The 115,343-nt window shown below is 61.0% G+C and carries 94 protein-coding genes, 1 tRNA gene and 1 pseudogene (2 of these 96 cut by a window edge); 41 read left to right on the forward strand and 55 right to left on the reverse strand.

Annotation, left to right across the window (positions count from 1 at the left end; all coding sequences use genetic code 11):
• The 7 genes from dbpA to betI all read right to left on the reverse strand — a co-directional run.
• Positions 1-804: the 5' portion of an ATP-dependent RNA helicase DbpA gene (gene dbpA / locus ACMYUN_RS16965; RefSeq protein WP_024014613.1), read on the reverse strand. Its footprint begins 582 nt before the window's first position; 804 of the gene's 1,386 nt are visible here — the first part of the coding sequence; it begins with the start codon at positions 802-804; the stop codon falls past the left edge of the window.
• Between the two features lie 259 nt (positions 805-1,063).
• A complete protein-coding gene (gene mdtD / locus ACMYUN_RS16970) occupies positions 1,064-2,491 on the reverse strand; it encodes a multidrug transporter subunit MdtD (protein ID WP_415761194.1) in 1,428 nt (475 codons plus the stop codon).
• A gap of 190 nt (positions 2,492-2,681) precedes the next feature.
• The gene (locus ACMYUN_RS16975; RefSeq protein WP_129997780.1) at positions 2,682-4,019 is read right to left on the reverse strand and encodes a TldD/PmbA family protein; all 1,338 of its coding nucleotides are present in this window, start codon (positions 4,017-4,019) and stop codon (positions 2,682-2,684) included.
• Positions 4,019-5,461 (reverse strand): TldD/PmbA family protein, encoded by a 1,443-nt coding sequence (locus ACMYUN_RS16980; protein ID WP_039757618.1) that lies wholly within the window; start codon positions 5,459-5,461, stop codon positions 4,019-4,021. Before ACMYUN_RS16980 ends, ACMYUN_RS16975 begins: the two co-directional genes overlap by 1 nt.
• Before the next feature lie 279 nt (positions 5,462-5,740).
• Positions 5,741-7,444 carry a choline dehydrogenase gene (betA, locus tag ACMYUN_RS16985; protein WP_415761197.1) on the reverse strand — a complete coding sequence of 568 codons (1,704 nt, stop codon included), beginning with the start codon at positions 7,442-7,444 and terminating at the stop codon, positions 5,741-5,743.
• A 148-nt stretch (positions 7,445-7,592) separates the two neighbouring features.
• Positions 7,593-9,065 (reverse strand): betaine-aldehyde dehydrogenase, encoded by a 1,473-nt coding sequence (gene betB, locus ACMYUN_RS16990; protein WP_137214271.1) that lies wholly within the window; start codon positions 9,063-9,065, stop codon positions 7,593-7,595.
• Between the two features lie 88 nt (positions 9,066-9,153).
• Positions 9,154-9,747: a transcriptional regulator BetI gene (gene betI / locus ACMYUN_RS16995; RefSeq protein ID WP_042561476.1), complete on the reverse strand. Its 594-nt coding sequence runs from the start codon at positions 9,745-9,747 to the stop codon at positions 9,154-9,156.
• A 486-nt stretch (positions 9,748-10,233) separates the two neighbouring features.
• Between betI and ACMYUN_RS17000 the strand changes: the two genes are divergently transcribed.
• The gene (locus ACMYUN_RS17000; protein ID WP_223259140.1) at positions 10,234-12,174 is read left to right on the forward strand and encodes a BCCT family transporter; all 1,941 of its coding nucleotides are present in this window, start codon (positions 10,234-10,236) and stop codon (positions 12,172-12,174) included.
• A gap of 250 nt (positions 12,175-12,424) precedes the next feature.
• Here ACMYUN_RS17000 and choV read toward each other — a convergent pair whose 3' ends face one another.
• The 3 genes from choV to ACMYUN_RS17015 form a co-directional block, all read right to left on the reverse strand.
• A complete protein-coding gene (gene choV / locus ACMYUN_RS17005; protein WP_016772804.1) occupies positions 12,425-13,603 on the reverse strand; it encodes a choline ABC transporter ATP-binding protein in 1,179 nt (392 codons plus the stop codon).
• Positions 13,600-14,445, reverse strand: a complete 846-nt coding sequence (gene choW / locus ACMYUN_RS17010) for a choline ABC transporter permease subunit (RefSeq protein ID WP_016772805.1) — start codon at positions 14,443-14,445, stop codon at positions 13,600-13,602. The genes choV and choW overlap by 4 nt, the downstream gene beginning before the upstream one ends.
• A 77-nt stretch (positions 14,446-14,522) precedes the next feature.
• Positions 14,523-15,470 (reverse strand): choline ABC transporter substrate-binding protein, encoded by a 948-nt coding sequence (locus tag ACMYUN_RS17015; protein ID WP_016772806.1) that lies wholly within the window; start codon positions 15,468-15,470, stop codon positions 14,523-14,525.
• A gap of 435 nt (positions 15,471-15,905) precedes the next feature.
• Between ACMYUN_RS17015 and ACMYUN_RS17020 the strand changes: the two genes are divergently transcribed.
• The gene (locus ACMYUN_RS17020) at positions 15,906-17,282 is read left to right on the forward strand and encodes an L-serine ammonia-lyase (protein ID WP_122506100.1); all 1,377 of its coding nucleotides are present in this window, start codon (positions 15,906-15,908) and stop codon (positions 17,280-17,282) included.
• A gap of 538 nt (positions 17,283-17,820) precedes the next feature.
• The gene (locus tag ACMYUN_RS17025) at positions 17,821-18,924 is read left to right on the forward strand and encodes a GlxA family transcriptional regulator (RefSeq protein ID WP_129997777.1); all 1,104 of its coding nucleotides are present in this window, start codon (positions 17,821-17,823) and stop codon (positions 18,922-18,924) included.
• A gap of 151 nt (positions 18,925-19,075) precedes the next feature.
• On the opposite strand, the gene ACMYUN_RS17030 is transcribed toward ACMYUN_RS17025, so the two are convergent.
• From ACMYUN_RS17030 to ACMYUN_RS17055, 6 genes are all read right to left on the reverse strand, one after another.
• Entirely contained in the window at positions 19,076-19,339 is a 264-nt protein-coding gene (locus ACMYUN_RS17030; RefSeq protein WP_016772808.1) for a hypothetical protein, read from the reverse strand.
• 318 nt (positions 19,340-19,657) lie between these two features.
• Positions 19,658-20,821, reverse strand: coding sequence for a gamma-butyrobetaine dioxygenase (locus ACMYUN_RS17035; RefSeq protein ID WP_415761200.1), 1,164 nt, complete (start codon positions 20,819-20,821; stop codon positions 19,658-19,660).
• A gap of 24 nt (positions 20,822-20,845) precedes the next feature.
• Positions 20,846-21,322, reverse strand: a complete 477-nt coding sequence (locus ACMYUN_RS17040; protein ID WP_415761201.1) for a thioesterase family protein — start codon at positions 21,320-21,322, stop codon at positions 20,846-20,848.
• A 140-nt stretch (positions 21,323-21,462) separates the two neighbouring features.
• Complete coding sequence (locus ACMYUN_RS17045; protein WP_415761203.1) at positions 21,463-22,428, reverse strand: L-carnitine dehydrogenase; 966 nt, start codon at positions 22,426-22,428, stop codon at positions 21,463-21,465.
• A gap of 212 nt (positions 22,429-22,640) precedes the next feature.
• Positions 22,641-23,528, reverse strand: coding sequence for a 3-keto-5-aminohexanoate cleavage protein (locus ACMYUN_RS17050; protein WP_129997773.1), 888 nt, complete (start codon positions 23,526-23,528; stop codon positions 22,641-22,643).
• Between the two features lie 119 nt (positions 23,529-23,647).
• Positions 23,648-24,592: a choline ABC transporter substrate-binding protein gene (locus ACMYUN_RS17055; RefSeq protein WP_217865027.1), complete on the reverse strand. Its 945-nt coding sequence runs from the start codon at positions 24,590-24,592 to the stop codon at positions 23,648-23,650.
• A 191-nt stretch (positions 24,593-24,783) separates the two neighbouring features.
• On the opposite strand from ACMYUN_RS17055, the gene ACMYUN_RS17060 reads away from it, so the two are divergent.
• On the forward strand, positions 24,784-25,728 hold the full coding sequence (locus ACMYUN_RS17060) for a GlxA family transcriptional regulator (RefSeq protein WP_415761204.1): 945 nt from the start codon (positions 24,784-24,786) through the stop codon (positions 25,726-25,728).
• Positions 25,729-25,871: 143 nt separating this feature from the next.
• Here the strand turns inward: ACMYUN_RS17060 and ACMYUN_RS17065 are convergent, their stop codons facing one another.
• The 3 genes and pseudogenes from ACMYUN_RS17065 to ACMYUN_RS17075 all read right to left on the reverse strand — a co-directional run bounded on the left by ACMYUN_RS17065 (position 25,872) and on the right by ACMYUN_RS17075 (position 26,956).
• Positions 25,872-26,288, reverse strand: a complete 417-nt coding sequence (locus tag ACMYUN_RS17065) for a DUF3010 family protein (protein ID WP_039757629.1) — start codon at positions 26,286-26,288, stop codon at positions 25,872-25,874.
• A 28-nt stretch (positions 26,289-26,316) separates the two neighbouring features.
• A pseudogene (locus ACMYUN_RS17070) lies at positions 26,317-26,544 on the reverse strand (helix-turn-helix domain-containing protein); the annotation flags it as partial.
• A 10-nt stretch (positions 26,545-26,554) separates the two neighbouring features.
• Complete coding sequence (locus ACMYUN_RS17075) at positions 26,555-26,956, reverse strand: lysozyme inhibitor LprI family protein (protein WP_073476459.1); 402 nt, start codon at positions 26,954-26,956, stop codon at positions 26,555-26,557.
• Between the two features lie 231 nt (positions 26,957-27,187).
• On the opposite strand from ACMYUN_RS17075, the gene ACMYUN_RS17080 reads away from it, so the two are divergent.
• From ACMYUN_RS17080 to ACMYUN_RS17105, 6 genes are all read left to right on the forward strand, one after another.
• Positions 27,188-28,165 carry a dipeptidase gene (locus ACMYUN_RS17080; RefSeq protein WP_415761205.1) on the forward strand — a complete coding sequence of 326 codons (978 nt, stop codon included), beginning with the start codon at positions 27,188-27,190 and terminating at the stop codon, positions 28,163-28,165.
• 213 nt (positions 28,166-28,378) lie between these two features.
• Entirely contained in the window at positions 28,379-28,909 is a 531-nt protein-coding gene (locus ACMYUN_RS17085; RefSeq protein WP_039757633.1) for a 4-vinyl reductase, read from the forward strand.
• A 15-nt stretch (positions 28,910-28,924) separates the two neighbouring features.
• Entirely contained in the window at positions 28,925-30,985 is a 2,061-nt protein-coding gene (dgcA, locus tag ACMYUN_RS17090; RefSeq protein ID WP_415761206.1) for a dimethylglycine demethylation protein DgcA, read from the forward strand.
• Between the two features lie 113 nt (positions 30,986-31,098).
• Positions 31,099-33,048, forward strand: a complete 1,950-nt coding sequence (gene dgcB / locus ACMYUN_RS17095; protein WP_415761207.1) for a dimethylglycine demethylation protein DgcB — start codon at positions 31,099-31,101, stop codon at positions 33,046-33,048.
• Positions 33,048-34,268, forward strand: a complete 1,221-nt coding sequence (locus ACMYUN_RS17100; RefSeq protein WP_415761209.1) for an electron transfer flavoprotein subunit alpha/FixB family protein — start codon at positions 33,048-33,050, stop codon at positions 34,266-34,268. The genes dgcB and ACMYUN_RS17100 overlap by 1 nt, the downstream gene beginning before the upstream one ends.
• A 9-nt stretch (positions 34,269-34,277) precedes the next feature.
• A complete protein-coding gene (locus tag ACMYUN_RS17105) occupies positions 34,278-35,048 on the forward strand; it encodes an electron transfer flavoprotein subunit beta (RefSeq protein ID WP_415761210.1) in 771 nt (256 codons plus the stop codon).
• An 876-nt stretch (positions 35,049-35,924) separates the two neighbouring features.
• On the opposite strand, the gene gbcA is transcribed toward ACMYUN_RS17105, so the two are convergent.
• Positions 35,925-37,220: a glycine-betaine demethylase subunit GbcA gene (gene gbcA / locus ACMYUN_RS17110; protein ID WP_415761212.1), complete on the reverse strand. Its 1,296-nt coding sequence runs from the start codon at positions 37,218-37,220 to the stop codon at positions 35,925-35,927.
• Between the two features lie 296 nt (positions 37,221-37,516).
• On the opposite strand from gbcA, the gene gbcB reads away from it, so the two are divergent.
• Positions 37,517-38,617 (forward strand): glycine-betaine demethylase subunit GbcB, encoded by a 1,101-nt coding sequence (gene gbcB / locus ACMYUN_RS17115; protein ID WP_415761213.1) that lies wholly within the window; start codon positions 37,517-37,519, stop codon positions 38,615-38,617.
• 63 nt (positions 38,618-38,680) lie between these two features.
• Here gbcB and ACMYUN_RS17120 read toward each other — a convergent pair whose 3' ends face one another.
• Together ACMYUN_RS17120 and ACMYUN_RS17125 are read right to left on the reverse strand one after the other, a co-directional pair.
• The gene (locus ACMYUN_RS17120) at positions 38,681-39,214 is read right to left on the reverse strand and encodes an REP-associated tyrosine transposase (RefSeq protein WP_415761215.1); all 534 of its coding nucleotides are present in this window, start codon (positions 39,212-39,214) and stop codon (positions 38,681-38,683) included.
• A 632-nt stretch (positions 39,215-39,846) separates the two neighbouring features.
• Complete coding sequence (locus tag ACMYUN_RS17125) at positions 39,847-40,887, reverse strand: low specificity L-threonine aldolase (RefSeq protein ID WP_415761216.1); 1,041 nt, start codon at positions 40,885-40,887, stop codon at positions 39,847-39,849.
• 126 nt (positions 40,888-41,013) lie between these two features.
• On the opposite strand from ACMYUN_RS17125, the gene ACMYUN_RS17130 reads away from it, so the two are divergent.
• From ACMYUN_RS17130 to ACMYUN_RS17170, 9 genes are all read left to right on the forward strand, one after another.
• Positions 41,014-41,724: a TraX family protein gene (locus ACMYUN_RS17130; protein WP_415761217.1), complete on the forward strand. Its 711-nt coding sequence runs from the start codon at positions 41,014-41,016 to the stop codon at positions 41,722-41,724.
• Between the two features lie 285 nt (positions 41,725-42,009).
• Positions 42,010-43,263: a serine hydroxymethyltransferase gene (glyA, locus tag ACMYUN_RS17135; protein WP_024014589.1), complete on the forward strand. Its 1,254-nt coding sequence runs from the start codon at positions 42,010-42,012 to the stop codon at positions 43,261-43,263.
• A 21-nt stretch (positions 43,264-43,284) separates the two neighbouring features.
• Entirely contained in the window at positions 43,285-44,535 is a 1,251-nt protein-coding gene (locus ACMYUN_RS17140) for a sarcosine oxidase subunit beta (RefSeq protein ID WP_016772829.1), read from the forward strand.
• A gap of 14 nt (positions 44,536-44,549) precedes the next feature.
• The gene (locus tag ACMYUN_RS17145; protein WP_016772830.1) at positions 44,550-44,879 is read left to right on the forward strand and encodes a sarcosine oxidase subunit delta; all 330 of its coding nucleotides are present in this window, start codon (positions 44,550-44,552) and stop codon (positions 44,877-44,879) included.
• A complete protein-coding gene (locus ACMYUN_RS17150; protein ID WP_110646293.1) occupies positions 44,876-47,893 on the forward strand; it encodes a sarcosine oxidase subunit alpha in 3,018 nt (1,005 codons plus the stop codon). The genes ACMYUN_RS17145 and ACMYUN_RS17150 overlap by 4 nt, the downstream gene beginning before the upstream one ends.
• A 181-nt stretch (positions 47,894-48,074) precedes the next feature.
• The gene (locus ACMYUN_RS17155; RefSeq protein WP_310403546.1) at positions 48,075-48,707 is read left to right on the forward strand and encodes a sarcosine oxidase subunit gamma; all 633 of its coding nucleotides are present in this window, start codon (positions 48,075-48,077) and stop codon (positions 48,705-48,707) included.
• Between the two features lie 234 nt (positions 48,708-48,941).
• A complete protein-coding gene (gene purU, locus ACMYUN_RS17160) occupies positions 48,942-49,799 on the forward strand; it encodes a formyltetrahydrofolate deformylase (RefSeq protein WP_016772833.1) in 858 nt (285 codons plus the stop codon).
• A gap of 119 nt (positions 49,800-49,918) precedes the next feature.
• Positions 49,919-51,118 (forward strand): formaldehyde dehydrogenase, glutathione-independent, encoded by a 1,200-nt coding sequence (fdhA, locus tag ACMYUN_RS17165; protein WP_016772834.1) that lies wholly within the window; start codon positions 49,919-49,921, stop codon positions 51,116-51,118.
• A gap of 188 nt (positions 51,119-51,306) precedes the next feature.
• Entirely contained in the window at positions 51,307-51,864 is a 558-nt protein-coding gene (locus tag ACMYUN_RS17170; protein ID WP_016772837.1) for a DUF2780 domain-containing protein, read from the forward strand.
• 1 nt (position 51,865) lies between these two features.
• Here the strand turns inward: ACMYUN_RS17170 and ACMYUN_RS17175 are convergent, their stop codons facing one another.
• Positions 51,866-52,753 carry an acyltransferase gene (locus tag ACMYUN_RS17175; RefSeq protein WP_415761218.1) on the reverse strand — a complete coding sequence of 296 codons (888 nt, stop codon included), beginning with the start codon at positions 52,751-52,753 and terminating at the stop codon, positions 51,866-51,868.
• A gap of 285 nt (positions 52,754-53,038) precedes the next feature.
• Here ACMYUN_RS17175 and ACMYUN_RS17180 point away from each other — a divergent pair, with 285 nt between their 5' ends.
• From ACMYUN_RS17180 to creD, 4 genes are all read left to right on the forward strand, one after another.
• Positions 53,039-53,545, forward strand: a complete 507-nt coding sequence (locus ACMYUN_RS17180) for an ATP-dependent zinc protease (protein WP_016772839.1) — start codon at positions 53,039-53,041, stop codon at positions 53,543-53,545.
• 69 nt (positions 53,546-53,614) lie between these two features.
• Positions 53,615-54,295, forward strand: coding sequence for a two-component system response regulator CreB (creB, locus tag ACMYUN_RS17185; protein WP_039757649.1), 681 nt, complete (start codon positions 53,615-53,617; stop codon positions 54,293-54,295).
• Positions 54,295-55,713: a two-component system sensor histidine kinase CreC gene (gene creC / locus ACMYUN_RS17190; protein ID WP_415761219.1), complete on the forward strand. Its 1,419-nt coding sequence runs from the start codon at positions 54,295-54,297 to the stop codon at positions 55,711-55,713. Before creB ends, creC begins: the two co-directional genes overlap by 1 nt.
• 132 nt (positions 55,714-55,845) lie before the next feature.
• Positions 55,846-57,213: a cell envelope integrity protein CreD gene (gene creD, locus ACMYUN_RS17195; protein ID WP_415761220.1), complete on the forward strand. Its 1,368-nt coding sequence runs from the start codon at positions 55,846-55,848 to the stop codon at positions 57,211-57,213.
• A gap of 199 nt (positions 57,214-57,412) precedes the next feature.
• Here the strand turns inward: creD and ACMYUN_RS17200 are convergent, their stop codons facing one another.
• The 8 genes from ACMYUN_RS17200 to ACMYUN_RS17235 form a co-directional block, all read right to left on the reverse strand.
• Positions 57,413-58,042 (reverse strand): glutathione S-transferase, encoded by a 630-nt coding sequence (locus ACMYUN_RS17200; RefSeq protein WP_415761221.1) that lies wholly within the window; start codon positions 58,040-58,042, stop codon positions 57,413-57,415.
• A gap of 180 nt (positions 58,043-58,222) precedes the next feature.
• The gene (locus ACMYUN_RS17205; protein ID WP_415761222.1) at positions 58,223-58,402 is read right to left on the reverse strand and encodes a hypothetical protein; all 180 of its coding nucleotides are present in this window, start codon (positions 58,400-58,402) and stop codon (positions 58,223-58,225) included.
• Positions 58,399-59,529, reverse strand: coding sequence for a PepSY-associated TM helix domain-containing protein (locus ACMYUN_RS17210; RefSeq protein WP_415761223.1), 1,131 nt, complete (start codon positions 59,527-59,529; stop codon positions 58,399-58,401). The genes ACMYUN_RS17205 and ACMYUN_RS17210 overlap by 4 nt, the downstream gene beginning before the upstream one ends.
• A gap of 74 nt (positions 59,530-59,603) precedes the next feature.
• Entirely contained in the window at positions 59,604-62,030 is a 2,427-nt protein-coding gene (locus tag ACMYUN_RS17215; protein WP_415761224.1) for a TonB-dependent siderophore receptor, read from the reverse strand.
• A gap of 259 nt (positions 62,031-62,289) precedes the next feature.
• The gene (locus tag ACMYUN_RS17220) at positions 62,290-63,264 is read right to left on the reverse strand and encodes a FecR domain-containing protein (RefSeq protein WP_415761225.1); all 975 of its coding nucleotides are present in this window, start codon (positions 63,262-63,264) and stop codon (positions 62,290-62,292) included.
• Positions 63,261-63,737, reverse strand: coding sequence for an RNA polymerase sigma factor (locus ACMYUN_RS17225; RefSeq protein WP_166554767.1), 477 nt, complete (start codon positions 63,735-63,737; stop codon positions 63,261-63,263). The genes ACMYUN_RS17220 and ACMYUN_RS17225 overlap by 4 nt, the downstream gene beginning before the upstream one ends.
• A 204-nt stretch (positions 63,738-63,941) precedes the next feature.
• Positions 63,942-64,649 (reverse strand): PolC-type DNA polymerase III, encoded by a 708-nt coding sequence (locus ACMYUN_RS17230; protein WP_415761226.1) that lies wholly within the window; start codon positions 64,647-64,649, stop codon positions 63,942-63,944.
• Entirely contained in the window at positions 64,646-66,580 is a 1,935-nt protein-coding gene (locus tag ACMYUN_RS17235) for a putative nucleotidyltransferase substrate binding domain-containing protein (RefSeq protein WP_306662997.1), read from the reverse strand. Before ACMYUN_RS17235 ends, ACMYUN_RS17230 begins: the two co-directional genes overlap by 4 nt.
• A 255-nt stretch (positions 66,581-66,835) precedes the next feature.
• Here ACMYUN_RS17235 and ACMYUN_RS17240 point away from each other — a divergent pair, with 255 nt between their 5' ends.
• Positions 66,836-67,282: a response regulator gene (locus ACMYUN_RS17240; RefSeq protein WP_016772851.1), complete on the forward strand. Its 447-nt coding sequence runs from the start codon at positions 66,836-66,838 to the stop codon at positions 67,280-67,282.
• A 135-nt stretch (positions 67,283-67,417) separates the two neighbouring features.
• On the opposite strand, the gene ACMYUN_RS17245 is transcribed toward ACMYUN_RS17240, so the two are convergent.
• On the reverse strand, positions 67,418-69,595 hold the full coding sequence (locus tag ACMYUN_RS17245; RefSeq protein WP_415761227.1) for a malate synthase G: 2,178 nt from the start codon (positions 69,593-69,595) through the stop codon (positions 67,418-67,420).
• Between the two features lie 623 nt (positions 69,596-70,218).
• Here ACMYUN_RS17245 and ACMYUN_RS17250 point away from each other — a divergent pair.
• Positions 70,219-70,737, forward strand: coding sequence for a glycine cleavage system protein R (locus tag ACMYUN_RS17250; RefSeq protein ID WP_415761228.1), 519 nt, complete (start codon positions 70,219-70,221; stop codon positions 70,735-70,737).
• A gap of 223 nt (positions 70,738-70,960) precedes the next feature.
• On the opposite strand, the gene rarD is transcribed toward ACMYUN_RS17250, so the two are convergent.
• The 5 genes from rarD to ACMYUN_RS17275 all read right to left on the reverse strand — a co-directional run bounded on the left by rarD (position 70,961) and on the right by ACMYUN_RS17275 (position 76,846).
• Positions 70,961-71,848, reverse strand: coding sequence for an EamA family transporter RarD (rarD, locus tag ACMYUN_RS17255; RefSeq protein WP_415761229.1), 888 nt, complete (start codon positions 71,846-71,848; stop codon positions 70,961-70,963).
• 203 nt (positions 71,849-72,051) lie between these two features.
• Positions 72,052-73,026 carry a serine/threonine protein kinase gene (locus ACMYUN_RS17260; RefSeq protein WP_073476508.1) on the reverse strand — a complete coding sequence of 325 codons (975 nt, stop codon included), beginning with the start codon at positions 73,024-73,026 and terminating at the stop codon, positions 72,052-72,054.
• A gap of 163 nt (positions 73,027-73,189) precedes the next feature.
• Positions 73,190-75,091: a PhoX family protein gene (locus ACMYUN_RS17265; protein WP_129997748.1), complete on the reverse strand. Its 1,902-nt coding sequence runs from the start codon at positions 75,089-75,091 to the stop codon at positions 73,190-73,192.
• Positions 75,092-75,161: 70 nt separating this feature from the next.
• A complete protein-coding gene (locus ACMYUN_RS17270; protein ID WP_415761231.1) occupies positions 75,162-75,926 on the reverse strand; it encodes a TOBE domain-containing protein in 765 nt (254 codons plus the stop codon).
• A gap of 185 nt (positions 75,927-76,111) precedes the next feature.
• Positions 76,112-76,846 carry a ComF family protein gene (locus tag ACMYUN_RS17275; protein ID WP_415761233.1) on the reverse strand — a complete coding sequence of 245 codons (735 nt, stop codon included), beginning with the start codon at positions 76,844-76,846 and terminating at the stop codon, positions 76,112-76,114.
• A gap of 91 nt (positions 76,847-76,937) precedes the next feature.
• On the opposite strand from ACMYUN_RS17275, the gene bioB reads away from it, so the two are divergent.
• From bioB to ACMYUN_RS17325, 10 genes are all read left to right on the forward strand, one after another.
• Positions 76,938-77,993 carry a biotin synthase BioB gene (bioB, locus tag ACMYUN_RS17280; RefSeq protein WP_016772860.1) on the forward strand — a complete coding sequence of 352 codons (1,056 nt, stop codon included), beginning with the start codon at positions 76,938-76,940 and terminating at the stop codon, positions 77,991-77,993.
• Between the two features lie 160 nt (positions 77,994-78,153).
• Complete coding sequence (bioF, locus tag ACMYUN_RS17285; protein WP_415761234.1) at positions 78,154-79,332, forward strand: 8-amino-7-oxononanoate synthase; 1,179 nt, start codon at positions 78,154-78,156, stop codon at positions 79,330-79,332.
• Positions 79,325-80,056 (forward strand): alpha/beta fold hydrolase, encoded by a 732-nt coding sequence (locus ACMYUN_RS17290; protein ID WP_129997744.1) that lies wholly within the window; start codon positions 79,325-79,327, stop codon positions 80,054-80,056. Before bioF ends, ACMYUN_RS17290 begins: the two co-directional genes overlap by 8 nt.
• Positions 80,049-80,858, forward strand: a complete 810-nt coding sequence (bioC, locus tag ACMYUN_RS17295; protein WP_415761235.1) for a malonyl-ACP O-methyltransferase BioC — start codon at positions 80,049-80,051, stop codon at positions 80,856-80,858. The genes ACMYUN_RS17290 and bioC overlap by 8 nt, the downstream gene beginning before the upstream one ends.
• Positions 80,855-81,535 carry a dethiobiotin synthase gene (gene bioD, locus ACMYUN_RS17300; protein ID WP_016772864.1) on the forward strand — a complete coding sequence of 227 codons (681 nt, stop codon included), beginning with the start codon at positions 80,855-80,857 and terminating at the stop codon, positions 81,533-81,535. Before bioC ends, bioD begins: the two co-directional genes overlap by 4 nt.
• Positions 81,536-81,643: 108 nt before the next feature.
• Entirely contained in the window at positions 81,644-81,940 is a 297-nt protein-coding gene (locus ACMYUN_RS17305; RefSeq protein ID WP_415761237.1) for a pyrroloquinoline quinone biosynthesis protein PqqE, read from the forward strand.
• A gap of 275 nt (positions 81,941-82,215) precedes the next feature.
• On the forward strand, positions 82,216-84,021 hold the full coding sequence (locus ACMYUN_RS17310) for a phenylacyl-CoA dehydrogenase (protein ID WP_415761238.1): 1,806 nt from the start codon (positions 82,216-82,218) through the stop codon (positions 84,019-84,021).
• 191 nt (positions 84,022-84,212) lie between these two features.
• Positions 84,213-85,502, forward strand: a complete 1,290-nt coding sequence (locus ACMYUN_RS17315; RefSeq protein ID WP_041476719.1) for a GGDEF domain-containing protein — start codon at positions 84,213-84,215, stop codon at positions 85,500-85,502.
• Between the two features lie 90 nt (positions 85,503-85,592).
• On the forward strand, positions 85,593-87,389 hold the full coding sequence (locus tag ACMYUN_RS17320; protein WP_415761239.1) for an acyl-CoA dehydrogenase C-terminal domain-containing protein: 1,797 nt from the start codon (positions 85,593-85,595) through the stop codon (positions 87,387-87,389).
• A gap of 155 nt (positions 87,390-87,544) precedes the next feature.
• Positions 87,545-89,323, forward strand: a complete 1,779-nt coding sequence (locus ACMYUN_RS17325) for an acyl-CoA dehydrogenase C-terminal domain-containing protein (RefSeq protein ID WP_415761240.1) — start codon at positions 87,545-87,547, stop codon at positions 89,321-89,323.
• A gap of 228 nt (positions 89,324-89,551) precedes the next feature.
• Here the strand turns inward: ACMYUN_RS17325 and ACMYUN_RS17330 are convergent, their stop codons facing one another.
• On the reverse strand, positions 89,552-90,466 hold the full coding sequence (locus ACMYUN_RS17330; RefSeq protein WP_024014561.1) for a LysR family transcriptional regulator: 915 nt from the start codon (positions 90,464-90,466) through the stop codon (positions 89,552-89,554).
• Positions 90,467-90,635: 169 nt separating this feature from the next.
• Here ACMYUN_RS17330 and ACMYUN_RS17335 point away from each other — a divergent pair, with 169 nt between their 5' ends.
• Together ACMYUN_RS17335 and ACMYUN_RS17340 are read left to right on the forward strand one after the other, a co-directional pair.
• The gene (locus tag ACMYUN_RS17335; RefSeq protein ID WP_415761241.1) at positions 90,636-91,862 is read left to right on the forward strand and encodes an aspartate aminotransferase family protein; all 1,227 of its coding nucleotides are present in this window, start codon (positions 90,636-90,638) and stop codon (positions 91,860-91,862) included.
• Positions 91,863-92,054: 192 nt separating this feature from the next.
• Positions 92,055-92,213 carry a YqaE/Pmp3 family membrane protein gene (locus ACMYUN_RS17340; protein ID WP_003228885.1) on the forward strand — a complete coding sequence of 53 codons (159 nt, stop codon included), beginning with the start codon at positions 92,055-92,057 and terminating at the stop codon, positions 92,211-92,213.
• A 142-nt stretch (positions 92,214-92,355) separates the two neighbouring features.
• On the opposite strand, the gene ACMYUN_RS17345 is transcribed toward ACMYUN_RS17340, so the two are convergent.
• The 16 genes from ACMYUN_RS17345 to rpsU all read right to left on the reverse strand — a co-directional run bounded on the left by ACMYUN_RS17345 (position 92,356) and on the right by rpsU (position 112,853).
• The gene (locus ACMYUN_RS17345) at positions 92,356-94,155 is read right to left on the reverse strand and encodes a S9 family peptidase (RefSeq protein ID WP_415761242.1); all 1,800 of its coding nucleotides are present in this window, start codon (positions 94,153-94,155) and stop codon (positions 92,356-92,358) included.
• A complete protein-coding gene (pqqE, locus tag ACMYUN_RS17350) occupies positions 94,121-95,281 on the reverse strand; it encodes a pyrroloquinoline quinone biosynthesis protein PqqE (RefSeq protein ID WP_415761243.1) in 1,161 nt (386 codons plus the stop codon). Before pqqE ends, ACMYUN_RS17345 begins: the two co-directional genes overlap by 35 nt.
• Positions 95,253-95,528: a pyrroloquinoline quinone biosynthesis peptide chaperone PqqD gene (pqqD, locus tag ACMYUN_RS17355; RefSeq protein ID WP_016772874.1), complete on the reverse strand. Its 276-nt coding sequence runs from the start codon at positions 95,526-95,528 to the stop codon at positions 95,253-95,255. The genes pqqE and pqqD overlap by 29 nt, the downstream gene beginning before the upstream one ends.
• Entirely contained in the window at positions 95,525-96,277 is a 753-nt protein-coding gene (gene pqqC / locus ACMYUN_RS17360; protein WP_039757691.1) for a pyrroloquinoline-quinone synthase PqqC, read from the reverse strand. The genes pqqD and pqqC overlap by 4 nt, the downstream gene beginning before the upstream one ends.
• A gap of 139 nt (positions 96,278-96,416) precedes the next feature.
• Positions 96,417-97,328, reverse strand: coding sequence for a pyrroloquinoline quinone biosynthesis protein PqqB (pqqB, locus tag ACMYUN_RS17365; protein WP_065616547.1), 912 nt, complete (start codon positions 97,326-97,328; stop codon positions 96,417-96,419).
• Between the two features lie 81 nt (positions 97,329-97,409).
• The gene (gene pqqA, locus ACMYUN_RS17370; protein ID WP_003444522.1) at positions 97,410-97,484 is read right to left on the reverse strand and encodes a pyrroloquinoline quinone precursor peptide PqqA; all 75 of its coding nucleotides are present in this window, start codon (positions 97,482-97,484) and stop codon (positions 97,410-97,412) included.
• A 156-nt stretch (positions 97,485-97,640) separates the two neighbouring features.
• The gene (gene pqqF, locus ACMYUN_RS17375) at positions 97,641-100,052 is read right to left on the reverse strand and encodes a pyrroloquinoline quinone biosynthesis protein PqqF (RefSeq protein ID WP_415761244.1); all 2,412 of its coding nucleotides are present in this window, start codon (positions 100,050-100,052) and stop codon (positions 97,641-97,643) included.
• 38 nt (positions 100,053-100,090) lie between these two features.
• Entirely contained in the window at positions 100,091-100,885 is a 795-nt protein-coding gene (locus ACMYUN_RS17380) for a carbon-nitrogen hydrolase family protein (protein WP_310403614.1), read from the reverse strand.
• Positions 100,886-100,897: 12 nt separating this feature from the next.
• Positions 100,898-102,580 (reverse strand): flavin monoamine oxidase family protein, encoded by a 1,683-nt coding sequence (locus ACMYUN_RS17385; RefSeq protein ID WP_039757698.1) that lies wholly within the window; start codon positions 102,578-102,580, stop codon positions 100,898-100,900.
• A 223-nt stretch (positions 102,581-102,803) separates the two neighbouring features.
• On the reverse strand, positions 102,804-103,265 hold the full coding sequence (locus ACMYUN_RS17390) for an Lrp/AsnC family transcriptional regulator (RefSeq protein WP_039757699.1): 462 nt from the start codon (positions 103,263-103,265) through the stop codon (positions 102,804-102,806).
• Positions 103,266-103,579: 314 nt separating this feature from the next.
• Positions 103,580-104,110 carry a PBECR2 nuclease fold domain-containing protein gene (locus ACMYUN_RS17395; RefSeq protein WP_415761245.1) on the reverse strand — a complete coding sequence of 177 codons (531 nt, stop codon included), beginning with the start codon at positions 104,108-104,110 and terminating at the stop codon, positions 103,580-103,582.
• A 196-nt stretch (positions 104,111-104,306) separates the two neighbouring features.
• Positions 104,307-104,383 (reverse strand) — tRNA-Ile (locus ACMYUN_RS17400).
• Positions 104,384-104,398: 15 nt separating this feature from the next.
• A complete protein-coding gene (locus ACMYUN_RS17405) occupies positions 104,399-108,145 on the reverse strand; it encodes a bifunctional diguanylate cyclase/phosphodiesterase (RefSeq protein WP_415761247.1) in 3,747 nt (1,248 codons plus the stop codon).
• Between the two features lie 126 nt (positions 108,146-108,271).
• Positions 108,272-110,119, reverse strand: a complete 1,848-nt coding sequence (gene rpoD / locus ACMYUN_RS17410) for an RNA polymerase sigma factor RpoD (protein WP_039757703.1) — start codon at positions 110,117-110,119, stop codon at positions 108,272-108,274.
• Positions 110,120-110,186: 67 nt separating this feature from the next.
• The gene (dnaG, locus tag ACMYUN_RS17415) at positions 110,187-112,151 is read right to left on the reverse strand and encodes a DNA primase (RefSeq protein ID WP_076564352.1); all 1,965 of its coding nucleotides are present in this window, start codon (positions 112,149-112,151) and stop codon (positions 110,187-110,189) included.
• Between the two features lie 486 nt (positions 112,152-112,637).
• A complete protein-coding gene (rpsU, locus tag ACMYUN_RS17420; RefSeq protein ID WP_002551877.1) occupies positions 112,638-112,853 on the reverse strand; it encodes a 30S ribosomal protein S21 in 216 nt (71 codons plus the stop codon).
• 199 nt (positions 112,854-113,052) lie between these two features.
• On the opposite strand from rpsU, the gene tsaD reads away from it, so the two are divergent.
• On the forward strand, positions 113,053-114,078 hold the full coding sequence (gene tsaD, locus ACMYUN_RS17425; protein WP_039757706.1) for a tRNA (adenosine(37)-N6)-threonylcarbamoyltransferase complex transferase subunit TsaD: 1,026 nt from the start codon (positions 113,053-113,055) through the stop codon (positions 114,076-114,078).
• 23 nt (positions 114,079-114,101) lie between these two features.
• Here the strand turns inward: tsaD and plsY are convergent, their stop codons facing one another.
• Positions 114,102-114,671 carry a glycerol-3-phosphate 1-O-acyltransferase PlsY gene (gene plsY, locus ACMYUN_RS17430; protein WP_415761248.1) on the reverse strand — a complete coding sequence of 190 codons (570 nt, stop codon included), beginning with the start codon at positions 114,669-114,671 and terminating at the stop codon, positions 114,102-114,104.
• A gap of 74 nt (positions 114,672-114,745) precedes the next feature.
• Here plsY and folB point away from each other — a divergent pair, with 74 nt between their 5' ends.
• The gene (gene folB / locus ACMYUN_RS17435; protein ID WP_016772885.1) at positions 114,746-115,102 is read left to right on the forward strand and encodes a dihydroneopterin aldolase; all 357 of its coding nucleotides are present in this window, start codon (positions 114,746-114,748) and stop codon (positions 115,100-115,102) included.
• On the forward strand, positions 115,093-115,343 hold the 5' portion of the coding sequence (folK, locus tag ACMYUN_RS17440) for a 2-amino-4-hydroxy-6-hydroxymethyldihydropteridine diphosphokinase (RefSeq protein WP_415761249.1). 265 nt of this gene lie beyond the right edge of the window; only the first 251 of its 516 coding nucleotides appear in the window; the start codon lies at positions 115,093-115,095; the stop codon falls past the right edge of the window. Before folB ends, folK begins: the two co-directional genes overlap by 10 nt.

Here is a 115,343-nt window from a genome sequence, read left to right on the forward strand (position 1 = left end):
GCCTTTGGCGGTCAGGTGATCGACGGTTTCCTGAACCTGCTGCTTGGTGAAGCAGAACGCCACGCAGGACGCCGGACGGAAGTGGTGCAGGACTTTGGTCACTGCGCTCATGCGCTCTTCCGGGGAAATCTCGTAGAAGCGCTGCTCGATCTGCGTGTCGTCGTGGAAGGCTTCAGCCTTGACGGTCTGCGGATCGCGCATGAATTTCGAGGCCAGTTGCTTGATCCCCACCGGGTAGGTCGCGGAGAACAACAGAGTCTGGCGCCGCTCGGGGGTCTTGATGATGATGTCTTCGATGGCGTCGTAGAAACCCATGTCGAGCATGCGGTCGGCTTCGTCGAGGATCAGCGTGTTCAGGCCGTCGAGCACCAGCGAACCCTTGCGCAGGTGCTGCTGAATGCGCCCCGGAGTGCCGACGATGATGTGCGCGCCGTGCTCCAGCGAAGCGATCTGCGGGCCGAACGACACGCCACCGCACAGGGTCAGGACCTTGATGTTGTCTTCAGCGCGGGCCAGGCGACGGACTTCCTTGGCCACCTGGTCGGCCAGCTCGCGGGTCGGGCAGATCACCAGCGCCTGGCACCCGAAGTAGCGCGGATTGATCGGGTTGAGCAGGCCGATGCCGAACGCGGCGGTCTTGCCGCTGCCGGTCTTGGCCTGGGCGATCAGGTCCATCCCCTTGAGGATCACCGGCAAGCTCTGCGCCTGGATCGGCGTCATCTGGGCATAACCGAGTGATTCGAGGTTAGCCAGCATGGCGGCGGACAGCGGCAGAGTATTAAAAGCGGTGGCGATGGTGGTCACGGGACTGGCCTGCAAAACAAAATGTCGCGCAGTGTAGCAGCCCCGTGCCCGTTTCCTCGACAGTTCTGGACGAACAGCGATTGAACCCCAGGCAGGGATTACCTGTGGCGAGGGGATTTATCCCCGCTGGGGTGCGTAGCGCCCCCCCAAAAAGATGAATGCGATCAGCCTGACTGGCCGAGGCGACAGCAGAAGCAGAGGGGTGCTACGCGCCCCAACGGGGATAAATCCCCTCGCCACAGAGCTCTCCCCCCACACATCAGTGCTCGATGTGCTCTTCCGGGCGCTTGGCACGCCGGCCGTCTTCCTTGGACAGCTGCGAGAAGATCGTTGCCGCCAGCATCGCCATCACGCCGACCGTGACGAAGGTCAGCTGGAACGCGCCGAGCACGGTTTCCACGCCGTCGTTGCCGACCTTCGCAGTGAATCCCCCAAGCAGCGCACCGGCGCAAGCCACGCCGAGGCTCAGCGACAACTGCGCGACCACCGATAGCAAACTGTTGCCGCTGCTGGCGCTGGCATCGTCAAGGTCGATCAGCGTCACCGTATTCATTGCAGTGAATTGCAGCGAGTTGATCGCACCGAGCACCGCCAGCAGGCACAGCAGCAGCCAGTACGGCGTCTGCTCGCTGACCAGGCCCATGCTCGCCAGCATGATCCCCAGCGCCAGGGTGTTGCCGGTGAGGACGATGCGATAGCCGAGGCGTTCGATCAGCGGCCGCGCGACCCACTTGGCGATCATCGCCGCAGCGGCCAGCGGCAACATGCTCATCCCGGCTTGGGAGGGGGAGTAACCCAAGGCCACTTGCAGCAACAACGGCACCAGAAACGGCAGGGCGCCGCTGCCCAAGCGTGCGAACAGGTTGCCGAGAATACCGACGGCAAACGTGCGGGTCTTGAACAATGACGGCGCGAACAACGGATTGTCGATATGCCCGGCGCGCAGCCAGTACGCCGCCAGACAGGCCATGCCGGCGAACAGCAGCAACATCACCCGCAGGTGCGGCAGGTGCAGTTCGCCGAGGCCTTCCATGGCAATGGTGATGAGGATCATCGCCGCGCCGAACAGCAGAAAACCAAGGCTATCGAAGCGCGTGCGCTCCGTACCGCGCAGGTCGGGAATGAACTTCCACACCGCATAACAACCGATCACCCCGACCGGCAGGTTGATCAGGAAGATCCAGTGCCACGTCACGTACTCCACCATCCAGCCACCCATGGTCGGGCCGATCAGTGGACCGAGCAGACCCGGAATGGTGATGAAACCCATGATCCGCACCAGTTCCGAGCGCGGGTAGGCGCGCAGCACCACCAGCCGCCCGACCGGCAGCATCAGCGCACCGCCGAGGCCCTGAATCACCCGCGCACCGATGAGCATGCTCAGGCTGCTGGATAACGCGCAGAGCAACGAGCCGAAACTGAACAGCAGAATGGCGCCGAAGAAGATTTTCTTGGTGCCGAAGCGGTCGGCGATCCAGCCGGAGGCCGGGATCAGCAGGGCCACGGTGAGCATGTAGGCGATGATCACGCCCTGCATGCGCAACGGGTCTTCGGCCAGATCGCTGGCCATGGCCGGCAGCGCGGTATTGAGGATGGTCCCGTCGAGGGACTGCATGAAGAACGCAATGGCGACGACCCACGGCAACCAGCGTGCGGTGATGGCGTCGAGAGGCGGGCGGTTGGGCATGGAACCTCTTGTGGGTGGTTAATACAGATTTTTGTTCAAACATGAAACCCTGTGGCGAGGGGATTTATCCCCGCTGGGTCGCGCAGCGGCCCCAAAAAAGCGGGACTGCTGCGCAGTCCATCGGGGATAAATCCCCTCGCCACAGTTTCTATTCCAACAGTTGATCCCCTGTGTGCCGGGGAGCTTTGTTTTACAGCGTTAGGGTCAACCGGCTGACCAGCGCTCCCGGCAGCAGCGATGACGAGGTATTGCGCTGGCTGTAGGTACTGGCCGACAGCAGCAATTCGCGTTCGGTGGTCAACGCTTCCAGCTGCGAACCGAGCAGGTTATAGGCGCTGTCGTCGAAACGCATGGTGCTGACCGGCGCCTGGATTTCGCCGTTCTCGACCCAGAAGGTCGCGAAACGGGTCATACCGGTCATGCGCGCCGCCGGTTGATCCGAGTAGTTCAGGTACCACAGGTTGCTGATGTACAGCCCGGTGCCCAACTGCTTGAGGATCTCTGCTTGCGACAGATCACCGGCGGCCATGTTCAATGCACTGGGCATCTCGCCACCGCCCGCACCGTTCGCCGCCAGACCGTATTCGGCGGCGCTGCGCGAGCCGACCAGTTGATCACCGGCCCGGCCTTCGATGATCAGACGCAGATCGCTGCGCGGATAACCCTCGGCGGAAAACGCCGGGCTCAGGGATTCGCTGACTTTCTCGTCCAGCGACACCAGCGGACTGAACGCCTGATCGCCGACGTAGAGTTTCTGCAACGGACTGCTCTTGCTGGCGATCGACTGGGCCGAGAACCCGCCCCAACTGAGCATGCCCATGATTTCTTCCAGCGCTGCCGGTGCCAGATAGGCGCGGTACTGTCCCGGTGCCAAAGTGCGTAACGGTCGGCCGAGAAACTCCAGCTGTTCGCGGGCCTGGGCGAAACGCCGGGCGAAGCCCTCGTCGCTCCAGTCGTGCCCGGCGTAGCTGGCCTTCACCGCTTCGCCGTTTTCGTGGAACAGGCTGAAGTCGAAATTGAAGCTGTTGGCTTCATGCCAGCCGAACGCGCCGGCGGAACTGGCGAAACCGCGGCTGATCGGGCCGGCAGCATAGAAGCCGACCAGATCGAGACCTTCAGCGGCAGCGCAGATTTGCCCGACGACATCTTCGGTGTCCGGCAGCGGATGCGCTTGTACGTGCGTGCTCTGCCAGCTGTTGTGATTGAGCAGCAGGTACGGATCCTGCGGCAGCAGCGGCAAGGTTTCGCGCAGTTGTTGCAGACCTTCGGCAAGCCGTTGCAGATCGGCTTCCTGATCCCCGGACAAGGTAATCTCCAGGTCGGCGTGGCGACCGTCGTTGATCAGTTTCAGGCCGACGTCAGCTTGTTGGACCTGCCCGGCCTGACGCACCTTGGCGTGATTGAAACGCACGAACGCCGACGTTTCGCCGGCATAGCTGAGCGTGAACTGTTCCGGCTCGCGTACGCTGTCGCGCAGCCAGTTGACCATGACCTTGAAGGCGTCGGACTGACGCTTCGAAATGCTCATCAGGCGTCTCCCCCAAACACATCAATGTTGCTGAATACGCAGGCCGGCGAAGCGTGGCCGACGCGAATCACCTGGTTCGGTTCGCCCTTGCCGCAGTTCGGCGTGCCCAGCACCCTGACGGTGTTGGCATCGCCGACGGCGCGCAGGCTTTTCCAGAAGTGCGCGGAAATGGCCCGGTAGTTGGGATTTTTCACCACGCCTTTAAGTTCACCGTTCTCGATCAACTGGGCCCATTCGCAGCCGAACTGGAATTTGTTGCGCGCATCGTCGATCGACCACGAGCGGTTGGTGCTCATCAGAATGCCATGCTCGATACCACCGATCATCTGCTCCAGCGTCTGATCGCCCGGCTCGATATTCAGGTTGGCCATGCGGTCGATCGGCGGGCGGTTCCAGCCGCAGGCGCGGCTGTTGGCAACGCCATCGAGGCCGGCACGATATTGCGACAGTGCCCCGCCCAGTGGTCGCAGCAAGAGGCCGTCGCGAATCAGGAATTGTTTGCTCGCCGCAGTGCCGTCGTCGTCATGGCCGTAGCTGGCTAGTTCTTCGGGGATGCCCGGATCGAAGGTTACGTTGAGCAGGTTCGAGCCGTATTGCAGGCTGCCGAAATCGCTGGTCTTGACGAAACTGGTGCCGGCGTAATTGCGCTCATCGCCGAGGATGCGGTCGAGCTCCAGCGGGTGACCGATGGATTCGTGGATCTGCAACATCATCTGATCGGGCATCAGCAGCAGGTCGCGCGGGCCTTGCGGCGTGTTCGGCGCGAGCAGCAGTTGCAGGGCCTGATCGGCGACTTGCGGACCGGCACCGACCAGGCCGCAGCGGCTGATGACATCGGCGCCACCCTGTTGGCCGAAGTTCTCGCGACCGAGGCTGCGGGTCTGGCTGTCGTTGCCGTCGTAAGCGGTGACGTCGAGGCTTGGATAAACGAAGCGCTGGGCCTGACGCAATTCGGCGCCGGCGCTGCTCAGGTAGATCTGCTCGACATGGGTGATACCGATGCTCACCTGCCAATTGACCAGGCGCTCATCCTTGGGCACCGAGGCGGATTCCGCACCAAGCAGATCGAAGCATTCGCTCAGGGACGGGAAGGGCTGTTCGAGGTTAGGCGAAAAATAATCCGCGCGGTCGCTGGAAAGCGGCTGCTCGCGCAGATCGAGCAAGGCGTGCGGCTTGAGGCGGCGGGCCTGTTGCTCGGCGCGTTCGAGGGCGGCTTGCAGGCCTTGTTGCGAGAGGTCATTGGTCGCCGCGTAGGCTTCGACGCCATTGACGCGCACGGTAAGCATCGCCCCTTCATCGCGGCTCAGGCTCGGCGGTTCGGCGACGTTCTTGCGCACCGACAGAAACTGCCCGGACTCACGCACATACCGCAGGGAAAAAAATTCAGCGCCCGTGCGCAAGGCAGCGAAGCGCTGCTTGAGCTGGGGGTGGAAATCGAACATTCGGGAACCTCCTTGTAATGGAGTAGCGGCATGGCGACAGCGGGGAGGGATGAAACGATTGCGCGAGGTCTAGAGTAGGCCTGCGTGGGGGTAGGATCAAGTGAAGAGGGGGTGTAGGAGGATTTACTGTGCAGCAGAGGAATTTGTGCTGGTTGTGAGGGCCTCATCGCTGGCAAGCCAGGCTCCCACAGGTTTTTTGCTGAACACAATATGTGTGAACGACGCAAAGCCCTGTGGGAGCTGGCTTGCCAGCGATTAGCCGTGACGCGGTGTCATGTCTTACTGGGTAACGGGGGTGATATCACGCATCGGCTTGCCTTTGACCGGTGCACCATTGGCCACGTAGTAAGCGGCATTGCTGCGCGGCAGCGGCTTGCGGCCGCGGATCTTGTCGGCGATTTTCTCGGCCATCATGATCGTCGGCGCGTTGAGGTTGCCGGTGGTGATGATCGGCATGATCGAAGCATCAACCACGCGCAGGTTCTGCATGCCGTGCACACGACCCTCGCCATCGACCACGGCCATCTCGTCGGTGCCCATCTTGCACGAGCAGGACGGGTGGAACGCGGTTTCGGCGTGCTCGCGGATGAACTTGTCCAGTTGCTCATCGGTTTGCACGTCGATGCCCGGGCTGATTTCCCGGCCACGGAATGCGTCCAGTGCCGGCTGCTGCATGATTTCACGGGTCAGGCGGATGCCGTCGCGGAATTCCTGCCAGTCCTGCTCAGTGGCCATGTAGTTGAACAGGATGCTCGGGTGCTGGCGCGGGTCCTTGGATTTGACCTGGATGCGGCCACGGCTCGGCGAACGCATGGAGCCCATGTGCGCCTGGAAACCGTGCTCTTTCACGCCGTTGCTGCCGTTGTAGTTAATCGCCACTGGCAGGAAGTGGTACTGGATGTTCGGCCATTCGAATTCCGGACGCGAACGGATGAAACCGCCGGCCTCGAACTGGTTGCTGGCGCCGATGCCGGTGCCGTTGAACAGCCACTCGGCACCGATGGCCGGCTGGTTGTACCAGAGCAGCGACGGGTACAGCGAGACCGGTTGGGTGCAGGCGTATTGCAGGTACAGTTCGAGGTGATCCTGCAGGTTTTCACCGACGCCTGGCAGGTCGTGAACCACCGGGATGTCGAGGCTTTCCAGCAGTTTCGCCGGGCCGACACCGGAGCGCTGCAGAATCTGCGGCGACGCGATGGCACCGGAGCACAGCAGGACCTCCTTGCGCGCCCTGGCTTCCACACGTTCTTCAGCGTCACCAATCAGGTAACGCACGCCGACCGCACGCTTGCCTTCAAACAGAATCTTGTCGGTCAGGGCGTGAGTGACGATGGTCAGGGTCGAACGCTTCTTGGCGATGTCGAGGTAGCCACGGGCGGTGGAAGCACGGCGGCCGTTCGGCGTCACGGTGCGGTCCATCGGGCCGAAGCCTTCCTGCTGATAACCGTTGAGGTCTTCGGTGCGCGGGTAACCGGCCTGGACGCCGGCTTCAACCATGGCGTGGAAAAGCGGGTTGTTGCCGGCTTTCGGCGTGGTCACGCTGACCGGGCCGTCGCCACCGTGGTAGTCGTTCGGGCCGATGTCACGGGTTTCGGCTTTGCGGAAGTACGGCAGGCAATCGAGGTACGACCAGTCTTCCAGGCCCGGCAGTTTCGCCCAGCCGTCATAGTCCATGGCGTTGCCACGGATGTAGCACATGCCGTTGATCAGCGACGAACCACCAAGGCCCTTGCCGCGACCGCATTCCATCCGGCGGCCGTCCATGTGTGGCTCCGGATCGGTTTCGTAGGCCCAGTTGTAGCGACGCCCCTGCAGCGGGAACGCCAGTGCGGCGGGCATCTGGGTGCGGAAGTCGAGGCGGTAATCCGGGCCGCCCGCTTCGAGCAGCAGAACGGTGACGCCTTCGTCTTCAGTCAGACGGGTGGCAAGTGTGTTACCTGCAGAACCGGCGCCGATGATGATGTAGTCGTATTCTTGAGTCATAAATTCTCCTGCGGGAGCTACAAGCCACTAGCTTCAAGCTGCAAGAAAAAGCAGCGAGCTGTGGCTTCGAAATCGGGGAGGCCGGCAAGCCCAAACTGCTTTTACTTGCAGCTTGAAACTTGCCGCTTGCAGCTGATCAGCTAGCTGATCAGAACACCGAGACGTAATCGCCCAGCTCGACCTGTACCGATTTGATGCGGGTGAAGTTGTTCAGCGAGCTGATCCCGTTCTCACGGCCCACGCCCGACTGCTTGTAGCCGCCGACCGGCATTTTTGCGTCGGACTCGCCCCAGGCGTTGATCCAGCAGATACCGGCTTCCAGTTGATGAATCACGCGGTGGGCGCGGTTCAGGTCGCGGGTGACGATGCCGGCGGCCAGGCCGAAGTCGGTGTCGTTGGCGCGGCGGATCACTTCTTCTTCGGTTTCGTAGGAGAGGATCGCCATCACCGGGCCGAAGATTTCTTCGCGGACGATGGTCATGTCGTCGGTGCAGTCGGTGAACACGGTTGGCGCAACGAACGCGCCTTTGGCGAATTCGCCGTCGGTCAGACGACCGCCGCCGCACAGCACGCGTGCGCCTTGTTCTTTACCTTTTTCGATATAGGCCAGCACGCTTTCCATGTGGGCGAAGCTGACCAGCGGGCCGAAGTTGGTGTTCTCGTCTTCCGGGTTGCCAACGCGGATGCGGGCAACACGCTCAACGACCTTGGCTTCAAAAGCGGCTTTCAGATGCGCCGGTACGAACACGCGGGTGCCGTTGGTGCAGACCTGACCGGAGCTGTAGAAGTTGGCCATCATCGCAGTGTCGGCGGCGCGATCGAGGTCGGCGTCGTCGCAGATGATCAGCGGCGACTTGCCGCCCAGTTCCATGGTCACGTCTTTGAGCGACGAAGCCGAAGCGCTGGCCATGACTTTCTTGCCGGTGTCGGTGCCGCCGGTGAAGGAGATTTTTTCGATGCGCGGGTGCTCGGTCAGCCAGGTGCCGACTTCGCGGCCGCTGCCGGTCAGGACGTTGAACACGCCGTTCGGCACGCCGGCTTCAGTGTAGATCTCAGCCAGTTTCAGGGTGGTCAGCGAGGTGACTTCGCTTGGCTTGAAGATCATCGCGTTACCGGCGGCCAGGGCTGGAGCGGATTTCCACAGCGCGATCTGGATCGGGTAGTTCCACGCGCCGATACCGGCGACCACGCCCAGCGGCTCGCGACGGGTGTAAACGAAAGAGGTGTCACGCAGCGGGATCTGCTCGCCTTCGATGGCGGGCACCAGGCCTGCGTAGTATTCCAGCACGTCAGCGCCGGTGACGATGTCGACGTACTTGGTTTCGGAGAAGGATTTGCCGGTGTCCAGGGTTTCCAGTGCGGCCAGCTCATCGTTGCGCTCGCGCAGGATGTCGACGGCGCGACGCAGGATGCGCGAACGCTCCATGGCGGTCATCGCGGCCCAGACTTTCTGGCCTTTTTCGGCGCTGACCACAGCGCGCTCGACATCTTCCTTGGTCGCACGTTGCACCAGTGCGAGGACTTCACCGTTCGCCGGGTTGATGGCTTCGAAGGTGGCGTCGCTGCCGGCGTCGGTATACGCGCCATCGATGTAGAGTTTTTGCAGTTCGAAACGGGCCATAGTGTCCTCGCAAGTGCATTGGTGGTTGGCGTTGCCCACCGCGATCACGCTGCGGTGGAGTTCAGGGGCTGAGCGTTTTCTGTGTGCTCTAGCTCACCTGCTTGGCCAATTGGAAATCCATGTATTCGTAAGCGATCTGTTGCGCCTGAGCGGTGTCGAAAGCGTCTCCGGACAGCGCGCCGCGCAACCACAAGCCGTCAATCAACGCTGCCAGACCCCGGGCGGCGCTGCGCGCATCTTCGAGCGGCAGCACGCGGCGGAACTGGCAGCACAGGTTGGAATACAGACGGTGATCGTTGATCCGCTGCAACCTGTGCAAAGACGGCTGGTGCATGCTGGTGGCCCAGAAGGCCAGCCAGGTTTTCATTGCCGGGCCATTGACCTGGCTGGCGTCGAAGTTGCCTTCGATGATCACCTGCAGATGCGCCCGTGGGCTGTCATCTGCCAGCGCCTGACGGCGCGCGGTGACGCTCTCGCTGAGGGCGGTCATCAGGTACCGCATCGTGGCGGCGATCAGGCCGTTCTTGTCCTGAAAGTAATGACTGATGATGCCATTCGAGACACCGGCCAAACGGGCGATCAGCGCAATGCTGGCGTCCCCCATTCCGACCTGATCGACCGCTTGCAAAGTGGCTTCGATCAATTGTTGGCGGCGGATGGGTTGCATACCGACCTTGGGCATCTTGCACATCTCCTTAGGCCTTCCGAGGGGCGAATGACGCCGATCGGATTGAGGGCCAGTCTATTTTGTTTTGATTGAACGTTCAATCAACAAAGAATAAGATCTGCGACAATTCGTCGCTGCCTACAGAAAATTCCTACGTGTGATGACGATAAAAACCGACACCTGAAACGGCTCGAAACCTGCGTGGGGCATGGCGCGGTTCGCGATTCGATGGACGTGTTGAAAGGGCAAGACGCTCGGGGCCAGGTTTCGGATGAACGTCCGTCGCCTCTGGCCACGAAAGCGAATACGCAACGCCATTTCGGCAGGTTCGGGCTTTTTTCGGAGTGTCTTTATATCACCCGCCGGTCGGCTGCCAACTAACCGATTGGTCGGGTTCCGTGATGCCTTGTGTTCTTCTCTCGCACTGCCTGGAGCATTTGTGCCATGAGTTCTGCCTCGCTAATAAAGACCCCGCCCGAGAAGGTGACGGTCAACGGTTGGGTGTTCTACACCTCGACCGCGCTGATTCTGTTGTTGACCGCCATTCTGATCATCGCCCCGCAAGAGGCCGGCAGAATGTTAGGGATGGCCCAGGCCTGGTTGTCGCGCAGCTTCGGCTGGTACTACATGGTGGTGATCGCCGCCTACCTGGTGTTCGTGGTCGGTCTGGCGTTTTCCTCGTACGGCAAACTCAAACTGGGCAGCAAGGACGACACCCCGGATTTCAGTTACGGCGCCTGGGCGGGGATGCTGTTCTCGTCGGGCATCGGCATTTCGCTGCTGTACTTCGGCGCGTCCGAGCCGCTGGATCACTACTTCAATCCGCCGGAAGGCACCTCGGCCAGTAATCTGGCGGCGCGGCAGGCGGTGCAACTGACCTTCCTGCACTGGGGCCTGCACGGCTGGGCGATTTACGCTTTGGTCGGTCTGGCCGTGGCGTATTTTGCCTATCGGCATAACCAGCCGCTGGCCCTGCGTTCGGCGCTGTATCCGCTGGTCGGCGAGCGTTGGGTCAAAGGCGCGGCCGGGCACGCGGTGGACGGCTTCGGCATGTTCGTGACCCTGCTGGGTCTGGTGACCAACCTGGGGATTGGCTCGCTGCAAGTGTCGTCCGGGCTGGAAAACTTGTTCGGCATGGAGCACAGCAACACCAACCTGCTGATCGTTATCATCGTCATGAGCACCGTGGCGACCATCGCCGCAGTGTCCGGTGTGGAAAACGGCATCCGTCGTCTGTCCAACCTGAACATCGTGCTGTTCAGCGGCCTGCTGATTTTCGTCCTGCTGTTCGGCCCGACCCTGCATCTGCTCAACGGCTTCGTGCAGAACATCGGCGACTACCTCAACGGCGTAGTGCTGAAGACCTTCGACCTGTACGTCTATGAAGGCGACAGCGCCAAGTCCGATCGCTGGCTGGGCCTGTGGACGCTGTTCTACTGGGCCTGGTGGATTTCCTGGGCGCCATTCGTGGGCATGTTCATCGCGCGGATTTCCCGTGGCCGCAGCGTACGTGAACTGGTTGCTGGCGTGCTGCTGATTCCGCTGGGCTTCACTTTGGCGTGGCTGTCGATCTTCGGCAACTCGGCGCTGGATCTGGTGATGAATCAGGGCGCGGTGGAGTTGGGCAAGACGGCGCTGGAACAGCCGTCGATGGCTATCTATCAGTTGCTTGAGCATTACCCGGCGTCGAAAGTCGTCATCGGGGTGTCGATCTTTGTCGGCTTCGTGCTGTTCCTGACCCCGGCCGACTCCGGCGCGGTGATGATGGCGAATCTTTCCTGCAAGGGCGGCAACGTCGACGAAGACGCGCCGCACTGGCTGCGGATCTTCTGGTCGGTGGTGATCACGCTGGTGACCATCGGCCTGCTGTTCGCCGGCAACTTCGAAGCCATGCAGACCATGGTGGTGTTGGCCGGCCTGCCGTTCTCGGTGGTGCTGATCTGCTTCATGTTCGGCCTGCACAAGGCGATGCGCCAGGACGTGCAGATCGAACAGGAGCAAGCGCAACTGGCCGAGCGCGGACGCCGGGGTTTCAGCGAGCGCCTGACGCAACTGGATCTGCAGCCGAGCCAATCGGTGGTGCAGCGCTTCATGGACAAACACGTCACCCCGGCGCTGGAAGATGCAGCGGCGCAATTGCGCAATCAGGGCATTGAAGTGCAGACGCTGCTGGGCAAGGCCAAGCGTTGCATGGGCGTGAGGGTCGAGATGGAAGAGGGCAACCCTTTCGTTTACGAAGTGAGCCTGGATGGTTATCTGGCGACCCCGACCGAGTCGGCGCAATCGGATGAAGCGCGTCAGCGTTATTACCGCGCTGAGGTGTATCTGCACAATGGCAGTCAGGACTACGACTTGATGGGCTTCACCCCGGAGCAGATTACGCGGGATGTGCTCGATCAGTTTGAAAGCCATCGGCAGCTCCTTGGCCGGGTGTATAGCTAAACCTTGAGATTCAGCGGTGCAGTCAGCTGCACCGCTGAACCATTGTGGCGAGGGGATTATCCCCGTTGGGCTGCGAAGCAGCCCGGAAACCGTCAAACGCGGTTTTACTCAATTACCGCGATTGACGACTTGGGCCGCTTCGCGCCCCATCGGGGATAAATCCCCTCGCCACAAGTTCTCTGTTTGCAGTTGAATATCTGTACGAACAAAAACGCCGCGATAGTCTCGCGGCGTTTTCGTTTCTGCGGGTTTACCCCAGATTCTTGCCCAACAACGCGTGATACAACTCGCTGTCGCCCAGAATCCCCACCACATGATTGTTATCGTGCAGCACCAGCTTGTTGCCGGTCTGATAACGGATCTGCAGCGCGTCACGCATGCCGATGTTCGAGTCCACCAGCGTTGGCTTGCGCTCCAGGCCTTCCACCGCTTGCCCCGGTGCCCAGTTCTGCAGATTCAGCACTGAACCGTTCTGCCGTGCGCCTTTGATGGTGTTGCCTTCGGCCAGGTCCAGCCACGAGTCGCCGCCCGGATCGAGGCACACCGAACCGTTGATGCGTTTGCACTTGTCCAGGGTGCGCATCAGGCTGCGGCCGCAGAGCACGTTGAGCGGATTGGTGTGGGCGACAAAGGTGCGCACATAGTCGTCCGCCGGGTTGAGAACGATCTCTTCCGGCACGCTGTACTGGATGATCCGGCCGTCCTTCATGATCGCGATACGGCTGCCGAGTTTCAGGGCTTCATCGAGGTCGTGGCTCACAAACACGATGGTCTTGCTCAGCTTGCGTTGCAGCTCCAGAAGTTCATCCTGCAGGCCTTGGCGGATCAGCGGGTCGAGAGCCGAGAACGGTTCGTCCATCAGCAGAATGTCGGCGTCCATGGCCAGCGCGCGGGCGAGGCCGACGCGCTGCTGCATGCCGCCGGATAGCTCATCAGGCTTCTTGTTGCGCCACTGGGTCAGGCCCACCAGTTCAAGTTTTTCGTCGACCAGTTTCTTGCGTTCCTTCTCCGGTCGGCCCTGCATCTCCAGACCGAAACTGATGTTCTCGCGCACTGTCAGCCAGGGCATCAGGGCGAACTTCTGGAACACCATGGCAATGCGCTTGGTGCGCATCATCTTCAGCTCGGCGGGCGTGCAGGACGCGATGTCGATCTGGCGGTTTTCATGCTCGACGAACAGCTTGCCGCGACTCACGGTGTTGAGGCCGTTGATGCAGCGCAGCAGGCTCGACTTGCCCGAGCCGGAAAGGCCCATCAGCACGCAGATCTCGCCCTTGTTGATGTCCAGCGTGGCTTTTTCCACGCCGACGATCTGCCCGGTCTTTTTCAGGATCTCGTTGCGGGTCATGCCCTGATCGAGCAGCTTGAGCGCCTCGCGCGGATCCTTGGAGAAGATTACGTCAACGTCTTCGAAGCGAATTATGCTCATGCGTCACCCCCTACTTTAGCGTCGGGTTGTTTGCAGATACGGTCGAGCATGATCGCCAGCAGTACGATTGCCAGGCCTGCTTCGAAGCCCAGCGCAATATCAGCAGTGTTCAGTGCGTTGACCACCGGTTTGCCGAGTCCGTCGGCGCCGACCAGTGCCGCGATCACCACCATCGACAGCGACAGCATGATGCACTGGGTGATGCCGGCCGCGATGCTCGGCATGGCGTGCGGCAGTTCGATCCGTGAGAGTAGCTGGCGGCGCGAGCAGCCGAAGGCCTTGCCGGCGTCCATCAGTTCTTGCGGGACATCGCGGATGCCCAGGTAGGTCAGGCGGATCGGCGCCGCGATGGCGAAGACCACCGTGGAAATCAGGCCCGGAACCACACCCAGCCCGAAGAGGGTCAGGGTAGGAATGAGGTAAACGAAGGTCGGTACGGTCTGCATCAGATCGAGCACCGGCCGCATCATGGTGTAGAACATCGGTTTGTGCGCGGCGACGATGCCCAGCGGCACGCCGATCAACACGCAGACCAGGGTGGCGAACAACACCTGGGCGAGGGTTTCCATGGTTTCCTGCCAGTACCCCAGGTTGAGGATCAGCAGGAACGAGGCGACCACGAACGCGGTCAGGCCCCACTTGCGTTGAATCAGATGGGCGATGATGGCGATCAGGCCAATCAGCACCAGTGGGTTGAACCAGGTCAGCGCAAACGTCACGCCGTGGATCATCGTTTCCAGTGTCACGGCGATTGCGTCGAAGGTGTTGGCGCCGTGTTGCGTCAACCATTCGACGAAGCCCGCGATGTACTGGCCTAAAGGTATTTTCTGATCAATCAGCATGGTAGTGAACGTCCGCATGCAAGGAAATTAACAGCCCGGGCAGGCACGCCTGCCCGGCATAAGCGGTGCCTTTCAAATCAAGGCGCGAGCTTGGCTTTCACGGCCTCCAGGCCTGGTTTACCGTCAATGGTGGTCACGCCAGCGAGCCAGGTATCGAGCACCTGTGGATTCTTTTTCAGCCAGGCCTTGGCGGCCGCGTCAGGCTTCATCTTGTCGTCGAGGATGTTGCCCATCAGTTCACTTTCCATGTCGACGGTGAACTCCAGGTTTTTCAACAGTTGACCGACGTTGCTGCATTCTTCGGCGTAACCCTTGCGGGTGTTGGTCGCCACGGTGGCTGCGCCGAAATCGGGGCCGAAGAAGTCGTCGCCGCCGGTCAGGTATTGAATCTTGAAGCGCTTGTTCATCGGATGCGGTGCCCAGCCGAGGAAGACCACGGCGGTGTCGCGCTTCTGCGCCCGGTCGACTTGCGAGAGCATGCCGGCCTCGGAAGATTCGACGATCTTGAAGCCTGCGGTCTTCAGGCCGAAGGCGTCCTTGTCGATCATGCTCTGGATCAGCCGGTTGCCGTCGTTGCCCGGCTCGATGCCGTAGATCTTGCCGTCGAGCTCTTTCTTGAATTTGGCGATGTCGGCGAAGTCATGCAGGCCTTTGTCGTACAGGGCTTGCGGCACGGCGAGGGTGTACTTGGCGCCCTTGAGGTTGGTGCGCACGGTGTCGACGGTGCCGGCATCGCGATACGGCTTGATGTCGTTCTCCATGGTCGGCATCCAGTTACCGAGAAACACGTCCATGTTCTTGCCGTCGGCCAGCGACTTGTAGGTCACGGGCACGGAGATCATGGTGGTTTTGGTTTTGTAGCCGAGGGCGTTGAGAACAACAGAAGTGGTGGCGGTGGTCGCGGTGATGTCGGTCCAGCCGACATCGGAGAAGTTAACGAGGCTGCACTGTGCCGGTTCTGCGGCTTGCGCCAGTAACGGCAGACTCAGCAGGGCGGCCAACAACAACGACGGGGAACCTTTCATGGATGGACTCCTTGGTGTTTTTTTTGGCAGTGTTCCGACTGTGGACCACCGCACTTATGGGTTGCGGTTGGTGGCGTTCTGACGACAGCTCTACCGCAGCGCCTTGCAATCGAGTCATCCCGATCATGTACCAGTGAAAATCTGACGCCTACAGGGAGGGTCGTATCCAGTACAGGGATGGTCGCTTCCAGTGTCGGTGACGTCGCTTACAGCTTTTTTCCGCCCCCGATGACCTGCTCAACGGCATAAAAACGGCGTATTTGCGGGGCGAAAACGTAACGACGCTGCTGGACATGACTGCGTCGGTGTCAGACGCCGAGCGCGCCGACAAAAGCCCGATGATGCCGGCATTCGGCGGATCGCAGCTTGAGCGTAGCAGCTCCGCCAGCGGGCGCTTTTGCCGCCCGGACCGGTATTCTCAGGAGCTTCGCAGCAATGGCTATCAGCGTTTTCGACCTGTTCAAAATCGGCATCGGCCCTTCCAGTTCCCACACCGTCGGGCCGATGCGCGCCGCCGCATTGTTCGTCGAGTCGCTGCGCGGCAAGCATCAGCTGGAACAGGTGCGGCGCATCGAGGTGCAGTTGTTCGGATCGCTTTCCGCCACCGGCATCGGTCACGGCAGCGACAACGCAGTGATCATGGGCCTGATGGGCGAGTGGCCGGACGCAATCGACCCGGCGCAGATCGGCCCGCGCATTCAGGCGCTGCGGGAAACCCATACGTTGTTATTGGACGGTCGCCTGTCGGTGCCGTTTGTGTGGGCGCGGGACATGCGCCTGATCGATGAAAACCTGCCATTCCATCCCAACGCCATGACGCTGGTGGCCGAAGGCGAGTTCGGTGAGCTGCACCGTGACACCTACTACTCGGTCGGCGGCGGCTTTGTCGTTGATGAGGCGCAAGCGTCCAGTGGTGTGGTCGATCTGGATCGCACCGAATTGCCTTACGACTTCTCCAGTGCGGTCGAGCTGCTGGAGTTGTGCAAAACGCACAACCTGCGTGTTGCCGAACTGATGATGGCCAACGAAAAGGTCTGGCGCAGCGAAGAAGAGATCCGTGCCGGGCTGATGAAGCTGTGGCGGGCGATGCAGGATTGCGTCGAGCAAGGCCTCAAGCACGAAGGCATTCTGCCCGGCGGCCTGAACGTGCGGCGGCGTGCGGCGAAGTTGCACCGCAGCCTGCAAGAGCTGAATAAGCCCAATGTCATCGGCTCGACCCTGAGCGCGATGGAATGGGTCAATCTGTTCGCCCTGGCCGTCAATGAAGAGAATGCCGCTGGCGGGCGCATGGTCACTGCACCGACCAACGGCGCCGCGGGGATCATCCCGGCGGTGCTGCACTACTTCATGAAATTCAGCGAGGCAGTCACTGACGCCAACGTCGTCGACTATTTCCTCGGCGCGGCGGCAGTCGGCATTCTGTGCAAGAAGAATGCTTCGATCTCTGGGGCCGAGGTCGGCTGCCAGGGCGAGGTCGGTTCGGCCTGCGCCATGGCAGCGGCGGGGCTGGCGGAGATTCTTGGCGCCACGCCCGAGCAATTGTGCAACGCGGCGGAAATCGGCCTGGAGCACAACCTCGGCCTGACTTGCGATCCGGTCGGCGGGCTGGTGCAAGTGCCGTGCATTGAGCGCAATGCGATTGCGGCAGTGAAAGCGATCAACGCGGCGCAAATGGCCCTGCGCGGCGACGGGCAGCACTTTATCTCGCTGGATCGGGTGATCCGCACCATGCGCGATACCGGCGCCGATATGCATGACAAATATAAAGAAACTTCGCGCGGTGGCTTGGCGGTCAGTGCGGTTGAGTGCTGAAACGGCGTTGCCCTTATCGCTGGCAAGCCAGCTCCCACAGGTTCTTCAGTGTTGATGCCATTTGGTTCACACCACAAATCCCTGTGGGAGCTGGCTTGCCAGCGATAGGGCCAGACCAGTCAAAACTGCTCGACAAAAGAACACCCCGATTCAGCCACGCCACCTTTTGGCGCGTCGCAATCAGACAAGCGTCACTGTCAATCGTGACTTGTCAGTCGCTACTCGACCGTCCGTCGTCCGTGCTTGCGGTGACACTCTGTGCAAATCCGCTGCAGGCCCGTTCCCACAAGTGCTACCGATCTGCTCACAGGCTGCGCGGCAGGGCTCTGGCGGCGCCTGATGGCACTTCGAAATAGCGTGTTCCGAGGTCTCGTATAGACGCGTCGCGAGGTCGTTTTCAGGAGTTATTGAATGGCCGTCCAATTTCAGGCACGGCAATTGCTCTGTCATAACAAAGCCTGCTTTCTCCGTGAGACGCGGGCAATAACAAGAGCCTCCGCCTGAGGCCGCCACCCGCTTTGTGTGAGGAGATACCGCGATGACGTCGTTCAACTCCGGGGCCCAACCCCAGAACCGTGCGCCTCAATCCATCGGCTTTCTGCTGCTGGACAATTTCACGCTGATTTCCCTGGCGTCCGCCGTTGAGCCACTGCGCATGGCCAACCAGTTGTCCGGTCGCGAGCTGTATCGCTGGAGCACCCTCACCGTCGATGGTGGCCAGGTCTGGGCCAGTGACGGTCTGCAGATCACTCCCGACGCCTCCATGCACAAAGCCCCGCAACTGGACACCGTTATTGTCTGCGGCGGGATCGGCATTCAACGCACCGTGACCCGTGAACACGTCTCGTGGCTGCAAAGCCAGGCGCGTCAGTCCAAGCGTCTTGGCGCGGTGTGCACCGGCAGTTGGGCGCTGGCCTGCGCCGGTCTGCTCGATGGCTTCGATTGCAGCGTGCACTGGGAATGTCTGGCGGCGATGCAGGAAGCCTTCCCGCGGGTGGCCATGAGCACACGCTTGTTCACCCTCGACCGTAACCGCTTCACCAGCTCTGGCGGCACCGCGCCGCTGGACATGATGCTGCACCTGATCAGCCGCGACCACGGTCGTGAACTGTCGGCAGCGATCTCGGAAATGTTCGTCTACGAACGCATCCGCAACGAACAGGATCACCAGCGCGTGCCGCTCAAGCACATGCTCGGCACCAACCAGCCGAAGTTGCAGGAAATCGTCGCGCTGATGGAAGCCAATCTGGAAGAGCCGATCGATCTGGATGAACTGGCGGTGTATGTCGCGGTGTCGCGTCGACAGCTGGAGCGGTTGTTCCAGAAATACCTGCACTGCTCGCCGTCGCGCTATTACCTGAAGCTGCGGCTGATCCGCGCCCGGCAACTGCTCAAGCAGACGCCGATGTCGATCATCGAAGTGGCGTCGGTGTGTGGTTTCGTCTCCACGCCGCATTTCTCCAAGTGCTACCGCGAATACTTCGGCATCCCGCCGCGTGATGAGCGCGTCGGCTCCAACACCACCCAGCAAGTGGCGATGCTGCCGCTGCCGCAAGCGATCGTGATGTCGCCGCTCTCGGGGCCGATGTCGGCGCTGAGTCAGGCGCGCAATGAGTCGACGTTTGCCAGCGTAAGGCTGTAGACCGAGTCTGATCGTTCCCACGCTCTGCGTGGGAATGCAGCCCGGGACGCTCTGCGTCCCAAAAGGCCGAACGCGGAGCGTCCGTTGAGGCATTCCCACGCAGAGCGTGGGAACGATCAGGTAGGCGCGAGCCTGCTCGCGAAGGGGTTTCTCAGGCGCTGTGGGACTGCTGGTAATCCGAAAGGGCCGGCAACAACTGTTTATCGATCGCCTGGCGCACCGCCGGCTGAATGCTGGCGCCGCTGGTGTACATGTCCTTGACCATCTTGCGCAGTTCAAACGCGCGAACGTTATCCAGGCCACGCACCGCACACTCGCAGGCCTGCTCGGCGGTGGTGCCGCTCGGCACCTGAATACCCAAGGCCTTGAGCTGGCCCAACAGATCTTCCTGGTCGATCAAATCGGCGTACATCATCACGCAAATCCTTCTGTGGCAACGGAGGTCTTGGCTCGATTCTGGTGGCCCCGACCGGACCCGGCAAGGGCGTTTTGTCGCCGTGGCCGGGACGACTATGAACAGGTCGTTTTCGGCTAACCGACTGGATCGTCGACTAGGCACACTGGCGCCAGCTCGCTTCACGAAGGTTTGGTCACCCTCGCCTGGCAGCTCCTCAACAGTACCCTCCTCAGCTCCGATCCTGTCACGGCTTGATCGGAGTTTTTTTTGCCTGTGAATCTGAGTTGGGATGTTGATCGAGCTGACGCCATCGCTGGCAAGCCAGCTCCCACAGATCTACCTCTGCAACACCAGTATCCGCGACAACAGCTCATCCCGGTCGACATAGCAGCCCTGGAAATGCCGCACCCCGGTGGCTGGATCAAAGGCATTGCGGGCATGCAGCGTGCGGCGGTTGTCAAAGCACCACAATTCGCCCGGGTTGAGCCGCTGCACCAGCCGAAACCGCGGCTCGCGGCTCATCGCAATAAAGCGCCGATAGGCTCGATACAGCAACGGCATCTGCGCCACCGACGTATCGAACGCCCCGCGCAGAAAGTTGGCCATGCGAATCTCCGCCACCCGGCCCAGCGCATCCACAGCAATGATCGGCGCCAGGCAGCGATAGTCGCTGTGCCGGTCCTTGTTGCGAAATTCCACGGGTATTTCACACAGGGCCTCAAACAGCTGCGGCTCCTCCTGACGCAAGGCGTCGGCGATCGCAAAACCATCGACGAAAATACTCTCGCCGCCCTCGGCCTCATTCACCAGGCAATGCAGAAATTGCAGCCCCGGTTGCAGCTCGCGAGTCGGCAAATCCGTGTGCAATGGCAGGTTGAAGGCGGTGTAGGCGTTGCTGTCGGCGTCGGCTTTGGATTGCACATTGAACAGCACGCCGAAGTTGCTTTCGCGGATGAAGGAAATCCGCTGCGCGATGAGCTTTAGCGAGCCCGGCTCGGCGGGCACGCCGCGCACTTGGGTCAGGCCGATTTCGCGCACGGCGAGCAACCATTGCAGCAGCGCGGCGTTGTCGTTCATCAGCGCGGTGTAGTCGAACATCGGCAACTGCAGATCGCTGTGCCACAAATGGGGCTGCGGTTTGCCGGCCAGGCGTTCGGCGCGGGATTCGTCGTCATAGGCATGAGCGCGCAACCAGCCCGGGTCGAAGCGGCTGAGGTGACCATCCTGCCAGTCGATGCGCAGGCAGCCGTCGGTGTCGATGCGCGTGGCGTGCGGTTGCAAGTCCTCGGCGGCATCGACGCTCTCGAAGACCTGTTCGCGGGTGACGCTATAGACGCAGCGATCACACGGGCAATTGTCGCGCAGCCATACGTGGTGAAACGGGCTGATACGACCGTCAGCCCACTCAATGACAACGCGATCCGCCAGACCCTGCACGCCTCGCAGCGCGCTGATCAACGGATAAGTACGAAAATCGGCAACAGCGACGGCGGTGTGCATGGCGGCTCCTTGGCAGTGGGGGATTTACCGGGCGGGTGGCAGCGCAATCACGCGGCCGAGGTAAGCGGGAGCGGGCAGGTCGGTCTGATCAGCGACGATGGCTTGCAGGCGATGCAACGTATCGGGGCTGAACGGCGCCGAGCGCGGGCCGGCGAGGTCGACGTGCAGGAGCATCTGTTCATTGCCGGCCAGCGCTTGCTCATCGCCGATCTTGTGCAGGCTGTGATAGAGGTGCAGGCGCTTGCTGTCGTGGCCGATGATTTGCGTGCGCACTTCGACCTCGGTGTCGAGCTTCACTTCGTGCAGGTAATTGAGGTGCAGCTCAAGGGTGAACAGCGAATGGCCGCTGGCCTCGCGGTTGCTGCTGTCCATGCCGAGGCGGTCCATTAGCGCGTCGGTGGCGTAGCTGAAGATCAGCAGGTAGAAGGCATCGCGCAGGTGACCGTTGTAGTCGACCCAGTCGGAGATGATGGTGGTTTGGTAAGTGGTCAGGTGGGGCATGGTTTCGGTTTCCGCAGTTGATGATCGTTCCCACGCTCTGCGTGGGAACGCCTCTTGTGACGCTCTGCGTCACGCTTCTGAGACGCGGAGCGTCCCGGGCTGCATTCCCACGCAGAGCGTGGGCACGATCAGGTAGCGAATCACTCGCTGAACGCCATCCCATGCTTCTCTTTGGTGGTCTTCACCGCCTCGAGCACCGCCAGCAAACAATCATCACGATAGCGCTCCAGCGCCGAAATGCTGTGGCGACCGAGCTGATCAGTGGTGCCGTCGACCACATCATCGATCAGCTTGCCGGTCAGCTCCGGTGCCGGCAGATACGTCCACGGCAACTGCAACGCCGGGCCGAACTGCGACATGAAGTGGCGCATGCCGGCATCGCCGCCGGCCAGGGTGTAGGTCAGGAACGTGCCCATGAACGACCAGCGCAAACCGGCACCAAAGCGAATCGCATCGTCGATCTCGCCGGTCGTCGCCACACCGTCATTTACCAGGTGCAACGCCTCGCGCCACAGCGCTTCGAGCAGGCGATCGGCGATGAACCCCGGCACTTCCTTGCGCACATGCAGCGGGCGCATGCCGAGGGATTCGTAGACTTGCATCGCCGCTTGCACCGCCTCCGGCGCGGTGTTTTTGCCGCCGACCACTTCCACCAGCGGCAACAGATAAACCGGGTTGAACGGATGCCCGACCACGCAGCGTTCAGGGTGCGTCGAGCTCTCGTAGAACTCGCTGGGCAAAAGGCCTGACGTGCTGGAGCCGATCAGCGCATCGGGCTTGGCCGCAGCGCTGATCTTGCTGTGCAGATCAAGCTTCAGTTCCAGCCGCTCCGGGGCGCTTTCCTGGATGAAGTCGGCGTCACGCACGCATTCCTCGATGGTCGCGACAAAGCGCAGACGATCCTGCGAAGCGCCGGGCGCCAGGCCGTTCTTCTCCAGCGCGCCCCAGGCATTGGCCACGCGTTGGCGCAATGCCGCTTCGGCGCCGGGCGCCGGGTCCCAGGCCACCACGTCGAGGCCATGGGCGAGGGCGCGGGCAACCCAGCCACTGCCGATGACACCGCTGCCCAGAGCGGCGAAGGTTTTGATTTCGGTGATAAAGCGCATGGTGATTTCCTGAGAGAGTTCGGTGATCCCTGTGGAAACTCTGTTCTCGTGGCGAGGGGATTTATCCCCGATCGGCTGCGAAGCAGTCGTAAAACCTGTGCTCTCGGTCTATCTGATGCCCCGGGTTGTCAGGTTTTGGGGCGGCTTCGCCACCCATCGGGGATAAATCCCCTCACCACAAAATTTATGTTCACAGGGAGAAAGGGTGAGGTTCAGCCGCGCTGGGTCAGGCCCATTTTTTTGCGACCTTCTGCCGGTGTGAGCACGCGGGCACCGAGGCGGCTGAGGATTTCCGTGGCGCGTTCAACCAATTGGCCATTGGTCGCGAGCACGCCTTTGTCCAGCCACAGGTTGTCTTCCAGCCCGACCCGCACGTTGCCGCCGAGCAGCACCGCTTGCGCCGCCATCGGCATCTGCATGCGGCCAATGCCGAAGCCGGCCCACACCGCGTCGGCGGGCAGGTTGTCGACCATGGCCTTCATTGTGGTGGTGTCGGCCGGCGCGCCCCACGGGATGCCCAGGCATAGCTGGAACAGCGGGTTGTCGAGCAAGCCTTCCTTGATCATCTGCTTGGCGAACCACAGATGCCCGGTGTCGAAAATTTCCAGTTCGGCCTTCACCCCCAGTTCGGTGATGCGCTTGGCGCCGGCGCGCAGTTGCGCCGGGGTGGAGACGTAAATGGTGTCGCCATCGCCGAAGTTCAGCGTGCCGCAATCGAGGGTGCAGATTTCCGGTAGCAGTTCTTCAACATGGGCGAGACGGGTCAGCGGGCCGACCAGATCGGTGTTCGGGCCGAACTCCATCGGGTTCTCGCCGGCGCCGATTTCGAGGTCGCCGCCCATGCCGGCGGTGAGGTTGACGATGATGTCGACGTCCGCCTCGCGGATGCGCTCCATCACTTCGCGGTACAGCGCCACGTCACGGCTGAACTTGCCGGTCTGCGGGTCGCGCACATGGCAGTGCACGACGGTGGCGCCAGCCCTAGCCGCTTCCACCGCGGCAGCAGCAATCTGTTTCGGGGTGACCGGCACGTGTGGGCTCTTGGCGGTCGTGTCGCCAGCACCGGTGAGTGCGCAGGTGATGATGACGTCGTGGTTCATGGTGCGTTTCCTTCAGGCGTGATGGGTCTGTCCGCAGCCCTTTTTCGGGCTGCGAAGCGTCGTCCGGTTCCCTCTCCCTCCGGGAGAGGGCTAGGGTGAGGGGCTTTTAAATGAAAGGGTTATTTGCTGGTCAGCTGCAGGTTTTCAGCAGCCGGTTTGCCATCGAAAGTCGTCACACCTTCAAGCCAGCGCTGTTTGTCTTCGGGGTGATCCTTGAGCCACTGCTTCGCCGACTCGAAGGCATCCTTGTGATCGAGCAGCGGCTGCATCATCCGGCTCTCGGCTTCGGCGGTGAACGTCAGGTTGGTCAGCAGGCGGCCGATGTTCGGGCATTGCTCAGCGTATTTCGGCGCGGTGACCGTCCACACAGTGGCCATGCCTTCGTTCGGGCCGAGGGCGTCTTCGCTGCCGGTCAGATAGGTCATCTGAATGTTGACGTTCATCGGGTGCGGCGCCCAGCCGAAGAACACCACGGCTTCCTTGCGGCGCACAGCGCGGTCGACGGCGGCGAGCATGCCGGCCTCGCTCGATTCGACCAATTGGAATTTGCCCAGGCCGAACTGGTTCTTGGCAATCATGGCTTTGATCTGGGTATTGGCGCCCGAGCCGGGCTCGATACCGTAGATCTTGCCGCCCAGTTCTTTCTCGAATTTGGCGATGTCGGCAAAGGTTTTCAGGCCTTTGTCGGCCAGATACGTCGGTACGGCGAGGGTGGCGCGGGCATCTTTCAGGCTCGGTGCTTCGAGCACTTTCACCTGATTGGCCTCGACGAACGGGGTGATGGTCTGGGTCATCAGCGGGTTCCAGTAGCCGAGGAACAGGTCCAGGCGCTGATCGCGAATCCCGGCGAAGATGATCTGCTGCGAGGCGCTGGTCTGTTTGGTGCTGTAGCCGAGGCCGTCGAGCAGGACCTGGGTCATGGCACTGGTGGCGATTACATCGGTCCAGTTGACCACGCCCATGCGTACGTTCTTGCAGGAGGCCGGTTCGGCCGCCATCACGCCGGTGCTGAAGAAAGCGGTACCGCTGAGTGCAAGAACGCAGCTGCTGATCAGTCGTTTCATGTCGGGTTCCTCGGCAGTTCGATTATTGTGGTTCCCGGCATCTGCGCGCCGGTGAGGCCAAGTTACGCAGCTATGCACCCGTGAAAGCGCACTGCGGCGACGGGCATTTGCACTGTAGCGACCTGCACGCTTGAACGGCGCCGATAATCGGCGTATCAACGAGCCACGCGACCCGCCAACCGAGTGCGCCCATGTCCCAGGATTTCTACTTTTTGCTGATGCCGGGGTTCTCCGCCATCGGCTTTATTTCCGCGATCGAACCGTTGCGCGTGGCCAACCGCTTTCGTGGCGAGTTGTACCGCTGGCATGTGCTCAGCGCTGACGGCGGCGCGGTACTGGCGAGCAACGGCATGTCGGTCAATGCCGGTGCGGCGCTGGAGCCGCTGAAGAAAGGCGCGACCTTGCTGGTGGTGGCCGGCTTCGAACCGCTGAAGTTCGTCACGCCGACGCTTGAGCACTGGTTGCGCAGGCTGGACAAGGACGGCGTAACCCTTGGCGCCATCGACACCGGCAGCTTCGTCCTCGCCGAAGCGGGCCTGCTCGATGGCCATCGGCTGACCCTGCACTGGGAAGCGATCGATGCGTTCAAGGAGTCTTATCCACAGCTCAGCGTGACCCAGGAACTGTTCGAGATCGATCGGCGGCGGATCACATCGGCGGGAGGTACGGCCTCGATTGATCTGATGCTCGACCTGATCGCCCAGGCCCACGGTCCTCAACTGGCGATTCAGGTCAGCGAGCAGTTTGTGCTTGGGCGCATCCGCCCGCGCAAAGACCACCAGCGCATGGAAGTCGCCACACGCTACGGGATCAATAACAAGAAGCTGGTGCAGGTGATCGGCGAGATGGAGCAGCACAGCGAACCGCCGCTGACCACGCTGCAACTGGCCGAGTCGATCAAGGTGACCCGGCGGCAACTGGAGAGGTTATTCCGGCTGCACCTGAACGATACGCCGAGCAACTTCTATCTGCGGTTAAGGCTTGAGAAGGCGCGGCAATTGCTGCGCCAGACCGACATGAGCGTGCTCGAAGTCAGCATTGCCTGCGGTTTTGAATCACCGTCGTATTTCACCCGCAGTTACCGCGCGCGTTTCGCCCGCTGCCCGCGCGAAGACCGGCGTACCGCGCAGGCCTGAATGGTTTCAGCAACACTCTAGAACCCTGTGGGAGCGGGCTTGCCCGCGATGAGGCCAGCACATCCAACATTGTTATTGCCGGACACACCGCCATCGCGGGCAAGCCCGCTCCCACAGGTTCCAAGGTGATTTCGGGAATCGGGCTATTTCTTCACCAACGCCGAGCACGCCGCCTTGTAAGCCTCATGCTGATATTTGTTCAACGTCCCCGGCAGTTCAAAATTGTGCTTCTTGGCCTGCGCGTTGATCGTCTGCGGCGACAGCAGCGTCACCTCGCAACCATCCAGCAACTGAAACACACCCTCGATCTTGAACGTCGTCGGCCCACCGGCAAACTCGCCCTTTTTGCTGCGCTTTTTGATCGCAATCCGGTCAATCGAGTTCTCCCGCACAAACGACGCGACCTGCGCCGCAAACCGCCGCACATTCGCCGCCTCGTCATCATCATCCAGAGCAATCTTCTTCGTGGCGAGAGGGACGTGGCTCAACGTCGAACCGTCGAGCGCCGCCACGGCGATGATCGCTTCGCTGCCTTTGATTTCAATGCCGCAGATGTTCATGGGAATTCCTTGGAATAAAGAGGGCAGCCTACAGCTCAAGCTGACCGGCTGTGATGCCGAACGCGGCGGCGATTTTCTCGCGGGTGGCCTTGCGGGGTTTGGCGACAGTTTCCTGCTGGGCAAACGCCGGTTGCGAGATGCCCATGCGCTTGGCCACTTCTTCCTGCGTCAGATTGAGATGTTCGCGCCAGGCGCGGATCGGTGTTGCGCCATCAACCATATGGCTGACCACTTCATGAGGAATCATTGATTTATCCTTTGTATGTTTATTCCTGCCCGATCGACTCCAAAAACTCCGACCGTTCATCACTCATCCGCGCGACACAATCATTCTGCGCAATGGTGAACGCCTTGCTCCCCGCCGTAGCCGGGAATGCCTCAACCGCGCAATCCGCATCCCGCGTCTTCAACCATTGCTGCTGGGCGGTTTTCAGTTTGGCGGTGATGTCGGCCAGTTGCGTCGGGTTCTTGCCGTACGCGGTCTGCATGCGTTCGTTGAGGCTGGCGTAGTTGTCTTTGAGCAGGTCTTCGGCGGTGCTGCGGCTGTAGGCGGAGCATTCCAGGGTCTGGATGTCGTTTTCCACCGCGTCGCACGGGTTGTTCTCGGATTCTTCGGCGGCGTGGGCGCCGGTCGCAATCAGTGCCAAGGCGAGGAAGATCGATTTCATTGGGGTCGCTCTAATCCGTTGGTAGGTGCAGGCTGCGGCAGATTCTGGCGTAAGCGCGCGGGCTTGAACAGCCAGCCGAGGAGGGCGGCTGACGACCCTTTGTCGCGGATTGACGCTTTCGGCAATTCCCCTGTCGTTTTTGCACCCGGTCGCCCCGGCACCGAGGCATATGCTGGCCCCAAAGCGCCGGCAGACGATTCGGCGCATGAATCGCCAATAAGGGGACGCCTGATGAGCCCAGCCGAACTACACGCCGACAGCATCGTTATCGACGGTCTGATCATTGCCAAATGGAACCGCGAGCTGTTCGAAGACATGCGCAAGGGCGGTCTGACGGCAGCCAACTGCACTGTGTCGGTGTGGGAAGGCTTTCAGGCGACCGTGAACAACATTGCTGCCAGCCAGAAACTGATCCGCGAAAACAGCGACCTGGTGATGCCAGTGCGCACCACCGCCGACATCCGTCGCGCCAAGGAGCAGGGCAAAACCGGCATCCTCTTCGGCTTCCAGAATGCCCACGCTTTCGAAGACCAGATCGGCTATGTCGAGGTGTTCAAGCAGCTCGGCGTCGGCATCGTGCAGATGTGCTACAACACCCAGAATCTGGTCGGCACAGGTTGCTACGAGCGCGACGGCGGACTGTCGGGTTTCGGTCGCGAGATCGTTGTCGAGATGAACCGCGTCGGCGTCATGTGCGACCTGTCCCACGTCGGTTCCAAGACCTCCGAAGAAGTCATCCTCGAATCGAAAAAACCGGTTTGCTATTCGCACTGCCTGCCATCGGGTCTCAAAGAGCACCCGCGCAACAAGTCCGATGCAGAGCTGAAGTTCATTGCCGACCACGGCGGTTTTGTCGGCGTGACCATGTTCGCGCCGTTCCTCGCCAAGGGCATCGATTCGACCATCGACGATTACGCCGAAGCCATCGAATACACCATGAACATCGTCGGCGAAGACGCCATCGGTATCGGCACCGATTTCACTCAGGGTCACGGCCAGGACTTCTTCGAATACCTGACCCACGACAAGGGCTACGCCCGCCGCCTGACCAGCTTCGGCAAGATCATCAACCCGTTGGGCATCCGCACCGTCGGCGAATTCCCCAACCTCACCGAGACCCTGCTCAAGCGCGGCCATTCCGAGCGCGTGGTGCGCAAGATCATGGGCGAGAACTGGGTGAACGTCCTCAAAGACGTCTGGGGCGAATGAATAACTCTGGAGCCTACTCCGCTCGCCGATAGCTGCGTCAGGTCCTCGCGCCAAACTCGCCGTACGTCCCGTACTGTCTCGCTTGTCGCTCCGGTCCTTCCTTGCTCTCGACGTGCTCGCTACGGCTCCAAAGCCATTCATACGGCTTGTTTATAAGAGCAGAGCAAAAGCTTTACTCGGCACCAACCACGAATTTTCTGGAGTTAAGTTTCCATGGCCAAGATCGCCCCGCAATTGCCTATCGAAGTCGACAGCGAGACCGGTGTCTGGACCTCCGACGCCCTGCCAATGCTGTATGTGCCGCGTCACTTTTTCGTCAATAACCACATGGGCATCGAGGAAGTGCTCGGCGCTGAAGCCTATGCGGAAATCCTCTACAAGGCCGGCTACAAATCCGCCTGGCACTGGTGTGAAAAGGAAGCCGAATGCCACGGCCTGGAGGGCGTCGCGGTGTTCGAGCACTACATGAAGCGCCTGTCGCAGCGCGGCTGGGGCCTGTTCAAGATCCAGGACATCGACCTCGACAAAGGCACCGCCAGCGTCAAGCTCGAGCACTCGGCATTCGTCTATGTCTACGGCAAGGTCGGGCGCAAGGTCGATTACATGTTCACCGGCTGGTTCGCCGGCGCCATGGACCAGATTCTCGAAGCCCGTGGCAGCAAGATCCGCACTGTCGCCGAACAAGTCTACGGAGGCTCCGAAGAGGGCCACGATGACGGCTTGTTCATCGTCAAGCCGTTGTAAGCCGAGGACCGTGCCATGGCTTTCGAAGCAATGTTCCAGCCGATCCAGATCGGCAAACTGACCATCCGCAACCGCGTGCTCAGCACCGCGCACGCCGAGGTCTACGCGACTGACGGTGGCATGACCACCGACCGCTACGTGAAATACTACGAAGAGAAAGCCAAGGGCGGTATCGGCCTGGCGATCTGTGGCGGTTCGTCCGTGGTGGCGATCGACAGCCCGCAGGAATGGTGGAGTTCGGTCAATCTGTCCACCGACCGGATCATTCCGCACTTCCAGAATCTGGCCGACGCCATGCACAAGCATGGCGCCAAGATCATGATCCAGATTACCCACATGGGTCGTCGCTCGCGCTGGGACGGTTTCAACTGGCCGACCTTGATGTCGCCCTCGGGCATCCGTGAACCGGTGCACCGCGCCACTTGCAAAACCATCGAGCCGGAAGAGATCTGGCGAGTGATCGGCAACTACGCCCAGGCTGCGCGCCGGGCCAAGGCTGGTGGCCTCGATGGCGTCGAACTGTCGGCCGTGCACCAGCACATGATCGACCAGTTCTGGAGTCCGCGCGTCAACAAGCGCACCGATGAGTGGGGCGGCAGCTTCGAAGGGCGGATGAAGTTCGGTCTCGAAGTCCTGAAAGCCGTGCGCGCCGAGGTCGGTGACGACTTCTGCGTGGGCATGCGCCTGTGCGGTGACGAGTTCCACCCGGACGGCTTGTCCCACGAGGACATGAAGCAGATCGCCAAGTACTACGACGACACCGGCATGCTCGATTTCATCGGCGTGGTCGGCTCGGGTTGCGACACGCACAACACCCTGGCCAACGTCATTCCGAACATGAGTTATCCACCGGAGCCGTTCCTGCACCTGGCTGCCGGGATCAAGGAAGTGGTCAAGGTGCCGGTGCTGCATGCACAAAACATCAAGGACCCGAACCAGGCTACGCGGATTCTCGAGGGCGGTTACGTTGACATGGTCGGCATGACCCGCGCGCACATCGCCGACCCGCACCTGATCGCCAAGATCAAGATGGGCCAGATCGACCAGATCAAGCAGTGCGTCGGCGCCAACTATTGCATCGACCGCCAGTATCAGGGGCTGGACGTGCTGTGCATCCAGAACGCCGCGACCTCCCGTGAATACATGGGCGTGCCGCACATCATCGAGAAATCCACCGGGCCAAAACGCAAAGTGGTGATCGTAGGTGCCGGCCCGGCCGGGATGGAAGCCGCACGCGTGGCTGCCGAGCGTGGCCACGACGTCACGCTGTTCGAGAAGAAAGAATTCATCGGCGGGCAGATCACCACCGCATCGAAAGCACCGCAGCGTGACCAGATCGCCGGCATCACCCGCTGGTTCCAGCTGGAACTGGCGCGCTTGAAAGTCGATCTGCGCCTGGGCACGGCGGCGGATGCCGACACCATCATGGACCTGCGTCCGGACGTGGTGGTGCTGGCGGTCGGTGGTCATCCGTACCTTGAGCAGAACGAACACTGGGGCGCCGCCGAAGGGCTGGTGGTCAGCAGCTGGGACGTGCTCGACGGCAAGGTCGCGCCGGGCAAGAACGTGCTGGTCTACGACACCATTTGCGAATTCACCGGGATGTCGGTGGCCGACTTCCTCGCCGACAAGGGCAGCCAGGTCGAGATCGTCACCGACGACATCAAGCCGGGCGTGGCCATCGGCGGTACGTCGTTCCCGACCTACTACCGCAGCATGTACCCGAAAGAAGTGATCATGACCGGCGACATGATGCTGGAGAAGGTCTACCGCGAAGGCGACAAGCTGATCGCGGTGTTGGAGAACGAATACACCGGTGCCAAAGAGGAGCGGGTGGTCGATCAGGTGGTCGTCGAAAACGGCGTGCGCCCGGACGAGGAAATCTACTACGCCCTCAAGGACGGCTCGCGCAACAAGGGCCAGATCGACGTCGAAGCGCTGTTCGCGATCCAGCCGCAACCTTCGTTGAGCGAGGCGGGCGAGGGCTACTTGCTGTTCCGCATCGGCGACTGCGTGGCGCAGCGTAATACCCACGCCGCCATTTACGACGCACTTCGGCTCTGTAAGGATTTTTGACGGCTCAGCTGCAAGCTACAAGCTACAAGCTGCAAGAAAAAGCACAGCCAATCCATGCTGCTCTTTCTTGCCGCTTGTAGCTTGCAGCTTGCCGCTCGCCAGAGGTGACTCTGATGTTGAACACCCTTCTTCCAATCCTGTTGTTCGCAGCCCTGGGCCTTGCTGTCCTCGGTGCGTTGCGGCGGATGAACATGTGGCGCCGAGGGCGGGCGGCGAAGGTCGATCTGCTCGGCGGTCTGCTGGCCATGCCCAAGCGCTACATGGTCGACCTGCACCACGTCGTGGCGCGGGACAAGTACATCGCCAACACCCACGTCGCCACGGCGGGCGGTGCGGTGGCGTCGATTGTGCTGGCCATTCTGGTGCACGGCTTCGGCCTGCATAACCGCATCCTCGGCTACGCCCTGCTGCTGATGTCGGCGGTGATGTTCGTCGGCGCGATTTTCATGTACCTGCGCCGGGTCAATCCGCCTGCACGTCTGTCGAAAGGCCCGTGGATGCGCCTGCCGAAAAGCCTGTTGGCCTTCTCGGCGTCGTTTTTCCTGGTGACCCTGCCGGTGGCCGGGATCCTGCCGGAAAACTTCGGCGGTTGGGTCCTTGCCGCCATTCTCGGTGTTGGCGTGCTGTGGGGCGTGTCGGAACTGTTCTTCGGCATGACCTGGGGCGGGCCGATGAAACACGCCTTTGCCGGTGCGCTGCACCTGGCCTGGCACCGCCGTCCGGAACGCTTCGGCGGCGGGCGCTCGACCGGTTTGAAACCGCTGGACCTGAACAATCCCGATGCGCCACTGGGCGTGGAAAAACCCAAGGATTTCACCTGGAACCAGTTGCTCGGTTTCGACGCCTGCGTGCAGTGCGGCAAGTGCGAAGCAGCATGCCCGGCCTTCGCCGCCGGCCAGCCGCTGAACCCGAAAAAACTGATTCAAGACATGGTCGTCGGCCTCGCCGGCGGCACTGACGCGAAGTTCGCTGGCAGCCCGTATCCAGGCAAACCGATCGGCGAGCATGGCGGCAATCCGCACCAACCGATCGTCAACGGTCTGGTCGATGCCGAAACTCTGTGGTCGTGCACCACCTGCCGCGCCTGCGTCGAGGAATGCCCGATGATGATCGAGCACGTCGATGCGATCGTCGACATGCGCCGTCACCTGACCCTGGAAAAAGGCGCGACCCCGAACAAAGGCGCCGAAGTCCTCGAAAACCTGATCGCCACCGACAACCCCGGCGGTTTCGCCCCGGGCGGGCGGATGAACTGGGCAGCGGATCTGAACCTCAATCTGCTCAGCGAAAAGAAATCCACCGACGTGCTGTTCTGGGTCGGCGACGGCGCCTTCGACATGCGCAACCAGCGCACCCTGCGCGCATTCGTCAAAGTGCTGAAAGCGGCAAACATCGACTTCGCCGTGCTCGGTCTTGAAGAACGTGACAGCGGCGACGTTGCCCGGCGTCTCGGCGATGAAGCGACCTTCCAGTTGCTGGCCAAGCGCAACATCCAGACTCTGGCCAAATACAGCTTCAACCGCATCGTCACCTGCGATCCGCACAGTTTCCATGTGCTGAAAAACGAATACGGCGCCTTCGAAGGCAATTACCTGGTGCAGCACCACAGCACCTACATGGCCGAGATCATTCAGGCCGGCGCGCTCAATCTCGGTCAGCACAAAGGCAGCAGCGTGACCTATCACGATCCGTGCTACCTGGGCCGCTACAACGGCGAGTACGAAGCGCCGCGTGAAGTGCTGCGAGCCCTCGGCATTGAAGTCAAAGAGATGCAACGGTCCGGCTTCCGCTCACGCTGCTGCGGCGGTGGTGGCGGCGCGCCGATCACTGACATTCCGGGCAAGCAGCGCATCCCCGACATGCGCATGGAAGACATTCGCGAAACCGGCGCCGAGCTGGTGGCGGTGGGTTGTCCACAGTGCACGGCGATGCTCGAAGGCGTGGTCGAACCGCGTCCGCTGATCAAGGACATCGCCGAACTGGTGGCCGACGCATTGCTCGAGGACGCCGCGCCAAGCAAGCCTGCCACGCCGGCCAAACGTGAACCTGCGGAGGTGCACTGATGAGCGACATTATCCGCCGCGACCCGCGCGCCGAATGGATCGCGCGCAACCGCCTGCATCCGCTGCACGCGGCGATGCAACCGGCGCAGCACAGCTGGATGGGGCCCAACGGCGTCATTCGCAAGAATCTGCACGGCATGGGTTTTATCGGCCCCAACGGCATCAAACGCATTGACCGCAGCGGCGCGCAGCAGGGTGGGGCGGTCAAGCGCTCGGCCGCTGTTGAAGTGCAGTTGCCGCTGCATCAGGTACCGGCCCCGGCGTTCTACATCAGTGTGGTGCCGGACATGGTCGGTGGTCGCCTGAGCAGCCACGACCGCGATCTGCTCGGCCTCGCTCACCAACTGGCCGGCAGCGATGGTGCGGTGCTCGCCGTGGTGTTCGGCGAGCACAAGGAAAGCGCTTTCGAAACCGCTGGCGTCGATCGCTTGCTGGTGCTTGAAGGCGAGGAATTCAGCGGTTATGCACCGGAACAACGGGTGCAGGGTTTGCGTGCTGTGGATAACCAGTTCAACCCGCGTCACTGGTTACTGCCGGACAGCCGCAGCGGTGGCGGCGAACTCGGCCGGCGCTTTGCTGCAGCCTTGGGCGAACGCCCGGCCACGCGGGTCTGGCAGGTCAAGGATCAGGAGTGCATCGGCCGCGCCGGGGCCGGATTGCAAGACCTGGCGCGTCCAGTGGCGCGGTTGATTCTCGCCGCTGCCGAATGCGCCGAACCGGTCAGCGAAACCCGTCACGAAGCGTTGCCCGTGGAGTTATCCACAAGCGTGGCGCGCAGCTTGTCACGCATCGAGGACCTCGGTGCCGTCGCGGTGGATCCCGGGGCCATTCCGATGGCCGAAGCCGAGTTCATCTTCTCCGGCGGTAATGGTGTGAAGGACTGGCAGCTGTTCCACGAAACCGCCGCAGCACTTGGCGCCACCGAGGGCGCTTCGCGGGTGGCGGTTGACGATGGCTTCATGGCCCGCGACCGCCAGGTCGGCGCGTCCGGCACCTGGGTCACCGCGCGGGTTTATGTGGCTGTGGGTATCTCGGGAGCGATCCAGCACCTGCAAGGCATTGGCGCCTGCGACAAGGTGGTGGCGATCAACCTCGATCCGGGGTGCGACATGATCAAGCGTGCCGATCTGTCGGTGATCGGCGAAAGCGCAGAGATTCTGCAAGCGTTGATCGAAGCGGTCGCGGCTTACCGCAACGAAGCCAAACGCGATGCGGCTTAAGGGAACGCTATGAACACGAACGTTATCAGTCTGGTTTCCATCGGCGCTCACCCGACCTCGGGTCGGCCACGGCGCGCCGATCAGGATGCGCGCGCGGTGGAACTGGGCCTGCAACTGGCTGGGGATAACCTGCAAGTGCTGCACGCCGGTGATGTTGCCGAACCAGCCTTGCGTGCCTATCTGGGCATGGGCCTGGAACAACTGCATGTGCTGGAACAACCCGCTGGCGCCGATGCCTTGCCGGCGCTGACCGCCTACCTGCGCGATGCCGGGGCGCAAGTGGTGCTGACCGGCAGCCAGGCGGAAACCGGGGAGGGTTCTGGGATGTTGCCGTTCCTGCTGGCGGAAGGTCTGGGCTGGCCGCTGGTGGTGGGCCTGGCGCAGGTCGAGTCGATCAACGACGGATCGGCGCTGGTCTTGCAGGCGTTGCCGCGCGGGCAGCGGCGCCGTTTGAAGGTCAAACTGCCGTTTCTGGCCACTGTGGATAACGCCGCGCCGAAGCCTCGGCAGAGTGCCTATGGCCCGGCGCGACGGGGTGAATTGGCCGCTGATGACGTTGAAGTGATGGAGGACGAGTTGTTGGCCGTCGCCACGCTGCAACCGGCCAAGCCACGGCCCAAGCGCTTGAAAGTGATCAAGGCCAAGAGTGGGGCGGACCGGATGAAGGCTGCGACGGCCAAGGCCAGTGGCGGCGGGGGACAGGTGCTCAAAGGCGTCACCGCACAGGCTGGGGCGGAGGCGATTCTGAAGTTGCTGATTGAAGAGGGCGTTGTCCGCTAGTCACCCTCTTCCTGGCATGGAATAACCACTGTGGGAGCGAGCCTGCTCGCGAAGGCGATGGGTCAGTCGATACATGTATCAGCTGATAGTTCGCTTTCGCGAGCAGGCTCGCTCCCACATGGGTATTCATTCACAGTCAATCTTTACTGTTTACCCCCAATCCCTGTTGGCGAAGCTGTGGATAACATGTTCGCCCTTGCTCGCACCCCGCGCCATTCAAGCCTTTCAGCCATAAGATCAAAAAACGATCAGCGTAACTCACGGATTTCTCGGGCTTTTCCCTCGATATAAATCGACAAGTTGCCCCCAATCTCTGTTGGCGCTTCTGTGGATAAGATGTTCGCTCTCAGCTGTAGGCCATATGGAGCAGGGCTTACATGGGTTTGATCAATTATTGATCAAATGTGCTTCCCGGGCGCCGAGAGCTGTTAAGACGAAGGTGTTTTCCCCAGTCATAGGTGTTTTCCACAGAAGATTGAAAGTTGTCCCCGATCTCTGTTGGCGCTTCTGTGGATAACGTGTTTGCTACCCGCTATAGGCCTTTTGAATCCGTGCGTTGTACGGGAGCGATCAAAAAATGATCAATTGTTTTGAGAAACCGTGATTCAGAATAAGTCACGGTTTTTCTTTGCAAATCAGCAGGATATTTTCTGACTCATCCACAGTTACCCCCATTTGCTGTGGGCGGGTATGTGGATAACTTGTTTGCGGAAGGCTGGAGGCCTTGATGGGTATGGGGGCGGGGGTGATTGGTCGGAAATTGATCAACTGAAAGATGTAGCGTGGGTCAGGACGCCTTCGCGAGCAGGCTCGCTCCCACAGGGGAATGCATTCCACCTGTAGGAGCCGCCGCAGGCTGCGATCTTTTGCTCCTGATCAGCCCTGAACCGGAACGCCTTTGAGGTAAGGCGCAGGCTCGGCCCCGAGGTTGTTCAACATGCGCTCGCTGTACCAGTCGACGAAGTTGACCACGCCGAATTCATAGGTTTTGGAGTAAGGCCCAGGCTGGTAAGCGGTGGAGTTGATCCCGCGCTGGTTTTCCTCAGCCAGACGGCGGTCCTGGTCGTTGGTCGCGTCCCACACCTGGCGCATGCGCTCGACGTCGTAATCGACACCTTCCGCCGCATCCTTGTGCACCAGCCACTTGGTGGTGACCATGGTTTCCTGGGCACTGATCGGCCACACGGTGAAGACGATGATGTGGTCGCCCATGCAGTGGTTCCACGAGTGCGGCAGGTGCAGGATGCGCATCGAGCCCAGATCGGGGTTCTTGATGCGGCCCATCAGTTTCGCGCAGCCCTGTTTGCCGTCGAGGGTCATCGACACGGTGCCCTTGAGCAGTGGCATGCGCACGATGCGGTTGCGCAGGCCGAAACTGGCGTGGGCGTAAGGGATCTTTTCCGCTTCCCAGGCAGCGGCGGACGCAGCAACGTGATCCTTGAACGCCTGATCGGCGCGCGGGTCGGTGACGTCGTCCCACTCCAGCAGGGTTTTCAACAGTTCCGGGTGAGACGCATTGCAGTGGTAGCACTCGCGGTTGTTTTCCAGTACCAGTTTCCAGTTGGCCTTCTCCATCAAGGTAGTGGTGATCGCTACCTTGGTGTTCTCCATGTCATACGGTTCCATGTAATGGTTGAGCGTCGACAGGAAGTCATCGATGGCCGGCGGGTTTTCCGCCAGGCTGATGAAGATGTAGCCGCCAGCGGTTTTCACATTCACCGGTTTCAGGCCGTACTGCTTCATGTCGAAGTCGGCGCCCATCTCGGTGCCGGCGAACAGCAGGCGACCGTCCAGTTCGTAAGTCCACTGGTGGTAATGGCAGACCAGTTTGGCGACTTTGCCTTTTTCACTGGTGCACAGGCGCGAGCCACGGTGGCGGCAGACGTTGTGGAACGCGTGCACCACGCCCTCAGCGCCACGGATGACGATGATCGGGTTCTTGCCGATCTGCAGAGTCAGGTAGTTGCCCTTGGCCGGGATCTCGCAGGTCATGCCGGCAATCAACCATTCCTTCTGGAAGATCTCCTGCATATCGATATCGAACAGGCGCTCATCGCTGTAGAACGGTTGTGGCAGCGAAAAAGTGCGCTCGCGCTCCTGGAGCATTTGTGCGGTGGCCTTGCGTGCGGGTTCCAGCGGATCGCCCAGGCTGATTTTTGCGGTGACGTCCATCGATGTAATCCTCATGGCCCTCTGCGTGGCCGGCGAAAGTGGCTGATCAGGTGTGCTGCAAAACGGTTGCTACGCAAGGTGTAAAGAAGTCGTCTTGTGTTGGGGCGAGTGTGGGGCCGGCGCTGGGGCGAACCTTATCCATGCGCGACATGGCGCAATCTGTTCCCGACGCGCAAGGCCCGGTGTTCAAGGGCTGGTCGCGATAAGTATGTCAATGTCGCGGATAGGTAAACGCGCGGTCTGCGCTATACGCAGAATCGCCGACAAGAGGCCGACAGTCGGCCGTGGAGAACAGCATGTCCAACAGCTTCCTGAATCCGGTCACCACCCAGACCTGGGCCAATGGCCGACACATTGTCCGTTGCGTCAAAGTCATCCAGGAAACCTGGGACGTGCGCACCTTCTGCTTTATGGCCGACCAGCCGATCCTGTTCTTCTTCAAACCGGGGCAGTTCGTCACCCTGGAGCTTGAAATCGAAGGCCAGCCGATCATGCGCTCGTACACGATTTCCAGCTCGCCGTCGGTGCCGTACAGCTTTTCGGTGACGATCAAGCGCGTGCCGGGCGGCAAGGTCTCCAACTGGTTGCACGACACTTTGCATGAGGGGCAAGAACTGGCGGTGCATGGCCCGGTCGGGCTGTTCAACGCGATCGACTTCCCGAGCCCGAAGGTTCTGTATTTGAGCGGCGGCGTCGGCATCACCCCGTGCATGTCGATGGCGCGTTGGTTCTACGACACCAACGCCAACGTCGACATGACCTTCGTGCACAGCGCGCGCTCGCCAAAAGACATCATCTATCACCGCGAGCTCGAGCACATGGCGTCGCGGATCGACAACTTCAGCCTGCACCTGATCTGCGAAAAGCATGGCCTCGGTGAGCCGTGGGCCGGCTATCGCGGTTACCTGAATCACAAGATGCTCGAACTGATGGTCCCGGACTTCCTCGAGCGCGAAGTGTTCTGCTGCGGCCCGACGCCATACATGAACGCGGTCAAGCGCTTGCTGGAAGTGGCCGGCTACGACATGTCGCGCTACCACGAAGAGTCCTTCGGCGCCACGCCACCCGAGGCCCGCGCCGACGCGGTGGAACAGGCCGAACAAGCCGCCGATGCGCCGGAAATCGACGCAGCGGATCTGCATCAGGTGGAATTCACCGCCTCCGGTAAAAGCATTCGCGTCGGCCCGGGCGAAACCGTCCACGCAGCCGCCGCCAAACTCGGCCTGATGATCCCGAAAGCCTGTGGCATGGGCATTTGCGGGACGTGCAAGGTAATGAAACTGGGCGGCGAAGTGGAGATGGAGCACAACGGCGGGATTACCGAGGAAGACGAGGCGGAAGGATTCATCCTGTCGTGCTGCAGTGTGCCGAAGGGGGATGTGCGGATTGAGTTCTGAGGCTTTTATGATCGTTCCCACGCTCCGCGTGGGAATGCCGCCCGGGACGCTCCGCGTCCCATTTCAATACCAGCGCTGGACCTCGATCATTCCCTTCATTCCCGCGTAGTCCCTGGCACTCGAGTAACGCCAATGCTCCGGTAAATCCACATATCCGCGTTTCACCGGATTGTTGTGGATATATTCAAGCTTCTGACGCATCACTGATTCGCTGTAGACCATCTCTGCGTGTGCACCTTCTTGCCATAGCTGATAAACCCGATCCTGTTTGTGCGCACGCTTGCTGAAGCGCAGGCGCTGGAACGCTTTGTCGGCGCCTTTTGTTTGCAAGTCATTGATGATTTGTCGCGCGGTGAAGGACTTGAACTGGCTGAGGCATTTGCTCAGATCGGGTGCATGGGCGACGAAGTGCAGGTGGTTTTCCAAAATCACGTAGCCGTATAGCTTCAGGTCATGATGAGTCTGCTGATATCGCCAGCAGTTGAGCAGGTGCTCAACGATGTTCGGGCGAATGAATAACGGCAACCACTCCATTACTGTGCAGGTGAGGAAGTGCGGTTTGTCGGCTTCGGTAATCGTATAGCGGCTGCGGCCCATGGGATTCGATCCTTGAATCTTGCGGTGCGAATGAGATGGAACGCGGAGCGTCCCGAGATGCATTACCACGCAGAGCGTGGGAACGATCAGGGTGAGGCCGGAGTAGGGAACGTGCTAGAAGAGACGTCTGCAACTACAGTGGGAAAAGTCATTCCCGACCGAAGATCGTTCCCACGCTCTGCGTGGGAATGCAGCCACTGACGCTCTGCGTCATAGCGGTTTTCAGCCTGTCGCCAAGGGTGAAGCTGGAACGCGGAGCGTCCCTGGAGGCGTTACCACGCGGAGCGTGGGAACGATCAGGGTGGAGCAGATGGGAGATAAAGATCGTTCCCACGCTCTGCGTGGGAATGCAGCCACTGACGCTCCGCGTCATAGCGGTTTTCAGCCTGTCGCCAAGGGTGAAGCTGGAACGCGGAGCGTCCCGGGAGGCGTTCCCACGCGGAACGTGGGAACGATCAGGGTGGGCAGATGTGGAGATAAAGATCATTCCCACGCTCTGCGTGGGAATGCAGCCACTGACGCTCCGCGTCATAGCGGTTTTCAGCCTGTCGCCAAGGGTGAAGCTGGAACGCGGAGCGTCCCGGGAGGCGTTCCCACGCGGAGCGCGGGAACGATCAGTGTGGCGGGGGTAATCAGGCCGACATGACCTCGCGAATATCGTGCGCCAGTTCGCGCACGCGTTCTTCTTCGGTGTCCCAAGAGCACATGAAGCGGGCGCCGCCCTTGCCGATGAAGGTGTAGAAGCGCCAGTTTTTTGCAGTCAACGCAGCGATGGCCGGCTCGGACAGTTGCAGGAACACGCCGTTGGCCTGCACCGGGAACATCAGTTCGACGCCGGGAATGTCGCTGACCAGTTCTGCCAGCAGTTGCGCGCAGTGGTTGGCGTGGCGGGCGTATTTGAGCCAGGCGTCGTTTTCCAGAATGCCGACCCACGGTGCCGACAAAAAGCGCATCTTCGACGCCAGTTGCCCGGCCTGCTTGCAGCGGTAATCAAAGTCTTCGGCCAGTTTGTGGTTGAAGAACAGGATCGCTTCACCCACCGCCATGCCGTTTTTCGTGCCGCCGAAGCACAGCACATCAACGCCGGCTTTCCAGGTGAGGTCGGCGGGCGAGCAGCCGAGGAATGCGCAGGCGTTGGAGAACCGCGCGCCGTCCATGTGCAGGTGCAGACCCAGTTCCTTGCAGGTTGCGCTGATGGCGCGGACTTCTTCCGGGGTGTAGACGCTACCGACTTCGGTGGCTTGAGTCAGGGTCACCACCCGCGGTTTCGGGTAGTGGATGTCCTGGCGCTTGAGGGCGACTTCGCGGATCGATAGCGGAGTGATCTTGCCGTTTTCAGTGCCGGCGATCAGCAGCTTGGAGCCGTTGGAGAAGAATTCCGGAGCGCCGCATTCGTCGGTTTCGACGTGGGCGGTTTCCGAGCAGATCACGCTGTGGTAACTCTGGCACAGCGACGACAGGGCCAGGGAGTTGGCGGCGGTGCCGTTGAAGGCGAAGAACACTTCGCAGTCGGTTTCGAACAGTTTGCGGAAATGATCGGCCGCGCGGGCGGTCCATTCATCGTCGCCGTAAGCGCGCTGGTGGCCGTGGTTGGCCTGTTCCATGGCAGCCCAGGCTTCAGGGCAGATCCCGGAATAGTTGTCGCTGGCGAATTGTTGGCTCTTGTCGGTCATGGCCGGCTTCCGTAATCGAGACTCTTGTGAAGGCTCGTGGTCAATGAGGATGCGCACTTTACCGAAGATCTTCCGGGGAGCACATGCGATGTCGGGTGGGGAAAATTACCAGTTTATGGGCCGATTATGCACCTGAGCCAACGCGACGGTGCCCTGGATCTGCTCAAGTGGCTGGCGTTGCTGAGCATGTTGCTCGATCACCTGCGATATGTCGGCTTCTCCGCCGATTGGTTGTATGTGCCCGGGCGATTGGCGTTTCCATGGTTTTGCCTGGCGATGGCGGCGAATCTGGCACGAGACGGTTCGCGCAAAATGGAATGGCGCTATCTGGGCTGGCTGTTGCTGTTCAGCGCCATCAGCGAAATCCCTTATCGCTTTTATATCACCGACCCTGACACGTTCAACGTGATGCCGACGCTGGCGCTGGGCTTGCTGGTGGCGCGCGGCTGGCAGGACCCAGCGTCGGTGGCGCGGTTGCTCGCATTGGCCGCGTTGGTGGTTGCGGCGGTTTTTTCAGAACGACTGATGTTCGGTTTCTTCGGCGTATTGTTGCCGCTGGCGATGCTGCTGGTGTTCCGCCGACCCTGGTATTTCAGCCTGTTGCCGGGGCTGGTGTGTCTGGCGGCGAACCAATGGCAGGTGCTGCTCGAATCGGCGCGCTTCGGCAACAGCGTGGCGATGCTTGGTCTGGCGACGTGTGTGTTTGCGCCGATGCTCGGAATGTTCTTGTTGCGACATGGGCGACATCTGCAGCCACCACCGATGCGGCGCTGGGCGTATGCGCTGTATCCCGCGCATTTCCTCCTGCTGCTTGCCATCCGCCAAATCATCGCCTGACCCCTGTGGGAGCGAGCTTGCTCGCGAAAGCGGTGTGTCAGTCAACAATGATGTTGACTGACATGGCCTCTTCGCGAGCAAGCTCGCTCCCACAAGGGATCTTCAGCGCTTGCAGGTTTGCGCCTAACAGGTCATTTCCAGCCATGTCGTAAACGCACCTTTGCGTGGCGTCCGCAGGCATTTGAGCTGTCTGTGCCGGTCATACCATCGCATCAAAGGGCACTGCCATCATTGCCAGTGCCTTACCGAGACGAATGGCGCACAGATGCCGCTGGGAGAGACGCGATGTTCAGCAAGCAAGACCAGATCCAGGGTTACGACGATGCACTGCTGGCGGCGATGAATGCCGAGGAGCAACGTCAGGAAGATCACATCGAGCTGATCGCGTCGGAGAACTACACCAGCAAGCGCGTCATGCAGGCGCAAGGCAGCGGCCTGACCAACAAATACGCCGAAGGCTATCCGGGCAAGCGCTACTACGGTGGCTGCGAGCATGTGGACAAAGTCGAAGCGCTGGCCATCGAACGCGCCAAGCAACTGTTCGGTGCCGATTACGCCAACGTCCAGCCGCACTCCGGCTCCTCGGCCAACAGCGCCGTGTACCTGGCGCTGATCCAGCCGGGCGACACCATTCTCGGCATGAGCCTGGCCCACGGCGGTCACCTGACCCACGGCGCGAAAGTGTCGTCCTCGGGCAAGCTCTACAACGCCGTGCAGTACGGCATCAACACCGACACCGGGCTGATCGACTACGACGAAGTCGAGCGTCTGGCCGTCGAGTGCAAACCGAAAATGATCGTTGCCGGTTTCTCTGCTTACTCCAAGACTCTGGATTTCCCGCGCTTCCGCCAGATCGCCGACAAGGTCGGTGCGCTGCTGTTCGTCGACATGGCCCACGTCGCCGGTCTGGTCGCTGCTGGCCTGTACCCGAATCCGCTGCCGTACGCCGACGTGGTCACCACCACCACGCACAAGACCCTGCGAGGCCCGCGTGGCGGGCTGATCCTGGCCAAGTCCAACGAAGAGATCGAGAAGAAGCTCAACGCCGCCGTTTTCCCCGGCGCCCAGGGCGGCCCGCTGATGCACGTCATCGCCGGTAAAGCGGTGTGCTTCAAGGAAGCGCTGGAGCCTGGCTTCAAGGCTTATCAGCAACAAGTGATCGACAACGCCCAGGCGATGGCCAGCGTGTTCATCAAGCGTGGCTACGATGTTGTGTCCGGCGGCACCGACAACCATCTGTTCCTGGTCAGCCTGATTCGTCAGGGCCTGACCGGCAAGGACGCCGACGCCGCGCTGGGCCGGGCCCACATCACGGTGAACAAGAATGCCGTGCCGAACGATCCGCAGTCGCCGTTCGTGACCTCGGGCCTGCGCATCGGCACCCCGGCGGTGACCACGCGCGGCTTCAAGGTCAGCCAGTGCGAAACCCTCGCCGGCTGGATCTGCGACATCCTCGACAACCTCGGCGACGCCGATGTCGAGGCCAATGTCGCCCAGCAGGTCTCGGCCCTGTGCGCAGACTTCCCGGTTTATCGCTGAGTCGGTTTTGGAGTAATGACTATGCAACGCTATTCCGGCTTCGGCCTGTTCAAACACTCGCTCAGCCACCACGAAAACTGGCAGCGCATGTGGCGCACGCCCACCCCGAAAAAAGTCTACGACGTGGTCATCGTCGGCGGCGGCGGGCACGGCCTGGCGACGGCCTACTATCTGGCCAAGGAGCACGGCATCACCAATGTCGCCGTGGTCGAGAAAGGCTGGCTGGGCGGCGGTAATACCGCGCGCAACACCACCATCGTGCGCTCCAACTACCTGTGGGACGAGTCGGCGCACCTCTACGAACACGCGATGAAATTGTGGGAAGGCCTGTCGCAGGATCTCAACTACAACGTGATGTTCTCCCAGCGTGGCGTCTACAACCTGTGCCACACCCTGCAGGACATCCGTGATTCCGAGCGTCGGGTCAGCGCCAACCGCCTCAACGGCGTCGACGGCGAATTGCTCGACGCCAAGCAGGTTGCGGACGAGATTCCGTACCTGGACTGCTCGAAAAACACCCGCTACCCGATCATGGGCGCGACCGTGCAGCGTCGCGGCGGCGTCGCCCGTCACGATGCCGTGGCGTGGGGCTTCGCCCGTGCCGCCGATGCCTTGGGCGTGGACCTGATCCAGCAGACCGAAGTGATCGGTTTTCGCAAGGAAAACGGCGTGTGCATCGGCGTCGAAACCAACAAGGGTTTCATCGGCGCCAAGCGCGTCGGCGTGGTGACGGCCGGTAACTCCGGACACATGGCCAAGCTTGCCGGTTTCCGCCTGCCGATCGAATCCCACCCGCTGCAAGCGCTGGTGTCCGAGCCGATCAAACCGATTATCGACAGCGTGATCATGTCCAACGCCGTGCACGGTTACATCAGCCAGTCCGACAAGGGCGACCTGGTGATCGGCGCCGGTATCGACGGCTACAACGGCTACGGCCAGCGTGGTTCGTACCCGGTGATCGAACACACCATCCAGGCCATCGTCGAGATGTTCCCGGTGTTGTCCCGCGTGCGCATGAACCGCCAGTGGGGCGGCATCGTCGACACCACCCCGGACGCTTGCCCGATCATCTCGAAAACGCCGGTACCAAACATGTTCTTCAACTGCGGTTGGGGCACCGGTGGCTTCAAGGCTACACCCGGCTCGGGCAACGTGTTTGCCGCGAGTCTGGCCAAGGGTGAAATGCACCCATTGGCTGCACCTTTCTCCATCGACCGTTTCCACAACGGTGCGTTGATCGATGAACACGGCGCTGCTGCGGTTGCCCACTAACAGGAGAAATCCCCATGTTGCATATCTTCTGTCCTCACTGCGGCGAACTGCGCTCTGAAGAGGAATTCCACGCATCCGGTCAGGCGCATATCCCGCGTCCGCTGGATCCGAACGCCTGCACCGATGAGGAGTGGGGTGACTACATGTTCTTTCGCGATAACCCGCGCGGTCTGCACCATGAGTTGTGGGACCACGTTGCCGGTTGCCGCCAGTACTTCAACGTCACTCGCGATACCGTGACCTACGAGATTCTCGAGAGCTACAAGATCGGCGAGAAGCCGCAATTCACCGACAAGGCTGGCACTGCGAAAACAGCCACGACGGCGCTGGGAGAGAAGGTATGAGCCAGACCAATCGCCTGTCCAACGGTGGACGGATCGACCGCAACAAAGTGCTGAGCTTCACCTTCAACGGCCAGACCTACAAAGGCTATGAAGGCGACTCGCTGGCCGCTGCCCTGATCGCCAACGGCGTCGACATCATCGGCCGCAGCTTCAAGTATTCGCGCCCTCGCGGCATCTTCGCCGCCGGTTCCGAAGAGCCGAACGCGGTGCTGCAGATCGGTGCCACCGAAGCCACGCAGATTCCCAACGTGCGCGCCACGCAACAGGCGTTGTATCAGGGCCTGGTCGCCACCAGCACCAATGGCTGGCCGAGCGTCAACAACGACATGATGGGGATTCTCGGCAAGGTCGGCGGCAAGCTGATGCCGCCGGGTTTCTACTACAAAACCTTCATGTACCCGCAATCGTTCTGGATGACTTACGAGAAGTACATCCGCAAGGCTGCCGGCCTCGGCCGTTCGCCGACCGAGAACGATCCGGACACCTACGACTACATGAATCAGCACTGCGACGTGCTGATCGTCGGTGCCGGCCCGGCCGGTCTCGCCGCTGCCCTGGCCGCTGCGCGCAGCGGTGCCCGCGTGATTCTGGCCGATGAGCAGGAAGAGTTCGGCGGCAGCCTGCTCGACTCGCGCGAAAGCCTCGACGGCAAACCTGCGATGGAATGGGTTGCCAGTGTCATCGCTGAATTGAAGAACACCCCGGACGTGCTGCTGTTGCCGCGCGCCACGGTCAACGGTTACCACGACCACAATTTCCTGACCATTCACGAACGCCTCACCGATCACCTCGGCGACCGCGCGCCGATCGGTCAGGTGCGTCAGCGCATCCACCGTGTCCGCGCCAAACGTGTGGTGCTGGCGACCGGCGCCCACGAGCGTCCGCTGGTCTACGGCAACAACGACGTGCCGGGCAACATGCTTGCCGGCGCGGTGTCGACTTACGTGCGTCGTTATGGCGTAGCGCCGGGCAAAAAACTGGTGCTGTCGACCAACAATGATCACGCCTATCGCGTCGCTCTGGATTGGCTCGATGCCAGTCTGCAAGTGGTCGCCATCGCTGATGCCCGCAGCAATCCGCGCGGTGCATTGGTCGAAGAAGCACGTGCCAAAGGCATTCGCATCCTCACCGGCAGCGCCGTCATCGAAGTGCGTGGCAGCAAGCGAGTGACCGCTGCCCGCGTCGCCGCGATTGACGTAAAGGCCCACGCCGTGACCAGTCCGGGCGAATGGCTCGATTGCGATCTGGTCGCCAGCTCCGGCGGTTACAGCCCGGTGGTTCACCTGGCTTCGCACCTCGGCGGCAAACCGGTCTGGCGCGAAGATATTCTCGGTTTCGTACCGGGCGAAGCTCCGCAGAAACGCGTGTGCGTCGGTGGCATCAATGGCGTCTACGCGCTTGGCGATTCGCTGGCCGACGGTTTTGAAGGTGGCGTGCGCGCTGCTGCCGAAGCCGGTTTCCAGACCGTCGAAGGCGTGTTGCCGAAAGCCCTGAGCCGTCTCGAAGAGCCGACCCTGGCGCTGTTCCAGGTGCCGCACGAGAAGAACTCGGCGCGTGCACCGAAGCAATTCGTCGACTTCCAGAACGATGTCACCGCCGGTGGCATCGAATTGGCGACCCGTGAAGGTTTCGAGTCGGTCGAGCACGTCAAACGCTACACCGCGCTGGGCTTCGGCACCGATCAGGGCAAGCTCGGCAACGTCAACGGTCTGGCCATTGCCGCCCGTTCGCTGAACGTGACCATCCCGCAGATGGGCACCACCATGTTCCGTCCGAACTACACGCCGGTGACCTTCGGCGCCGTGGCCGGCCGGCACTGCGGGCACATCTTCGAACCGGTGCGCTACACCGCGCTGCATGCCTGGCATGTGAAGAACGGCGCCGAGTTTGAAGACGTCGGTCAGTGGAAGCGTCCCTGGTACTTCCCGAAAAACGGTGAAGACCTGCACGCGGCGGTCAAGCGCGAATGCAAAGCCGTGCGCGACAGCGTTGGCCTGCTCGATGCTTCGACCCTCGGCAAGATCGACATTCAAGGCCCGGATGCCCGCGAGTTCCTCAACCGCGTGTACACCAACGCCTGGACCAAGCTCGACGTGGGCAAGGCTCGCTACGGTCTGATGTGCAAGGAAGACGGCATGGTCTTCGACGACGGTGTGACCGCGTGTCTGGCCGACAACCATTTCGTCATGACCACCACCACCGGCGGCGCCGCGCGCGTACTGCAGTGGCTGGAGCTGTACCACCAGACCGAATGGCCGGACCTGAAGGTGTACTTCACGTCGGTCACCGACCACTGGGCGACCATGACCCTGTCCGGGCCGAACAGTCGCAAGCTGCTCAGCGCCGTGACCGACATCGATCTGAGCAACGAAGCGTTCCCGTTCATGACCTGGAAAGAAGGTCTGGTCGGCGATGTGCCGGCGCGGGTGTTCCGTATCTCATTCACCGGTGAGCTGTCGTACGAAGTCAACGTCCAGGCCGATTATGCGATGGGCGTGCTGGAGAAAATCGTCGAGGCCGGCAAGCAGTACAACCTGACGCCGTACGGCACCGAGACCATGCACGTGCTGCGGGCCGAGAAGGGCTTCATCATCGTCGGCCAGGACACCGACGGCTCGATGACCCCGGACGACCTGAACATGGGCTGGTGTGTCGGTCGCACCAAACCGTTCTCGTGGATCGGCCAGCGCGGCATGAACCGCGAAGATTGCGTGAAAGACCAGCGCAAACAACTGGTGGGCCTCAAGCCGATCGATCCGACCAAGTGGCTGCCGGAAGGTGCGCAGCTGGTGTTCAACACCAAGCAGGCGATCCCGATGACCATGGTCGGCCACGTGACCTCCAGCTACGCGCACAACTCCCTCGGTTATTCGTTTGCCATGGGTGTGGTCAAGGGCGGTCTCAAGCGCATGGGCGAGCGGGTGTTCGCACCGCTGGCCGATGGCAGCGTGATCGAGGCGGAAATCGTGTCTTCGGTGTTCTTCGATCCGAAGGGTGATCGCCAGAACATCTGACAGCTTCGGGCCCTGTGGGGTGGCGGATATCGCCTTCGCGAGCAAGCTCGCTCCCACAGGTTTCGGGTTGTTAATGGGATTTGTGTCAGGCATCAGTCCAGTGTGGGAGCGAGCTTGCTCGCGAAGGCGGAGTCACAGCCACCACAAGGGCCGGAACCAACAGAATTGATAAAGGTGCTTTATGACCACAGCCAACGTGTACCAACAACGCCCGACCACCGGGGCCCGTGCCGAGTCGTCGCTGCACCATGCCGACCTCGCCAGCCTGGTCGGCAAGGGCCGCAAGAACGCCGGCGTGATCGTGCGGGAAAAGAAACTGCTCGGCCACCTGACCCTTCGTGGCGATGGCCACGATGCCGCGTTCGCGGCCGGTGTGCACAAGGCGCTTGGCATTGAATTGCCCGGCGCCCTCAGCGTGATCGTCAAAGGCGAAACCAGCCTGCAATGGATGGGCCCGGACGAGTGGCTGCTGATCGTGCCAAGCGGCGAAGAATTCGCCGCCGAGCAGAAACTGCGCGAAGCGCTGGGTGATCTGCACATTGCTATCGTCAACGTCAGCGGCGGTCAGCAGATCCTCGAACTGAGCGGGCCGAACGTGCGTCAGGTGCTGATGAAGTCGACCAGCTACGACGTGCACCCGAACAACTTCCCGGTCGGCAAAGCGGTGGGCACGGTGTTCGCCAAGTCGCAACTGATGATTCGCCATACCGCCGAAGACACCTGGGAGCTGCTGATCCGCCGCAGCTTCTCGGATTACTGGTGGTTGTGGTTGCAGGATGCTTCGGCCGAGTACGGGCTGAGCGTTCAGGCCTGAGACTGAATGGCTATCGTGCCTGCTTCTGTGGCGAGGGGATTTATCCCCGTTCGGCTGCGAAGCAGTCGCAATACCTGTGAATTCGATCTACCTGATAAACCGCGGTGATTGGTTTTGGGGTGGCTTCGCCACCCAACGGGGATAAATCCCCTCACCACAAAAGCAGTTAAGCGCAGGTCAGTCTGGTTCAGAGTTCACTTTGCTCACCGTTGTTGTAACAGGAGTCACCGCACCATGAGCCGCGCCCCAGACACATGGATTCTGACCGCCGACTGCCCCAGCGTCCTCGGCACGGTGGACGCGGTCACGCGTTTTCTGTTCGAGCAGGGCTGCTATGTCACCGAGCACCACTCGTTCGATGACCGCCTCTCGGGGCGCTTCTTCATCCGCGTGGAATTCCGTCAGCCTGATGGTTTCGACGAACAATCTTTCCGCGCAGGTTTGGCCGAGCGCGGAGAGGCGTTCGGCATGCTCTTCGAGCTGACCGCGCCGAACTACCGGCCGAAAGTGGTGATCATGGTGTCCAAGGCCGATCACTGCCTCAACGACTTGCTCTACCGCCAGCGCATCGGCCAGTTGTCGATGGACGTGGCGGCGGTGGTGTCCAACCATCCGGATCTCAAGCCGCTGGCCGACTGGCACCAGATTCCCTACTACCATTTCCCTCTCGACCCCAACGACAAACCGGCGCAGGAGCGTCAGGTCTGGCAGGTGATCGAAGAGGCCGGTGCCGAACTGGTGATCCTCGCCCGCTACATGCAGGTGCTGTCGCCGGAGCTGTGCCGCAAGCTCGACGGCAAGGCGATCAACATTCATCACTCCCTGCTGCCGGGCTTCAAGGGCGCCAAGCCGTATCACCAGGCCTACAACAAGGGCGTGAAACTGGTGGGCGCGACGGCGCATTACATCAACAACGATCTCGATGAAGGGCCGATCATCGCCCAGGGCGTCGAGGCGGTGGATCACAGTCATTACCCCGAGGACCTGATTGCCAAGGGCCGGGATATCGAAGGCCTGACCTTGGCGCGGGCGGTTGGGTATCACATCGAAAGAAGGGTGTTCCTGAACGCCAACAGAACTGTCGTTCTTTAGCTTCAAGCTCCAAGCTCCAAGCCGCAAGAACAAGCGGTCAGCACACTTCTTGCGGCTTGTAGCTTGCCGCTTGAAGCTCAATCAACTCTCTACCCAACAACAAATATAGAGGTGATGGCATGTCTGGCAATCGTGGTGTGGTGTATCTCGGCGCTGGCAAGGTCGAAGTACAGAAAATCGACTATCCGAAAATGCAGGACCCGCGTGGTCGCAAGATCGAGCACGGGGTCATTCTCAAAGTGGTATCCACCAACATCTGCGGCTCCGACCAGCACATGGTGCGCGGCCGGACCACGGCGCAGACCGGTCTGGTGCTGGGTCACGAAATTACCGGCGAGGTGATCGAAAAGGGCTCCGACGTCGAAAACCTGAAGATCGGCGATCTGGTCTCTGTTCCGTTCAACGTGGCTTGCGGGCGCTGCCGTTCCTGCAAGGAGCAACACACCGGCGTCTGCCTGACCGTCAACCCGGCCCGTGCCGGCGGCGCATACGGTTACGTCGACATGGGTGACTGGACCGGTGGCCAGGCCGAATACGTGCTGGTGCCGTACGCCGACTTCAACCTGCTGAAACTGCCGGATCGCGACAAGGCCATGGAGAAAATCCGCGACCTGACCTGCCTCTCCGACATCCTCCCGACCGGTTACCACGGCGCGGTTACTGCCGGCGTTGGCCCGGGCAGCTCCGTGTACATTGCCGGCGCCGGCCCGGTCGGTCTGGCCGCTGCCGCTTCCGCACGTTTGCTCGGTGCGGCGGTGGTGATTGTCGGCGACGTCAACACCATCCGCCTGGCCCACGCCAAGGCCCAGGGTTTTGAGGTCGTCGACCTGTCCAAGGACACCCCGCTGCACGAACAGATCGCCGCGCTGCTGGGCGAGCCGGAAGTCGACTGTGCGGTGGACTGCGTCGGTTTCGAAGCCCGCGGCCACGGCCACGACGGCGTCAAGGCCGAAGCCCCGGCCACGGTGCTCAACTCACTGATGGGCGTGGTGCGGGTAGCCGGCAAGATAGGTATCCCAGGCCTGTACGTCACCGAAGATCCGGGTGCTGTGGACGCCGCCGCGAAAATGGGCAGCCTGAGCATCCGCTTCGGCCTGGGCTGGGCCAAATCCCACAGCTTCCACACTGGGCAAACGCCAGTGATGAAGTACAACCGCCAGTTGATGCAGGCGATCATGTGGGACCGCATCAACATCGCTGAAGTGGTCGGCGTGCAAGTGATCAGCCTCGATCAGGCGCCGGAAGGTTACGGCGAGTTCGATGCCGGCGTGCCGAAGAAGTTTGTAATTGATCCGCACAAGTTGTTCAGTGCGGCGTGAAGTTTTAGCGCAACGCAGAACGGCGACCTCAGGGTCGCCGTTTTTTTATGGTCGCGCTTTTCACATTTTCTCGACGAGCCGTGGCTGAGAATGGACCTGAAACCCGGAACATGCCCCCGGATTCCCGGTCAAACCGGCAGTTTCGTCGCCGTTGTCCGGTGGCAGCTTTTCCTCAAGAGGATGTCTGAATGAAGATTTCACGCGGTTTTGCCCTGGCATCGCTCCTGACTCTGGCCGCCGGGCCGGTGTTTGCCGGTTTCAGTTTGAACGATGTGGCCGGGGCGGTAGCGGGGATGCAGGGTGGTGACAAGGCGGCCGCTGCGGCGCCGACCTCGGAGACCGCTGGTTTGTTGAGTGCTCTGAGTGCGCTGGACGTCACGCCGGAGCAGGCCGTTGGCGGCACCAGTGCGATGCTCGGGCTGGCGAAGAATCAGTTGAGCAGCACCGACTATTCGCAACTGGCCAAGGAAGTGCCGGGCATCGACAAGTTGTCCGGTGGCAGCGGCAATCTGGCGGCGCTGGGCGCGTTGCTCGGTTCGTCCGGCAAGTCCGCTGGCCTTGAGAATGCGTTGGGCAATGTGAAAGACACCAACGACCTGAACAACGCGTTCAGCGCGCTGGGCATGGACAGCGGCATGATCGGCCAGTTTGCCCCGGTGTTGCTGCAATATCTCGGTCAGCAGGGCGTCGGTGGTTCGCTGTTGAGCAGCCTGGGCAGCATCTGGGGCACCGGCACCGGCACTTGAGTCAGCGGCGCTCGCTGCGCAGCTCGGCGATGCGCTGATCCTTCTCGGTCCAGAGCTGGTTGACCCAGTTCTGGACATGCAGGCGAAACGCCGGATCCTTCTCGTAATCGCCCTGCCACAGCGCCGGGTCGAGTTCGCGGGTCCTGATGTCGATGATCACTCGCGGCACGTTGCCGCTGATTAAATCCCAGAAGCCCGGGATCTTCTCCTGCGGATACACCACCGTCACATCGAGCATCGCGTCGAGTTGTTCACCCATCGCCGCCAGCACGAACGCCACGCCGCCGGCCTTGGGTTTGAGCAGGTGGCTGAACGGTGATTCCTGCTGGGTGCTTTTCGCCAGGGTGTAGCGCGTGCCTTCCAGATAATTCACCACCGTCACCGGTTGGCGCTTGAACAGCTCGCACGCCGCTTTGGTGATTTCCAGATCCTTGCCCGCCAGTTCCGGGTTCTTCGCCAGAAAGGCCTTGGTGTAGCGCTTCATGAACGGGTAATCCAGCGCCCACCACGCCAGGCCAAGGAACGGCACCCAGATCAGCTCTTTCTTGAGGAAGAATTTGAAGAACGGCGTGCGCCGGTTGAGGGTCTGGATCAGCGCCGGAATATCGACCCACGATTGATGGTTGCTGACCACCAGATAGGACGTGTCGCGGCGCAGATCGTCGCCGCCGCGAATGTCCCATTGCGTCGGGATGCACAGGTGGAAGATCAGCTTGTCGATTTCGGCCCAGGTCTCGGCGATCCACATCACCGCCCCCGATGCGTAATCCCTCCAGCGCCCGGGTGCGACCAGTTTGAGCAGGGCAAACACCATCAACGGCCCGATCAGGATCAGGGTGTTGAGCAACAGCAGCAGGGTGACGAAACAGCCGGTGAGCAGGCGGCGCATAAGCAACTCTATGAAGTGGCAGGGGCGAGCCATGATAAGCAGCTTCGCGCGACAGGCCAAATCGGTGCTGACGAATGTTTCACTTTTCGCCGGGTATGCTTCGCTCAAGTGTTGCGTTGCCTGAGCTGGCCCCTTCGCGAGCAAGCCCGCTCCCACATTTTGAAATGCGTTCCCCCTGTGGGAGCGGGCTTGCCCGCGAAGGCGGCCTATGGCGAACGAATGACTTCGCTGGTGTCTAAAATCCCGCGCCTGCCGCCCTTAAATTTTTCCAAGGAAGCCCCTTACGTGAAATCCCTCCTTGCTCTGTTTGCCCTCGTCGCGCTGCCGGTCATGGCCGCCGAGCCGACGCTGTACGGTCGCTACGAATACATCGCGCTGCCGGAAATCGGTGGCGAAGTGCTCAAGGCCAAGATGGACACCGGTGCGCTGACCGCCTCGCTGTCGGCCAAGGACATCGAGACCTTCACCCGCGATGGCGAAGACTGGGTGCGTTTCCGCCTCGCCACCAAGGACGCCAGCAACAAGGTCTTCGAGCACAAGGTCGCGCGCATCAGCAAGATCAAAAGCCGTTCCGACGAGGATGATGAAGAGCGCGACAGCAGCGATGTCGCCAAGCGTCCGGTGGTCGATCTGGAACTGTGCCTGGGCAACGTCAAGCGCACCGTCGAGGTCAACCTGACCGACCGCAGCCACTTCAACTACCCGCTGCTGATCGGCGCCAAGGCCTTGCGCGAGTTCGGCGCTGCGGTCAATCCGGCGCGGCGTTACACCGCCGACAAGCCTGACTGCTAAGTGGTCTGATTGACGTAACCCCGGGCTTGGGGCACCGTTCGCGCACTAACTGCCACGGGCTCGGACGCCATGCCGCACATCCTGATTGTCGAAGACGAAGCGGCGATTGCCGACACACTGATTTTTGCCTTGCAGGGCGAGGGGTTCAGCACCACGTGGCTGAACCTCGGCGCAGCGGCGCTGGAGCATCAGCGGCAAACCCCGGCCGACCTGATCATTCTCGATATCGGCTTGCCGGACATCAGTGGCTTCGAAACCTGCAAGCAGTTGCGGCGCTTCACGGAAGTGCCGGTGCTGTTTCTCAGCGCCCGCGACGCCGAGATCGACCGCGTCGTGGGTCTGGAGATCGGTGCCGACGATTACGTGGTCAAGCCGTTCAGCCCGCGTGAAGTGGCGGCGCGGGTCAAAGCCATCCTCAAACGCATGGCGCCGCGCCCTATCCCGGAAGCAGGCTCAACGCTGTTTCGCATCGATGCCGAACGCGTGCAGATCAGCTATCGCGGCCAGCCGCTGAGCCTGACCCGCCATGAATTCCGCTTGTTGCAATGCCTGCTCGAACAACCCGAACGAGTGTTCAGCCGCGAGCAATTGCTCGATGCGCTGGGCGTTGCCGCCGATGCCGGTTACGAGCGCAGCATCGACAGCCACATCAAAAGCCTGCGCGCCAAGTTGCGCCTGGTGCGCGCCGAGGCCGAGCCGATCCAGACCCATCGCGGCCTCGGTTACAGCTACAGCCCGGGGCACAGCTGATGTCGCTGGGGCTGCGGATCTTTCTGGTGTACGTACTGTTTGTCGGCCTGACCGGTTATTTCGTGCTCAACACGGTGATGGAGGAAATCCGCCCCGGCGTACGCCAGTCCACCGAAGAGACATTGGTTGACACCGCCAACCTGATGGCAGAAATCCTGCGCGACGATTTCAAGGCCGGCACCCTCAGCGAGAACCGCTGGCCGCAACTGCTCCGTGCGTATGGCGAGCGTCAGCCGCAAGCGACCATCTGGGGCTTGCCGAAAAACCAGGTCAACCACCGCATTTACGTCACCGACGCCAAGGGCATCGTCGTGCTCGACTCCAGCGGCGTCGCAGTCGGCCAGGATTATTCGCGCTGGAACGATGTTTACCTGACCCTGCGCGGCGAGTACGGCGCGCGCTCCAGCCGCAGTGATCCTGACGATCCGAGCTCGTCTGTGATGCACGTCGGCGCGCCGATTCGCGACAACGGTAAGATCATCGGCGTGGTCACTGTGGCCAAGCCCAACAGTTCGCTGCAACCCTACGTCGATCGCACCGAGCGGCGTTTGCTGTTTTACGGCGCCGGACTGATCGGCCTCGGCCTGCTCTTCGGCGCCTTGCTCTCATGGTGGCTCAGCCGCGCGCTGCACCGATTGACCGGTTATGCCCAGGCGGTGAGCGAAGGCCGGCGCGTGGAAGTGCCGCACTATCGCGGCGGCGAACTGGAGCAACTGGCCACAGCGGTCGAGCAGATGCGCACGCAGCTCGAAGGCAAGGCCTATGTCGAGCGCTACGTGCACACGCTGACCCATGAATTGAAAAGTCCGCTGGCGGCCATTCGAGGCGCGGCGGAGTTGCTGCAAAGCGAAATGCCGGCCGTCCAGCGTTTGCGCTTTGTCAGCAACATCGACAGCGAGAGCGCGCGGATGCAGCAGTTGATCGAGCGCCTGCTTAATCTGGCTCAGGTCGAGCAACGCCAAGGGCTGGAAGAACGGGTGGCAGTGCCGCTGGCGCTGTTGGTCGCAGAACTGCTCAAGGCGCAGGCCGCGCGGATCGAGGGCAAACAAATGCGCGTCGAGCAAGCGATCGGCGAGGATCTGCTGTTGATTGGCGAGCCGTTTCTGCTGCGCCAGGCGTTGGGCAACCTGCTGGAAAACGCGCTGGATTTCACTTCGGCGCAGGGCTTGTTGCGCTTGCGTGCCGAGCGGGTTGGCGAGCAGATCGAGTTCCGCCTGTTCAACCAGACCACACCGATTCCCGATTACGCCTTGCCACGCCTGACCGAACGTTTCTACTCGTTGCCGCGCCCGGACAGCGGACGCAAGAGCACCGGGTTGGGGCTGAACTTCGTTGAAGAAGTGGTCAAGTTGCATGGCGGGGTGATGCGCATTGGCAATGTCGAGGGCGGGGTTGAGGTGGTATTGCGCTTGCCTTGAAACCGAGTCGCGGCCTTCGCGAGCAGGCTCGCTCCCACAGGGGAATGCATTCTCCACACAATCTCCATAATTCGAACAAATTCCCACCACACCGCATCAGCAGACTTTTCCTATCCAAACAGGGAGAGTCCCATGAACAAGAATCTGACCATCAAACTCGGCGCGATCGCCTTGTTGATCCTGCTGTTGCTGATCCCGTTGCTGATGATCGACGGCATCATCGATGAGCGTCAGCAACTGCGCGACGGTGTGCTCGAAGACATCGCGCGCAGTTCCAGTTACAGCCAGCAACTGACCGGGCCGGTGATGGTGGTGCCGTATCGCAAGGTGGTGCGCACCTGGAAGACCAACGAGAAAACCAACAAGCGCTACGAGGACATCAGCGAAGCGCGCGGGCGTTTGTACTTTCTGCCGGAGCGTTTCGAACTCGACGGCGAGGTGCAGACCGAACTGCGCAAACGCGGCATTTACGAGGCGCGGCTGTTTCACGCGGATAACCGTATCGACGGGCATTTTTCCCTGCCGGCACAGTTGGGCATCAAGGAAAATTTTGCCGATTACCGATTCGACGCGCCGTACCTCGCCGTGGGTATCAGCGACATTCGCGGCATCGAAAACGCGCTGAAACTCGAGCTCGCCGGCCAGCAACTGGACTTCGTGCCCGGCAGCGAAGTGGCCTGGATCGGCGAGGGCGTACACGTGACCCTGCCGGCGCTCGACGCCAGCAAAGCCACGCAGCTGACCTTCGGTTTCGACCTGCGCCTGCAAGGCACCGGCTCGCTGCGTGTGGTACCGGTAGGCAAGACCAGCAGCGTCAGCCTCGCCGCCAACTGGCCGCATCCCAGCTTCGTCGGCAACTTCCTGCCGGCCAAGCGCGAGATCAACGATCAGGGTTTCAGCGCCGACTGGCAGACCTCGTTTTTCTCCACCAACCTGCAAGAGGCGGTGGAGCGCTGCGTCGCTGGCGACTGTGATGCACTCAACGGGCGCAGCTTCGGCGTCAGCTTCATCGACCCGGTGGATCAGTACCTCAAGAGCGACCGGGCGATCAAATACGCGCTGCTGTTCATCGTCCTGACATTCGCCGGTTTCTTCCTCTTCGAAGTGCTCAAGAGCCTGGCGGTGCACCCGGTGCAATATGCCCTGGTCGGTGTTGCGCTGGCGTTCTTTTACCTGCTGCTGTTGTCGCTGTCGGAACACATCGGTTTTGCGCTGGCGTATCTGTTGTCGGCCAGTGGCTGTGTGTTGCTGATCGGCTTCTATGTCAGCCACGTGCTGCGCAGCGCGCGGCACGGCTTGAGTTTCTCGGCCGGGCTGGCGGCGCTGTATGGCTTGCTGTACGGCTTGCTCAGCGCCGAGGATTACGCGCTGCTGATGGGCTCGCTGATGCTGTTCGGTCTGCTCGGGGTGTTCATGGTGCTGACGCGCAAACTGGACTGGTACGGGATTGGTTTGAAGCCGGCCAGGCCGCTGGAGTTTGACGTGGAGGCGATGCAATGAGCGGGTTGAGGGCTGAGCGCAGGGAAGTGGCGGTTCTGCTGACGCTGATTGTTGCAGCGCTGCCGCCAGAACCGAGGTGGTGCCATCGCTGGCAAGCCAGCTCCCACAGGATATATGCCGACACACAGGTCAGCGGTCTGTCCCGATTCAATGTGGGAGCTGGCTTGCCAGCGATGGGGGCAGATCAGGCGCCGCAGAATCAGGGCTTGGGCATCGTCGCCACCATGGACGGTCGCTGACTCGCCTCAACGAACCAGTTGGCCAGTTGCGGGTTGGCATCCCGCCAGTCCATGTCCGGGAAGCGCAGATCCAGATAGCCCAATGCGCAGGCCACGCTGATCGCCGCGACATCGAAATGGCTGGTCAGCTCGGCAATCGCTTCCTTCTCAAGCACGGCGAGGGCGCGGCGGATCTTGTCGCGCTGGGCGTCGAGCCATTCGTCCCAGTGTTTTTCCACCGGGCGCAGCACAGTTTCATAACGCACCATCACCGAGGCATCCATGATCCCGTCAGCCATCGACGCCAGCGTCAGGCGCCGCCAGCGCGCCGCACCTTCACGGGGGATCAGCGGATTGCCGACGTGCTGCTGGTCGAGGTACTCGAGGATGACGCGGCTGTCATGGATGACATTGCCGTCGGCCAGGCGCAGGGCGGGGATCTTGCTCAACGGGTTGTCGGCGATCAGCGCCGGGTTCGGGCTGACCGGGCTGAGCACACATTCCTGCAGCGCGACACGATCCTGCTGACCGGTTTCGTGCAGCAGCACCATGACCTTGCGGACGAAGGGCGACAGAGTGTTGTGGTACAGGGTCATGCTGGGGGCGGACATGGAGGAACCTCGGTGGTCGGCGAAGAGCAGGAGATTAGCCTAATCACATCACGCTTGGCTGGCGAGGATTCGATGGTGTGCTGACTGACGCCTTCGCGAGCAAGCTCGCTCCCACATTTGAAATGCGTTCCCCTGTGGGAGCGAGCTTGCTCGCGAAGGCGCCATGTCAGGCAACAGTAATCACCCGCGCTGCAGCAATCCCTTCATGGCCAAAACTGCCGGCACGCCAAGCCCGACCCAGCTCAACGCATCCCAGACTCCATCCCCCAGCAACGCCGCAAACAGCCCCGCCGCACTGAGCAGGGCGATCACGATCGGTGTGCTGAAGACCTTCCAGAAACTCGACTGACGCGGCTTCATGCCGAGGCCTCCGCCGCTTCCAATACAGGCTTGGCCGCCTTGCGCCGCACCACCCACAAATACACACCACTGGCCAACACGATGATCGTCAGCACATCCAGGGTCGCCCAGAGAATCTTCATCGGCATGCCGCCGTAGTCACCAAAATGCAGCGGCTGCGACATGCCCATGGCGTCCATGTACCACGGCCGTTCCGCCACGGCGGTGACCTGCAAGGTCGTGGCATCGATCAGCACCGGCGTCAGCAGGTGCGAGGTCAGGTGCGTGCCGCCCTTCATGAACACCGAATAATGGTGCTCGCTGGAAAAACGGGTGCCGGGGAAGGCGATGAAGTCCGGCTTCATCCCCGGTGCGACTTCCTCGGCGATGTCGAGCAAGCGAGTGGCCGGCGCCAGTTGAGTCAGCGGTGGTGCATCGCGATACGGCGCGATCAGCGTGGTCAGCGCGTCGTTGCGCCAGGCGGCGATGAGCAGGTCGGCGCAGGCACTGATAACCCCGGTCACGCCCACCACCAGGCACCAGGTCAGGGTCACGACGCCAATCAAATTGTGCAGATCGAGCCAGCGCAGTCTTGTCGACTTGTCCTGCCGCACGGTGCCGAATTTCAAGCGGCGCATGAACGGCAGGTACAGCACCGTGCCAGAGACGATCGCCACGACAAACAGCAGACCCATGAACGCCAGCAGCAGCTTGCCCGGCAGCCCGGCGAACATGTCGACATGCAGGCGCAGGATGAACAGCATCAAACCGCCATTCGCCGAAGGGGTTTCCAGCGCTTCGCCAGTGCGCGCATCGAGCATGAAGGTGTGCGAAGAGTTCGGCTCGGTGTCGGCCGTCTTGGCCATGATCGCGAAGGCCGCGTTCGGCTCTTCGTCGTCATAGCCGAAGTACTGCATGACTTCGCCCGGGCGATGCTTCTGCGCAGCATCGACCAGTTGCTGCAGATTGAGTTGCGGCGTGTTGGCCGGCATCTCGCGCAGCTCCGGGGCGTTGCCCAGCAAGTGATCGATCTCGTGGCTGAAAATCAGCGGCAGACCGGTCAGCGCCAGCATCAGCAGAAACACCGTGCAGATCAGGCTGGTCCAGGTGTGGATGAACGACCAGCGGCGGATGGTTTTACTTTTCATTGCATGACCTTCAAAAACACCAAGGCCGCCCGGTACGGACGGCCTGGGAACAGGGCCTGTTTCAGCTCACTGGCTTACCACTTGTAAGTGGCGCTGGCGACGACACTGCGCTGGTCGCCGTAGTAGCAGTAGAAGCTGTCGCAGGTGGAAATGTAGTCCTTGTCGAACAGGTTGGTCGCATTCACCGCCAGCGATGCACCTTTGAGGCTGTTGTCCAGACGGCCGAGATCATAATGCACGCTGGCGTCGAACACGGTGTAGGCGTCAGCCTTGCCCAGCCAGGTATTGGCCTTGTCGCCGTAGGTGTTGCCGGTGTAGCGCACGCCGGCGCCAACGCCGAAACCGTCAAGCATGCCGGCGTGCCAGGTGTAGTCGGTCCACAACGAGGCTTGCTGGTTCGGCATCAGTTGCAGACGGTTGCCCTTGTCGACGCCTTTCTGCACCTCGGACTTGGCCAGGGTGTAGGCGGCGATGACTTTGAGGTTGTCGGTCACATCCGACACCGCTTCCAGCTCGAGACCCTTGACCTTCACTTCACCGGTCTGGCTGGTCACTGAAACGTTATTGACGAAGGTGTTCACTGCGACGTTCTTCTGGGTCAGGTCATACACGGCGGCGGTCAGCAGGGTCTTGCTGCCCGGCGGCTGGTATTTGATACCCAGCTCCCACTGCTTGCCTTCGGTTGGCTTGAGCGAACCGGTCGAGGTGACATCGGCGCCAGTGGTCGGCTGGAACGACTCGGCGTAGGACAGGTACGGCACGAAGCCGTTATCGAAGACGTAGCTGAGCGCCGCGTTGCCGCTGAATTTCTTGTCACGCTGGGTGTTGGTGGCATCGCCCTTGTTGAAGAATTCAGTGCTGGTGTGCACCCAGTCTTCACGGCCGCCGAGGGTCAGGCGCCACTGGTCGAGAGCCATCTGATCCTGCACGTAGAGACCGGTCTGGTAGGTCTTCTGGTTGTAGTCGTAAAACGCGGTGGAGCGCGCTGGACGTACGATCGGCTGGCCGTAGATCGGGTTGATGACGTTGGTTTGCAGACCATCGCCAAAAATCGAGGTGTAGTTGGTGTTGCTGCGCTGGTGATCCAGACCCAGCAGCAAGGTGTGGCGAATCTCACCCGTGGCGAAGTCGGCCTGGAAGTTATTGTCCACGGCGAACTGGCTGATGTCTTCGTCGACGCTGGTGCTGGTGCGGCCGACGTTGCCCTCTGCATCCACGGTGGTGAACGGGTAGGAACCGGGGGTCAGCGACTGGAACGACAGGTCCGACTTGGTGTAGCGCAGGTTCTGTTTGAACTGCCAGACATCGTTCAACCGATGTTCGAAGGCATAACCCAGCGCGTAGTAGGTGCGGTCGTAGTATTCCCAATCCGGATCGCCGAGATTCTTGTGATGGGAAATATCACCGAGCGGCGATTTGATCTTGGTGCCCTGGATCGGCAGAAACTGGCTGGTGATGCCGGTGTCGTCGCGGGTGAACTGGCTCAGCAGAGTGAGTTTGGTGTCGTCATCGATGTTCCAGGTCAGGCTCGGCGCGATGTTGTAGCGCTTGTTGTCGACGTGATCGACCTGGGTGCCGCTGTCGCGCACCACGCCGCTGAGGCCATAGAGAAACTGCCCGGCGTCATCGATCTTGCCGGTGCTGGCGAAGTTGATCTGGCGGTGATTGTCGCTGCCGTATTGCAGCTGGATTTCGCTGCTGGCCTCGGCGCTCGGACGGCGGCTGACCATGTCGAGCAGACCGCCCGGCGGGGTCTGGCCGTACACCGACGAAGCCGGGCCACGCAGCAGGGCGAGGCGGTCGAGGTTCCAGGTTTCCTGTTTCGGATTGGCGTACACGCCTTTGGGCAGCGGCAGGCCATCGAGGAACTGGGTCGGCTCGAAACCGCGTACGCGCAGCCAGTCGGCGCGGGTGTCGCTGCCATAGCTGCTGGCGGTGATGCCGGGCATGTAGCGCACGGCGTCATCAAGGCTGTGCACGCTGCGGTCATCCATCTGCTGACGGGTGGCCACCGAGATCGAACGCGGTGCTTCGACCAGGGCGGTGTCGGTCTTGGTGCCGGCGGCGGTGCGGGTCGCGGTGTAGCCTTCGACCGGGCCCCAGGCGCTTTCGAAGTTTTCCACACCGATGACCGAAGTTTCCGGCAGGGCCAGCGTGCCTTCCGGCACGGCCACCAGTGTGTAAGTGCCGGCGCTGCTCTGTTCCAGTTGCAGACCGGTGCCCCGCAAGGCTGCGCGCAGGGCGCCGACGGCATCGTATTGGCCGTTGACCGGTGCCGAGGTCTTGCCGGCGGCCAGCGCAGGATTGAGCGACAGGGCTAGGCCGCCCTGACTGGCGATCTGGTTCAGGGTGGTCGACAGCGGCGCCGCCGGCAGGTTGTAGGCGCGCACGCTGGACGCTTGCTCGGCGGCGAGCAACGGGCTGCTGATCAGCGGCGTGCCGAAAGCGATGGCAAAAGCCAACAGACTGGGGCGCAACAAGGTGTCTGGCGAACGGGACATACGGCGGCTCCTGAATGGAAATATTTCTCAATTGCCTGTGTGCCGGACGAGATTGGAAAAGTGATAGGGCTGGGTGGAAATTCTTTTTTTGCAGGAAATGGTTGTGCGGCTGATGTCGCCTTCGCGAACAGGCTCGCTCCCACATTGATCGTTCCCACGCTCCGCGTGGGAATGCCTCAATGGACGCTCTGCGTCCGCTTCGGCAGGGACGCAGAGCGTCCCGGGCTGCATTCCCACGCAGAGCGTGGGAACGATCATGTCAAGGGGCGGAGGGCTCCGCCTTCGCCACGGTGACCCAATACGGCGTATGCCGCTCGATCTGCACCGGCAAGGTCGGCAGCAATGCGCTCAGGGCCTTGTCGGTGTCGTGCAATGGAAAGCTGCCGGTAATGCGCAGATCGGCCACATCCGGCGCCACGCCGAGATGCCCGCGGCGATAGCGCCCCAATTCATGCACCAGATCGCCCAGCCGTGCGTTGTCCACCACCAGCATGCCGCGCGTCCAGGCATCGGCGCCGGGGGTGAGGGCGGCAATCGAGCCCAGCCCGTCACTGCGCAGCAACACCTGCTGGCCTTCGCGCAGAATCTGTTCTTGCGGGTTGGCTTGGGCATGCGCCGCCACCGCTGACTGCAACACGCTAAGGCGCGTGCCGTCGTCCTCGCGCTTGACCAGAAACCGCGTGCCCAGCGCACGCATGCTGCCTTCGCGGGTTTCGACGATAAACGGCCGCGCATCGCCATGCCCGGTCTCGATGAGGATTTCGCCTTCCTGCAGCACGATCAAGCGGCGCTTGTCATCGAAGCGTACGTCGACCGCGCTGTGGGTGTTGAGGTTGAGCAGAGTGCCGTCGGACAGGCGCAGGGTGCGCTGTTCACCGGTGGCGGTACGCTGATCGGCAAGCCAGTAATCCAGCGGCAGATAGCGCTCACTGACAAACAGCCCCAGCCCGACGACCATCACTACACTGGCCAGCCCGCTGCCGAGTTTGCGCACGCGCCGGCGAATACCTTCGCGTGATTGCAGCAACGCATTGCGCGCCGGGCCCTTGGCGACGCTGAAACGCTGATCGAGCATGCCCAGCTGGCGCCAGGCGCGAGCATGTTCTTCATGCGCCGCATGCCATTTGGCGAACTCCTCGCGTTCCAGCGCGGTGCTCGAATCGAGAGTCAATTGCCAGGCAATCGCCGCGTCCAGCACGTGCGCCGGCACCGGGCGCGAACTGGCCGCGGTCATGTCGGTTCACCGTAAAGGGCGATGTAGCACTGACGCAGACCTTGCGCCAGATACTGACGCACGCGCGGCACCGAGACGCCGAGTTTGCCGGCGATCTCGGCGTGGCTGAGACCGTCGAGGCGGTTATACAGAAAGGCTGCGCGGGCCTTGGTCGACAACTTGCCGAGCAGGCGATCGATGGCTTTGAGGTCGTCGAGGATCATTTGCTGTTCTTCCACCGACGGCTGCTCGTCTTCGGGGATCAGCATCAGTTCGGTGAGGTAGGCCTGTTCCAGCGCCGCGCGGCGGAAGTAGTCGAACAACAGGCCCTTGGCGATCGCCACCAGAAACGCCCGGGGTTCGCGCGGCGTCAGCAGTTCGTCGCGGTTGAGCAGGCGCACGAAGGTGTCCTGGCTCAAGTCCTCGGCGCGCTGCGGACACGCCACATTGCGCCGCAACCACGCCAGCAGCCAACCGCGATGGTCGCGATACATCGCACCGACGAGCTCACTGTGGGGGTTGGGCACTGACGACACCGGACATCACCGATTGGGAAATGTTAACTAACGAGAATAGTTCGCGATTCTGGCAGGGGTGGGAATGGTTAGCAATTGGCCACTGGTCAGGTGATCTGAAGCAACGCGTTACCTTGTGGGAGCGAGCCTGCTCGCGAAGGCGGCTGGGGAGGTGCCGAAAATCTAGAAGGACGGCGCCTGCTGCCGCCGCTTCCACTGGCTCAACCGCTGCTGCAGATTCAACGGACTGTAAATCTGCTGCGCCCGCGCCCGGCTGAACAGAATCAGTGCCAGTTCCGCCGTGGCCAGCGCATCGGCGCTGGCGTTATGCCGTTCGAACACTTCAAGCCGGAACCACTCGATCCACTCATCCAGCCCCGCCTCGCGAATCTGCGCCTGCGGACATAACAGCGGCGCAATGTCCGCCACATCCAGAAACACATGCTGCAGCTTGTGCCCCAGATGTTCCTTTAGCGCGCGCCCGAGCATGTGCTGATCGAACGGCGCATGAAACGCCAGCACCGGGCTGTCGCCGATGAACTCCAGCAGCTCCAGCAACGCTTCTGCCGGGTCGCTGCCTGCGGCAATCGCATTCGGCCCCAAGCCATGAATCAGCACGCTGGGGCTGAGCTTCAATTCGCGGCATTGCAAGGTGCGTTCGAACTGCTGACGGAAATCGATCGCGCCGTCCTCGATCACCACCGCGCCGATCGACAGGACCCGATCCTTGCTCATATTCAGGCCGGTGGTTTCCAGGTCCAGCACTACCCAGCGCTGCTCGCGCAGGCTGCATTCGTTCAGCTCGGCATGCGCCGGCAGCTTCGCCAGCCGCTGCTGCAAATCCGCCGACACCACGGGACTGGCCGGGCGCAACCAGGAAAACAGGCTCATAGCTGATACCGCAAGGTCAGGCTGCTTTGCAGGCGCTGCGCCTGGCGCAGGGATTCGCGCAGGATGCGCCGATCGAGGTGATTGAGGCTGTCGGGATCGACGCGGTTGGAATATGGCTGGTTCTCCCGGGTCTGCAGCTGATGCTGCTGCATCCGCGTTTGTTGGATGAAGTGGTAGGCCTCTTCATACGCCGCGCCGTCGAGCGGCTCGATGACCTCTTTATCGACCAGTTGGCGAAAGCGTTCGAGGGTGTTGTTGGCGTCAATGCCGTTGGCCAGCGCCAGCAGACGGGCGCCGTCCACGAACGGCGTCAGACCCTGAATTTTCAGATCCAACGTGGCCTTCTCACCGTTCTTGCGTGCCAGCACGAACTCACGAAAGCGCCCAACGGGAGGGCGATTGCGCAGCGCGTTCTCGGCCAGCATGCGCTGGAACAGACGGTTGTCGGCGACCTGATCGAGAATGCCCCGGCGCAATTGCTCGCAGCCTTGCTCATCGCCCCAGACCACGCGCAGGTCGAAATAAATGCTCGAGCCCAGCAGGTTCTCCGGCGTGGCTTCGCGGATGAACGCCGCAAAGCGCCGTGCCCATTCGGCTCGCGACAGACACAGCTCGGGATTGCCGGCCATGATGTTGCCCTTGCACAGGGTAAAGCCGCACTGCGCCAAGCTCTGGTTGATCTGCTGGGCGATCGGCAGCAGCTTGCCGCGGATCTCCGCTGCGTGCGCGGCATCGCGCGCGTCGAAGAGAATGCCGTTGTCCTGATCGGTGTGCAGCGTCTGCTCGCGCCGGCCCTCGCTGCCGAAACACAGCCAACTGAACGGCACGCCCGGGTCGCCTTTTTCGGCAAGGGTCAGTTCGATCACCCGGCATACCGTGTGATCGTTGAGCAGGGTGATGATGTGGGTGATCTGCGTCGACGACGCGCCGTGGGCGAGCATGCGCTCGACCAGTTGGCCGATCTCACCGCGCAAGGTCACCAGTTGCTCGACCCGTTGCGCGCTGCGAATCGTCCGCGCGAGGTGCACCAGATCGACCCGCTGCAGGGAGAACAGGTCACGCTCGGACACCACGCCGCACAGGCGTTGATCCTTAACCAGACACACGTGAGCGATGTGCCGCTCGGTCATGGCGATTGCCGCATCGAAGGCGCTGTGATCCGGCGACAGATAAAACGGTGATCGAGTCATGTGCTGTTCGATGGCGTCGCTGAAATCACCGACACCTTCGGCGACCACATGGCGCAAATCGCGCAGGGTGAAAATCCCCAGCGGCGCCTTGTGCTCATCCACTGCGACGATGCTGCCGACCTGTTGCTCGTGCATCAGCTTCACCGCTTCACGTAGCGGCGTCTCGGCGCTGCAGGTCACCGGATGACGCATCGCGAGTTCACCGAGACGGGTGTTCAGCGAGTATTGAGTGCCGAGGGTCTCCACGGCTTTTTGCTGGACTTGCTGGTTGACCTGATCGAGCAGGCTGCTCACCCCACGCAAGGCGAAATCGCGGAAGGCGCTGGAGAGTGCGAACAGTTTGATGAACGCCAGTTTGTTCAGTTGCAGGCAGAAGGTGTCTTCGCCCGCCAGGTGCTCGGTGCGTGTGGCGCGTTCACCGAGCAGCGCGGCCAGCGGAAAGCATTCGCCGGTGGTGATTTCGAAGGTGGTCTCGGTGCCGGGTTTGGTGATGTGCTGGCGTTCGCCGACCACACGACCCTGTTTGACGATGTGAAAGTGTTCCACCGGGCCGTCGGCCGGTTTGATGATGCTTTCGCCCTGGGCAAAAAAACGCAGCTGACATTGCTCCACCAGATAGGCGAGGTGGGCGTGTTCCATCTGATTGAAGGGCGGGAAGCGCTGGAGGAATTGCAGGGTGCCCTGAATGTTCTGCAACACCGCGGTTTTCCCTGCCTGGGTGAAGGCGTCCGCTTTGCTCATAACCATTACCGCAGTCTTTTTCGAATTGTTGTGGTCGGATCGTTGCGGCCATGGTCGACCCCGGCGGGCAGAGTGCCCATTGGACGTAAGTCTAGGTTTAGCCACCATTGGCCGATTTTCGGAAATAACCTACACAAAAGCTCGGAAAAGCTTGCGCTAGCCACTTGGAAAAAATTCCGACGAAGTGCACATTGAAGCGCTGTCCGGCGATGTCTGACGACTTGCCAGGGATTGTTTGAACATTTAGAGAACGCCATGTCCGACCACGATATTTTGAGCGACGCCGAGCGTGAAGCGCTCAGCGCAGTAATGCTCGAACCTGATCTGCCGCCGCAGCGTGTCCTGATCGTCGACGACGACAAGGACGCCCGCGAGCTGTTGTCGGAGATTCTCGCGCTGGACGGCATTCGCTGCATGACCGCAGCCAGCGGTGAAACCGCGCTGAAAATGCTCGATGAAAAGCCTTCGATCGGTCTGGTGATTACCGACCTGCGCATGGGCAATGTCGACGGCCTCGAGCTGATTCGCCAGGTGCGTGAATCGGTACGGGCAGCGATGCCGATCATCATCGTCTCCGGCGATGCCGACGTGAAAGACGCGATCGAAGCGATGCATTTGAGCGTGGTGGACTTTCTGCTCAAGCCGATTGATACGGGCAAGTTGCTTGAGTTGGTGAAACACGAATTGGGCATAGAACCTTAAGACATATTTCGTCGCCCAGCAGATGATCGTTCCCACGCAGAGCGTGGGAACGATCAAAGAATTCAATCCACCTCAAAAACAAAAAGGCCCTGAACTCTCGATCAGGGCCTTTTTCATTCCAACCATCAACTCAAGTCACAGACCATTTGCGGCCTTGAACTCACGACGACGGCGGTGCAGCACCGGCTCGGTGTAGCCGTTCGGTTGCTTGGTGCCTTCGATCACCAGTTCGACCGCCGCCTGGAAGGCGATGTTGCTGTCGAAGTCCGGTGCCAGCGGGCGATACAGCGGGTCGTTGGCGTTCTGGCGGTCGACCACCGGCGCCATGCGCTTGAGGCTTTCCATCACCTGTTCCTCGGTGACGATCCCGTGGCGCAGCCAGTTGGCGATGTGCTGGCTGGAGATGCGCAGCGTCGCACGGTCTTCCATCAGGCCGATGTCATTGATGTCTGGCACTTTCGAACAACCGACACCCTGGTCGATCCAGCGCACCACGTAACCGAGAATGCCTTGGGCGTTGTTGTCCAGTTCGTTCTTGATCTGCTCTGGTGTCCAGCTTGGGTTCACTGCCAATGGAATGGTCAGGATGTCGTCCACCGAGGCGCGCGCACGTTTGGCCAGTTCGGCCTGACGCGCAAATACGTCAACCTTGTGGTAGTGCAGCGCGTGCAGCGCAGCGGCGGTCGGCGATGGCACCCAGGCAGTGTTGGCGCCGGCGAGTGGGTGAGCGATTTTCTGCTCGAGCATCGCGGCCATCAGATCCGGCATCGCCCACATGCCTTTGCCGATTTGCGCACGACCCTGCAGGCCGGTGCTCAGACCGATATCGACGTTCCAGTTTTCGTAGGCACCGATCCACTTCTCGGCCTTCATGTCAGCCTTGCGCACGACAGGGCCGGCTTCCATGGAGGTGTGGATTTCGTCGCCGGTGCGGTCGAGGAAACCGGTGTTGATGAACACCACACGCTCGCTGGCCGCCTTGATGCAGGCCTTGAGGTTGACCGTGGTGCGGCGCTCCTCGTCCATGATCCCGACTTTCAGGGTGTTGCGCGGCAAGCGCAGGACATCTTCGATGCGCCCGAACAGCTCGTTGGTGAATGCCGCCTCTTCCGGGCCATGCATTTTCGGTTTGACGATGTACACCGAACCGGTGCGGGTGTTGCGCCGCGAGGTGTTGCCGTTGAGGTTGTGCATTGCGGCCAGGCAAGTCACCAGACCGTCGAGGATACCTTCCGGTACTTCGTTGCCTTGGCTGTCGAGGATCGCATCGATGGTCATCAGATGGCCGACATTGCGCACGAACAACAGCGAACGACCGTGCAGGGTCACTTCTCCGCCATTGGGCGCGGTGTAGGTGCGATCCGGGTTCATGGTGCGGGTGAAGGTCTGGCCGCCCTTGGACACGGATTCCGCGAGGTCGCCCTTCATCAGGCCGAGCCAGTTGCGGTAGATCACCACTTTGTCGTCGGCATCGACGGCGGCCACGGAATCTTCGCAGTCCATGATCGTGGTCAGCGCCGCTTCCATGAGGATGTCTTTGACGCCGGCGGCGTCGGTCTGGCCGACCGGGGTGCTGGCGTCGATCTGGATTTCGAAGTGCAGGCCGTTGTGCTTGAGCAGCACCGCGATCGGTGCGTTGGCGTCGCCCTGGAAGCCGATCAACTGGGCGTCATCGCGCAGGCCACTGTTGCTGCCGCCCTTGAGCGTCACGACCAGTTTGCCGTCAGCGATCTTGTAGCCGGTCGAGTCGACGTGGGAGCCCGCTGCCAGTGGCGCGGCTTCGTCGAGGAAAGCACGGGCGAAGGCGATGACTTTGTCACCACGCACCTTGTTGTAGCCTTTGCCTTTTTCCGCGCCGCCCTCTTCGCTGATCGCGTCGGTGCCGTAGAGAGCGTCGTACAGCGAACCCCAGCGGGCGTTCGAAGCATTGAGCGCGAAGCGCGCGTTCATCACCGGAACGACCAGTTGCGGGCCGGCGGTGCGGGCGATTTCATCGTCGACGTTTTGTGTCGTCGCCTGGAAATCAGCCGCTTCTGGCAGCAGATAACCGATCTCTTGCAGGAAAGCTTTGTAGGCCACGGCATCGTGCGCCTGGCCGGCATGCTGCTGATGCCAGGCATCGATGCGCGCCTGGAAGTCATCGCGTTTGGCGAGTAGGGCTTTGTTCTTCGGCGCCAGGTCGTGAATGACCTTGTCGGCACCTTCCCAGAATTGTTCGGCGGTGAGGCCGGTACCGGGAATGGCTTCGTTGTTCACGAAGTCGAACAGGACTTTGGCGACCTGCAGGCCACCGACTTGAACGTGTTCAGTCATTGCTTGCCTCACTCTGCTCAGCTATTTCGCTTTTCAGCTCGTCAATTTAACAATGAAGCTTCTGGCCATTTAAACCACAAACCTGCGGACCAGTACATGCCATTGCTGGCGGCTGGGCTAGGACCAATCAACGGCTTGGAGGCCTTGCTGACGGGGCTTTCAGGGTTGCGAAGGGCCTTGGGCAGACATCGATCCAGCGTTATGTAGTGCGCGCTGCGGCATACTACATGATGAGTTGCGCTTGTGAAAATCAGACTAATTACGTCGTTCTGCGACCTCATGACGCATTGCAGTCACGTCGCGGAACGGGATGTTCTCAAAAAAGCATTGGATTGTTCCAGTTAAATATCGAAAGTTGTACACATAATTACTGTGGGCCTGCTAAGGAGCAATTCGGGTGTAACGATTTGTGGCGAGGGGATTTATCCCCGTTGGGTGGCGAAGCCGCCCCCTGCGCTCCGGCTGGCAGACCCAATTGGCAGGACTCACGACTGCTGCGCAGCCGCACGGGGATAAATCCCCTCGCCACAGGCCATCATCTGCCAGCACTGGGTCAGGCTGAATCAAGCCGCTTGCCTATACTTGCCCTTCGATAACAAAAGTCATGACAAGAGGGCTGCGCCATGGATCATCTCGTACTCACCGTTTTTGCCCCGGACAAGCCCGGGCAGGTCGAGCGCATCGCCCAATGCATCGCCGAGCACGGCGGCAACTGGCTGGAAAGCCGCATGTCACGCATGGCCGGGCAGTTCGCCGGGATCCTGCGCGTGGGCGTGCCGGCGGAGGCTTACGATGAACTGGTCGATGCCCTGCAAGCGCTCTCGGCCCATGGCATCCGCGTATTGATTGCCGAAAGCGGCGTCGAGCAGTCCTGCAAGTGGAAACCGATCGCCATGGAACTGGTCGGCAATGACCGACCGGGTATCGTCCGCGATATCACTCGGCTGTTGAGCGAGCAGGGCGTAAACCTGGAGCGACTGGTAACTGAGGTGCGCCCGGCGCCGATGAGCAGCGAGCCGCTGTTTCACGCCGAGGCGATTCTGGCGGTGCCACTCACCTTGTCGCTCGACGTTCTGCAGGCGCGCCTGGAAACCCTGGCCGATGATCTGATGGTCGAGCTGGTGTTGCGCACAGAGGTTTAAGCGCAAACAGGGTTATTCAGGTTTAACGTGCACCTGCCTGTGGATAACCTGTAGAGACGGGCCGCCACGCCACGCCGGCCGTGGCTTTGCGCCGGTTGATCAAAAAACCGCCAACATTCAGTGACTTGCGCACAAACGGCGGGGATCACGCTGTGGATAAGCTTGGGAAGGAACGATGCAGGCCACGAGAACCGTGGCCTGTAGAGGTTTGTGCGTTTTTTGATCAGGTGCGTCGGCGCAAACTTATCCACGCGTCAACGCTATAGACCGCCAACCCGGCCCAGATAAACATGAACGCGACCAGCGTGCTCGAAGACAAATGCTCGCCAAACAGCAGCACGGCTTGCAGCAACACCAGCGTCGGCGCGATGTATTGCAGGAAGCCGATGGTGGTATAGGGCAAGTGGCGGGTGGCGGCGTTGAAACACACCAGCGGCACCAGCGTCACCGGGCCGGCGGCCACCAGCCACCAGGCTTCGGAAGTGGTCCAGAAGGCCGGCTGCACGCTGGTGGCAGTCTGGTTGAACAGCAACCACGCAATCGCAATCGGCACCAGCATCCAGGTTTCCACCACCAGCCCCGGCAGCGCTTTGACCGGCGCCTGCTTGCGGATCAGGCCGTAAAAACCGAAGGTCAGCGCCAGCGCCAGCGACACCCACGGCAGGCTTCCGACTTGCCACACCTGCTGCGCCACGCCCACCGCAGCCAAGCCAACGGCCACCCACTGCATGCGCCGCAGCCGTTCGCCAAGGATCACCATGCCCAACAGCACGTTGACCAACGGATTGATGTAGTAACCCAGACTTGCTTCGAGCATGCGGCCATTGTTCACCGACCACACGTAGGTCAGCCAGTTGGCCGCGATCAGCGTGCCGCTCAACGCAAGGATCGCCAGGCGTTTAGGGTTGTCGAGCAGCTCGCGCAGCCAGCCCGGGTGCTTCCACACCATCAGCAGCAACGCACCGAACAGCGCCGACCACAGCACCCGGTGAATGATGATCTCGACGGCCGGGACTTCGGCGATGGCTTTGAAATAGATCGGGAACAGGCCCCAGATGATGTAGGCGCTCAGGCCCAGAATGTACCCGCGACGCGGGTTGGCGGCTTGCATGCAGAATCCTTGTTCAGGCAGCTGACAAAGGAGTGATTGTAAGGAGATTTGTCTGCGAATGTCGCAGACCAATGTTCATGGAATTGTGAACACCGAATGTGGGAGGGGGCTTGCTCCCGAAGGCGGTGTATCAGCCAACATCAATGTTGAATGCCAATCCGCTTTCGGGAGCAAGCCCCCTCCCACATTAGCCAAGCGTTGAATCAGAACAGTTTCAACGGCTCTTCATTCAGTGCCGCCAGTTGCTCACGCAACGCCAGCACCTGATCGCCCCAGTAACGCTCAGTGCCGAACCACGGAAAGCTGTGCGGGAATGCCGGGTCATCCCAGCGCCGCGCCAGCCAGGCGCTGTAGTGCATCAGGCGCAAGGCGCGCAACGGTTCGATCAGCGCCAGTTCGCGCGGGTCGAAATCATGGAATTCGTTGTAGCCGTCCATCAATTCCGACAACTGCCCCAGACACTCCTGGCGATCGCCGGCGAGCATCATCCAGATGTCCTGCACCGCCGGGCCCATGCGGCAGTCGTCGAGGTCGACGATGTGGAACATCTCGTCGCGGCACATCATGTTGCCGGGGTGGCAGTCGCCGTGCATGCGGATGTTCTGGTGCGGCGTGGCGGCGTAGACGTCTTCGACGCGTTTGAGCAGGTCGCGGGCAACCGACTCGTAAGCCGGCAGCAGGCTCTTGGGAATGAAATTGCCTTCGAGCAAAGTGTTCAGCGAGGCATGGCCGAAGTTCTGCACGGCGAGGGCTTCGCGATGCTCGAACGGCTTGGTGCCGCCCACCGCATGCATGCGCCCGAGCAACTGGCCGAGGCGATAGAGTTGATCAAGATTGCCCGGCTCCGGCGCCCGGCCACCACGACGCGGGAACAGGGTGAAGCGGAAACCGGCGTGCTCATGCAGGGTTTCGCCGTTGTGGATCAGCGGCGCTACCACCGGAATGTCGATGTCGGCCAGTTCGAAAGTGAACTGGTGCTCTTCGATTATGGCCTCGTTGGTCCAGCGCTGCGGACGATAGAACTTGGCAATCAGCGGCTCGGAGTCTTCGATACCGACCTGATACACACGGTTTTCGTAGCTGTTGAGCGCCAGAATGCGCGCGTCGCTGAGGAAACCGATGCTTTCAACGGCATCCAGGACGAGATCGGGGGTGAGGGTTTCAAACGGGTGGGCCATGCTGACTCCTGCGCGCAGCAGGCTGCTGCGTCCGGCTCGGCATGGTAGCGCAGATGGCGGCGCGAAGGGTGTTGGTGTCTGCCCGGGCCTCTTCGCGAGCAGGCTCGCCCCACCTTGGAATGCGATTCCCTGTGGGAGCGAGCCTGCTCGCGAGAGCGGTTTATCAGGCGCCGACAATCCCGCCGTCTTCGCGGGTAATCGCCATCACCGAAGACCTTGGCTTGCCATTGGGCAGATGCTCGGGGAAGGTCGAACCGCCGTTCTCGCCTGGATGCTGAATCCCGACAAACAGGGTTTTCTGATCCGGCGAGAAGCTGATCCCGGTCACTTCGCAACCCACCGGCCCGACCATGAAACGGCGAATCTCACCGGTCGCAGGATCGGCGCAGAGCATCTGGTTGTTGCCCATCCCGGCGAAGTCGCCAGCGTTGCTCGAGTCGCCGTCGGTGAGAATCCACAGGCGTCCGGCCTTGTCGAAACCCAGACCGTCGGGGCTGTTGAACATGTTCTGCGGGGTGATGTTGGATGAACCACCCTTCGGCGTCCCGGCATGCACGCCCGGATTGCCCGCGACCACAAACAGATCCCAGGCAAACGTCTTCGAGGCGTGATCGTTGCGGTCGGTGCGCCAGCGCAGAATCTGCCCGTAAACGTTCTTCTCGCGCGGGTTTGGACCGCCCACCGGTTGCCCGTCTTCACCGCGCTTGGCGTTGTTGGTCAGGGTGCAATAAACCTGGCCGTCCTTGGGACTGACGACGATCCACTCCGGGCGGTCCATGCGTGTTGCGCCAACCACGCTGGCGGCAAGGCGCGCGTGGATCAGCACTTCTGCCTGATCGGCAAACCCGCTGCTGGCGTCGATGCCGTTCTTGCCGTGGGTCAGTTCGATCCACTGGCCCTGGCCTTTCGGGTGATCAGGGTTGCCGTCGCCGGCATCGAATTTGGCCACATACAACGTGCCGTGATCGAGGATGTCGCGGTTGGCTTTCTGATTGCGATGGTTGATGCGATCACGGCTGACGAATTTGTAGATGAACTCGCCGCGTTCGTCGTCGCCCATGTACACCACAGCGCGACCATCGTCGGTCTCGGCCAGTGCGGCGTTTTCATGCTTGAAGCGGCCCAGCGCGGTGCGTTTGACCGGAGTCGATTGCGGATCGAACGGATCGATCTCGACCACCCAGCCGTGACGGTTGAGCTCGTTGGGGTTCTTGGCCATGTCGAAGCGCGGGTCGTGCGGGTGCCAGTTGATGTCTTTGCTGCTGGCGACAACGCCGTAGCGCTTTTGCGCGGCATCGAATTGCTGCTGGGCGTTGCTGCTGCCGAAGCAGTCGGTGAAGTTTTCTTCGCAGGTCAGATAAGTGCCCCACGGCGTCTTGCCGTTGGCGCAGTTCTGGAACGTGCCGAGGACTTTTTTGCCGTGCTTGTCAGCGGCGGTTTTCATCAGATCGTGGCCGCGGGCCGGACCGCTGATGCGCAGCGGCGAGTTACCGTGAATCCGACGGTTGTAGCGCGAGCCTTGGACGAATTGCCACTGGCCGTTCTTGCGCTGCACTTCGATCACCGACACGCCTTCGCAGGCCAATGCCTTGCGCACGTCTTCAGCCGACTGCGGCATGCCGCCATGCGGATATAGATAGCGATAGTTGGTGTATTCGTTGTTGATCGCCATCAGCGCGCGGTTCTTGTCGTCCGGGAAGGCGAACAGGCTCATGCCGTCGTTGTTGTCGCCGAACTGCACTTCCTGTGCGGCAGCGGTGCCGTTACCGCTCGGATCGAAGGCCGGGCCGTTCTTGTGCAGCGGCTGGCCCCAACTGATCAGCACCGAAGACTTGTAGCCCTTGGGCAGGGTGATGGCGTCGGTGGTCGCCGCCGGGATGCTCTCGAAACCGAGCAGGCGGCTGTTGCCGGCGCTGACGCTGGCGGCCATGACGCTGCGGCTCAGCAGGTTGCCGCCGAGGAACATCGCCGCGCCGCACAAGGCACCGGCGCTGATGAAACCGCGACGGCTGAGGCCGACCATTTTTTCCAGATCAGTGGATTGGTTTTCTTCTAATAGGCTCACATCAGGCTCCCTGCTTGGTTATGGGCAACACCTTAATGCGGGTCGATGACGCTTTTGTGGCAAGGGCCGATCAGAGCGGCGTGCCGATCAGCACGTTGGACGGCGCGCATTGCACCTGCACCGGATCGCCGACGCCCAGGCTTTGGCGACGCAAGTGCATAGGTTCGGCCAAGGCGCAAAGGGTCTGGCCGTTGGGCAGTGAAATACGCACTTCGCTGGGGCCGTCCTCGGCATCAAGAATCGCTTCGATAGTGCCGCGCAGGACATTGTGTCCGGGCGTGGCCGGCTGATCGGCGCCGAGCAGTTCAAGCCAGCCGGCCTTGATCAGCGCCATCACTTCGGTACCGATCTGCAATTCCAGATGCACGGTGCTGTCGTGGGTGATCTGTGCCTCCAGAGCAATGCCCTCGGCGAGTTCGAGGCGGATCAGATCGTTGCGTCCCTGCGCCTGAATCGCTGCCACCGTGCCATGCAGTTGATTGCGCGCGCTGGTCCTGAGCATCAGCCGACCGAGCAGGTCGAGATCGCTGGCGTCTTCCGCCGCTTCCAGCACCTGCGCCTGCAGCGCCTGCAATTTCTGATACAGGCGCAGCACTCGCTCGCCCTCGCTGGACAGTCTGGCGCCGCCGCCACCCTTGCCGCCCACCACGCGCTCGACCAAAGGTTTCTGCGCCAGGTTGTTCAGCTCATCGATCGCATCCCACGCCGCTTTGTAACTGAGCCCCGCGCTCTTCGCCGCACGAGTGATCGAACCCTGCTCGGCGATGTGTTGCAGCAGGGCAATGCGCTGCGGACGGCGAACGATGTGCTGGGAGAGCAGGGTGGGCAGGGACATGGCAGAACGCTTCTGGCTCGGGCGATGAGAAGGACGTTGGCCACTTGCAATGCGCGAGTCAAGCCTTACGCCGAACCCCTGTGGGAGCGAGCCTGCTCGCGAAAGCGGTTTGAGCAACAACATCTTTGTTGAATGTGATGCCCATTCGCGAGCAGGCTCGCTCCCACATGAGATATGTATTCGCTTCAGGTACCGGGCTTCGGCGTACGAGCCAGGCAGTACACATCAACCCGCGCCGCACCAGCATTCATCAACAACCGCGCCAGCGCCTGAGCGGTCGCGCCCGTGGTCAGAACATCATCCACCAGCGCGAAATGGCGGCCGCTTACCTCTGCATCAGGCGCCAGCGCAAAGGCATTGCGCAAATTGCGTTTGCGCGCCTTGGCGTCCAGATCCTGCTGAGCATCGGTGTCCATGACTCGCCTTAGAAGCTGTTCTTCACAGGGCAAATCCAGCGACACACTCAACCAGCGCGCGAGCATCGCCGCTTGATTGAATCCTCGCCGACGCAGGCGTTTATTCGCCAACGGCACCGGCAGCAGCACATCGGGGCGCGGCAAGTCCTCGGCGAAGCGATGCTGCAGGTATTGGCCGAGAACGTCGGCGAGCAGGTGACCAAACGGCCATTTCGCGTTGTGTTTAAAGCGCGTGATCAGACTGTCCACCGGGAAGCAATACACCCAGGGCACCGCGACCTGCTCGAAGGCCGGAGGCTCTAGCAGGCACTCGCCGCAAGTCAGGCCATCCGCCGCCAGCGGCAAAGCGCAGCTCTGACAATGGCTGCCGAGCCAGGGCATCTCGGTTTCGCAGGCCTCGCACATTGGCATTTGTGCTTCCGCGGGCTCATCGCACAGCAAACAGGTCTGTACGTTTTTTAAACAGATGTAAACCTGTCCCTGGTATTGCGGTTGACAGCGCATCGCTCTTCCTTAAATATGCCGAACATCCGTGTAGCGCCTGTGGATATTCCATTTTCCCCGGCGCCCGCCAAGCATAACCAAGGAATTGCCCATGAGCGCGAGCACCACCGCCACCCTGCGTCACGATTGGTCTCTGGCCGAAGTCAAAGCACTCTTCGTACAGCCATTCAACGACTTGCTATTCCAGGCGCAAACGGTGCACCGCGCACATTTCAACGCCAACCGCGTGCAAGTCTCGACACTGCTGTCGATCAAGACCGGCGCCTGTCCCGAAGACTGCAAGTACTGCCCACAGTCCGGGCACTACAACACCGGCCTGGAAAAAGAAAAACTGATGGAAGTGCAGAAGGTCCTCGAAGAGGCGGCCCGCGCCAAAGCCATCGGTTCGACGCGGTTCTGCATGGGCGCGGCGTGGAAACATCCGTCGGCCAAGGACATGCCGTATGTGTTGAAGATGGTTGAAGGGGTGAAAGCCCTGGGCCTGGAAACCTGCATGACCCTCGGTCGTCTCGATCAGGAGCAGACCGAAGCGCTGGCCAAGGCCGGTCTCGATTACTACAACCACAACCTCGACACCTCGCCGGAGTTCTACGGCAGCATCATCACCACCCGCACTTACAGCGAGCGTCTGCAGACGCTGGCCTACGTGCGTGAGTCGGGGATGAAAATCTGCTCCGGCGGCATTCTCGGCATGGGCGAATCGCTGGACGATCGCGCCAATCTGCTGATCCAGTTGGCCAACCTGCCGGAGCACCCGGAGTCGGTGCCGATCAACATGCTGGTGAAAGTCGCTGGCACGCCGCTGGAAAACGCCGAAGACATCGACCCGTTCGACTTCATCCGCATGCTCGCCGTGGCGCGCATCCTCATGCCGCAATCCCACGTACGTCTGTCCGCCGGTCGCGAAGCGATGAACGAGCAGATGCAGGCCCTGGCATTTTTCGCCGGCGCCAACTCGATTTTCTACGGCGACAAATTGCTCACCACCGCCAACCCGCAGGCGGACAAGGACATGCAGCTGTTTGCGCGCCTCGGTATCCAGCCGGAGGCCCGTGAAGAGCATTCCGATGAGGTTCATCAGGCTGCGATCGAGCAGGCACTGGTGGAGCAGAAGAGCAGCGAGCAGTTCTACAACGCTGCGGTGTAAAAACCCGCGCGGATTGTTCTGAAGGAATGCAAAACCCCTGTGGGAGCGAGCCTGCTCGCGAAAGCGGTTTGGCCGCCAACATCCATATTGGATGTGACGCCCATTCGCGAGCAGGCTCGCTCCCACAGGGGATATGTGTCATTTGAAAATCGAGGCCTGCATGTCTTTCGATCTCGCCGCACGCCTTGCTGCCCGCCGTGCCGACAACCTCTACCGGCAGCGTCCGCTGCTCGACTCGCCGCAAGGCCCGCAAGTCGTGGTCGACGGCCAACCGCTGCTCGCTTTCTGCAACAACGACTATCTGGGCCTGGCCAATCATCCGCAGGTGATCGAAGCCTGGCGCGCCGGTGCCGAGCGCTGGGGTGTCGGCGGTGGCGCGTCGCATCTGGTGATCGGCCACAGCAGCCCGCATCACGCGCTGGAAGAAGCACTCGCCGATCTGACCGGACGCCCACGTGCGCTGCTCTTCACCACCGGCTACATGGCCAACCTCGGCGCGGTCACCGCGCTGGTCGGGCAGGGCGATACGGTTCTGGAAGACCGGCTCAATCACGCTTCTTTGCTGGACGCGGGCCTGTTGTCCGGTGCGCGTTTCAATCGCTATCTGCACAACGACGCCGAGAGTCTGGCCAAGCGCCTGGAGAAAGCCACTGGCAACACACTGGTGGTGACCGATGGCGTATTCAGCATGGACGGCGACATCGCCGACCTGCCGGCGCTGGCCCGCGCGGCCAAGGCCAAAGGCGCGTGGCTGATGGTCGACGATGCCCACGGCTTCGGCCCGCTGGGCGCGAACGGTGGCGGCATCGTCGAGCATTTCGGCCTGAGCCCGGACGATGTGCCGGTGCTGGTCGGCACCCTCGGCAAAGCCTTCGGCACCGCCGGGGCCTTTGTCGCCGGCAGCGAAGAGTTGATCGAAAGCCTGATCCAGTTCGCCCGGCCGTACATCTACACCACCAGCCAACCGCCGGCGCTGGCCTGCGCGACGCTGAAAAGCCTCGAACTGCTGCGCAGCGAACACTGGCGTCGTGAGCACTTGCAGGCCTTGATCCGCCAGTTCCGCCACGGTGCCAAGCAGATCGGGCTGGAGCTGATGGACAGTTTCACGCCGATCCAGCCGATCATGATCGGCGATGCCGGCCGCGCGGTGCGGTTGTCGCAAATACTCCGCGAGCGCGGGCTGATGGTCACTGCGATTCGCCCTCCGACCGTGCCGGCCGGCAGCGCGCGACTGCGCGTCACGCTGACCGCCGCCCACAGCGAGGCGCAGGTGCAACAGTTACTGGAAGGGCTGGCGGATTGTTTCGCCCGATTGTCGTTGGAGCCAAGCCATGCGTAATCGTCTGATCCTGTTGCCCGGCTGGGGCCTCGGCGTGTCGCCGCTGGAACCGCTGGCCGCAGCATTACGTGGCCTCGACGAACATCTGCAAGTCGAGATTGAACCGCTGCCGGAGCTGGACTCCGCTGACCTTGAAGACTGGCTCGACGAACTCGATGCGCGCATTCCGCAGGAAGTCTGGCTCGGTGGCTGGTCGCTGGGCGGCATGCTCGCCTCTGAGTTGGCGGCACGACGCGGCGAGGCGTGCTGCGGGGTGCTGACGCTGGCAAGCAATCCGGCGTTTGTTGCGCATGAGCAGTGGCCGGATGCGATGCCTGCCGAGACCTTTGATGCATTTCTTGCCGGTTGCCAGGCCGATCCGCGTACGACGCTCAAGCGTTTTGCTTTGTTATGTGCGCAAGGTTCGCCAGACCCGCGTGGCTTGTCGCGCTTGCTGCTCGGTGGCGCGCCAGCCATCGCGCCGGCCGCGCTGATGGCAGGTCTGGAGCTACTCGCGCAGCTGGATACGCGACAGGCGCTGCAGGGGTTTCGCGGCCCACAGTTTCATCTGTTCGGCGGGCAGGACGCGCTGGTCCCGGCGGAAGCGGCCGGCGCATTGTTCGCGCTGTTGCCGGATATCGAAATTGGTCTGATCGAACAGGCCAGCCATGCTTTTCTGCTGGAGGACCCGCACGGAGTCGCGGGTGCGATCCAGGCATTTCTACATGAGTGCGCTGATGACTGATCTGTCCCTCGTGCTGCCTGGGGGCTTGCCTGACAAGCGCCAGGTGGCGGCGTCTTTTTCCCGCGCCGCGGCCAGTTACGACAGCGTCGCCGAGTTTCAGCGTGACGTCGGCACGCAGTTGCTTGAGCGCTTGCCTGCGAGTTTCACGCCGTCGCGGTGGCTCGATCTCGGTTGCGGCACTGGCTATTTCACCCGCGCGCTGGCCTCGCGTTTCACCCAGAGCAGCGGTTTTGCGCTGGACATTGCCGAGGGCATGCTCAATCACGCACGGCCGCTGGGTGGCGCTGAGCATTTCATTGCCGGCGATGCCGAAAGGCTGCCGTTGCAGGACGCTAGCTTCGATTTGATTTTCTCCAGCCTGGCGGTGCAGTGGTGCGCCGACTTCGAAACGGTGCTCAGCGAAGCTTTTCGCGTGCTTAAACCGGGCGGGATTTTTGCCTTTGCTAGTCTGTGTACAGGGACGCTGTTCGAGTTGCGTGAGAGTTGGCAGCAGGTCGACGGGCTGGTGCACGTCAATCGCTTCCGCGAGTTCGCCCGCTATGAACAGTTATGTGGCGGAAGTGGCATGCGCGCAGTGAGTCTGGAAAATCTGCCGCACGTGTTGCATTACCCGGATGTGCGCAGCCTGACTCACGAGCTCAAAGCGTTGGGTGCACACAATCTGAACCCTGGCCGGCCGGGTGGTTTGACCGGGCGGGCGCGGATTCTCGGGCTGGTCGACGCGTATGAGCGGTTCCGTCAGACGTCGGGGCTGCCGGCAACGTATCAGGTGGTGTACGCCGTGTTGGAGAAACCTCTATGAGCGCAGCCTATTTCATCACCGGTACCGACACCGATGTCGGCAAGACCACCGTCGCAGCCGGATTGCTCCATGCAGCGCGCTCGGCAGGCTTGAGCACGGCGGCGGGCAAACCGGTGGCTTCCGGGTGCGACGTCACGCCCAAGGGCTTGCGTAATTCCGATGCCTTGGCGCTGCTGGCCGAATGTTCCTTGCCGCTGACTTATCAACAGGTCAATCCGGTGGCGTTCGAGCCAGCGATCGCTCCGCATCTGGCGGCGCGCGAAGCAGGTGTGGCGCTGACGGTGCAATCGCTGCTGGCGCCGATGCGCGGGATTCTGGCGATGAACGCCGATTTCACCCTGATCGAAGGTGCCGGCGGCTGGCGGGTACCGTTGGCGGATCAGGACAATCTCTCCGACCTGGCGATTGCGCTGAAGCTCCCGGTGATTCTGGTGGTGGGCGTGAGGCTGGGGTGCATCAGTCATGCGTTGCTGACCGCCGAGGCGATCGCCCGCGATGGCCTGCAGTTGGCGGGGTGGGTGGCCAACATCATCGATCCGAAAACCTCTCGGCTGGAGGAAAACTTAGCGACGCTCGCCGAACGCATACCGGCGCCGTGCCTGGGCCGGGTGCCGAAACTCAAAGCGTTGAGCGCCGAAGCGGTGGCCGAGCATCTGCAACTGGATCTGCTCGACTAAGTTTTTCACTATGAACAGGCACTGTGCCATTAGTGTTTTTGACGGGTGTTTTGCTGGCGCGTCTGCTTCAATGGCGACCATTGATCCTTTGCAGGGATGAGAGTGACTATGGAAATCTCCGGCAACACAGCTTTTTATGCGGGGCTGAGCTCGATTCAGTCCGGGCAGAACCGCGTCGATCAGGCCGCCAGCCAGATCGCCAACAATACTATCGAACGCTCGGTGACCAGCCAGTCGTCCGAAGTGCAGGTCAATCGCCTGCGCGGCGTGGATCGCGCACAGGAATCGGATCTGGCGAGCAATATCGTCGAGCTGTCGCTGGGCAAGATCCAGGCAGAGCTGGGTGTGAAGGTGGCCAAGGCGTCCGACGAAGTGCTTGGGACGATCATTGATACCTTCGCTTGAGTGAATTTGTTGTAGATCTCGAAACGCCGCGCCCTGTCGCGGCGTTTTTCGTTTAAGTCCTTCTTGCTCAACTAATCTTTTTACAACGTCCGTGGCTAACGTGAAGGCGCGGCGATTTGTCGTCTCCGGCATTTGCGAAAGGCTGATGACGAATGGCAAAAGAACGACGCTTGACAAGATTTCGGCGTAAACGTATGTTTCAAACAACTGTTTGACCGTCACAACAACTCAACGCGGTCGTTCATTCCCGGTTACATCAGCAGAGGTTTATCGCTATGCCTGACTACAAGGCCCCCTTGCGTGATATTCGCTTCGTTCGTGACGAGCTGCTCGGCTACGAAGCGCACTATCAGAGCCTGCCAGCGTGCGCAGACGCCACGCCGGACATGGTTGACGCCATCCTCGAGGAAGGCGCCAAGTTTTGTGAGCAGGTACTGGCGCCGCTGAACCGCGTGGGCGATCTGGAAGGTTGCACCTGGAGCGAGTCCGGCGTGAAAACCCCGACTGGCTTCAAAGAGGCGTACAAGCAATTCGTCGAAGGCGGCTGGCCAAGTCTGGCGCACGACGTTGAGCATGGCGGTCAGGGCCTGCCTGAGTCGCTGGGTCTGGCGGTCAGCGAAATGGTCGGCGAAGCCAACTGGTCGTGGGGCATGTACCCAGGCCTGTCGCACGGCGCGATGAACACGATCTCCGAGCACGGCACCCCTGAGCAGCAGGAAGCCTATCTGACCAAACTGGTCTCCGGCGAATGGACCGGCACCATGTGCCTGACCGAACCGCACTGCGGCACCGACCTGGGCATGCTGCGCACCAAGGCCGAGCCTCAGGCCGACGGTTCCTACAAAGTTTCCGGCACCAAGATCTTCATCTCGGCCGGTGAACACGACATGGCCGACAACATCGTCCACATCGTACTGGCCCGCCTGCCGGATGCTCCGGCTGGCACCAAAGGCATCTCGCTGTTCATCGTTCCAAAGTTCCTGCCAAACGCCGATGGCACCATTGGCGCGCGCAACGCAGTGAGCTGCGGTTCGCTGGAACACAAGATGGGCATCCACGGCAACGCCACCTGCGTGATGAACTTCGACGGCGCCACCGGTTACCTGATCGGCCCGGCGAACAAAGGTCTGAACTGCATGTTCACCTTTATGAACACCGCCCGTCTCGGTACCGCGCTGCAAGGTCTGGCTCACGCCGAAATCGGCTTCCAGGGCGGTCTGAAGTACGCTCGCGATCGCCTGCAAATGCGTTCGCTGACTGGCCCGAAAGCGCCGGACAAAGCCGCTGACCCGATCATCGTTCACCCTGACGTGCGCCGCATGCTGTTGACCATGAAGGCGTTCGCCGAAGGCAACCGCGCGATGGTCTACTTCACCGCCAAACAGGTCGACATCGTCAAATACGGCGTCGATGAAGAAGAGAAGAAGAAGGCCGACGCACTGCTGGCGTTCATGACCCCGATCGCCAAAGCGTTCATGACCGAAGTCGGTTTCGAAGCCGCCAACCACGGTGTGCAGATCTACGGCGGCCACGGCTTCATCGCCGAGTGGGGCATGGAGCAGAACGTTCGCGATAGCCGCATTTCGATGCTGTACGAAGGCACCACCGGCATCCAGGCCCTCGACCTGCTCGGCCGCAAAGTGCTGATGACTCAAGGCGAAGCTCTGAAAGGCTTCACCAAGATCGTCCACAAGTTCTGCCAGAACAACGAAGGCAACGAAGCCGTCCAGGAATTCGTCGCGCCGCTGGCTGCACTGAACAAGGAATGGGGCGAGCTGACCATGAAGGTCGGTATGGCTGCCATGAAAGATCGCGAAGAAGTCGGCGCGGCCTCCGTGGACTACCTGATGTACTCCGGTTATGCCTGCCTGGCCTACTTCTGGGCGGACATGGCACGTCTGGCTGCGGAAAAACTGGCTGCCGGCACCACCGACGAGGCGTTCTACACCGCCAAGCTGCAGACCGCGCGCTTCTACTTCCAGCGCATCCTGCCGCGTACCCGCACACACGTGGCCACTATGCTGTCGGGCGCTGGCAACCTGATGGACATGAAAGAAGAAGACTTCGCGCTGGGCTACTAAGCCTCAACGCAGTCTGACGAAAACCGCTGCTCCCGTTAGGGGGCAGCGGTTTTTTTGTTGGCGGATCGCTCAGATAGTCGAGCTTCCGGCCGTTATAGAGACCGTGTGTGATCTGGATCACATTGTGTGGGCTTGGCCGCACTTTGCAGGCACAATGCCATCTCTTTGCTATGACGGGTCGGAGCTTACCCTTGCCGCGTTCTTCCGCTGTACGTTTCAGCCATTTCCTGCCATCACTGCTGTTATTGCTTGCGGGGCTGGCGGCTGCGTACGTCAAAGACCTCAGCGTGTTTTTCACGTCCCTGTTCAATGTCTTGCCGACCCTGGTTCTATTGCTCGGCGGGGCGTATTGCGCGGTGTACCGACGACAGCGCGAACTGTTTCTGATGCTCACGGTTTACATCGCCTATTTTCTGCTCGATACCCAGACCGACTTTTACCGCGACAACGGCAAAGTCCGCGAAGACGCTGCGGTGGTTTTCCATCTGGTCTGCCTGTTGCTGCCATTGTTGTTCGGGCTGTTCGCAGCGTGGCAAGAGCGTACGCATCTGTTTCAGGACATGGTCGCGCGGTTCGCTGTGCTGCTAGCGTTTGGCAGCGTGGCGCTGGGGCTGGAGCAAAGTTACCCACAGGCGCTGCTGCTGTGGTTGTCGGAGATCCGCTGGCCGGCGCTGCACGGCGCGTGGATGAGTCTGATCCAGTTGTCCTATCCGGTGTTCATCTCGGCCTTCCTGCTCCTGGCCTGGCAATACTGGCGTAACCCGCGCCCGCTGCACGCGGCGCAACTGGTTGGCTTGCTCGGTGTGTTCTGGATGCTGCCGAAGACCTTTATTCTGCCGTTCACCCTGAACATCATGTGCAGCCAGGTGATGCTGATGATCGCCGCCGCCGTTGCGCATGAGGCCTATCAAATGGCCTTCCGCGACGAGCTCACCGGCCTGCCGGGACGACGTGCGCTCAACGAACGCATGCAGCGACTGGGGCGCAACTATGTGCTGGCGATGAGCGACGTCGATCACTTCAAGAAATTCAACGACACCCACGGCCACGACGTCGGTGATCAGGTGCTGCGGCTGGTCGCCAGCAAACTGTCGAAAATCAGCGGTGGCGGTAGGGCGTATCGCTACGGCGGTGAGGAATTTGCCTTGGTGTTTGCAGGCAAAACCCTTGAGGAATGCATGCCGCACCTGGAAGTGATCCGCGAATCGATCGCCTCCTACAGCATTCAGTTGCGCAACCAGGAAAACCGCCCGCAGGATGATCAGCAAGGTCGCCAGCGCCGCAGCGGTTCCGGGGCTTCGGCGGTGTCGGTGACGGTGAGCATCGGCGTCGCCGAACGCGTCGAGCAGCGCACTCCGGAAGAAGTGCTCAAGTCCGCCGACCAGGCGTTGTATAGCGCCAAGGGCGCCGGGCGTAACTGCGTCATGGCGTTCGGGCAGAACCGCCGTGGCGCGGTGCGCATGGATACCGCTGCGGGTTGAGTGATGACGGCGCATTCAGCGCCCGCACATTGATTGTCGCGCGTGGTGGCCAGCAGTAGGTTGGAGGAATCTGCTGACGGAGAAGCCACCATGCCTGAGTACAAAGCTCCCCTGCGCGACATGCGCTTTCTGATCGATCACGTCTTCGACTTCCACTCCAGCTACGCCAGTCTCGGCGCGCATGACGCCAGCCCGGACATGATCAGCGCGATCCTCGAAGAAGGCGCGAAGTTCTGCGAGAACGTGCTGGCCCCGCTCAATCGCAGCGGCGATGAAGAGGGCTGCCATTTCGACAACGGCGTGGTAACAACGCCTACAGGCTTCAAGCAGGCCTTCGCACAATATGTCGAGGGCGGCTGGCACGGTTTGGCGGCTGATCCGGCTTACGGTGGTCAAGGGCTGCCGAGCTCGCTGGGACTGGTGATCAGCGAGATGGTCGGTTCCAGTAACACGTCCTGGGGTATGTACCCGGGCCTGACTCACGGCGCGATGTCGGCGATCCACGCCCACGGTACCGCCGAGCAGAAAGACACTTACCTGAGCAAACTCACCGCTGGTCAGTGGACCGGCACCATGTGCCTGACCGAAGCGCACTGCGGCACTGATCTGGGCATCATCAAGACCCGCGCGGTGCCACGGGCCGACGGCAGCTACGCGATCACCGGCAGCAAGATCTTCATTTCTGCCGGCGAGCATGACCTGAGCGACAACATCATCCATCTGGTCCTGGCCAAGCTGCCGGACGCACCGGCCGGAACCAAGGGCATTTCCCTGTTTATCGTGCCCAAGTTCCTCCCCGACGCGACAGGCGAAGCGGGAGAGCGCAATGGCGTTTCCTGTGGTTCGATCGAGCACAAGATGGGCATCAAGGCTTCGGCCACCTGCGTGCTGAACTTCGATGCCGCCACCGGTTACCTGATCGGCGAGCCGAACAAGGGCCTCAACTGCATGTTCACCATGATGAACCACGCGCGACTCGGCACCGGCATGCAGGGCCTGTGTCTGGGCGAGGCGAGTTTTCAGGGTGCGATCAAGTACGCCAATGACCGCCTGCAGATGCGCGCGCTGACCGGTGCCAAGGCCCCGCAAAAACCTGCCGACCCGATCATCGTCCACCCGGATGTGCGGCGCATGTTGCTGACCATGAAAGCCTTCAACGAAGGCAATCGGGCGCTGACCTATTTCACCGCGCAGATGCTCGATGCCGCGCACCTGAGCAGCGATGCCGAGGCGCGTCAGGAAGCCGAAGACCTATTGGCGTTCCTCACGCCAATCTGCAAAGCCTTCATGACCGACACCGGGCTGGAAGTGACCAATCACGGCATGCAGGTGTTCGGCGGCCACGGTTTCATTCGTGAGTGGGGCATGGAGCAACTGGTGCGCGACTGCCGGATTGCGCCGATCTACGAGGGCACCAACGGCATTCAGGCGCTGGATCTGCTCGGGCGCAAAGTGCTGGGCAGCCAAGGCAAATTGCTGCGGGGCTTCACCAAAATCGTCCACAAATTTTGCGCAGCGAACGCCGACCATCCGCAGTTGGGCAGCTTCGTCGCGCAACTCAACGGGCTCAATCAACAGTGGGGCGACCTGACCATGAAGGTCGGCATGGCCGCCATGAAGAACCCCGACGAAGTCGGCGCCGCATCGGTGGATTACCTGATGTACAGCGGCTACATCATCCTTGGTTACCTGTGGCTGCGCATGGCGTTGGTTGCCCAGGCACAGCTGGAGGCTGGCGAGGGTGAGGCTGATTTCCTCAAGGGCAAACTGGCGACGTGCGAGTTCTACTTCAAGCGCTTGCTGCCGCGTACGGCTACACATCAGGCGGCGATCGAGGCGGGCAGTGATTGTTTGATGAATTTGCCGGCGGAGGCGTTTGCTTTGTAGGGCAGATCGAAAGATCGCGGCGATCTTTTTCCGGTGACTAAAAATAACAAATCAGTCACCGGTTGACCCTATGTGTCGCAAAAGTTGTTGAGGTACACTCAGGCTCAGAAAACATCATTCCACGAACCACCTGTTTAGATCTTGCGAGGTTTGCCATGGCTGACTACAAAGCGCCGCTGCGCGATATGCGCTTCGTCCTCAATGAAGTGTTCGAAGTCGCCAAACTCTGGGCCGAGCTGCCGGCGCTGGCCGAGACCGTCGACGCCGAAACCGTTGAAGCGATTCTCGAAGAGGCCGGCAAGGTCACCAGCAAAAGCATCGCGCCGCTGAGCCGTGCCGCTGACGAGGAAGGTTGCCATTGGGCGGACGGTGCCGTCACCACGCCGGCCGGCTTCCCACAGGCCTATCAGACTTATGCCGAAGGCGGCTGGGTCGGCGTCGGCGGTGATCCGGCCTATGGCGGCATGGGCATGCCCAAAGCCGTGTCGGCGCAGGTCGAGGAAATGGTCAACTCCGCTAGCCTGGCGTTCGGTCTGTATCCGATGCTGACCGCCGGCGCCTGCCTGTCGATCAACGCTCACGCCAGTGAAGAACTGAAAGCTGCGTACCTGCCGAACATGTACACCGGCATCTGGGCCGGCTCCATGTGCCTGACCGAGCCGCATGCTGGCACTGACCTGGGCATTATTCGCACCAAAGCCGAACCTCAGGCCGACGGTTCCTACAAGGTCAGCGGCACCAAGATCTTCATCACCGGCGGCGAGCACGACCTCACCGAAAACATCATTCATCTGGTCCTAGCCAAGCTGCCGGACGCCCCGGCCGGTCCGAAAGGCATTTCGCTGTTCCTGGTGCCGAAGTTCATGGTCAATGCCGACGGCAGCCTCGGTGCGCGTAACCCGGCCAACTGCGGATCGATCGAACACAAGATGGGCATTCAGGCTTCCGCAACCTGTGTGATGAACTTCGACGAAGCGGTGGGCTATCTGGTCGGCGAACCGAACAAAGGCCTGGCCGCGATGTTCACCATGATGAACTACGAGCGCCTGGGTGTTGGTATTCAAGGCCTGGCCACGGGCGAGCGCTCTTATCAGAACGCCGTCGAATATGCGCGCGATCGCCTGCAGAGCCGTTCGCCGACCGGTGCGCAGAACAAGGACAAAGTCGCTGACCCGATCATCGTTCACCCGGACGTGCGGCGCATGCTGCTGACCATGAAAGCCTCGAACGAAGGCGGCCGGGCGTTTTCCACTTATGTGGCGATGCAACTCGACACCGCCAAGTTCAGCGAAGACGCGACCACCCGCAAGCGTGCGGAAGATCTGGTGGCGTTGCTGACGCCGGTAGCGAAAGCCTTCCTGACCGACCTGGGTCTGGAAACCACCGTTCATGGCCAGCAGATTTTCGGCGGCCACGGTTACATCCGCGAGTGGGGCCAGGAGCAACTGGTGCGTGACGTGCGCATCACCCAGATTTACGAGGGCACCAACGGGATTCAGGCGCTGGACCTGGTGGGTCGCAAGATCGTTGGCAGTGGCGGTGCGTTCTACAAATTGTTCGCTGACGAGATCCGTCATTTCACCGCCACCGCCAGTGCCGATCTGGGCGAGTTCACCAAGCCGTTGAACGATGCCGTCGACACCCTCGACGAGCTGACCGCGTGGCTGCTGGACCGGGCGAAAAACAATCCGAACGAAATTGGCGCGGCCTCGGTCGAATATTTGCAAGCGTTCGGATACACCGCTTACGCCTACATGTGGGCGTTGATGGCCAAAGCCTCGCTGGGCAAGGAAGCGCAAGATGATTTCTATGCGAGCAAGCTGGGTACCGCACGCTTCTATTTCGCCCGTCTGCTGCCACGTATTCACTCGTTGAGCGCGTCGGTCAAGGCCGGTAGCGAGTCGCTGTTCCTGCTGGATGCGGCACAGTTTTGATCCTGTAGACGTCATGTAAGCATTTGCTTACGTGACGTGCTGCTGTTCTCCCATATGCGTACATTGGATCCACCGCTAATCTACGTTTCATGGACGTCGCGCAGGAAGCGCAAAGTAAACAACACGGACACGTAGGATTCTGCCAGGGTGGCGGAGTGAAATGGATGTCAGGGAAACAGTCTGCAAAGCCCCGCTTCGGCGGGGTTTTCTTTTGCCTGAAGAAAAGTTTCAGGCGAGCGGATCGAGGGGCGGCTTCACTTCGCGATCGATCACCTCTTCAAGCAATGTCCGCAGCAATGCCAACGAGGCCTGCTGGCGTTGTACATCGCGGCACACCAGGCCAACTTGCAACGGCACCCGTGGCTCGCTCAGCGGTTTCCACAGCAGATCTTCATCGTCGTATTCCTTTTGCGAACGTCCCGGTAGCACCGTTGCCAGCCTGGTGTGCGGCAGGCTATCGAGAATCCCCAACATATTGTTCAGCTCGGCCTGCACTTGCGGGCGTCGTCCGAGGCTGGTCAGTTGTGCCTGCCAGATCTGCCGGATCTGGAACTCTTCGCCGAGCAGCAACATGGGCAGCTCAGCAGCCTGGCGCATCGAGACTTTCTTGAACTCGCGCAATGGATGGTCTGCCGGGATGACCAGCGTCAGTTCGTCTTCATACAGCAACACCCCGTGCAGACCGGGTTGGCGCGGCGGCAGATAGCTGATACCGATGTCCAGCGAACCATTGAGCAGACGCCGCTCGATTTCCAGTCCGGTCAGTTCATAGATCTGCACCACCAGATGTGGCTGCGCCTTGCGCACACGCTCGAGCATTTGCGGCACAAGGCTGGTGTGCACCGTTTGCAGCACACCGATCGCCAGGGTGCGCAACGCCTGCCCCTTGAAATTACCCAATGCCTCGCGCGCCCGCTGCAAGCCATCGAGCAGCGGCAACGCGTGGTTGTACAGCGTGTGCGCAGCGAGAGTCGGCAGCAGGCGTTTACTGCTGCGTTCGAACAGGGTGACGTCGAGGTTCTGCTCCAGCTGTCGGATCTGTTGCGACAGCGCCGGTTGCGAGATCGACAAGCGCTCAGCCGCACGGCCGACATGGCCTTCTTCGTAGACCGCGACGAAATAACGCAGTTGCTTGAAATCCATAAGTAGCGCTTATAGAAATGGCTGGGAAATCGAAATGGCTTGAAGCCGGTTGCGCGCCTAGTCTAACCGCATTCACAAGGCTTACAGGGCCAGAAAGCGTGATGCATCCCATTTGCTTCGTTAGTGCTTACATAGGCAGTTCAAAAAACCTCAAGCGAGGTTTTTTCGCATGAATCTGTTCAGTTTGCGGCGCCAGACGCCAAGTCTGGATGACCTCACCTTCGAGACGGGGCCATCCACTATGACCGATCACCTCAATGCCCAACGCCTGATGCCCGGTGTCGAGCGACCGTATCAAGTGTTCGTTCGGGGCCAGGGTTCCTGGCTGTGGGACAGCAACGATCGCGCCTACCTCGACTTTTCCCAGGCTGGCGGCGCCAACAGCCTTGGCCACAGCCCCACGGCGCTGGTCAAAGCCATCGCCAATCAGGCCCAAGCGCTGATCAATCCCGGGTGCAATCTGCATAATCGCGGCATGCTCAGCCTCGCCGAATGTTTGTGCGCCAGCACGTCCAGCGATCAGGCGTACCTGCTCAACAGTGGCAGCGAGGCTTGTGACGCGGCGATCAAACTGGCGCGCAAATGGGGGCAACTGCATCGCAGCGGCGCCTCGCGGATCATCGTGGCGCAGCAGGGTTGCCATGGCCGCAGTCTGGCGACGGTCGATCGAGTGCCATTCAACGACTTGCCGGCATTGCATGCGGCGGTTGATGCGCAGACCGTGGCGATCATGCTGGAGCCGATCCAGAGCGATGCCGGGGTCATTCCTGCGACCGAGCATTACCTCAAAGGCGTCGAGCGACTGTGCCGTGACCTGGGCATTCTGCTGATTCTCGACGAAGTGCAAACCGGCATCGGCCGCTGCGGCACCTTGCTCGCCGAACAGTCCTACGGCATTCGCGCCGATATCGTCGTGCTCGGCAAAGGCCTTGGCGGCGGCTTGCCGCTGGCGGCCATGCTGGCGCGAGGCAAGGCCTGCTGTTTCGCCACCGGCGAACTGAGCGGCACCCATCACGGCAACGCCTTGATCACGGCGGCCGGTCTGGTGGTGCTCGACAGCATCCATGACCGCAGCCTCCTTCAGCAGGTCAACGACAACGGCCAGCATTTGCGCGAAGGTCTCGCGCGGCTGGCTCACCGCTACAACCACGGCGAATTGCGCGGCCAAGGCCTGTTTTACGGGCTGACGCTGTCCGCCGAATGCGCCGACGCCGTCGTTCACGCCGCACTTCACGAAGGCCTGATATTGAACGCTGCGCAGCCTGACTGCCTGCGCTTCACCCCGGCCCTCACTGTCAGCAAAGCCAACATCGACGAAATGCTCCTGCGCCTGGGCCGCGCCTTCTCGCGAGTGCGCACCGTCCAATTGCAATGCCGCAAGGGCATTGCCGTCTGAGCTGAGGTGCCCCAACCGATTACCCGAACCGTCTCGCGGTATAACGCACGCCCCACGCCTGATTCTTTTGGCGTGGGGCGTTTTTTTGTGATGCTGGCGATCAAATAGCAAGCGTAATGAACCCTGACGAACGGCGCGGGTCGATTAGCTTGTATGGCTCAAGTGAGCCAACCCCCATTCAGGAGCTGCCCCATGGATTTCATTCGCATCATCATCGCTATTCTGTTGCCGCCACTGGGCGTGTTTCTGCAGGTCGGGTTTGGCGGGGCGTTCTGGCTGAACATTCTGCTGACGTTGTGCGGCTACATTCCGGGGATCGTGCATGCGGTGTATATCATCGCCAAGCGTTGAGTTCAGTGGCGTCTGATCAATAGCTATCGCGGGCAAGCCAGCTCCCACAGTGTTATGAGGGATCACAATTTTTGTGTACACCAAATAACCTGTGGGAGCGGGCTTGCCCGCGATTGGAGCGACGCAGTCTCAAAGTGAGGGCTCAGTCATTCAGCCCCATCACCCGCCGATAAAACGTCCACTCCCGCTCCAGCGCATGCGCCTGGTTAGCCGCGCGACGAAAGCCGTGGCGTTCGTCGGGGTAGTAATGCGCTTCGACCGGGATGCCGTTGTGCTCCAGCGCCGCGACCATGTCGCGGGTCTGTTGCGGCACGACCACCGCGTCCAGTTCACCCTGGAAGAAAATCACCGGCGCGCGAATGTTGTCTGCGTGCAGCAACGGCGTGCGTGCGGCATAGCGTTCGGCATCCAGCTCGGGATCGCCGATCAGCCAGTCCAGATAATCGCCCTCGAACTTGTGCGTGGCACGTGCCAAAGCCACCGGATCGCTGACGCCGTAGAGGCTGGCGCCTGCGCGGAAGACTTGTCTGAACGCCAGCGCGCACAGTGTCGTATACCCGCCCGCACTACCACCGCGAATGAACGCGCGCTCACCATCGATCAAACCTTGGCCAGCGAGATAGCTGACCACCGCGCAGGCATCCTCGACATCCACCTCGCCCCAGCGCAGATGCAGCGCTTGCCGATATTCGCGACCATAGCCACTGCTGCCGCGATAGTTGAGGTCGGCGACAGCAAAGCCGCGCTGGGTCCAGTACTGGATGCGCGGATCGAGGATCGGATAGCACGCCGAGGTCGGGCCGCCGTGGATAAACACCACCAGCGGCGGTTTCGCTTCACCGCTCATGGCCGGGTAGAAGAAACCGTGTGCCTCGCCGGAGCCGCTCGGATAACGCAAGGTCTGCGGACGGCTGATGCGTTCGGCGGGCAATGGCGCCACGCCGCCAGCGAGGACTTTCACTGCGTGAGAAGCACGATCGATGGCAATCACTGCCGACGGGCTGACCGGCGAGGCGGCAATGCAGTAGATGAACTGCTGATCCACTGCCAAGTGACGGAAGCGGCTGTAGTCGCCGCTGAAATCCTTCCTACCAAGGGCCAGGCGGCCGAAACCATCCTCGCTCCAGCTGGCTAAAAATTGATCACCGACAGGCAGCCAAGTGCAGCCGCCCAGTTGCCAGGGCGCGGGCGCGTGATCGGCCTCGGCACTCGGTAGCGCGTGCAAACCGTCAGATGTTTCGACCCACGGCTGCCAGTAGCCGCCACGATCTGTCAGGCAGTAGAGCCGGCCGTCGGCGTCGAAACGCGGCTGCTGGATCGACTCCTCAATCTGCTCGCCGGCAATACAACGAGGTGCGGAAAAATCACCTTCCGCGACCATCAAGCGCGTCGAGGTCCACGGCTGATGCGGTCGGCTCCACTCGATCCATGCCAAGCGCTGGCCGTCGGGACTCAGCGTTGGCGACGCATAAAAATCTGCACCTTCGGCCAGCACCTGTCGCGTTCCGGTGTCCAGATCAATCGCCACCAGTCGATGCTGATCATGCTGCTCTTCAACTGCCAACACCCGGCCAGCGGCGAATTGCAGATCGCCGTAGCGGCAGTCAGTCGTCGTCAGCGCGATCGGCTCGCCATCCAGCGCCTGCCGATACATCTGCTGATCCGCTTCATTGACGAAAACCACCCCGTCAGGCGTCAGACAAAACGCGCCACCGCCATATTCGTACACCCGGCTACGCACGCTGAAGCCGTCCGGCGTCAGACGTTTCGCTACGCCAGCGCGCCAATGCCAGATTCGGCACGCGGCGTCCTCTGGGCGATATTCATTCCAGAACACACCATGGACGCCGAGCTGCAGTTCGGCGAAGTCGGTTCCGGCGGCGACGGCCTGGGCGGCGCTGAAAGGCTCAGCCCTTGGCGATGAGGCGTGAGTTTCGTTCATTGCGAAAGGCCAATTGTTCGATGGTTTGAGTGGCGGTCTCGGCTTCGTCGCGGGCCTTGAGGATCACGCCGTGATGTTCGGACTTGCTGCACACCGGGTCGGCGTTACTGGCGTCGCCGGTGAGCATGAACGCCTGGCAGCGGCAGCCGCCGAAGTCTTTTTCTTTCTCGTCGCAAGAGCGGCACGGCTCGGGCATCCAGTCGTAACCGCGAAAACGGTTGAAGCCGAACGAGTCATACCAGATGTGCTGCATGCTGTGATCGCGCACGTTGGGAAACTGCACAGGCATCTGGCGCGCACCATGGCAGGGCAGGGCGGTGCCATCCGGGGTGACGGTCAGGAAGATGCTGCCCCAGCCGTTCATGCAGGCTTTCGGGCGTTCTTCGTAGTAGTCCGGCGTGACGAATATCAGCTTGCACGGATGCCCTTCGGCTTCCAGCCTGGCCCGGTATTCGTTGGTGATGCGTTCGGCACGCACCAGTTGTTCCTTGGTAGGCAACAGACCCACACGATTGAGCTGCGCCCAGCCGTAGAACTGGCAAGTGGCGAGTTCGACGAAGTCAGCCTCCAGCGCGATGCACAGTTCGATAATGCGGTCGATCTTGTCGATGTTGTGCCGATGGGTGACGAAGTTCAGCACCATCGGATAGCCGTGGGCCTTCACCGCACGCGCCATTTCCAGCTTCTGCGCAAAGGCCTTTTTCGAGCCGGCGAGCAGGTTGTTCACTTGCTCGTCGCTGGCCTGAAAACTGATCTGGATGTGATCGAGCCCGGCCTTTTTGAAGTCGCTGATTTTCTGCTCGGTCAGGCCAATGCCGGAAGTGATCAGGTTGGTGTAGAAACCCAACTGCCGCGCTTCACGGATCAGTTCGGCCAAGTCCTGACGCACCAGCGGTTCGCCGCCGGAAAAGCCCAATTGCGCCGCGCCCATCTCGCGCGCTTCGCGGAACACCTTGATCCATTGTTCGGTGGTCAGCTCTTTGCCCTGCTCGGCGAAATCCAGCGGATTGGAGCAGTACGGGCATTGCAGCGGGCAACGGTAGGTCAGCTCGGCGAGCAGCCACAGCGGCAGGCCGACTTCCGGTTTGGCCGGCAGATCAGCCAAGGGTGAGCCAGTGTTGCTCACGGGCAACCTCCATGAATTGCTCGACGTCGTCACCGAGCTCGGGTACGCCGGGGAACTGCTTGTCGAGTTCGGCAATGATTGCCGCGACATCGCGTTCGCCATCAATCAGGCCGCCAATCAGCGCGGCCGTTTCGTTGAGCTTGATCATGCCCTCTGGGTACAGCAACACATGGCCCTTTTGCGCCGGTTCGTACTGGAAGCGATAGCCCGGGCGCCAGCTCGGCACTTTGCTGCGGTCGAAACTCATAAGATGATTCCTTTATGCCAGACCCGTTGTTCGGTCACGCTGTGATACGGCGGACGGTTCAGTTCGTAGGCCATGCTCATGGCATCGAGCATGCTCCAAAGAATGTCCAGTTTGAACTGGAGAATTTCCAGCATGCGCTCCTGGCCTTCACGGGTCTTGTAATGCTCAAGGGTGATCGCCAGCCCATGCTCGACGTCACGCCGCGCCTGACCGAGACGAGTGCGGAAATATTCATAACCGGCCGGGTCGATCCACGGGTAATGCTGCGGCCAGCTGTCCAGGCGCGACTGGTGGATCTGCGGCGCGAACAATTCGGTCAGCGAGCTGCTTGCCGCCTCCTGCCAACTGGCGCGACGGGCGAAGTTGACGTAGGCATCGACGGCGAAACGCACGCCGGGCAATACCAGCTCCTGGGAGCGCAACTGATCTGGATCGAGGCCGACAGCCTGACCCAGACGCAGCCAGGCTTCGATGCCGCCGTCTTCACCGGGCGCGCCGTCGTGGTCGAGCAGGCGCTGAATCCACTCGCGGCGGATTTCCCGATCCGGGCAGTTGGCGAGGATCGCTGCGTCTTTCAGGGGAATGTTCACCTGATAGTAGAAGCGGTTGGCGACCCAGCCCTGAATCTGCTCGCGAGTCGCGCGGCCTTCATACATCGCCACGTGGTAGGGGTGATAGATGTGGTAATAGGCGCCTTTGGCGCGCAGGGCCGCTTCGAATTCGGCGGGGGACAGCGGGGTGTCGGTCATGTCTGTTCTCCGGGAACAACCCTGGAAATCTCTGGTGTCTGTGCTGGCCTCTTCGCGAGCAGGCTCGCTCCCACAGTTGATCGCATTCCAATGTGGGCGCGAGCCTGCTCGCGATAGACCGCGCCGCGGTCTCGATTGCTTAAAGCACGATGCTCATGCCATCAAACGCCACTTCAACATTACGCCGCGCCAGCTCGGCACGCTCCGGCGAATCCTCGTCGAGGATCGGGTTGGTGTTGTTGATGTGGATAAGTACCTTGCGCTGCTCGGGCAACTGCTCCAGCACTTCGAGCATGCCGCCGGGGCCGTTCTGCGCCAGGTGGCCCATCTCGCGACCGGTGCGGGTGCCGACGCCACGGCGCTGCATTTCATCGTCATCCCACAGCGTGCCGTCGACCAGCAGGCAATCGCTGCCCGCCATGATTTCCAGCAGCGGCGCATCGACCTTGCCCAGCCCTGGCGCGTAGAACAGCTTGCCGCCGGTGTTGAGGTCTTCAACGATCAAACCGATGTTGTCGCCCGGATGCGGATCGAAACGGTGCGGCGAATACGGCGGCGCGGCGCTGCGCAACGGCAACGGCGTGAAACGCAGGTTCGGGCAGGCGGCTACGGTGAAGCTCTGGTCGAGTTCGATGCGGTTCCAGTCCAGCCCGCCGTTCCAGTGGGTGAGCATCTTGAACAGGGGAAAACCGGTGCTGAGGTCTTCGTGAACCATGTCCGTGCACCAGACCTGATGCGGGCAGCCTTCGCGCAGACTGAGCAGGCCGGTGGTGTGGTCGATCTGGCTGTCCATCAGGATGATCGCGCTGATGCCGGTGTCGCGCAGGGCCCGGCCCGGTTGCATCGGGGCGAAGCTTTGCAGTTGCGCGCGGATGTCCGGCGAGGCATTGCACAACACCCAGTTCACGCCGTCATCGGAAATGGCGATGGACGATTGGGTGCGGGCCTTGGCATTCAGGCTGCCGTCGCGAAAGCCTGCGCAGTTGACGCAGTTGCAGTTCCACTGCGGAAAACCGCCACCGGCGGCCGAACCCAGAATCTGGACGAACATGAACGCTCCATCATTTCAACGCGGAAAATAAAACGCCTCGGCGAGCCGAGGCGTTGCACTGCGGATCTGCGTAAGCAGAACTCAGCGGCTGGCGAAGTACATGGTGACTTCGAAGCCGATACGCAGGTCGGTGTAAGCAGGTTTGGTCCAGGCCATGAGATGTCTCCTTCTGAGGGTTGGGATAGCGCTATCCATAGTTATAGTCCACGGCAGCGCGGTGATGTTCCAATTAGTTAGGCGGCTATGTTACTCAAAATTTCAACGGCGTGACCCGTGAATCTTTGAGAAAGCTCCTTGCAGCCTCGGTAATGATCAATTTGCCGCTTGCCACGGCGCGCCGGGCATCGGTTCATTCGCCAGACAGTGGTAGCCGCCATTGGCATTGATCAGGCGCTGCGCAGCGGCCAGCAAAGCCTTGTGATCCAGCTGCCGGATCGCCATAACCAGTTGCTCACGGTAATCCGACGAATGGCCGGCGAGTTTACCCTGCCACAGAAGTTCGGCAGCGTCCTTGTTGGACTGTGTCGCCGGATTGAATTGGTCGGCGAGGTTTTGGCTTTGTTGCTTGAGGCCAGCGTCATCAAGCGTTTCGATCATCGCCGGAATGCCGTTGAAGAGCGCTTGGATGTGTTCAAGCAGGATCGCCGCAGAGGCTGTCGGCGATTGCACGCCAAAGACAATCGCAGTCGTGCCGTGCACCTGACGCAGCGCGCTGAACACGGCGTACCCCAATTGCAATTCGACACGCAGGCGCTGGTAAAAAGGCGTCTGGCACAACTGCGCCAGAAGGCGCCATGCAGCTTCATCAGCGATGTCGCGGCTGGCAGTCGGGCAGATCAGCAGCAAGGCGTGTTCGCTGGAGGCGGTGTTGATCTGGCTCCATTGGTACTGGCCTTGGGTGATCGGTGTCACCGGTAGCTGATTGTCCGGTGTGCCGGGAATCCGGCTCAGCGCCAGGCCCATGGCTGATTGGGTCTGTTGATTCAGCCCTAGAGCGAGGCCGTCCCAGCGCGAAGTTGTCCACAGCTGTTTGGCGTCATCGCTGGTTTCAATCGGGGGCAGGTATTTTTCCGGCAACGCTTCGAGCAGTTGGCGGATCGGCATCGAAGGTATCTGCACCTCGTCGCGCGGCGAATCGGCGTCGATCATCGTCAGACATTTCAGCGCGTGCTCCAGGACGCTGGGCATCGGTTCCTGTAATCCGGTCATTTTCAACAGGCATTGGTTACCTGCGGCGCTGAAAGACAAGTCCACTCCGGCTTCGGACGCATCCTGTCGGGTCTGACGCAGACTGCGCTGCAATCTTGCGCGCAGATCGGCGCTGGCCGCCATGTCGACCTGCCAGCGCAGGTAAATCGCGCCCTCATCGCTGCTGTCTGGCAGCGCACGACTGAAGTGCATCGGCGACCGTTCGCGACGACTGCGCGAGCGATCCTGGGCGAATGTGCGCAGGCCTCGGTGGGCGCTGGTCTGGCCGCGAATCAGCCCGGCATTGGCCAGCGGTTCATTGTCGCGCAGGAAAGGGTTCGCGGCGGGCAGGTGCCAACGATCGCTGAAGTTATCCACACCACCGATTTCGCGAAGGATGTGCGCAAGTGCGGCAACACCCGACTCGGACAGACCTGATTCTTTCTGCTCAACGTCGATGCGCGCTAGTTGCAACGCGCCGCTGACTTGCTGCTGGCGCTGAAGCAGGGCTGCGTATTCCTCGCGCAACGGCGTCCAGTCCTGGCGGGCGAAGAAGCTCAGCCAGTCCAGCAGTTGTTCATGAATGGTGTTCAACTGCTCGCCGGCGGCATGGAATTGAAGATGCAGCAGCGCTTGCCCAGCGAACTGGTAGATCGGCGCGGCTTTCAGACTGTCAGCCAGGTTCTGTCGTTGCAGGTGTGCGAGCAATCCACCGGGTTTGGCGTTGTTCAACCAATGACAGAGAAAGGCCATCGCCTCTGCGGATGGTTCGGGTAAGCCGTCGAAGGCGAACAACAGGTTCGCGTGAGCGCCAACCTGTTGATAACTTCTCACCGTCAGCGGTGGCGGGGCAGCCTGGGCAACTTTATCCCCAACCGGCGACACCGCTGCGAATTGCCGCGCCAGCTCCCGCAATTCATCAATACTCTGTGGACCGACCAGACTGAGGCTCATTTGCCCGGTTCGATAAAAGCGCTGATGGAAATCTTTCAGCGCCGACTGAAACCCTGACGATTCGACCTGCAAGCTGTCCCGATTGCCCGCATGAAACCCGCGCAACGGGTGCTCCGCTGGCAAACCTTCATACAAGGCAAACTGCTGTTGCGCTGTCGGATCCTGCGACCAGGCGACGAATTCCGCCTGCAGCACTTCCCGTTCACGCAGTTGATCGTCCAGATTCATACGCGGTCGGGCGAGCATTTCTGACAGACGCTCGAGCCCGGCGCTGAACGACGATACTGGCAGCTCGAAGAAAAAATCCGTGGTGCGCTCACGGGTGCTGGCATTTACCTGCCCGCCGTGACGCTGCACGTAGGCCATCAGCGCTTCATCTGTGGGAAAACGCTCGGTGCCGAGAAACAGCAAATGCTCAAGGAAATGCGCCAGCCCCGGCCATGCCAATGGCACGTCATGGCTGCCGGCCGCCACGCGTAACGCGGCAGCGCTGCGCTTGAGACCGGGCACGTGGCGCAGGGTCACGCGCAGGCCGTTGGCCAGTGTTTCAGTGTGGGGGCGGGGATGAGTCGGCGCAGGCATGGGCACTTCCAGAACAGTGAAGTGCCCATGCTAGCGGATTAGCGGCGGTTGAGCGCGCCGTAAAGCTCTGGCCTGCGATCGCTGAGGTAGCGGTTGGCCTGGCGTGAGTCGTTCATCAATTGGCGGTCCAGTTCACCGACGATCAACGCCTCGTCCAGACCTGCCAGGGCGATACGGCTACCGTCCGGCGCGGCAATACTGCTTTGCCCGCAATACTGGATATCGCCTTCATGTCCGCAGTAATTGGCGTAAGCCACGTAGCACTGGTTTTCGAAGGCGCGGGCACGCACGGTGACGTCGGCGACGAAGTCGAACGGAACCATGTTGGCCGTAGGCACCACGATCAGCTCGGCGCCGGCCAAGGCCAGACGACGCGCGTTTTCCGGAAACTCCAAGTCATAGCAGATCAGGAAGCCGAGCTTCCAGCCGTTCAATTCAACCACCGGCAAGTCGGAGTCACCGGGGCTGAACATCGACCGGTCGAGATCGCCAAACAGATGCGACTTGCGGTAATTGCACAGGCGCTCGCCGTGGGCGTCGATCAGTTGCACGGCGTTGTAGATATGCCCGTCGGCGGTGCGCTCGGGGTAGCCGTAGACGATCGCCAGACCCGCAGCCTTGGCGATCCGGCCGATCTGCTGCGCCCATTCGCCGTTATAGACCTCGGCCAGCGTGCTCACCGCTTCGGCGCCGATGTTGTAGCCGGTCATGAACATCTCCGGCAGCACCAGCAGATCAGCGCCCTTGGCCTCCATTGCTACTTGATGCAGACGCTGCAGGTTGGCGGCGGGGTCCAGTGGCAACGGTGGACATTGGTAAACGGCTACGCGCATCGGGGAATCCTCTTACTCGGGCAGGGCGATAGGGCCGATGTCTTTGAACACATCACCCGGGCCCGGGTTCTCTTTATGTGTCGAACCGCCGAAATGCTTCATGATGCCCCACACCGCGTTGAGCGAAGTCTGCACCGCGCCTTCGACCCACGCCGGTGTCCACGACACATCGTCGCCAGCGATGAAAATCCCGCGCTGCTCCGCCGGCATATCGTCCTGCATGAAGTGCGCGTACATGCGCTGGTTATAGCGGTAATGGCCGGGCAGGGCGCCTTTGAAGGCACCGAGGAAGTACGGATCGGCTTCCCACGACACAGTAATCGGATCGCCGATGATCCGCGCGGCGATGTCGACTTTCGGGTAGATCTTTTTCAACGAGTTCAACGCCAGCTCAACGCGTTTCTCCACCGGATGCGGGAGCATTTTCAACGCGTCGCTCATCCACGAGTACGACAGGCAGATCACACCCGGCTTGTCGTCGCCGTTGTCGAACAGATAGGTGCCACGGGTCAGGCGATCGGTGAGGGTCATGCTCATCACGTCGCGGCCGGTCTCCGGATCTTTGTCTTTCCAGAACGGCCGATCGACCATCACGAAGGTTTTTGACGCTTGCATGTAGCGGGTGCGGTCGAGGGCCATCCACATTTTCTGCGAGAACAAGGTTTCGTCGCACTCGATCTGGGTAGTCAGCAGCCAGCTCTGGCAGGTTGTCAGCACGGCGGCGTATTCGCGGGTGTCACCATTGTTGTCGGTAACGGCGAAACGGCCTTCCGGTGCGTGGGCAATTTTCTTCACGCCCGAACGCGGCGCGCCACGGTGCAGGGATTTCAGGCTGGTGCCGGCCGGCCAGTGCACGCAACGTTCCGGTACATGGCGCCAGATGCCCTGCGGCACCTGCTCGACGCCACCGACCACCAAGTGCTGATGATCGTCGCAGTTGGTCATCACCACGCGGAAGATTTCCAGCATCGAATTGGGGAAGTCGGAATCCCAGCCGCCGGTGCCGAAACCGACCTGGCCGAACACTTCGCGGTGCTGGAAAGACAATTTGGCGAAGGCCTTCGAAGTGGCGACGAAGTCGTAAAAGGTCCGGTCGTCCCACAGCGGCACCAGCTTGTTCCACAGCTCTTTAAGGCGCGGCACATCACGGTCGCGAATGGCTTGTTGGATATCGGAAAACTGCGAGCCTGCTTCCAGCGCATCCGCCCAGGCATCAGCCACTTCCTGGAACAATGCCGGAAGATCCTTCAGGCTTTCGGCGTAATAGGTTTCGCCTTCCAGATCGATCACGGTGCTGCCAGACGCGCCGGTCAACGGGTTGGGAAAAGGCTTGGTTTCGAGGCCGAGCTTGTCGACGTAGTGGTAGAACGCCGTGGAGGACACCGGAAAGCGCATGCCACCGAGCTCGGCGACGATGGCGTCTGTGCCGTTGAAGGCCTGCGAGCGCAGACGACCACCGAGTTTCGACGCCTCGTACACCACCGGTTTCAAACCGAGCTTCATCAGCTCATACGCGGCCACCAGACCGGCGATGCCTGCGCCGACAATCGCCACTTCAGCGCCATGGTGCTGCTCGGGAATGCTGCCCAAACCAGCCGGATGCTCGATCCAGTCGTCAAACGCGAACGGAAAGTCCGGACCGAAGATGGTGATGGGTTTCTTGCCGTCTGCAGGATGACGATTGTTGTTGTTCATGGCTGACCTTGTTGGCGACCCGACGCAGGATTCGCGTCTGAGTATAGGAAAAGTTGCCAGCCATTCTAGGGAGCGTGGAGCGCGTTAATAAGACGCAATGTGTCGTCGTTTTGCCTGATTGTTGTGCAGACTGACGAATGCAGGCTGCATACTGACCAAAATGTGGGAGCGAACCTGCTCGCTAAGAGGCTTTGAAATTCAGCCGAGAAGCTCGGTCAAAATCTTAAACCGGCTGACCCCGATCTATCTTGCTACTCAGAATGATCGACGTTGTGGTCTTCTCCACCCCATCGACGCTGCCAATCTGATCCAGCAACTGATCCAACTGCTCCGGCGAATCGGTGCGCAACCACGCCACATAATCAAACTCGCCACTCACCGCACACAGCTGCTGCACCTGCGCCATCGCACTCAAGCGCCGCAGCACATCCTTGCCGGAACGCGGTTGGACCTTGATCCCGACATAGGCTTGCAGCCCCCCATCGACAACACGCTGACCGAGGCGCACGCCGTAACCGGTGATCACCTTGGCCTTTTCCAGCCGGGCCAGACGCGACGTCACCGTCGTGCGAGCAATGCCTAGCTGACGGGCGAGCATGGCCACGCTTTCGCGGGCATTGATTTGCAGCGCGGCGATCAGTTGGCGGTCGATCTCGTCGAGGATGGGGTGGCGGGTGTCTGGCAAGGGGGGCTCCATTAGCGTTGGGTCGAAGAGAGGCTCACTTTACAGGCAAACAACGATAGGCTTCTGCGCCACAGCAAAGTGCTCACGGATGATTTTGCTGAAACAAATGTTCTGACAATTGATTTGACTTGTCTGCCCTGTTTCCCAAGAATGCCACCAAGAGCGCGAAATCTGCTGCCTTGCAGGGCATCAGCAGATGTAGGTACCTCAGCGATGCTGCAACATCGGTGTCAGGTGAGACCTCTTCATCCCATTTCCTGAGGATGCAAATATCAGGATTCAGATGTTACGGGCAGCCAATGGCTGCCCTTTTTTTAGTCGATGAAAATGTACCGCTTATACAAAAGCTCGCCTTTTCGATGCCTGTTCATGGCTCTCGCCGGAGCGTGCATAAAATTCCAAAGAACGTGTCCATCCCTAATGTCCACAACCACGAGCATGTCATTTTTTGCCTCATAAGCATTGATGAATGCCACGCGGTGTCCGCCGTTATCGTAACGGACTTTCCAAATTTCAAAGGGGCCCGTTAAAGTATCGATAGCATGTCGAACATAGCGTTCGCGGGAGTCCGGGCGTTTCTCAACAATATGGGCAAGTTTGTCTCTCGCAACCGCAATGTTTCCAATGGGCGTCAGGATCGTGACGGCCATAACCGACTCATCGATGAAACCGAAGTATTTCAAGAGTATTCCCAAGGCGCCCGCTGCATCGTCAGCCCTTTTGATTTCTGCAATTGCGGCTGATCGAAGTTCTTTCGAGAGTGTTCTCAAGTCGGGTAGGGCAAGATCGATCCAGGTTGCTTGGCCGGCTGCTTCCCTGATTGATGGAGCAGCATTCATGAGCATGGAAACGATCCCGGGCGGCGATGCGTCAGGAGATTAATTGCTCGCAGGAAAGCCTAACAAGGCTGCAAACGTCCTGGAAACGTCGCTTCAGAATGTTCCTACAGATAGCGCAGCTTTCTTCCGAGCGTCGGGATTAGCATGACTGGGAAATCAAAGCCCATAAAAAAAGCCGCGCATTCAGCGCGGCTTTTCAATTTGGTGGGCCCACACGGACTTGAACCGTGGACCAAAGGATTATGAGTCCTCTGCTCTAACCAACTGAGCTATAGGCCCTCAGTAGGCCGCGGATTATAGCGACGGTTTCGCGGCTGTGCTATCCGAAAAATCCGATACGGTTACACGCAGAAACGTCGCGGCGAATTCCTCCGGGGGCAGCGGCAGGCTGACGATGTAGCCCTGGATCTGTTCACAACCTTCCGCGGCGAGGAACTGTTGTTGCGCCTGGGTTTCCACGCCTTCGGCAATTACGGTGAATTGCATGCTGCGGCCGAGTGCGATGATGGCACGCACGATCGCCGCGTCGTGGGGATCGTCAGGCAGTCCGCGGACAAAGGACTGGTCGATCTTGAGGATGTCCAGCGGCAGCCGTTTGAGGTAGCTGAGCGAGGAGTAGCCGGTGCCGAAATCGTCGATCGCCAGTTGCACGCCGAGGTGTTTGAGCTGGTGCAACACCGCCAGCGCCTCTTCGGCCTGACTCATGATGAAATTCTCGGTAATTTCCAGTTGCAGTAAATCCGGCCTGAGGCGGTTGTCCTTGAGCAGTTGTTCGATGCGCACCAAGAGGTTGGGCTGACGCAATTGCGCACCGGCGAGGTTTACCGAAAGCGGACCGAGCGGTTGGTAGATCTCGTTCCACTCGAACATTTGCCGGCAAGCGGTCTCCAGCACCCAATCGCCGATCTGCAGGATCATGCCGTTCTCTTCGGCCAGTGGAATGAAATGCTCGGGCGGCACGTCGCCGAAGGTCGAGTGGCGCCAGCGAATCAGCGCTTCGGCGCCGACAAGGCTGTGGTCGACCAGGCTGATTTTCGGTTGGTAATAGAGAAACAGCTCGTCGCGCTCGATGGCGCGGCGCAGTTCGTGTTCCAGGGCTATGCGCTCGCTGGCCTGGGCGGTGAGATCCCGGGTATAGCTTTCGACGCGGTTGCGTCCTTTGGCTTTGGAGCGGTACATCGCCGCGTCGGCGTTTTTCACCAGCGTGGCCACATCGCAACCGTCGCGGGGATAGAGGCTGGTGCCGATGCTGGCGCTGATAAAGAACTCGTGTTCGCCGGCCTGGAACGGCGCTCCGAAGCAGTTGAGCAGTTTCGTCGCGATGTTGTCGGCGTCGCTGGCTTGCTGCAAACCTGGCAACAGGATGATGAACTCGTCACCACCCAATCGCGCGACCGTGTCGATATCGCGCAGTTGTTCTTTCAAGCGCACGGCAATGCCCTTGAGCAACAGGTCGCCGACCGGGTGGCCGAGGCTGTCGTTGATGTGTTTGAAGCGGTCGAGGTCGAGAAACAGCACGGCACCCTGGCCGCCATTTTCCTGCTGGCTGGTCAGGGCCATTTGCAGGCGGCTTTCGAACAAGGTGCGGTTGGGCAAACCGGTGAGGGGGTCGTGGTGAGCCTGGTAATCGAGCTTGGCCTGGGCATGCTTGAGGCTGGAAATATCGGCGAACACCGCGACGAAGTGAGTGATGAACTTGTCGCGATTGCGCACGGCGCTGATGGTCAGCCAGCTCGGGTACAGCTCGCCGTTCTTGCGCCGGTTGGAAATCTCGCCTTGCCAGTGTCCCTCGTCGGTCAATTGGTGCCACATCGCCGCGTAGAACGCGCTGTCATGCAGCCCGGACGCCAATAGCCGGGGGGTGTGGCCCAGTGCTTCGCTTTCGCTGTAACCGGTGATTTCGGTGAACGCCCGATTGACCGCACTGATGTGTTGTTGGGTATCGGTGATCAGCACGCCCTCGGCAGTGCTCTCGAAAACGGTTGCGGCCTGCTGCAGTTTTTCCTGCATGAGATGGCGTTCGGTGATGTCGCGGGCGATGGTCAGCATGCAGTCTTCGTCACCGATCGGCAGTGGACGACTGGACACTTCGCACAGGCGGATCTGCCCGTCGCTGCGACGGATGTGGCAGGTGAAGTCGCGGACAAAACCGTCGCGGTGCAGCAGGTCGAGCATCTGTTTGCGTTCGTTGAGGTTGACCCAGATGCCCAGATCCAGTGTCGACCGATCCACCGACATGGCACTGTTGAAACCGGTGATGCGGCTAAAGCCTTCGTTGACCTCCAGCAGCAGCCCGTCGCTCTGGCGCGACAGCAGAAGGCCGTCCGGCGACGCATGAAAGGCCTTGGCAAACTTCTCCTCCGATGTTTGCAGTTGCTGTTGGGTTTCCTTGAGTTGGCTGATGTCGCGCACCACCACCACCAGCGCCGGGGTGGTGTCGAGGTCGAATGGCTCGGCGGATATCAGCCCAGTGAACACCTGGCCGTTGTTGCGGCGAAAGGGCATTTCCAGGTTGCGGATGCTGCCGGCCTGCAAGCGCTGCAGCAGGCCCGGTCCAACCCCGGGAATCCCCCAGATATTAAGGTTGGTGGCGGTTTGACCGATCACGTCCTCGGCGCGCAGGCCGATCTGTTCCTCGAAGGCCTCGTTGACCTCCAGCAGGCAGCCGTCGGACAGGCGCGCAATCACCAGAATGTCCGGACATTGCTCGAACACCGAAGCGAACTTCTGCTCCGACAGGCGCAGCGCTTCTTCAGTGCGCTTGATCTCGCTGATATCGATCATCAGGCCGCGCATCACTGGCTCGTGGCCGTGCTCTATCAGGCTGACGATATCGCGCACCCACAGGCAGCGACCGTCGGCGGTGATCACGCGGTAGTCGACGATGTGATCGCGGCCCTGGCGCAGTGCTTCCTTGCAGTAGTTCTGCGTGCGGGTCAGGTCGGCGGGGTGAATGATGTTGTGCCAGAAGCCCGGAATCAGCCAGTGAGATTGTGGATAACCGAGCAAGTCTTCAGCGTGCGGCGAGACATAGCTGTAGGTGAAGTCGCTCATCCGCGCTTCCCAGGCAATCGCCGACAGGCTTTCCACCAGGCCGCGGTAGTGATATTCGCTGCTGCGCAATTCCTGCTCGAGGTCGATGCGCCGGGTGATTTCCGAGCTCAGACGGCGGTTGATGCGGATCACCGCGGCGAGGACTGTTATCAGCAGCAACAGGCCGGGCAGGCCGTACATCAGCAGGTCCGACCAGAACGTGCGGTGGTCAAGCACGTTGCCGACCCAGTGTTCCTGAATGCTGCTGATTTCCGCCGGCGTCATGTCCGCCAGGACTTTGTCGAGAATGCCCACCAGTACCTTGTTGTCCCGGGGCACGGCCATCGCCAGTTGATAGCGATACGGCGTTTCGCCGCTGACATAGAGGCCGTCAAGCTTGAGCTGGCGCAGGCTCCAGACGCTGGAGGCCAGATCGCCGACTACCGCGTCCACTTCGTCAGTCGCCAGGGCTTGCAGCGCTGAACTGACGTTGGGCATGGCTACCAGATTCAGATCGGGATGGTGAGTACGCAGCAGTTCGTGGGGGGCGTAGTTTTCCACCACGGCGATTTTCAGCCCGTACAGGTCGTCGAGTTTGCGCGGCTGGGCGCCGCCGACATGGGCGAGGATGACGATCGGGAAGTCGAGGTACGGCCGGGTGAATGACAGATAACTCTGGCGCTCTGGCGTCGACATGATCCCCGGCAGCAAATCGATCCTGCCCTTCTTCACCTGCTCCAGCACCACCGTCCAGCTCACCGGTTCGATAGGCGTCAGCTTGATGGACAAGCGCTGACGGATCACCTCGATATAGTCGGCAGCCAGTCCCTGATAACGGTTCTGATCGTCACGAAACTCGAAGGGCGGCCACGACGCGTCGACACCCAGGCGCAAGTCGGGGTGAGCCGCCAGCCAGCTGCGTTCTTCATCGGTGAGAGTCAGCGCGTCAGCCGTGGCGGTGCAGATCATCAATGACAGCAGAAACAGCACGGGCGCCAGTCTGGGCATAACGCTCTCGTTAGGGCTGGGGGGTGATTGTTTCGAGTGTAGACGGGGTATGCGGCGGGGAGGGCGGAGCGGGGAATTTAATCTGCCATAAAACAAAACCCCCAGCCTGGGCCGGGGGTTCTGGTATCACTCGTCGAGGAAGGAGCGCAGATGCTCGCTTCGCGTCGGGTGGCGCAGCTTGCGCAGCGCCTTGGCTTCGATCTGACGGATCCGCTCACGCGTTACGTCAAACTGTTTGCCCACTTCTTCAAGCGTATGGTCGGTATTCATGTCGATACCGAAACGCATGCGCAGTACCTTGGCTTCACGGGCAGTGAGGCCGGACAGCACTTCGCGAGTCGCTTCCTTCAGACTTTCCACCGTGGCGACATCGATTGGCGACTGCATGGTCGAGTCTTCGATGAAGTCGCCCAGATGGGAGTCTTCGTCATCACCGATCGGGGTTTCCATGGAGATCGGCTCTTTGGCGATCTTCAGTACCTTGCGGATCTTGTCCTCAGGCATTTCCATGCGTTCGCCGAGCTCTTCCGGGGTCGGTTCGCGACCCATTTCCTGCAGCATCTGCCGGGAAATACGGTTGAGCTTGTTGATCGTCTCGATCATGTGCACCGGAATACGGATAGTGCGGGCCTGGTCGGCGATCGAGCGAGTGATCGCCTGACGGATCCACCAGGTGGCATAAGTCGAGAACTTGTAACCACGACGGTATTCGAACTTGTCCACCGCCTTCATCAGACCGATGTTGCCTTCCTGGATCAGATCGAGGAATTGCAGACCGCGGTTGGTGTACTTCTTGGCGATCGAGATCACCAGACGCAGGTTGGCTTCAACCATCTCTTTCTTCGCGCGGCGGGCCTTGGCCTCACCGATCGACATGCGACGGTTGATGTCCTTGATTTCGGCGATGGTCAGGCCGGTCTCGGTTTCCAGTGCGATCAGCTTCTGCTGGCAACGGATGATGTCCGGCTGCACGCGACCGATGGCTTCGGCATACTTGCTCTTGCCTTTGGCCAGGGCGTCGGACCAGCTTTCGTCGACTTCGTTGCCCGGGAACTGACGCAGGAAATCGGCGCGCGGCATACGTGCATCACGTACGCACAGCTGCATGATCGCGCGCTCTTGCTGACGCAGACGATCCAGGGCACTGCGCACACGCTCGACCAGGGCTTCGAATTGCTTCGGAACCAGTTTGATCGGCATGAACAGCTCGGCCAGGGCCAGCAACTCGGCAACCGCTGCCTTGTTGTGACGACCGTGCTTTTTCAGGGCCTTGCGGGTGATTTCCATCTGGTCGGCCACGGCGCCGAAGCGCTGCGCAGCGATAACCGGGTCCGGACCGCTTTCGGCTTCTTCTTCGTCATCGGAAGATTCGGCTTCATCGTCGTCGGTATCGTCGTCGGCCTTGACGGCTTTCGGGTCGACCGGCGGCGGCACTTCTGCCGCAGGCGGCGCGATGCCGTCGTCCGGGTCGATATAACCGCTCAGGACGTCGGACAGGCGACCACCTTCGGTGGTAACGCGGGTGTACTCGGAGAGAATGTGGTCAACCGTGCCAGGGAAGTGCGCGATTGCGCTCATCACTTCACGAATGCCTTCTTCGATCCGCTTGGCGATTTCGATTTCGCCTTCACGGGTCAGAAGCTCGACCGTACCCATTTCACGCATGTACATGCGCACCGGGTCAGTGGTGCGACCGATATCGGTCTCCACCGCCGCCAACGCAGCGGCTGCTTCTTCCGCAGCGGCCTCGTCGGTATCGGCGTCGGCCAACATAAGGGCGTCCGCATCCGGAGCACTCTCGTGTACGGGGATCCCCATGTCGTTAATCATGCGGATGATGTCTTCCACCTGCTCCGGATCTGAAATATCCTCGGGCAGGTGGTCGTTGACCTCGGCGTAAGTCAGATACTTCTGCTCACGACCCAGTTTGATCAACTCAATAATACGAGACTGCTGTTGCGCTTTTCCGGACATAACACCCTATCCACTGAAGGTCTTGGCGGGCAAAAAACAAGCCGAGGATTATACCTGAGCTATGACCTCACGCGCCAGTTGAGGTCGGGTTTGATGCGGAAACATTGCGACTTAAAAGGTCGCGCAGTTGATTTTTCTCTTCGACGCTCAGTTCGCTTTGCCGCGCTTTCCTGAGTAACTGTTCGAGATTTCGCTCGCGTTGGCGGGCGGACAAGCTAGTAATGGTGTCGAAAAACTGTTGTTCAAGGTTATCTCCGTCAATCAGCCATTCCTTTTCTGCCAGCGCCTTGAGCAAACGACCCTGTTCAGTACCGTGCCACCGCGCGATCAACTGAAATGAGTTTAGCTTGGGATTCTTCTGTACGGCTTCGAGCAGTGCCACAAGCAACTGGGCGTTGGTCTGATTTTCATCGGCAATGTGCCCGGCGTCTTCGACGCGCTTGGCCAGTTGCGGATGATGGAGCAATGTTCTAAGGGCCGTCAGGGTCGGCGATTCGACGCCAATCGGCGTGCGCGGGCGCTGCTGTTCGCGATCGCCACCACGCTTGCCGTTCTTGTCCCATGGTTTCTTGTCCCACTTCTTGCCGCCGGCGCCGGGTTTCTTCGGCGTCCATTCCTGCTGCGGCGCGTACATGTCCTGTGCCTGCGGCTGATGGTAGTCGCTGTAGTCCGGCATGGCGTCGTAATCGAAGCCCGGATCGTAGGCGGGCGGTGCTTCCTGCGGCGCACTCTGAACCAATTGGCTGACGGTCTCGCTGCTCAGGCCGGTAATCTCGGTCAGGCGTTGACGCATGAGGATGCGCAGGTTCGCGCCTGGAACCTTATCGATCAATGGCGCGGCGAGGGTGGCCATGTGCGCCTTGCCCTCAAGTGAACGCGGGTCGGCTTCTTCGGTCAGTTGCTGGAAAAAATAATCGGCCAGCGGCTGCGCGTGCTGATTGATGCGCGCTTTGAAAGCGTCGGTGCCTTCGGCGCGAACCAGGGTGTCCGGGTCTTCGCCTTCGGGCAAAAACAGGAACCGCGCGCGACGACCGTCCTGCAGGCACGGCAGGGTCGCTTCCAGTGCGCGCCACGCGGCGTTGCGGCCCGCCTGGTCGCCGTCGAAGCAGAACAATACGTTCGGGACGACGCGAAACAGACGCTTCAGATGTTCTTCGCTGGTCGCGGTGCCCAGCGTGGCAACGGCATTGCGCAAGCCTTGCTGCGCTAGGGCAATGACGTCCATGTAGCCTTCGACGACAATGATCTCGTCAAGGTTGCGATTGTTCTTGCGCGCTTCATAAAGGCCGTAGAGTTCCTGGCCTTTATGGAATACCGGGGTTTCCGGTGAGTTCAGGTACTTGGGCTTATCGTCGCCCAGTACGCGACCGCCGAAGGCGATGATCCGTCCACGGGTGTCGCGGATCGGGAACATCACGCGATCGCGAAAGCGATCATAGCGTTTGCCGGTTTCGGCGTTCTCGATCAGCAGGCCGGCTTCGATCATGGCTTTTTGTTGCAGGGTGTCGCTGCTCAGATGCTTGAGCAGGTTGTCCCAGCCCGGCGGCGCAAAGCCGAGGCCGAAATCCCGAGCGATCTCGCCGGTCAGGCCGCGCCCCTTGAGGTAATCCACTGCAGCCTTGCGCGACGGATGACTCTTGAGCGCCTGCCGGTAGAAATCGGCGGCGGCGGTGAGCAGCGGATACAGCGGCGAATCGGTCGGCTGACGCGGCTTGCGCTCGCGACCGCTTTCTTCGCGAGGGATTTCCATGCCGGCGGCTTTGGCCAGATCTTCGACGGCCTGGGGGAAGTCCAGGTTGTCGTGATCCATGAGAAAGCCGAGGGCGTTGCCGCCAGCGCCGCAGCCGAAGCAGTAATAGAACTGTTTGTCGGGGCTGACACTGAACGACGGGGTTTTCTCTTTGTGGAACGGGCAACAGGCGGTGTAGTTCTTGCCGGCCTTCTTCAATTGCACGCGCGAGCTGACCACGTCGACGATGTCGGTGCGGTTCAGCAGGTCGTCAATGAAGCTCTGGGGAATCAGCCCGGCCATGGCGTTCTCGTCGTCTGCGCTGCAATAGGTCCGTTGCGACAGGCTGTCGGACGCGGGCCATTGCTGGAAACGCACAAAAAGTGCGGCTCGACCGGTGTCGTCTGCGTGATCGCTGTCGGGAAGTGTATCTGCCGAAAATCCACTGACGTTAGTACCTATCAGTCTTCGACTATGTGAAAGTGTTGCGCTGAATCCGCTGACGGCCGGTTGTCGGCCTCGGATAGCTCAATAAAGCGGGCACGCATGCAGGTGCCTTGGGCTGATCGTCGTAAGAGGAATCAGTGGGTGTGCTCGTCAGTAGCCTTGAAAGGCTCGTCAGAAAAGACGTGCACCGCTGGCAAAAGAGCCAGGCCTGACGCGGTGAAGCAGATTTGTCTCGGTCGCATCGGCGGCGTCGACGGTGAAGCATCAAGCGTTTTACGCAAATGCCATTAGCCCGGCTGAGGGCCGGGCTTAGGCAAGAAGCTTGCTACGAACGTCTGTGTATTAGTACAGACGAACGGCGCGGCGCTGTTCGCGCTGAACTTTCTTGGCGTGACGCTTAACAGCGGCTGCTGCCTTGCGCTTACGCTCAGAAGTTGGCTTCTCGTAAAATTCGCGGCTACGAACTTCAGCCAGTACACCGGCTTTTTCGCAGGAGCGCTTGAAACGACGCAGAGCTACGTCGAAGGGTTCGTTCTCTTTTACTTTGACGGCTGGCATCCAGAGCTACCTTCATTCATTACCGGGGTCAACATCCTCGCGGCAAAAGAGCACTTGAAGACGTCGGTTTTTAAGGGTTGCGGATGTTAACCCCTCATCGCTCGGAATGCAAAGCCTCTGATCGAAAACCGCTGGTCGGGGCATCACGTGGCGACTATTATGCGCGCCTTCGAATTCAGCCTAAACAAGGCGCAAACCCATGCTAGTACTGGGATTAGAAACCTCTTGCGACGAAACCGGCGTCGCATTGTATGACAGCGAACGCGGCCTGTTGGCCGACGCGCTGTTCAGTCAGATCGACCTGCACCGCGTCTACGGCGGTGTGGTGCCGGAGCTGGCTTCGCGTGACCACGTCAAACGCATGCTGCCCTTGATCCGTCAGGTGTTGGCCGAGGCCGACTGCGTGCCGACCGAGATCGATGCAATCGCCTACACCGCAGGTCCTGGTCTGGTTGGCGCGTTGCTGGTCGGTGCTTCCTGCGCGCAGGCGCTGGCGTTTGCCTGGGGCATTCCGGCCCTCGGTGTGCACCACATGGAAGGCCACTTGCTGGCTCCGATGCTGGAGCCAAAACCACCTGAATTCCCGTTCGTCGCTTTGTTGGTCTCTGGCGGTCATACCCAGTTGGTTCAGGTCGACGGCATTGGCCAATACAGCCTGCTCGGCGAGACGCTCGACGATGCGGCCGGCGAAGCTTTCGACAAAACCGCGAAGATGATGGGCCTCAATTACCCTGGCGGACCGGAAATCGCCAAGCTGGCCGAGAAAGGCGTCGCAGGACGTTTCACCTTTCCGCGTCCGATGTGTGACCGTCCGGGGCTGGACTTCAGCTTCAGCGGCCTGAAAACCTTCGCCCTCAACACCTGGCAGCAATGCGTCAGCGCCGGGGACGACGGCGAGCAAGCCCGTTGCGACATCGCGCTGGCGTTCCAGCAAGCTGTGGTGGAGACTTTGACCATCAAGTGCAAGCGCGCCCTGAAACAGGCGGGCATGAAGCGGCTGGTGATTGCCGGCGGCGTCAGCGCCAACAAGGCTTTGCGCGTTTCGCTGGAAAAAATGCTCGGCGATATGAAGGGCGATGTGTTCTACGCGCGCCCGGAGTTCTGCACCGACAATGGCGCGATGATCGCGTTTGCCGGTTGCCAGCGCCTGAAGGCCGGTCAGCAGGAAAGTCTGGCAATCACCGTGCAGGCACGCTGGCCGATGGAGCAGTTGTCGGCACTGTGATGAGCGATGCTCACGAAAGGCATTCAAAAATGCCGTTCGCGCCCGGCAAACAGGTCGCGTAGATTGCCGCGATGACGCCAGACAATCAGCAAGGTCAGCGCGCTCATTGGCAGCAAGGCTTCCGGCTCTTGCCAGGCCAGCAATGGCAGGGTCAGTGGCGTGGCAATCAGCGCCGCCAGCGAGCTGGTGCGGGTCAGGTAGAACGTCAGCAGCCAGGCACATACGGCCAGCAGCGCGGCGGGTGGATACAGGGCGATCAGCATGCCGGCGGCAGTGGCAACGCCTTTGCCGCCGCGAAAGCGGAAGTACAAAGGGAACAGGTGACCGATCACGGCGCATACGCCGATCCAGGCCTGATCCTGCAGCGAAAGGCCAGCGCTGGAGGCGATCACCACCGGCAGCAGGCCTTTGCACAGATCACCGAGCAGGGTCAGGATCGCCAGTTTGCGACCGACCAGGCGCAGCATGTTGGTGGCGCCGGCATTACCCGAGCCACTCATTCGCGGATCCGGGTTTCCGGTCAGGCGGCTGAGCAAAATGGCGAAGGACAGCGAGCCGAGCAGGTAGGCGAGAATCGCCAGTAACCAAAACATGCTAACTATTCCGGGCGAGGACGCCCTGATTCTAACGGCGCATCGCGCCCTTGTCGTGCAGCGGAGAGAAGTGCTTGGACAGAGTGTTTATCGAGGGCCTGGAAGTCGACACCGTGATCGGTGCCTACGACTGGGAGCGCGGCATCCGTCAATGCCTGCGTCTTGATCTGAGCTTCGCCTGGGACAATCGCCCGGCCGCCGCCGGTGACGATCTGACCCTGGCGCTCGATTACGCCAGTGTTTCCACGCGCATCCAGGCGTTTGCCGAGCAGGCGCAGTTCCAACTGGTCGAGACCTTTGCCGAGCGTCTGGTTGAAGTGCTCATGGCCGAATTCAAGATCACCTGGGTGCGGCTGAAACTGACCAAGCCGGGCGCGGTGCCGGCGGCCAAGGGTGGTGTGGGTGTGGAGATCGAGCGCGGATGTCGCTGACTCAGGTCTACCTCGGGCTCGGTAGCAATATCGAGCGCGAAACCCATTTGCGCGCCGGTCTCGATGCGCTGGCCACGTTCCTGGTGGATATCCGATGTTCGGCGGTGTTCGAGAGCCAACCGGTGGGCATCAAGAGCGGGCCGTTCTTCAATTTCGTGGTCTCGGCCTACACCGATCTGCCGTTGATGGAGCTCGATCGCCGCTTGAAATTCATCGAGGCGGACAACGGTCGTTATGCCCC

The organism is Pseudomonas sp. CP4, from assembly GCF_047758505.1.
GTDB classification, from domain to species: domain Bacteria; phylum Pseudomonadota; class Gammaproteobacteria; order Pseudomonadales; family Pseudomonadaceae; genus Aquipseudomonas; species Aquipseudomonas fluorescens_AO.

What these genes read in the sequence shown, in the direction of transcription:
- mdtD (WP_415761194.1), bottom strand. Translation starts at nt 2,491, where the DNA reads ATGCCCAACCGCCCGCCTCTCGACGCCATCACCGCACGCTGGTTGCCG.
- ACMYUN_RS16975 (WP_129997780.1), bottom strand. Translation starts at nt 4,019, where the DNA reads ATGAGCATTTCGAAGCGTCAGTCCGACGCCTTCAAGGTCATGGTCAAC.
- ACMYUN_RS16980 (WP_039757618.1), bottom strand. Translation starts at nt 5,461, where the DNA reads ATGTTCGATTTCCACCCCCAGCTCAAGCAGCGCTTCGCTGCCTTGCGC.
- betA (WP_415761197.1), bottom strand. Translation starts at nt 7,444, where the DNA reads ATGACTCAAGAATACGACTACATCATCATCGGCGCCGGTTCTGCAGGT.
- betB (WP_137214271.1), bottom strand. Translation starts at nt 9,065, where the DNA reads ATGGCCCGTTTCGAACTGCAAAAACTCTACATCGATGGCGCGTATACC.
- betI (WP_042561476.1), bottom strand. Translation starts at nt 9,747, where the DNA reads ATGCCCAAGGTCGGTATGCAACCCATCCGCCGCCAACAATTGATCGAA.
- choV (WP_016772804.1), bottom strand. Translation starts at nt 13,603, where the DNA reads ATGAGCATAATTCGCTTCGAAGACGTTGACGTAATCTTCTCCAAGGAT.
- choW (WP_016772805.1), bottom strand. Translation starts at nt 14,445, where the DNA reads ATGCTGATTGATCAGAAAATACCTTTAGGCCAGTACATCGCGGGCTTC.
- ACMYUN_RS17015 (WP_016772806.1), bottom strand. Translation starts at nt 15,470, where the DNA reads ATGAAAGGTTCCCCGTCGTTGTTGTTGGCCGCCCTGCTGAGTCTGCCG.
- ACMYUN_RS17020 (WP_122506100.1), top strand. Translation starts at nt 15,906, where the DNA reads ATGGCTATCAGCGTTTTCGACCTGTTCAAAATCGGCATCGGCCCTTCC.
- ACMYUN_RS17025 (WP_129997777.1), top strand. Translation starts at nt 17,821, where the DNA reads ATGACGTCGTTCAACTCCGGGGCCCAACCCCAGAACCGTGCGCCTCAA.
- ACMYUN_RS17030 (WP_016772808.1), bottom strand. Translation starts at nt 19,339, where the DNA reads ATGATGTACGCCGATTTGATCGACCAGGAAGATCTGTTGGGCCAGCTC.
- ACMYUN_RS17035 (WP_415761200.1), bottom strand. Translation starts at nt 20,821, where the DNA reads ATGCACACCGCCGTCGCTGTTGCCGATTTTCGTACTTATCCGTTGATC.
- ACMYUN_RS17040 (WP_415761201.1), bottom strand. Translation starts at nt 21,322, where the DNA reads ATGCCCCACCTGACCACTTACCAAACCACCATCATCTCCGACTGGGTC.
- ACMYUN_RS17045 (WP_415761203.1), bottom strand. Translation starts at nt 22,428, where the DNA reads ATGCGCTTTATCACCGAAATCAAAACCTTCGCCGCTCTGGGCAGCGGT.
- ACMYUN_RS17050 (WP_129997773.1), bottom strand. Translation starts at nt 23,528, where the DNA reads ATGAACCACGACGTCATCATCACCTGCGCACTCACCGGTGCTGGCGAC.
- ACMYUN_RS17055 (WP_217865027.1), bottom strand. Translation starts at nt 24,592, where the DNA reads ATGAAACGACTGATCAGCAGCTGCGTTCTTGCACTCAGCGGTACCGCT.
- ACMYUN_RS17060 (WP_415761204.1), top strand. Translation starts at nt 24,784, where the DNA reads ATGTCCCAGGATTTCTACTTTTTGCTGATGCCGGGGTTCTCCGCCATC.
- ACMYUN_RS17065 (WP_039757629.1), bottom strand. Translation starts at nt 26,288, where the DNA reads ATGAACATCTGCGGCATTGAAATCAAAGGCAGCGAAGCGATCATCGCC.
- ACMYUN_RS17075 (WP_073476459.1), bottom strand. Translation starts at nt 26,956, where the DNA reads ATGAAATCGATCTTCCTCGCCTTGGCACTGATTGCGACCGGCGCCCAC.
- ACMYUN_RS17080 (WP_415761205.1), top strand. Translation starts at nt 27,188, where the DNA reads ATGAGCCCAGCCGAACTACACGCCGACAGCATCGTTATCGACGGTCTG.
- ACMYUN_RS17085 (WP_039757633.1), top strand. Translation starts at nt 28,379, where the DNA reads ATGGCCAAGATCGCCCCGCAATTGCCTATCGAAGTCGACAGCGAGACC.
- dgcA (WP_415761206.1), top strand. Translation starts at nt 28,925, where the DNA reads ATGGCTTTCGAAGCAATGTTCCAGCCGATCCAGATCGGCAAACTGACC.
- dgcB (WP_415761207.1), top strand. Translation starts at nt 31,099, where the DNA reads ATGTTGAACACCCTTCTTCCAATCCTGTTGTTCGCAGCCCTGGGCCTT.
- ACMYUN_RS17100 (WP_415761209.1), top strand. Translation starts at nt 33,048, where the DNA reads ATGAGCGACATTATCCGCCGCGACCCGCGCGCCGAATGGATCGCGCGC.
- ACMYUN_RS17105 (WP_415761210.1), top strand. Translation starts at nt 34,278, where the DNA reads ATGAACACGAACGTTATCAGTCTGGTTTCCATCGGCGCTCACCCGACC.
- gbcA (WP_415761212.1), bottom strand. Translation starts at nt 37,220, where the DNA reads ATGGACGTCACCGCAAAAATCAGCCTGGGCGATCCGCTGGAACCCGCA.
- gbcB (WP_415761213.1), top strand. Translation starts at nt 37,517, where the DNA reads ATGTCCAACAGCTTCCTGAATCCGGTCACCACCCAGACCTGGGCCAAT.
- ACMYUN_RS17120 (WP_415761215.1), bottom strand. Translation starts at nt 39,214, where the DNA reads ATGGGCCGCAGCCGCTATACGATTACCGAAGCCGACAAACCGCACTTC.
- ACMYUN_RS17125 (WP_415761216.1), bottom strand. Translation starts at nt 40,887, where the DNA reads ATGACCGACAAGAGCCAACAATTCGCCAGCGACAACTATTCCGGGATC.
- ACMYUN_RS17130 (WP_415761217.1), top strand. Translation starts at nt 41,014, where the DNA reads ATGCACCTGAGCCAACGCGACGGTGCCCTGGATCTGCTCAAGTGGCTG.
- glyA (WP_024014589.1), top strand. Translation starts at nt 42,010, where the DNA reads ATGTTCAGCAAGCAAGACCAGATCCAGGGTTACGACGATGCACTGCTG.
- ACMYUN_RS17140 (WP_016772829.1), top strand. Translation starts at nt 43,285, where the DNA reads ATGCAACGCTATTCCGGCTTCGGCCTGTTCAAACACTCGCTCAGCCAC.
- ACMYUN_RS17145 (WP_016772830.1), top strand. Translation starts at nt 44,550, where the DNA reads ATGTTGCATATCTTCTGTCCTCACTGCGGCGAACTGCGCTCTGAAGAG.
- ACMYUN_RS17150 (WP_110646293.1), top strand. Translation starts at nt 44,876, where the DNA reads ATGAGCCAGACCAATCGCCTGTCCAACGGTGGACGGATCGACCGCAAC.
- ACMYUN_RS17155 (WP_310403546.1), top strand. Translation starts at nt 48,075, where the DNA reads ATGACCACAGCCAACGTGTACCAACAACGCCCGACCACCGGGGCCCGT.
- purU (WP_016772833.1), top strand. Translation starts at nt 48,942, where the DNA reads ATGAGCCGCGCCCCAGACACATGGATTCTGACCGCCGACTGCCCCAGC.
- fdhA (WP_016772834.1), top strand. Translation starts at nt 49,919, where the DNA reads ATGTCTGGCAATCGTGGTGTGGTGTATCTCGGCGCTGGCAAGGTCGAA.
- ACMYUN_RS17170 (WP_016772837.1), top strand. Translation starts at nt 51,307, where the DNA reads ATGAAGATTTCACGCGGTTTTGCCCTGGCATCGCTCCTGACTCTGGCC.
- ACMYUN_RS17175 (WP_415761218.1), bottom strand. Translation starts at nt 52,753, where the DNA reads ATGCGCCGCCTGCTCACCGGCTGTTTCGTCACCCTGCTGCTGTTGCTC.
- creB (WP_039757649.1), top strand. Translation starts at nt 53,615, where the DNA reads ATGCCGCACATCCTGATTGTCGAAGACGAAGCGGCGATTGCCGACACA.
- creC (WP_415761219.1), top strand. Translation starts at nt 54,295, where the DNA reads ATGTCGCTGGGGCTGCGGATCTTTCTGGTGTACGTACTGTTTGTCGGC.
- creD (WP_415761220.1), top strand. Translation starts at nt 55,846, where the DNA reads ATGAACAAGAATCTGACCATCAAACTCGGCGCGATCGCCTTGTTGATC.
- ACMYUN_RS17200 (WP_415761221.1), bottom strand. Translation starts at nt 58,042, where the DNA reads ATGTCCGCCCCCAGCATGACCCTGTACCACAACACTCTGTCGCCCTTC.
- ACMYUN_RS17205 (WP_415761222.1), bottom strand. Translation starts at nt 58,402, where the DNA reads ATGAAGCCGCGTCAGTCGAGTTTCTGGAAGGTCTTCAGCACACCGATC.
- ACMYUN_RS17210 (WP_415761223.1), bottom strand. Translation starts at nt 59,529, where the DNA reads ATGAAAAGTAAAACCATCCGCCGCTGGTCGTTCATCCACACCTGGACC.
- ACMYUN_RS17215 (WP_415761224.1), bottom strand. Translation starts at nt 62,030, where the DNA reads ATGTCCCGTTCGCCAGACACCTTGTTGCGCCCCAGTCTGTTGGCTTTT.
- ACMYUN_RS17220 (WP_415761225.1), bottom strand. Translation starts at nt 63,264, where the DNA reads ATGACCGCGGCCAGTTCGCGCCCGGTGCCGGCGCACGTGCTGGACGCG.
- ACMYUN_RS17225 (WP_166554767.1), bottom strand. Translation starts at nt 63,737, where the DNA reads ATGTATCGCGACCATCGCGGTTGGCTGCTGGCGTGGTTGCGGCGCAAT.
- ACMYUN_RS17230 (WP_415761226.1), bottom strand. Translation starts at nt 64,649, where the DNA reads ATGAGCCTGTTTTCCTGGTTGCGCCCGGCCAGTCCCGTGGTGTCGGCG.
- ACMYUN_RS17235 (WP_306662997.1), bottom strand. Translation starts at nt 66,580, where the DNA reads ATGAGCAAAGCGGACGCCTTCACCCAGGCAGGGAAAACCGCGGTGTTG.
- ACMYUN_RS17240 (WP_016772851.1), top strand. Translation starts at nt 66,836, where the DNA reads ATGTCCGACCACGATATTTTGAGCGACGCCGAGCGTGAAGCGCTCAGC.
- ACMYUN_RS17245 (WP_415761227.1), bottom strand. Translation starts at nt 69,595, where the DNA reads ATGACTGAACACGTTCAAGTCGGTGGCCTGCAGGTCGCCAAAGTCCTG.
- ACMYUN_RS17250 (WP_415761228.1), top strand. Translation starts at nt 70,219, where the DNA reads ATGGATCATCTCGTACTCACCGTTTTTGCCCCGGACAAGCCCGGGCAG.
- rarD (WP_415761229.1), bottom strand. Translation starts at nt 71,848, where the DNA reads ATGCAAGCCGCCAACCCGCGTCGCGGGTACATTCTGGGCCTGAGCGCC.
- ACMYUN_RS17260 (WP_073476508.1), bottom strand. Translation starts at nt 73,026, where the DNA reads ATGGCCCACCCGTTTGAAACCCTCACCCCCGATCTCGTCCTGGATGCC.
- ACMYUN_RS17270 (WP_415761231.1), bottom strand. Translation starts at nt 75,926, where the DNA reads ATGTCCCTGCCCACCCTGCTCTCCCAGCACATCGTTCGCCGTCCGCAG.
- ACMYUN_RS17275 (WP_415761233.1), bottom strand. Translation starts at nt 76,846, where the DNA reads ATGCGCTGTCAACCGCAATACCAGGGACAGGTTTACATCTGTTTAAAA.
- bioB (WP_016772860.1), top strand. Translation starts at nt 76,938, where the DNA reads ATGAGCGCGAGCACCACCGCCACCCTGCGTCACGATTGGTCTCTGGCC.
- bioF (WP_415761234.1), top strand. Translation starts at nt 78,154, where the DNA reads ATGTCTTTCGATCTCGCCGCACGCCTTGCTGCCCGCCGTGCCGACAAC.
- ACMYUN_RS17290 (WP_129997744.1), top strand. Translation starts at nt 79,325, where the DNA reads ATGCGTAATCGTCTGATCCTGTTGCCCGGCTGGGGCCTCGGCGTGTCG.
- bioC (WP_415761235.1), top strand. Translation starts at nt 80,049, where the DNA reads ATGACTGATCTGTCCCTCGTGCTGCCTGGGGGCTTGCCTGACAAGCGC.
- bioD (WP_016772864.1), top strand. Translation starts at nt 80,855, where the DNA reads ATGAGCGCAGCCTATTTCATCACCGGTACCGACACCGATGTCGGCAAG.
- ACMYUN_RS17305 (WP_415761237.1), top strand. Translation starts at nt 81,644, where the DNA reads ATGGAAATCTCCGGCAACACAGCTTTTTATGCGGGGCTGAGCTCGATT.
- ACMYUN_RS17310 (WP_415761238.1), top strand. Translation starts at nt 82,216, where the DNA reads ATGCCTGACTACAAGGCCCCCTTGCGTGATATTCGCTTCGTTCGTGAC.
- ACMYUN_RS17320 (WP_415761239.1), top strand. Translation starts at nt 85,593, where the DNA reads ATGCCTGAGTACAAAGCTCCCCTGCGCGACATGCGCTTTCTGATCGAT.
- ACMYUN_RS17325 (WP_415761240.1), top strand. Translation starts at nt 87,545, where the DNA reads ATGGCTGACTACAAAGCGCCGCTGCGCGATATGCGCTTCGTCCTCAAT.
- ACMYUN_RS17330 (WP_024014561.1), bottom strand. Translation starts at nt 90,466, where the DNA reads ATGGATTTCAAGCAACTGCGTTATTTCGTCGCGGTCTACGAAGAAGGC.
- ACMYUN_RS17335 (WP_415761241.1), top strand. Translation starts at nt 90,636, where the DNA reads ATGAATCTGTTCAGTTTGCGGCGCCAGACGCCAAGTCTGGATGACCTC.
- ACMYUN_RS17340 (WP_003228885.1), top strand. Translation starts at nt 92,055, where the DNA reads ATGGATTTCATTCGCATCATCATCGCTATTCTGTTGCCGCCACTGGGC.
- ACMYUN_RS17345 (WP_415761242.1), bottom strand. Translation starts at nt 94,155, where the DNA reads ATGAACGAAACTCACGCCTCATCGCCAAGGGCTGAGCCTTTCAGCGCC.
- pqqD (WP_016772874.1), bottom strand. Translation starts at nt 95,528, where the DNA reads ATGAGTTTCGACCGCAGCAAAGTGCCGAGCTGGCGCCCGGGCTATCGC.
- pqqC (WP_039757691.1), bottom strand. Translation starts at nt 96,277, where the DNA reads ATGACCGACACCCCGCTGTCCCCCGCCGAATTCGAAGCGGCCCTGCGC.
- pqqB (WP_065616547.1), bottom strand. Translation starts at nt 97,328, where the DNA reads ATGTTCGTCCAGATTCTGGGTTCGGCCGCCGGTGGCGGTTTTCCGCAG.
- pqqF (WP_415761244.1), bottom strand. Translation starts at nt 100,052, where the DNA reads ATGCCTGCGCCGACTCATCCCCGCCCCCACACTGAAACACTGGCCAAC.
- ACMYUN_RS17380 (WP_310403614.1), bottom strand. Translation starts at nt 100,885, where the DNA reads ATGCGCGTAGCCGTTTACCAATGTCCACCGTTGCCACTGGACCCCGCC.
- ACMYUN_RS17385 (WP_039757698.1), bottom strand. Translation starts at nt 102,580, where the DNA reads ATGAACAACAACAATCGTCATCCTGCAGACGGCAAGAAACCCATCACC.
- ACMYUN_RS17395 (WP_415761245.1), bottom strand. Translation starts at nt 104,110, where the DNA reads ATGCTCATGAATGCTGCTCCATCAATCAGGGAAGCAGCCGGCCAAGCA.
- ACMYUN_RS17405 (WP_415761247.1), bottom strand. Translation starts at nt 108,145, where the DNA reads ATGCCCAGACTGGCGCCCGTGCTGTTTCTGCTGTCATTGATGATCTGC.
- rpoD (WP_039757703.1), bottom strand. Translation starts at nt 110,119, where the DNA reads ATGTCCGGAAAAGCGCAACAGCAGTCTCGTATTATTGAGTTGATCAAA.
- dnaG (WP_076564352.1), bottom strand. Translation starts at nt 112,151, where the DNA reads ATGGCCGGGCTGATTCCCCAGAGCTTCATTGACGACCTGCTGAACCGC.
- rpsU (WP_002551877.1), bottom strand. Translation starts at nt 112,853, where the DNA reads ATGCCAGCCGTCAAAGTAAAAGAGAACGAACCCTTCGACGTAGCTCTG.
- tsaD (WP_039757706.1), top strand. Translation starts at nt 113,053, where the DNA reads ATGCTAGTACTGGGATTAGAAACCTCTTGCGACGAAACCGGCGTCGCA.
- plsY (WP_415761248.1), bottom strand. Translation starts at nt 114,671, where the DNA reads ATGTTTTGGTTACTGGCGATTCTCGCCTACCTGCTCGGCTCGCTGTCC.